Annotated in this window: 88 protein-coding genes, 1 tRNA gene and 1 pseudogene; 30 read left to right on the forward strand and 60 right to left on the reverse strand. The window is 59.2% G+C overall.

The genetic code is table 11. The annotated features are described in order from the left end of the window. A pseudogene (locus tag BO74_RS05280) lies at nucleotides 1-128 on the forward strand (IS630 family transposase); the annotation flags it as partial. On the opposite strand, the gene BO74_RS05285 reads toward BO74_RS05280, so the two are convergent. From BO74_RS05285 to BO74_RS05295, 3 genes are read right to left on the reverse strand one after another with little or no spacing between them, the layout of a single operon-like run. Then, nucleotides 116-1,387, reverse strand: coding sequence for a polysaccharide pyruvyl transferase family protein (locus BO74_RS05285; RefSeq protein WP_496440594.1), 1,272 nt, complete (start codon nucleotides 1,385-1,387; stop codon nucleotides 116-118). The pseudogene BO74_RS05280 and the gene BO74_RS05285 sit on opposite strands and share 13 nt — an antisense overlap. Beyond that, nucleotides 1,384-2,130: a Mut7-C RNAse domain-containing protein gene (locus BO74_RS05290; protein WP_496440595.1), complete on the reverse strand. Its 747-nt coding sequence runs from the start codon at nucleotides 2,128-2,130 to the stop codon at nucleotides 1,384-1,386. The genes BO74_RS05285 and BO74_RS05290 overlap by 4 nt, the downstream gene beginning before the upstream one ends. Before the next feature lie 27 nt (nucleotides 2,131-2,157). Continuing rightward, the gene (locus tag BO74_RS05295) at nucleotides 2,158-2,622 is read right to left on the reverse strand and encodes a YbhB/YbcL family Raf kinase inhibitor-like protein (protein ID WP_496440597.1); all 465 of its coding nucleotides are present in this window, start codon (nucleotides 2,620-2,622) and stop codon (nucleotides 2,158-2,160) included. A 223-nt stretch (nucleotides 2,623-2,845) separates the two neighbouring features. Between BO74_RS05295 and mutS the strand changes: the two genes are divergently transcribed. Beyond that, nucleotides 2,846-5,425, forward strand: a complete 2,580-nt coding sequence (gene mutS / locus BO74_RS05300) for a DNA mismatch repair protein MutS (protein WP_496440599.1) — start codon at nucleotides 2,846-2,848, stop codon at nucleotides 5,423-5,425. Nucleotides 5,426-5,729: 304 nt separating this feature from the next. On the opposite strand, the gene BO74_RS05305 is transcribed toward mutS, so the two are convergent. Continuing rightward, nucleotides 5,730-6,221: an FKBP-type peptidyl-prolyl cis-trans isomerase gene (locus tag BO74_RS05305; protein WP_496440601.1), complete on the reverse strand. Its 492-nt coding sequence runs from the start codon at nucleotides 6,219-6,221 to the stop codon at nucleotides 5,730-5,732. After that, nucleotides 6,218-6,688 (reverse strand): peroxiredoxin, encoded by a 471-nt coding sequence (locus tag BO74_RS05310; RefSeq protein ID WP_496440602.1) that lies wholly within the window; start codon nucleotides 6,686-6,688, stop codon nucleotides 6,218-6,220. The genes BO74_RS05305 and BO74_RS05310 overlap by 4 nt, the downstream gene beginning before the upstream one ends. 203 nt (nucleotides 6,689-6,891) lie before the next feature. Between BO74_RS05310 and BO74_RS05315 the strand changes: the two genes are divergently transcribed. Further along, a complete protein-coding gene (locus BO74_RS05315) occupies nucleotides 6,892-7,572 on the forward strand; it encodes an SIMPL domain-containing protein (protein ID WP_496440604.1) in 681 nt (226 codons plus the stop codon). A gap of 27 nt (nucleotides 7,573-7,599) precedes the next feature. On the opposite strand, the gene ftsB is transcribed toward BO74_RS05315, so the two are convergent. From ftsB to pyrG, 4 genes are all read right to left on the reverse strand, one after another. Then, complete coding sequence (ftsB, locus tag BO74_RS05320; RefSeq protein WP_496440606.1) at nucleotides 7,600-7,920, reverse strand: cell division protein FtsB; 321 nt, start codon at nucleotides 7,918-7,920, stop codon at nucleotides 7,600-7,602. A 74-nt stretch (nucleotides 7,921-7,994) separates the two neighbouring features. Further along, a complete protein-coding gene (gene eno / locus BO74_RS05325; RefSeq protein ID WP_496440608.1) occupies nucleotides 7,995-9,278 on the reverse strand; it encodes a phosphopyruvate hydratase in 1,284 nt (427 codons plus the stop codon). A gap of 25 nt (nucleotides 9,279-9,303) precedes the next feature. Beyond that, nucleotides 9,304-10,167 (reverse strand): 3-deoxy-8-phosphooctulonate synthase, encoded by an 864-nt coding sequence (kdsA, locus tag BO74_RS05330; protein WP_496440610.1) that lies wholly within the window; start codon nucleotides 10,165-10,167, stop codon nucleotides 9,304-9,306. Next, on the reverse strand, nucleotides 10,164-11,798 hold the full coding sequence (gene pyrG / locus BO74_RS05335; RefSeq protein ID WP_496440612.1) for a CTP synthase: 1,635 nt from the start codon (nucleotides 11,796-11,798) through the stop codon (nucleotides 10,164-10,166). The genes kdsA and pyrG overlap by 4 nt, the downstream gene beginning before the upstream one ends. 198 nt (nucleotides 11,799-11,996) lie before the next feature. Between pyrG and BO74_RS05340 the strand changes: the two genes are divergently transcribed. Next, on the forward strand, nucleotides 11,997-12,665 hold the full coding sequence (locus BO74_RS05340; RefSeq protein ID WP_496440615.1) for an ankyrin repeat domain-containing protein: 669 nt from the start codon (nucleotides 11,997-11,999) through the stop codon (nucleotides 12,663-12,665). Between the two features lie 26 nt (nucleotides 12,666-12,691). On the opposite strand, the gene lexA is transcribed toward BO74_RS05340, so the two are convergent. The 28 genes from lexA to rlmE all read right to left on the reverse strand — a co-directional run bounded on the left by lexA (nucleotide 12,692) and on the right by rlmE (nucleotide 39,712). After that, nucleotides 12,692-13,294, reverse strand: coding sequence for a transcriptional repressor LexA (gene lexA, locus BO74_RS05345; RefSeq protein WP_496440616.1), 603 nt, complete (start codon nucleotides 13,292-13,294; stop codon nucleotides 12,692-12,694). Between the two features lie 127 nt (nucleotides 13,295-13,421). Continuing rightward, nucleotides 13,422-13,991: an NUDIX domain-containing protein gene (locus BO74_RS05350; RefSeq protein ID WP_496440617.1), complete on the reverse strand. Its 570-nt coding sequence runs from the start codon at nucleotides 13,989-13,991 to the stop codon at nucleotides 13,422-13,424. 66 nt (nucleotides 13,992-14,057) lie between these two features. Further along, the gene (gene nuoN, locus BO74_RS05355) at nucleotides 14,058-15,542 is read right to left on the reverse strand and encodes an NADH-quinone oxidoreductase subunit NuoN (protein ID WP_496440722.1); all 1,485 of its coding nucleotides are present in this window, start codon (nucleotides 15,540-15,542) and stop codon (nucleotides 14,058-14,060) included. Between the two features lie 27 nt (nucleotides 15,543-15,569). Continuing rightward, nucleotides 15,570-17,051 carry an NADH-quinone oxidoreductase subunit M gene (locus BO74_RS05360; RefSeq protein WP_496440619.1) on the reverse strand — a complete coding sequence of 494 codons (1,482 nt, stop codon included), beginning with the start codon at nucleotides 17,049-17,051 and terminating at the stop codon, nucleotides 15,570-15,572. A 23-nt stretch (nucleotides 17,052-17,074) separates the two neighbouring features. Next, nucleotides 17,075-19,132 (reverse strand): NADH-quinone oxidoreductase subunit L, encoded by a 2,058-nt coding sequence (gene nuoL / locus BO74_RS05365; protein WP_496440620.1) that lies wholly within the window; start codon nucleotides 19,130-19,132, stop codon nucleotides 17,075-17,077. Nucleotides 19,133-19,134: 2 nt separating this feature from the next. After that, the gene (gene nuoK / locus BO74_RS05370; RefSeq protein ID WP_496440621.1) at nucleotides 19,135-19,440 is read right to left on the reverse strand and encodes an NADH-quinone oxidoreductase subunit NuoK; all 306 of its coding nucleotides are present in this window, start codon (nucleotides 19,438-19,440) and stop codon (nucleotides 19,135-19,137) included. A 99-nt stretch (nucleotides 19,441-19,539) separates the two neighbouring features. Continuing rightward, a complete protein-coding gene (locus tag BO74_RS05375; RefSeq protein ID WP_496440622.1) occupies nucleotides 19,540-20,142 on the reverse strand; it encodes an NADH-quinone oxidoreductase subunit J in 603 nt (200 codons plus the stop codon). A gap of 18 nt (nucleotides 20,143-20,160) precedes the next feature. Beyond that, on the reverse strand, nucleotides 20,161-20,649 hold the full coding sequence (gene nuoI / locus BO74_RS05380) for an NADH-quinone oxidoreductase subunit NuoI (protein ID WP_496440623.1): 489 nt from the start codon (nucleotides 20,647-20,649) through the stop codon (nucleotides 20,161-20,163). Nucleotides 20,650-20,659: 10 nt separating this feature from the next. After that, nucleotides 20,660-21,706, reverse strand: a complete 1,047-nt coding sequence (gene nuoH, locus BO74_RS05385; RefSeq protein WP_496440724.1) for an NADH-quinone oxidoreductase subunit NuoH — start codon at nucleotides 21,704-21,706, stop codon at nucleotides 20,660-20,662. Nucleotides 21,707-21,765: 59 nt separating this feature from the next. Then, complete coding sequence (gene nuoG, locus BO74_RS05390) at nucleotides 21,766-24,108, reverse strand: NADH-quinone oxidoreductase subunit NuoG (protein ID WP_496440624.1); 2,343 nt, start codon at nucleotides 24,106-24,108, stop codon at nucleotides 21,766-21,768. Nucleotides 24,109-24,117: 9 nt separating this feature from the next. After that, nucleotides 24,118-25,446 (reverse strand): NADH-quinone oxidoreductase subunit NuoF, encoded by a 1,329-nt coding sequence (gene nuoF, locus BO74_RS05395; protein ID WP_496440625.1) that lies wholly within the window; start codon nucleotides 25,444-25,446, stop codon nucleotides 24,118-24,120. Beyond that, entirely contained in the window at nucleotides 25,446-25,919 is a 474-nt protein-coding gene (gene nuoE / locus BO74_RS05400) for an NADH-quinone oxidoreductase subunit NuoE (protein ID WP_496440626.1), read from the reverse strand. The genes nuoF and nuoE overlap by 1 nt, the downstream gene beginning before the upstream one ends. Beyond that, complete coding sequence (locus BO74_RS05405; protein ID WP_496440628.1) at nucleotides 25,919-27,172, reverse strand: NADH-quinone oxidoreductase subunit D; 1,254 nt, start codon at nucleotides 27,170-27,172, stop codon at nucleotides 25,919-25,921. Before BO74_RS05405 ends, nuoE begins: the two co-directional genes overlap by 1 nt. Then, nucleotides 27,165-27,770, reverse strand: coding sequence for an NADH-quinone oxidoreductase subunit C (locus BO74_RS05410; protein ID WP_496440629.1), 606 nt, complete (start codon nucleotides 27,768-27,770; stop codon nucleotides 27,165-27,167). Before BO74_RS05410 ends, BO74_RS05405 begins: the two co-directional genes overlap by 8 nt. Nucleotides 27,771-27,788: 18 nt before the next feature. Further along, complete coding sequence (locus BO74_RS05415; protein ID WP_496440631.1) at nucleotides 27,789-28,265, reverse strand: NuoB/complex I 20 kDa subunit family protein; 477 nt, start codon at nucleotides 28,263-28,265, stop codon at nucleotides 27,789-27,791. Nucleotides 28,266-28,271: 6 nt separating this feature from the next. Next, nucleotides 28,272-28,646 (reverse strand): NADH-quinone oxidoreductase subunit A, encoded by a 375-nt coding sequence (gene ndhC / locus BO74_RS05420; protein ID WP_496440632.1) that lies wholly within the window; start codon nucleotides 28,644-28,646, stop codon nucleotides 28,272-28,274. 57 nt (nucleotides 28,647-28,703) lie between these two features. Beyond that, a tRNA-Leu gene (locus tag BO74_RS05425) sits at nucleotides 28,704-28,788 on the reverse strand. Nucleotides 28,789-28,854: 66 nt separating this feature from the next. After that, entirely contained in the window at nucleotides 28,855-29,226 is a 372-nt protein-coding gene (gene secG, locus BO74_RS05430) for a preprotein translocase subunit SecG (protein ID WP_496440633.1), read from the reverse strand. A 5-nt stretch (nucleotides 29,227-29,231) separates the two neighbouring features. Continuing rightward, on the reverse strand, nucleotides 29,232-29,987 hold the full coding sequence (gene tpiA / locus BO74_RS05435; protein ID WP_496440634.1) for a triose-phosphate isomerase: 756 nt from the start codon (nucleotides 29,985-29,987) through the stop codon (nucleotides 29,232-29,234). 161 nt (nucleotides 29,988-30,148) lie between these two features. Further along, nucleotides 30,149-31,516: a phosphoglucosamine mutase gene (gene glmM, locus BO74_RS05440; RefSeq protein ID WP_496440635.1), complete on the reverse strand. Its 1,368-nt coding sequence runs from the start codon at nucleotides 31,514-31,516 to the stop codon at nucleotides 30,149-30,151. A 102-nt stretch (nucleotides 31,517-31,618) separates the two neighbouring features. Continuing rightward, nucleotides 31,619-32,401, reverse strand: coding sequence for a phosphate ABC transporter ATP-binding protein PstB (pstB, locus tag BO74_RS05445; protein WP_496440636.1), 783 nt, complete (start codon nucleotides 32,399-32,401; stop codon nucleotides 31,619-31,621). A gap of 18 nt (nucleotides 32,402-32,419) precedes the next feature. Beyond that, on the reverse strand, nucleotides 32,420-33,262 hold the full coding sequence (gene pstA, locus BO74_RS05450) for a phosphate ABC transporter permease PstA (protein ID WP_496440638.1): 843 nt from the start codon (nucleotides 33,260-33,262) through the stop codon (nucleotides 32,420-32,422). Nucleotides 33,263-33,280: 18 nt separating this feature from the next. Continuing rightward, nucleotides 33,281-34,240: a phosphate ABC transporter permease subunit PstC gene (gene pstC, locus BO74_RS05455; protein ID WP_496440640.1), complete on the reverse strand. Its 960-nt coding sequence runs from the start codon at nucleotides 34,238-34,240 to the stop codon at nucleotides 33,281-33,283. 184 nt (nucleotides 34,241-34,424) lie between these two features. Beyond that, complete coding sequence (gene pstS, locus BO74_RS05460) at nucleotides 34,425-35,447, reverse strand: phosphate ABC transporter substrate-binding protein PstS (protein ID WP_496440642.1); 1,023 nt, start codon at nucleotides 35,445-35,447, stop codon at nucleotides 34,425-34,427. Between the two features lie 141 nt (nucleotides 35,448-35,588). Then, on the reverse strand, nucleotides 35,589-36,086 hold the full coding sequence (locus BO74_RS05465; RefSeq protein WP_496440643.1) for a GNAT family N-acetyltransferase: 498 nt from the start codon (nucleotides 36,084-36,086) through the stop codon (nucleotides 35,589-35,591). Nucleotides 36,087-36,183: 97 nt separating this feature from the next. Further along, complete coding sequence (folP, locus tag BO74_RS05470) at nucleotides 36,184-37,020, reverse strand: dihydropteroate synthase (protein ID WP_496440725.1); 837 nt, start codon at nucleotides 37,018-37,020, stop codon at nucleotides 36,184-36,186. 60 nt (nucleotides 37,021-37,080) lie between these two features. After that, on the reverse strand, nucleotides 37,081-38,964 hold the full coding sequence (gene ftsH / locus BO74_RS05475) for an ATP-dependent zinc metalloprotease FtsH (protein ID WP_496440645.1): 1,884 nt from the start codon (nucleotides 38,962-38,964) through the stop codon (nucleotides 37,081-37,083). Between the two features lie 127 nt (nucleotides 38,965-39,091). After that, nucleotides 39,092-39,712: a 23S rRNA (uridine(2552)-2'-O)-methyltransferase RlmE gene (rlmE, locus tag BO74_RS05480; protein WP_496440647.1), complete on the reverse strand. Its 621-nt coding sequence runs from the start codon at nucleotides 39,710-39,712 to the stop codon at nucleotides 39,092-39,094. A gap of 44 nt (nucleotides 39,713-39,756) precedes the next feature. Between rlmE and BO74_RS05485 the strand changes: the two genes are divergently transcribed. Then, nucleotides 39,757-40,107: a YhbY family RNA-binding protein gene (locus tag BO74_RS05485; protein WP_496440649.1), complete on the forward strand. Its 351-nt coding sequence runs from the start codon at nucleotides 39,757-39,759 to the stop codon at nucleotides 40,105-40,107. A gap of 59 nt (nucleotides 40,108-40,166) precedes the next feature. Here the strand turns inward: BO74_RS05485 and greA are convergent, their stop codons facing one another. The 5 genes from greA to BO74_RS05510 form a co-directional block, all read right to left on the reverse strand. Then, nucleotides 40,167-40,643 (reverse strand): transcription elongation factor GreA, encoded by a 477-nt coding sequence (gene greA / locus BO74_RS05490; protein WP_496440650.1) that lies wholly within the window; start codon nucleotides 40,641-40,643, stop codon nucleotides 40,167-40,169. 75 nt (nucleotides 40,644-40,718) lie between these two features. After that, on the reverse strand, nucleotides 40,719-43,925 hold the full coding sequence (gene carB, locus BO74_RS05495; protein WP_496440651.1) for a carbamoyl-phosphate synthase large subunit: 3,207 nt from the start codon (nucleotides 43,923-43,925) through the stop codon (nucleotides 40,719-40,721). Nucleotides 43,926-43,928: 3 nt separating this feature from the next. Beyond that, nucleotides 43,929-45,077, reverse strand: a complete 1,149-nt coding sequence (gene carA / locus BO74_RS05500) for a glutamine-hydrolyzing carbamoyl-phosphate synthase small subunit (RefSeq protein WP_496440652.1) — start codon at nucleotides 45,075-45,077, stop codon at nucleotides 43,929-43,931. Between the two features lie 144 nt (nucleotides 45,078-45,221). Beyond that, a complete protein-coding gene (dapB, locus tag BO74_RS05505; protein WP_496440653.1) occupies nucleotides 45,222-46,028 on the reverse strand; it encodes a 4-hydroxy-tetrahydrodipicolinate reductase in 807 nt (268 codons plus the stop codon). Then, nucleotides 46,029-46,544 carry an outer membrane protein assembly factor BamE gene (locus tag BO74_RS05510; RefSeq protein ID WP_496440654.1) on the reverse strand — a complete coding sequence of 172 codons (516 nt, stop codon included), beginning with the start codon at nucleotides 46,542-46,544 and terminating at the stop codon, nucleotides 46,029-46,031. Nucleotides 46,545-46,626: 82 nt separating this feature from the next. Between BO74_RS05510 and fur the strand changes: the two genes are divergently transcribed. Further along, on the forward strand, nucleotides 46,627-47,100 hold the full coding sequence (gene fur, locus BO74_RS05515) for a ferric iron uptake transcriptional regulator (RefSeq protein ID WP_496440655.1): 474 nt from the start codon (nucleotides 46,627-46,629) through the stop codon (nucleotides 47,098-47,100). Between the two features lie 51 nt (nucleotides 47,101-47,151). Here fur and recN read toward each other — a convergent pair whose 3' ends face one another. Together recN and BO74_RS05525 are read right to left on the reverse strand one after the other, a co-directional pair. Then, nucleotides 47,152-48,807, reverse strand: coding sequence for a DNA repair protein RecN (gene recN, locus BO74_RS05520; RefSeq protein WP_496440657.1), 1,656 nt, complete (start codon nucleotides 48,805-48,807; stop codon nucleotides 47,152-47,154). Nucleotides 48,808-48,810: 3 nt separating this feature from the next. Next, complete coding sequence (locus BO74_RS05525; protein ID WP_496440658.1) at nucleotides 48,811-49,737, reverse strand: NAD kinase; 927 nt, start codon at nucleotides 49,735-49,737, stop codon at nucleotides 48,811-48,813. Nucleotides 49,738-49,843: 106 nt separating this feature from the next. On the opposite strand from BO74_RS05525, the gene hrcA reads away from it, so the two are divergent. From hrcA to BO74_RS05540, 3 genes are all read left to right on the forward strand, one after another. Continuing rightward, complete coding sequence (hrcA, locus tag BO74_RS05530; RefSeq protein WP_496440659.1) at nucleotides 49,844-50,872, forward strand: heat-inducible transcriptional repressor HrcA; 1,029 nt, start codon at nucleotides 49,844-49,846, stop codon at nucleotides 50,870-50,872. Next, nucleotides 50,872-51,879, forward strand: coding sequence for a ferrochelatase (gene hemH / locus BO74_RS05535; RefSeq protein ID WP_496440660.1), 1,008 nt, complete (start codon nucleotides 50,872-50,874; stop codon nucleotides 51,877-51,879). Before hrcA ends, hemH begins: the two co-directional genes overlap by 1 nt. Before the next feature lie 83 nt (nucleotides 51,880-51,962). Further along, complete coding sequence (locus BO74_RS05540; RefSeq protein ID WP_496440661.1) at nucleotides 51,963-53,024, forward strand: SPM autocatalytic domain-containing protein; 1,062 nt, start codon at nucleotides 51,963-51,965, stop codon at nucleotides 53,022-53,024. 1 nt (nucleotide 53,025) lies between these two features. Here the strand turns inward: BO74_RS05540 and recQ are convergent, their stop codons facing one another. After that, nucleotides 53,026-54,891, reverse strand: a complete 1,866-nt coding sequence (gene recQ / locus BO74_RS05545) for a DNA helicase RecQ (protein WP_496440726.1) — start codon at nucleotides 54,889-54,891, stop codon at nucleotides 53,026-53,028. Nucleotides 54,892-55,002: 111 nt separating this feature from the next. Beyond that, nucleotides 55,003-56,337, reverse strand: coding sequence for a protein kinase domain-containing protein (locus BO74_RS05550; RefSeq protein ID WP_496440662.1), 1,335 nt, complete (start codon nucleotides 56,335-56,337; stop codon nucleotides 55,003-55,005). A 141-nt stretch (nucleotides 56,338-56,478) separates the two neighbouring features. On the opposite strand from BO74_RS05550, the gene grpE reads away from it, so the two are divergent. From grpE to dnaJ, 3 genes are all read left to right on the forward strand, one after another. Then, nucleotides 56,479-57,024, forward strand: coding sequence for a nucleotide exchange factor GrpE (gene grpE, locus BO74_RS05555; RefSeq protein WP_496440664.1), 546 nt, complete (start codon nucleotides 56,479-56,481; stop codon nucleotides 57,022-57,024). A 118-nt stretch (nucleotides 57,025-57,142) separates the two neighbouring features. Then, entirely contained in the window at nucleotides 57,143-59,098 is a 1,956-nt protein-coding gene (dnaK, locus tag BO74_RS05560) for a molecular chaperone DnaK (protein ID WP_496440665.1), read from the forward strand. 79 nt (nucleotides 59,099-59,177) lie between these two features. Beyond that, nucleotides 59,178-60,317 carry a molecular chaperone DnaJ gene (gene dnaJ, locus BO74_RS05565; RefSeq protein ID WP_496440666.1) on the forward strand — a complete coding sequence of 380 codons (1,140 nt, stop codon included), beginning with the start codon at nucleotides 59,178-59,180 and terminating at the stop codon, nucleotides 60,315-60,317. 91 nt (nucleotides 60,318-60,408) lie between these two features. Here dnaJ and cysS read toward each other — a convergent pair whose 3' ends face one another. Continuing rightward, on the reverse strand, nucleotides 60,409-61,791 hold the full coding sequence (gene cysS / locus BO74_RS05570; RefSeq protein ID WP_496440667.1) for a cysteine--tRNA ligase: 1,383 nt from the start codon (nucleotides 61,789-61,791) through the stop codon (nucleotides 60,409-60,411). 119 nt (nucleotides 61,792-61,910) lie between these two features. Between cysS and BO74_RS05575 the strand changes: the two genes are divergently transcribed. From BO74_RS05575 to BO74_RS05605, 7 genes are all read left to right on the forward strand, one after another. Then, nucleotides 61,911-63,017 (forward strand): YybH family protein, encoded by a 1,107-nt coding sequence (locus BO74_RS05575; protein WP_496440668.1) that lies wholly within the window; start codon nucleotides 61,911-61,913, stop codon nucleotides 63,015-63,017. Then, on the forward strand, nucleotides 62,987-64,231 hold the full coding sequence (locus BO74_RS05580; protein WP_496440669.1) for a L,D-transpeptidase family protein: 1,245 nt from the start codon (nucleotides 62,987-62,989) through the stop codon (nucleotides 64,229-64,231). The genes BO74_RS05575 and BO74_RS05580 overlap by 31 nt, the downstream gene beginning before the upstream one ends. Next, a complete protein-coding gene (locus BO74_RS05585) occupies nucleotides 64,231-64,785 on the forward strand; it encodes a peptidylprolyl isomerase (RefSeq protein WP_496440671.1) in 555 nt (184 codons plus the stop codon). The genes BO74_RS05580 and BO74_RS05585 overlap by 1 nt, the downstream gene beginning before the upstream one ends. A gap of 12 nt (nucleotides 64,786-64,797) precedes the next feature. Beyond that, nucleotides 64,798-65,289 carry a peptidylprolyl isomerase gene (locus tag BO74_RS05590; protein ID WP_496440673.1) on the forward strand — a complete coding sequence of 164 codons (492 nt, stop codon included), beginning with the start codon at nucleotides 64,798-64,800 and terminating at the stop codon, nucleotides 65,287-65,289. Nucleotides 65,290-65,313: 24 nt separating this feature from the next. After that, the gene (locus tag BO74_RS05595; RefSeq protein ID WP_496440675.1) at nucleotides 65,314-66,063 is read left to right on the forward strand and encodes a UDP-2,3-diacylglucosamine diphosphatase; all 750 of its coding nucleotides are present in this window, start codon (nucleotides 65,314-65,316) and stop codon (nucleotides 66,061-66,063) included. A gap of 91 nt (nucleotides 66,064-66,154) precedes the next feature. After that, nucleotides 66,155-67,027, forward strand: coding sequence for a carboxylating nicotinate-nucleotide diphosphorylase (gene nadC / locus BO74_RS05600; RefSeq protein WP_496440676.1), 873 nt, complete (start codon nucleotides 66,155-66,157; stop codon nucleotides 67,025-67,027). A 95-nt stretch (nucleotides 67,028-67,122) separates the two neighbouring features. Then, a complete protein-coding gene (locus tag BO74_RS05605; protein ID WP_496440678.1) occupies nucleotides 67,123-67,260 on the forward strand; it encodes a hypothetical protein in 138 nt (45 codons plus the stop codon). A gap of 70 nt (nucleotides 67,261-67,330) precedes the next feature. Here BO74_RS05605 and thrC read toward each other — a convergent pair whose 3' ends face one another. The 3 genes from thrC to typA all read right to left on the reverse strand — a co-directional run bounded on the left by thrC (nucleotide 67,331) and on the right by typA (nucleotide 71,646). After that, entirely contained in the window at nucleotides 67,331-68,776 is a 1,446-nt protein-coding gene (gene thrC, locus BO74_RS05610) for a threonine synthase (protein WP_496440680.1), read from the reverse strand. Between the two features lie 93 nt (nucleotides 68,777-68,869). Continuing rightward, nucleotides 68,870-69,598, reverse strand: a complete 729-nt coding sequence (locus BO74_RS05615; RefSeq protein WP_496440682.1) for a GGDEF domain-containing protein — start codon at nucleotides 69,596-69,598, stop codon at nucleotides 68,870-68,872. 200 nt (nucleotides 69,599-69,798) lie between these two features. Beyond that, nucleotides 69,799-71,646: a translational GTPase TypA gene (gene typA, locus BO74_RS05620; RefSeq protein ID WP_496440685.1), complete on the reverse strand. Its 1,848-nt coding sequence runs from the start codon at nucleotides 71,644-71,646 to the stop codon at nucleotides 69,799-69,801. A gap of 206 nt (nucleotides 71,647-71,852) precedes the next feature. On the opposite strand from typA, the gene BO74_RS05625 reads away from it, so the two are divergent. From BO74_RS05625 to BO74_RS05640, 4 genes are read left to right on the forward strand one after another with little or no spacing between them, the layout of a single operon-like run. Next, on the forward strand, nucleotides 71,853-73,934 hold the full coding sequence (locus BO74_RS05625) for an Hpt domain-containing protein (RefSeq protein ID WP_496440686.1): 2,082 nt from the start codon (nucleotides 71,853-71,855) through the stop codon (nucleotides 73,932-73,934). Further along, nucleotides 73,931-74,323: a response regulator gene (locus tag BO74_RS05630; protein ID WP_496440687.1), complete on the forward strand. Its 393-nt coding sequence runs from the start codon at nucleotides 73,931-73,933 to the stop codon at nucleotides 74,321-74,323. The genes BO74_RS05625 and BO74_RS05630 overlap by 4 nt, the downstream gene beginning before the upstream one ends. Nucleotides 74,324-74,325: 2 nt before the next feature. Continuing rightward, a complete protein-coding gene (locus BO74_RS05635; RefSeq protein WP_496440688.1) occupies nucleotides 74,326-74,793 on the forward strand; it encodes a chemotaxis protein CheX in 468 nt (155 codons plus the stop codon). Between the two features lie 38 nt (nucleotides 74,794-74,831). Then, nucleotides 74,832-75,833: a PstS family phosphate ABC transporter substrate-binding protein gene (locus tag BO74_RS05640; protein WP_496440689.1), complete on the forward strand. Its 1,002-nt coding sequence runs from the start codon at nucleotides 74,832-74,834 to the stop codon at nucleotides 75,831-75,833. Nucleotides 75,834-75,858: 25 nt separating this feature from the next. On the opposite strand, the gene BO74_RS05645 is transcribed toward BO74_RS05640, so the two are convergent. The 3 genes from BO74_RS05645 to BO74_RS05655 form a co-directional block, all read right to left on the reverse strand. Continuing rightward, nucleotides 75,859-77,982: a YgiQ family radical SAM protein gene (locus BO74_RS05645; RefSeq protein ID WP_496440691.1), complete on the reverse strand. Its 2,124-nt coding sequence runs from the start codon at nucleotides 77,980-77,982 to the stop codon at nucleotides 75,859-75,861. A gap of 105 nt (nucleotides 77,983-78,087) precedes the next feature. Beyond that, complete coding sequence (locus tag BO74_RS05650; RefSeq protein WP_496440693.1) at nucleotides 78,088-78,963, reverse strand: alpha/beta fold hydrolase; 876 nt, start codon at nucleotides 78,961-78,963, stop codon at nucleotides 78,088-78,090. Between the two features lie 146 nt (nucleotides 78,964-79,109). Further along, nucleotides 79,110-79,991, reverse strand: coding sequence for a hypothetical protein (locus BO74_RS05655; protein WP_496440694.1), 882 nt, complete (start codon nucleotides 79,989-79,991; stop codon nucleotides 79,110-79,112). Nucleotides 79,992-80,153: 162 nt separating this feature from the next. Between BO74_RS05655 and BO74_RS05660 the strand changes: the two genes are divergently transcribed. From BO74_RS05660 to BO74_RS05670, 3 genes are read left to right on the forward strand one after another with little or no spacing between them, the layout of a single operon-like run. After that, nucleotides 80,154-82,763 carry an intermembrane phospholipid transport protein YdbH family protein gene (locus tag BO74_RS05660; RefSeq protein WP_496440696.1) on the forward strand — a complete coding sequence of 870 codons (2,610 nt, stop codon included), beginning with the start codon at nucleotides 80,154-80,156 and terminating at the stop codon, nucleotides 82,761-82,763. 41 nt (nucleotides 82,764-82,804) lie between these two features. Then, nucleotides 82,805-82,999, forward strand: coding sequence for a YnbE family lipoprotein (locus BO74_RS05665; RefSeq protein WP_496440698.1), 195 nt, complete (start codon nucleotides 82,805-82,807; stop codon nucleotides 82,997-82,999). A gap of 35 nt (nucleotides 83,000-83,034) precedes the next feature. Further along, a complete protein-coding gene (locus BO74_RS05670) occupies nucleotides 83,035-83,376 on the forward strand; it encodes a YdbL family probable chaperone protein (RefSeq protein WP_496440699.1) in 342 nt (113 codons plus the stop codon). Nucleotides 83,377-83,393: 17 nt separating this feature from the next. On the opposite strand, the gene BO74_RS05675 is transcribed toward BO74_RS05670, so the two are convergent. Further along, on the reverse strand, nucleotides 83,394-84,263 hold the full coding sequence (locus BO74_RS05675; protein ID WP_496440701.1) for a pirin family protein: 870 nt from the start codon (nucleotides 84,261-84,263) through the stop codon (nucleotides 83,394-83,396). A gap of 13 nt (nucleotides 84,264-84,276) precedes the next feature. Next, the gene (locus BO74_RS05680; protein ID WP_496440703.1) at nucleotides 84,277-84,873 is read right to left on the reverse strand and encodes an FMN-dependent NADH-azoreductase; all 597 of its coding nucleotides are present in this window, start codon (nucleotides 84,871-84,873) and stop codon (nucleotides 84,277-84,279) included. A gap of 94 nt (nucleotides 84,874-84,967) precedes the next feature. Between BO74_RS05680 and BO74_RS05685 the strand changes: the two genes are divergently transcribed. Continuing rightward, nucleotides 84,968-85,861, forward strand: coding sequence for a LysR family transcriptional regulator (locus BO74_RS05685; RefSeq protein WP_496440705.1), 894 nt, complete (start codon nucleotides 84,968-84,970; stop codon nucleotides 85,859-85,861). Between the two features lie 180 nt (nucleotides 85,862-86,041). Further along, the gene (locus BO74_RS05690) at nucleotides 86,042-86,281 is read left to right on the forward strand and encodes a hypothetical protein (protein ID WP_496440707.1); all 240 of its coding nucleotides are present in this window, start codon (nucleotides 86,042-86,044) and stop codon (nucleotides 86,279-86,281) included. 58 nt (nucleotides 86,282-86,339) lie between these two features. On the opposite strand, the gene BO74_RS05695 is transcribed toward BO74_RS05690, so the two are convergent. From BO74_RS05695 to BO74_RS05715, 5 genes are all read right to left on the reverse strand, one after another. Beyond that, nucleotides 86,340-88,073 carry a type IV pilus assembly protein FimV gene (locus tag BO74_RS05695; RefSeq protein WP_496440709.1) on the reverse strand — a complete coding sequence of 578 codons (1,734 nt, stop codon included), beginning with the start codon at nucleotides 88,071-88,073 and terminating at the stop codon, nucleotides 86,340-86,342. Between the two features lie 140 nt (nucleotides 88,074-88,213). Then, the gene (locus BO74_RS05700; protein ID WP_496440711.1) at nucleotides 88,214-88,807 is read right to left on the reverse strand and encodes a PqiC family protein; all 594 of its coding nucleotides are present in this window, start codon (nucleotides 88,805-88,807) and stop codon (nucleotides 88,214-88,216) included. Nucleotides 88,808-88,810: 3 nt separating this feature from the next. Next, a complete protein-coding gene (locus BO74_RS05705) occupies nucleotides 88,811-90,367 on the reverse strand; it encodes a PqiB family protein (RefSeq protein ID WP_496440713.1) in 1,557 nt (518 codons plus the stop codon). Next, nucleotides 90,360-91,688, reverse strand: coding sequence for a paraquat-inducible protein A (locus BO74_RS05710; protein ID WP_496440715.1), 1,329 nt, complete (start codon nucleotides 91,686-91,688; stop codon nucleotides 90,360-90,362). Before BO74_RS05710 ends, BO74_RS05705 begins: the two co-directional genes overlap by 8 nt. A 40-nt stretch (nucleotides 91,689-91,728) precedes the next feature. After that, nucleotides 91,729-92,253: an Lrp/AsnC family transcriptional regulator gene (locus BO74_RS05715; protein ID WP_496440717.1), complete on the reverse strand. Its 525-nt coding sequence runs from the start codon at nucleotides 92,251-92,253 to the stop codon at nucleotides 91,729-91,731. Between the two features lie 257 nt (nucleotides 92,254-92,510). Between BO74_RS05715 and ipdC the strand changes: the two genes are divergently transcribed. Together ipdC and BO74_RS05725 are read left to right on the forward strand one after the other, a co-directional pair. Continuing rightward, entirely contained in the window at nucleotides 92,511-94,133 is a 1,623-nt protein-coding gene (gene ipdC / locus BO74_RS05720) for an indolepyruvate/phenylpyruvate decarboxylase (protein WP_496440718.1), read from the forward strand. Between the two features lie 244 nt (nucleotides 94,134-94,377). Then, a partial coding sequence (locus BO74_RS05725) for a phage integrase N-terminal SAM-like domain-containing protein (protein ID WP_496440720.1) occupies nucleotides 94,378-94,575 on the forward strand: 198 nt, incomplete at its 3' end.

A 94,575-nucleotide genomic window follows, 5' to 3' on the forward strand; every position in this document is an offset into this window, starting at 1 on the left:
CAAAAGTCCCAGCCCGTACCAAAGCCAAACTCCGCTCCGCCGCGACCCAGCACATGACCGAACTTGAGCGTTCGCCTGAACGCATCAAGGCCTTCTTTCAGGACAAACAGGTTCGCTATGCCGCGTAAAAACTTATTCGGGCCTGATCAATAGTCACTGTCTCCAGCGGAGCCAAACCGAGTATGCGCCGACAGCGATTGGCTGCAACCCGTACCCGATCCGGCAAACGGGAGGCTTCTTGATGTCCGCAAGAAAGTCTCCGCTGCGCGAGACGAAACGCGTCCCCCAACGAACCGCATTGAACGACCGTCACGCCACGTTCGGGACACCAGGATTGGACGTAACACCCGACCTTCGATGTTGATGGATCGCCTCGCACAAGACTCACCGCCATTTTTCCGAAAGCCTCCGTAACGATACGTCCGTGCAGACTCGAACCGATGAAACCGCTGGATCGGGCCAGCAAGGCACAAAGATCGAATACGTGCAGCGTGTAGAAGATCGTCGCGTCAAGAGCCGTCACTCTCGAGATCAGTCGCGAATACACCGCCTGCGAATCGTGCCAAGGTGCGGCGCCGGCGCGGAAGAACACGATGCCGAGATCTTTCTCGCGCTGGAGTTGGCAAAGGTGCTCACCGATCGCGTCCAGAGTCGCATCATCGCCATAATCCGCGCTGAACTGCACGGCCAGATAGCCTCGTGGATATCGGGCGCATATGGATGCTGTCTCCCCGCTCTCTGCCCTCTCCCGGATCACATCGCTGAAAAGCGCTGCGACAAGTTCGCAGGGATCTGGCGCCAGTAGCGATGGCACCCCCAGGGATTCCAGGGTTCGATGCGTCATCGTGTCGCGGACCCAGACAAAATCTGCAGCGGAGAGCCTCCCGGCGACCGCGTCACGTACCTTCGTCGGCAACGCGGAGAGTCCGACACCGCCCGCGCCGAGATAACCGACGAAACGGCAATTGCGGAACAAGACAGACGGCAACTGATAAGCGACAGCCTGATCCAGCCCCAATGCCCCAACGGCCCATGCATGTCTTGCAAGGGGATCGGCGTCGAGACGCGAAGTGATGAGTCGCGCGTTTTCATCGGATTGCAGCATCACAGCCGCCTCATACAACGAGCACGTCAAGATCTCGCCGCCTACATGCACGATGTCGGCCGCCCTCTCGCCCCAATCCCGAGCCAGTTCGCCTATCGATCGAACGCACATCCCCCCGGCCGGTGTGAGATCACGCGCCGCCAGTCCCACAAAAACCACAGCGCGCGGAAACATCAGCGCCTGCGCAACCTTGCCGAGGAGCAGATCGCCCAGATTGTGACGATCGAATGCTCCGAAGAGGATCAACGGAGTTTCCGCAGGATGCGCGTCCGAAGTGCTCATGGAACGGAAACACCGAAATCCGGCTGGAGCAGCTGGTGTGCAACGGTGACAATGGCTTGGTGCATCCTTTGCCAATGCGAGCCGCGCCAGTACCCCCGTTCACACCCGTCGCAACGCCAGAAGGTGTCAAAAACGGCGCCCGTCCTTGGCGGCACTCGGTCGATCACCACATCCTTCGCCGTCGGCTGAAGCGGCAGATTGCATTCGAGACAACGCCCCGAAGAGGGATGTAGAAGATCGAGCGAATGACGATGCGCAACATCCGCCAACTGCGCCAGGGTGTCCTTGCCGCGGACATAGCATCCGGAAGACACTGCCTTGTGCATCAGCAGATCGCGATCCCGCGTGAGGATGACCCGTCCCTGGTCAGCTGCAACGGCAACCAGTTCGGTATCTTCCCAGGCGTTATCCCAGAGAGTATCGAAGCCGGCAAAGCGCAGATAGCGCGCCAGCCGTCCGAGATGGGCATCTGCCGCAAACCGCCGGCACCCGATTTGTTCCGGCGGCATCAGATGACTCAACGCAGGGAAAACGGCAATCCGGTCCTGCTCCATCAACAGCCGGCTCAACTCGACCACGTCGCCGTTGACCAGCACCAACCCGACTTCTGTATGGGGCACCCCGAGCGCCTCAATGACGTGCTTGACGCTCTGATTTGGTCGAACGAGGCGGCGAAAAGTACAACCACGCTTATGCATTGGCAGGAAATCCGCCAACTCGGCATAGAACCGGAACTCGGCCAATGCGCAACTCCCTTCTTCGAGGCTCGGTCAGAGCCCCTTCTGGTAGGTTCCGATCAAATGCGCTTCAGCGATGACGTGGCCGTGCATCGCCTGTTCCAGTTGCGCTTTGTTCGGCTTGCCAAGATCCGACAAAACGACGTCCAGAGCGTACAGCTTGTGAAAATAGCGATGCCGCCCGATCGGGGGACACGGACCGCCGTAGCCCGTTCGCTGCCAGTCGTTAATACCTTCGAGACATCCCAGCGGCAGTGAAGACACCGCTTCCGACAGGCCGGGACAATCCGTCGGAATGTTGTAGAGAACCCAATGCACCCAGATCGTACGCGGGGCCGCCGGATCCGGCGCATCGGGATCATCGACGATCAGAACCAGACTTTTGGCTACGGCCGGGACGTTGTCCCAGGCCAGTTCCGGCGACACGTTGCGCCCTTCGCAGGTATGCAGTTTCGGGATATTGCCGCCGGGAGGAAATGCGGTTGACGAAATGATCATGCGAACTCCTTTCATGAAGAGAGGGAAATTCAAGCCTGTGTCAGATCATCATAGATCACGCAGCCCGCCGCTATCGGTGGTTTCAGAGCGGTACCCATTCATTTCTCCGGCTTCAATAGTTCGGACATGAACCGTGTTTTTTACCCCCGGGATGGCTGCTGGTAATATCCCCTCCCCACGGTCGCAAGATATCCCCCGAAACCGCCCCTTTCCCCGAGAAGAAATGCAAAAAGCGCCCACAGACAGCAACGCCATCGAAAAGCACACCCCGATGATGCAGCAATACCTTCGCTTGAAGGCACAGTATCCGGGGCTGTTGCTCTTTTACCGGATGGGCGATTTCTACGAACTGTTCTATGAAGATGCCGAAAAGGCGGCCCGCCTGCTCGACATCACCTTGACCACCCGCGGCCAGAGCGCCGGCGTACCGATCAAGATGGCGGGCGTCCCTTACCACGCTGTCGAGCAGTACCTCGCCCGTCTCGTCAAGCTAGGAGAATCGGTGGTGATCTGCGAACAGGTCGGCGACCCCGCGACGAGCAAGGGGCCGGTCGAACGTGCCGTTTCTCGCGTCGTCACCCCGGGCACGCTGACCGATGCGGCACTGCTCGACGACAAGCGCGACGCCCTGCTCCTGGCGCTGACGGCTTCGCGCAACGGTGCCGGACTTGCCTGGCTGAACCTGGCGAGCGGCGAATTCCGCGTGTGCGAGGTTGCCCCGGAGAAGCTTGCGGCGACGATCGAACGCATCCGCCCGGCCGAAATCGTCGTGCCGGAGGGACTCGAATTGTCGTTCGCCCCCGAAGCCACGCTGACGCGCCAGCCCGACTGGCATTTCGACACCGAAGCGGCGACACGCGAACTCTGCACCCATTTCAAGACGGCATCGCTCTCGGGATTCGGGGCAGACGGACTGCGCCCGGCAATCGCCGCCGCCGGCGCGCTGTTACGGTATGCGCAGGCAACACAAACACGCGCGTTGCCGCACGTGCAGGCACTGACCGTCGAGCGCGACGGAACCTTCCTCGGGCTCGATACGGCCACGCGGCGCAATCTGGAACTCACCGAGACGCTGCGCGGCCAACCGGCGCCGACGCTCTTCAGCCTGCTCGACACCTGCGTCACCTCGATGGGCTCGCGCGCGCTGCGCCACGCGCTGCATCATCCGCTGCGTGACCCGGCTATTCCCGAAGCGCGCCACGCCGCGATTGAGTCCCTGCTTGAAGACAACGGACTGCGTCTGCGCGAAGTACGCCAGGCCCTGCGCGGCTTTGCCGACATCGAACGTATCGCCGGGCGCGTCGCACTGTTCAGCGCCAGACCCCGCGACCTCTCCAGCCTTCGCGATAGCCTGCACCGGCTCGCCGAACTGCGCGCGCCGCTGACCGATGCGCCCGCGCCACTGCTGCTCGAACTGCTGGCCGAACTGGCCACTCCGGAGAGCGCCCTCGACCTGCTGAGCCGGGCCATCCAGCCGGAACCTTCCACGTTGTTGCGCGAGGGCGGCGTCATCGCCAACGGCTACGATGCGGACCTCGACGAATTGCGCGGCATCAACGACAACTGCGGCGCCTACCTTGTCGAACTCGAAGCCCGCGAACGCGAACGTACCGGCATCGCCAACCTCAAGGTCGAATACAACCGGGTGCACGGCTTCTATATCGAGATCACCCACGCCAACACCGACAAGGTACCGGACGATTACCGCCGGCGGCAGACGCTGAAAAATGCCGAACGCTATATCACGCCGGAGCTGAAAGCCTTCGAGGACAAGGCGCTCTCGGCGCAGGACCGCGCACTGGCGCGCGAAAAACTGCTCTACGAGGCTGTCTTGACGGGGTTGCAGGCCGATCTGACGCAACTGCAGGCCGTCGCCCGCGCCGTCGCGCACGTCGATCTCCTCGCCGCCCTGGCCGAAGTCACCCTGGCGCGCAACTATTGCCGGCCACAGTTCTCACCCATACCCGGACTGCTGATCGAAGGCGGCCGTCACCCGGTTGTCGAAAACGAACTTGCCGGCGGCGAATCGTTCATCGCCAACGACACGAAACTTGGCGACGGTCGCCGCCTGCTCCTGATCACCGGTCCGAACATGGGCGGCAAATCGACCTACATGCGGCAAACGGCGCTGATCGCGCTGATGGCGCACATCGGCAGCTTCGTGCCGGCAACTCGCACGGTGCTCGGCCCGCTCGACCAGATCTTCACGCGCATCGGCGCCGCCGATGACCTGGCCTCCGGTCGTTCGACCTTCATGGTCGAAATGACCGAATCGGCAGCGATCCTGCACCACGCCACGGCCAACAGCCTGGTGCTGATGGACGAAGTCGGGCGCGGCACATCGACTTTCGACGGCATGGCGCTGGCCTTCGCCATCTGCCGCCATCTCGTCGAAAAGAACCGCGCCTTGACGCTGTTCGCCACGCACTACTTCGAACTCACACTGCTGGCCAATGAATACGCGGATCTCGCCAACGTGCATCTCGACGCGATCGAGCATGGCGAGAAGATCGTTTTTCTGCACGCCGTCGAGGACGGCCCGGCGAACCAGAGCTACGGGATCCAGGTCGCCGCGCTGGCCGGTATTCCCAACTCGGTGGTCAAGGCCGCAAAACGCCAGTTGCGCGAGTTCGAACAGCGTGCGTCCATCAATCCGCTGCAACCCGATCTGTTCGCTGCCGTTCCCGAGCCATCTGAACCTGAACCGCATCCCGTCCTGGAGCGCCTGAGCATGATCGACCCTGACGCACTGACGCCCAAACAGGCCCTCGACGCCTTGTACGAGTTGAAATTCCTCAAATAGAAAGCGCTACCGTCACCGTTTCAGCAGGCCCTTGCGATATGCGCCGATCAAATAAGGGTTATTTCCCCCATCGGATTTACAGGATATTGCCCCCATCCGTATAGTTGCTTCCAACGGGTGCTCCCGGTGGTCACTAGAAACGATTCGCCACCACCGCAGTTCGTACCTGAACGCTCCTCTTGAAGCAGCACGTAGCACGAGCATCGGTGCCCCCTCGGGGGCACCCGCTCATTTCAGTCGAATCAGTCGAAAAAAATGCAGCCGCCCGGCTGCATTTTCGTTGATCAGGAGAGCAATCGCTGCCTTACTCGTGCTCGCATTCCCCATCGTGGATATGCCCATGGGCGATTTCTTCTGCACTCGCCGGACGCACGGCCGTCACCGTACAGGTAAAAACGAGTGCCATCCCGGCCAACGGATGGTTTCCGTCAAGGACGACGCGATCGTCGGCAATTTCGGTAACGCGATAAATGGTCACCTCGTCTTCGTCGCCCCCTTCGGGCAGCCCCTCGAACTGCATCCCGATCTGCAATTCCTTGGGAAACGCGCTGCGCGGTTCGATCTGGATGAGTTCCGCGTCATACTCGCCGAAGGCATCGTCAGGTTGCATCTTGACGACGACGGACTCGCCGACTTTCTTCTCCTGAAGCGCCTCCTCGATCATCGGGAAGATGTCGTCGTACCCTCCATGCAGATAAACCAGCGGCTCCTTTCCGGCGTCAACAAGTTCTCCCTCGGGATCCGTGACGCTGTAGTCGAGAGTAACAACGGTATTCTTTACAACTTGCATAGTCATGAATTGATTTCCTTCACCGCGCGCAGGACTTCAAGCGCATGGCCTTTGGCATTGACTCCATACAGCACGAAACGGAGCACACCCTGTTTGTCGATAATGAACGTCGAACGGACAATACCGTGCTTTTTTATGCCGTCGACTTCCTTCAATTGCCACACGCCGTACCGCTTGCATGCAACGGCGTCCGGGTCAGAGAGCAGCGAAACCGAGATCCCGTGCTTGTCACGAAACTCGGCGTGCTTGATGCAATCATCCCGGCTGATCCCGAAAACGACACAGCCCTGGCGCGAAAACTCATCCTCGTGATCGGAAAAATCCGTCGCTTCAAGGGTGCATGTCGGCGTGTCATCTCTCGGGTAGAAGAACAGGACAACATGATTCTTGCCGCGATAGCCGGCAAGATCGACGGTATCCATGTCTTCATTGGGGAGCGCGAACATCGGTGCCGTTTGTCCAACTTTCAGCATGTTGCCTCCTCTCCTTTAAAACCTGCTTGTCGCCCTGGGAACGATCAAGTGGGCCGGATTGTACCAAGCTTCCTGACGCGCCCGACAATTAAACACTAGATCAAGCACGGTAGAATGAAAACGTCTTTTCCGACGATCCGTTTCTGCTCTTCGAAGACCAGACAACGGTCGAGAGGAATAATTCGATTTAATCAGGAGGCGCCATGACACGAATGTCGATCTTCACACCGGTCGTTGCTGCAGCATTCCTCGCCGTATCCAGCCCCGTCTCTGCCGCAGATCCCCTCGTCGTCGAACTGTCGTCCGAAGCCTCTCGCCCCGCAAGCAATGACCTGATGCAGGCGACTGTCTCGGCCGAAGCAAGTGGCACTTCTCCCGGTGATCTTTCCGCACACATCAATCAGGCCGTGGCCGACGCGTTGAAAACAGCAAAGGCGTTTCCGAACGTCAAGGTCAAAACCGGCAACACGACGACGTATCCCGGCTATTCCAAACAGGGGAAGATCGACTCTTGGCGCATGCGTTCGAATATCGTTCTGGAATCGTCCGACACAACCGAGTTTTCCCTGTTGCTTGGCAAACTTCAGACATCACTCGCCGTCACAAGCCTGGTTGCCTCACCATCGCCAGAGACCCGACGGAAAGCAGAGAATGAAGCCATGCTCGACGCCATCGCCTTGTTCCGGGAGCGGGCCAGAATCCTCGCCGAGCAACTCGGAAAAGGCTATAGCATTAAACAGTTAGCGATCAGCACCACGGGCCACATGCCACAACCGATCATGCGTGCTGCTCGATCAATGTCACTGGAAGCCGCTCCCATGCCAATGGAAGCCGGCGAGTCACAGGTTGTCGTCTCGGCATCCGGGAAGATCGCGATAGAGTAACAACCGCCCATTTGCGAGACGTTCTGCTCAGCGACCACCAGCCTGGCCAGCCTCGCTCTCCCGCCGTGGAGCAAGTGGTCTGTCGGGAACCTGGACGAAGATCTCATCCTGGCGAATCATCCCCAGTTCGAAACGCGCACGCTCCTCGATCGCGTCATACCCCTGTTTGAGATCCCGCACCTCCGCGTCAAGGCCGGCATTGCGGATTTCAAGCTTGCGATTCGACTCTTTCTGTTCCTGGAGTTGCCGGTCCACGTCCCAAACCTTCAGCCACCCTCCCTTGCCGAGCCATAGGGGATACTGCAAGAGCACGAGCAAAGCGAGCAGGGCAAGGGATAACCAGCGCATAGATTATGCCGGGAGAGAATGATGACGAACCGGAGCGGAAAAGCCTCCCCCGCTCCAGTTCATCAGCTGCCCTTCTATCTGAGGTTATAAAAGGCGTCAACGCCGGGATAACCGGCAGTATCGCCCAGATCTTCCTCGATCCTCAGCAGCTGGTTGTATTTCGCGATGCGATCAGAACGCGAGAGGGAACCCGTCTTGATCTGCAGTGCGTTCATCCCCACGGCGATGTCAGCAATGGTACTGTCTTCGGTTTCCCCGGATCGATGCGAAATAACAGCCGTATACCCCGCACGCTTGGCCATCTCGATTGCAGCGAAGGTTTCCGACAGTGTTCCGATCTGATTGATCTTGATCAGAATCGAATTGGCAATCCCCTGCTTTATGCCTTCCTTGAAGATACGCGTGTTGGTCACGAAAACGTCGTCTCCGACGATCTGAACCTTCTCGCCAAGACGCTCGGTAAGCAACCTCCAGCCATCCCAATCGCCCTCAGCCATACCATCCTCGATCGATACGATCGGGAACTGATCAACCAGATTGGCCAGATAATCGGTGAACTGCTCTGCGGTGAGTTCGATGCCCTCCCCGGAGAGAACGTATTTGCCGTCCTTGAAGAACTCGGAGGCCGCGCAGTCCAGACCGATCAGCACATCCTCGCCCGGGAAATAACCGGCAGCCTCGATAGCCTGCACGATGAGTTGGAGCGCTTCGGAATGGCTTGCCAGATTGGGAGCAAAACCTCCTTCATCCCCCACCGCGGTCGAAAAGCCCTTCTTGTCGAGCAATTTTTTCAGGGCGTGGAATACCTCCGAACCGCAACGCAGGGCTTCTCGGAAAGATCCTTGGCTGACCGGAAGAATCATGAATTCCTGGAAATCCAGACTGTTGTTCGCATGCTCACCACCGTTGATGATATTCATCATCGGCACCGGCATCTGCATCGGCCCTGATCCACCGAAGTAACGGTACAGCGGCAACCCAGATTCCTCGGCAGCGGCCTTGGCCACCGCCATCGACACGGCCAGGATGGCGTTCGCCCCGAGGCGGGACTTGTTTTCAGTCCCATCCAGCTGGATGAGCGTTTGATCAATGAACGCCTGTTCCTGCGCATCAAGCCCGATGATTGCCTCGGCGATTTCCGTATTGACGTTTTCCACAGCCTGGGTCACCCCCTTGCCGTTATACCGGGCCACATCGCCATCACGCAACTCAATCGCCTCTCGCGACCCGGTGGAAGCACCCGAGGGCACGGCTGCGCGGCCCATGACACCGGATTCGAGCAAAACGTCGCACTCGACCGTGGGATTACCGCGTGAATCGAGTATTTCGCGAGCTACGACATCAACGACAGAACTCATGTTAATTCCTTCTCTTCAACTGTTATCACGCAGCCCTGGAAGGCTCTCCAGACAACCTCAACTCTTCGAATCCCGCCTTCTTCACCACCCGGTCAAGCTCTACCAAAGTAGTCAACAGACTCTCCATCCGGGCGAGCGGCCAACTGTTCGGCCCATCCGAAAGCGCCTTTTCGGGACACGGATGGGTCTCCATGAAAAGACCGGAAATACCGGCGGCCACCGCTGCGCGAGAAAGAACGGGGACGAACTCACGCTGCCCTCCAGACACGCTCCCCTGCCCGCCGGGCAATTGAACCGAATGCGTCGCGTCAAAGACAACCGGACAGCCTGTTTCGCGCATGATTGCCAGGCTCCGCATATCCGAAACGAGATTGTTATACCCGAAGGAGGCGCCGCGCTCGCAAACCATCAGGTTGTCAGCACCGCCGTTGGCCTCGCGTGCTTTCGCGACAACGTTCTTCATATCTCCGGGGGCGAGAAACTGCCCTTTCTTGATGTTGACCGGTTTGCCGCTCGCCGCCACCGCGTGAATGAAATCCGTCTGCCGGCAAAGGAAAGCGGGCGTCTGCAAAACATCAACGACAGCAGCAACGTCAGCCACCTCGTCTTCGGTGTGAACATCGGTCAGAACGAAAACACCAGTCTGACGACGAACCTCGTCCAGCAATCTTAACCCTGCGCCCAGTCCAGGGCCACGCGCCGAAATTCCGGAACTGCGGTTTGCCTTGTCGTAAGACGCCTTGAAGACGTACGGGACACCGAGCCTGGAACAGATCGCCTTCATCGTCCCGGCCACCTCGACACACAAATCGACCGATTCTGCCGTGCAAGGCCCTGCGATCAGGAATAACGGCTTATCCAGCCCGATTTCAAAGCCACAGAGCTTCATGCTTTGGCCTGAGCAGCGATTGCGGCTTTGACGAAGGAGGTGAATAGCGGGTGGCCGTGCCGGGGAGAGGAGGTGAATTCCGGATGAAACTGACATCCGACAAACCATGGATGCTCAGTCTTCGGCAGTTCGATCATTTCACAGAGGTCCGTCCCCGGCGCCCGTCCGGAGACCACCAACCCTTTCGCCTCAAGTTCGACAAGCAACTGATTGTTCACTTCGTAACGGTGACGATGACGCTCGACAATTTCAGCCCTGCCGTAAATTTCGCGCGCCAGGGTTCCTTCAGACAACTTGCAAACCTGCCCTCCCAGTCGCATCGTGCCACCCAGATCGGAGTTCTCGTCACGCTTTTCCAGTCTCCCCGAAACATCCTGCCATTCGGTGATCAGACCAATAACCGGATACGGCGAGTTCTTGTCGAATTCCGTACTGTGCGCACCCTCCATACCAGCCACGTCACGGGCATATTCGACAACCGCGAGTTGCATGCCCAGACAAATGCCAAGGTAAGGAATCTTGTTTTCTCGAGCATAACGAACCGCGGCGATCTTGCCTTCCGTTCCGCGCCGGCCGAATCCGCCGGGAACGAGGATGGCATTCATGCCTTTGAGCACGGAGCACCCCTTGGTCTCGATCTCTTCCGAATCGATATAGTGGACCTTGACCTTGCTGTGCGAATAGATCCCGGCGTGAACCAGCGCCTCCGTAAGAGATTTGTACGACTCAGTCAGGTCGACATATTTGCCGACAAAGGCAACATTGACCTTGTGCTCGGGATTCTCCATGGCGTGTACGATACTTTTCCAGACAGACAGGTCCGCCGCGCGCGCCAGGATATTCAGCTTGTGACAAACGATCTCGTCGAGCATCTGGTCATGCAACATCGACGGGATCTTGTATATCGAGTCGGCGTCCAGACACTCGATCACGGCTTCACGCTGCACATTGCAGAAAAGCCCGATCTTCGCTTTTTCGTCCTCTGGAATCGGGCGATCCGCACGGCACAAAAGAACGTCCGGCTGGATGCCTATCTCCCGCAATTCCTTGACAGAATGTTGCGTTGGCTTGGTTTTAAGCTCTCCGGCCGTCGGAATATAGGGCAACAACGTCAGGTGAATATAACAGGCGTTACCCCGGCCTTCCTGGAGGCCCATCTGGCGGATCGCTTCGAGGAAAGGAAGCGACTCAATGTCGCCGACAGTACCACCAACCTCGACGATCGCGACCTCCGCGCCTTCGGCGCCTCGACGAATATGCGCCTTGATCTCGTCAGTGATATGCGGGATCACCTGCACCGTCTTGCCGAGATACTCCCCGCGTCGCTCTTTCTTGATTACGGTTTCGTAAATCTGGCCGGTGGTGAAATTATTGCGCTTTCCCATTTTTGCACTGGTAAAGCGTTCGTAATGTCCAAGATCGAGATCGGTCTCGGCGCCATCTTCGGTAACGAAGACCTCTCCATGCTGGAACGGACTCATCGTTCCAGGATCAACGTTGATATAGGGATCGAGCTTTAAATGGGTGATCTTGATACCGCGGGATTCCAGGATCGCCCCCAGAGAGGCAGCAGCAATGCCCTTGCCCAACGAGGACACCACACCGCCTGTGACAAAAACGTATTTGGTCATGAGAAAGATATGCAGCGGGAAATTAGAATTGTAGCCGAAAACGCTCGACGACGATAAGCTTGGACAATTCAGCACTTAATCGCAAAATGAGCGATCGGCTAACCATGACCAGACAATCACTGGCGCTATTTTCGATGAACACGAGCCGCCCCCAAGATAGAATCATTCCTTTTCTCCGGCAGCTGTAGCCAACAAGTCATGAGCCGTATCACTCATTCCATGACCCACACCCGCATCAAACCCGCCTTTTCGCCCCTGTCCTGCTGGACGATTGGGGTTGCCGCCACGTTCATTCTGCTTGCCGCAGGATGTGACAAGAAAGTCACGCCCTCCCCGACAACAGAACCGCTGGTAATGAATGAGAATTTTCCGATTGCCGAACCCGCCTTGTCTAACGCGGTCATTCGCGGCGATTTCAAGGAAATACAGCGAATTGTTGCTGCCGGTGTAAACATCAACAGCAAAGACGCGCTCGATCGAACCCCTCTTCATCTCGCCGCGTTTTACGGACGCACAAAAACCATCGAATTTCTTATTTCAAACGGTGCAGAAATCGATGCAAGAGACCACATCGGGATGACCCCGCTACATGCCTCAGTCATTTCCGGGGGGCGGCAGAGCGTGCAATTGCTTCTGGGAAAAAAAGCGGATATCCATGCCCAAACAGAAACCGGCCAGACTGCACTCCACCTTTCAGCCGCAACCGGACAACCCCGACTGACAAGATTCCTGATCGAGCAAGGGTCCAACCCTAGTCAAAAAGATGTCGACGGAAAAACCCCTCTGCATTACGCTAAGAAAAACTACCACCCCCAGACGACTTCGGTACTAGAGCAGATGACGCCCAGAAAAGTCTCTCCGCCTTAAGACTTCTGGACTCGACGGCCCGTTAGTTATATTCCTTCGCTGCAGCGGATCAGCCCTACGACCACGCCCTCGATTTCGAGCGGCTGCTTACTGACATCAATTATGATCGGCGGAAAATCCGGATTTTCAGCGACCAGTTCGACATAACTCCCATGGCTCCGAAAACGTTTGACCGTAACTTCGTCATCCATCCGGGCGACGACCACCTGCCCGTTTCGCGCCTCACAGCAACGATGTACGGCTACCAGGTCACCGTCGAAAATACCCGCGTTCATCATTGACAGTCCCCGCACTCGAAGCAGGAAATCTGCTTTAGGACTGAACAAGGTGGAATCGAGCGCATAACGCGCCTGAACATTTTCCAGAGCAAAAATCGGACTACCTGCTGCAACGTTGCCGATCAACGGAAGTCCGAGTTGCTCGACCAATCGAATACCACGGGCGGCCCCTGGCTCAAGTATGATCACGCCTTTTTTTGCCAAAGCTTTGAGATGCTCCTCTGCAGCGTTATTGGATGAAAATCCAAACGCATTTGCAATTTCTGCCCTGGTCGGGGGCGCACCCAGTACTTCTATTGAATTCTGTATGAACTCGAGAATTTCCTGTTGCCGCGATGTAATCTTTGCCATCTGTGTCTCCGGGAACCTATCGCTTTATTAGCGCGGGCGCACTACCACTGTATATAAATACAGTAAAAAAATAATACCAGATCGCCCAGCGAATACGCCCGGAGATTTCCACCGAGGCCTTTTCTATTCACCAATCGTGAAGGAGCACCTTTTCCGCCCAGAAAATCGCTGAAATAGTCTTCGCGTCAGTAATCGCCCCAGAACGAACTGCCTCGATAGCATCATTCAAACGCATGCTGAATACGTCGAGATGCTCGCCATGATCGAGTTGCTGCCCCCCCTGAAGAATCAAATCACGCGCCAGGAATACCTCGATTCGTTCATTTGAATAGCCGACACAGGGATGCAGAACCCCCAAATACCGCCAACTGCGTGCGACAAAACCAGTCTCTTCTAGGAGTTCTCGCCGTCCAGTCTCTTCGATGGACTCGCCAGGATCAATCTTCCCGGCAGGAAATTCGATGAATACCTCCCCAACCGGATAACGGAACTGGCGTTCGAAAATCAATTCTCCGTTGTCGAGTACAGGGATCACCACGACGGCACCTTGATGTCGAATATATTCGCGTGTTGAAACACCACCACTCGGCAAGCGCACCTGATCGAGTCTTACATCAAGAAGCTTCCCGCGGAACACCTCGGCGCTTTCCATTGCTGTCTCACGTAGATGCAAATCGGATTCCTGATCGAATTTCATCTGGCTGCCCCAAAATAAAAAGCGCCCCGATCTAGCGGGGCGCTGGTAGAAAACAAGTGGCAAAGATTATCTGAAGAACGAAATAGAGTTGTTCAGACTCGTCGCACAGAGCATCATCAACGCGTTCGGCGCGATTCCAATCAGAGCAACCGCAAGACCGTTAGCCGACATTAACAGCTTTACCTCGGCCGGTGCCCTGATCGGCGTGTTATCTGCGGGCGGATCGAAATACATGACCTTTACGATACGAAGATAGTAATACGCTCCGACAAGCGAGAAAAATACCGCAGCTAGCGCCAGCCACAGGTGGCCAGCAGCCACGACGGCCTGCAACACCGAGAATTTTGCGAAAAAACCGACAAAGAACGGGATCCCGGCCATAGAAAACATCATCATCATCATGATGGCCGCATACCACGAATTGCGCTTGTTCAGCCCGGCAAAATCGCTGATTTCCTGAGCTTCGAACCCTGCACGTGAGAGAAGGAGAATAGTCCCGAATGCCCCAAGGCTGGAAAGCACATAGGTCACAACATAAAACATCGACGAACTGTATGCATTGACGATATACCGAACATCCCCTCCGATGACCCCTGTAGCCATTCCGAGCAACATGAAGCCCATGTGAGAGATAGCGGAATAAGCCAGCATACGCTTGATGTTCGTTTGTGCAACAGCGGCAAAGTTTCCGACTGCCATCGACAGTACGGAAAGAACAAGCAGCATCAACTGCCAATCATGCGATGCAACAATAAGCCCATTTACCAGCGTGCGAATCACAACAGCAAAAGCAGCCAATTTAGGCGCGGTGGCTATGAACAGAGTGACTGCCGTAGGGGCTCCGTGATAAACGTCAGGAATCCACATGTGGAATGGCACGACCCCTAGTTTGAAAGCAATACCTGAAACAAGGAATACAAGCCCAAACGCGAGAATGATCCCGTTCCCCTGCCCCGCGAGCAAACCGGCCGAAAGCGCAGAAATTTCGAGCGTCCCCGTTGCGCCGTAAACCATCGACATGCCATAAAGCAGGAGACCGGACGCCAAAGCACCCAGAACGAAATACTTCATCGAGGCTTCAGTTGCCTGAATCGAATCTCGATTCATCGCAACCATCGCGTACAGGGACAATGACAACAGTTCGATACCGATATAAATAGCAAGGAAATGGTTAGCAGACACCATAACCATCATCCCTACGGTAGCAAACAGGCTCAACACGTAGAATTCACCCTTGGACATATGCGGGCGATCCAGAACGTATGTCCGCGAATAGAAATGACCGGCCAACACGCTCAGATAAATCATGAGTTTCAGCGTTCCGCTCATTGCATCGCTGACAAACATGTTGCTGAAGGTGTATGAAATCTGCCCTGTATTCACAGCCACGGTGACAGCAGCGGCGCCCACAAGCGACAACTGGGTCAGGGCGTATACGATCGTTCTCTTCTTATCCTTCACGAAGAGGTCGACAATCAAAATCAGACAGGCCATAGCCAGCATGAAAATTTCAGCGCTGGCAATGCGCAGGTCGGGCAACACAAATTGCATTTCGGCAAGCGTCATAGCGAATACCAATTATTGGATCTTGCTTACGGAGACATGATGCAACAATTCATTTACCGAACTGTGCATAACATCCGTGAATGGTTTTGGATAAAGGCCCATACCAAGCGCCCCGAGGGCTAGCAAGGAAAGAACCAAAAACTCGCGCAAAGTAATATCGGTCAATTCAGCAACATGGTGGTTGCCAACTACCCCAAAAACCACGCGCTTGTACATCCAAAGCGTATAAGCCGCCCCGAGGATCATCGTAGAGGCTGCAGCGAACGCAATCCAGAAATTGAACTTGACCGCTGCCAAGATAACCATGAATTCGCCGACGAAGCCGGAGGTCGCGGGCAGACCTGCATTGGCCATGGCAAAAAGCAGGAAGAAGGCAGCAAACTTCGGCATCGTATTTACCACACCACCGTAGTCGGCAATCATTCGAGAATGTACCCGATCGTACATAACGCCGATACAGTAAAACATCGCTCCGGCAACAAAGCCATGTGACACCATCTGTACAAGCGCACCTTCCACACCCAATGGACTGAAAATAAAGAAGCCGAGTGTGACAAAGCCCATGTGCGCGATCGACGAATAGGCTACGAGCTTTTTCATGTCGACCTGAACCAGCGCAACAAAGCCAATATAAACCACAGCAATCAAGGACAACGCGACAATCAACCCCGAGAACTCATGCGACGCATCGGGCGCGATGGGTAACGAGAAGCGGAGGAATCCATACGCCCCCAGTTTCAACGCGATAGCCGCCAAGACGATGGAACCTCCCGTCGGCGCCTCAACGTGAGCGTCGGGCAACCACGTATGAACCGGCCACATCGGGACTTTGACCGCAAACGCCGCCAGGAACGCGAGGAAAATCCACTTTTGCTCGCCCAAAGACAAAGGCAGTTGGTGCCAATCCTGAATCGCGAAGCTTCCTGAATTGAGGAAAAGATAAATCAGTGCGACAAGAAACAGCAGCGACCCCATCAGGGTGAAAAGGAAAAACTTGAACGCAGCGTAGACCCTGCGGGGCCCACCCCAAACTCCGATAATGATGTAGAGCGGAATCAACGATGCTTCAAAAAAGACATAGAACAACATCGCATCAAGCGATGAGAAGATCCCATTGAGCAGGCCGGACATGATCAGAAAACCCGCATTGTATTGAGAGACCTTGCTCTCAATGACTTTCCAACCAGCCAGGATGACAATAATTGTGATGAAACTGTTCAAAATCACGAAAAGCATCGATATGCCATCAACGCCCAAGTGATAGTTGATATTGAAACGACTTATCCAAGGAGACAATTCGACGAACTGCATCGCCGGTGTCGCTATATCGAATCCGGAATACAGAGGCAAGGTGACGATAAAACCGGCGGCGGCTCCAAGTAAGGCGAGCATGCGCGCAAACGGCGCATTCCTGTCCGACCCTGTCAATAAGATGACAAGCCCAGAGCAAATCGGCACCCAGATGGCTAACGAAAGAAGCGGAAATCCTGACATATTGTTCCCAGTCGTTATTCAGTTCAGGCGCGCAACAGCCAGAAAGAAAGGAGCGCGCAAACCCCAAAAATCATCGTGAAGGCATAGTGGTAAATGTGGCCGGTCTGGAACAAGCGCAGAAGCGTCGAAATCAAACCGACAACGCGTACCGCCCCGCCGACGACAAGGCCGTCGATGAAACCAGCGTCGCCCCCCTTCCACAACCCCTGACCGAGGAGACGAGCGCCGCGGGCAAGAACCACCTCGTTGAACTTATCAAAGTAGTACTTGTTCTCCAGCACGGTATAAAGCGGGCCACTCGCCGACTTGATGGCCGCAGGAATTTCAGGCTTCTTGAGGTAGAAATACCAGGCCGAAACGACCCCAGCGACTGCCAACCAGAATACTGGAGTACTAACAGCATGTGTAGCCATGGCGAATGCGCCATGAAAATGGTGCTCCAATTCCATCATCCCCGGGTGTGCTTGCTGGTTGATGAAAATCACCCCTTTAAAGAAGTCACCAAACAGCATGGAGTCGATGGCAACGTAACCAATAAAGACGGAAGGAATCGCCAACAGTACCAACGGCAACGTCACTACCCATGGAGTTTCGTGCGGCTTCTGCCCTGGTGCGAGTCCGTGGTGATGATCAGGCGCAACCTCCTCGTCGTCGTGGTCGCCATCGTGTGCGTCATTACCGTGATCCGCGTGAGCTACGTGCGCCACTCCGAACCGCTCTTCACCGTGGAATACGAGAAAATACATGCGGAAAGAATAGAAAGCGGTAATGAAGACACCCGCCATAACGGAAAAATAGGCAAATCCAGCACCGGGAATATGTGAGAGTTTCACCGCTTCAATAATGGAATCCTTCGAGTAAAAACCAGCGAAGAAAGGCGTACCAATAAGCGCCAGGGATCCAATTAACGAAGTCAGCCAAGTAACGGGCATGTACTTGCGCAAACCACCCATGTTGCGGATATCTTGATCATGGTGCATACCAATGATCACGGACCCCGCAGCTAGGAAGAGCAGCGCTTTGAAGAAGGCGTGGGTCATCAGGTGGAAAATCGCTGCAGGGTAAGCAGAAGCACCGAGCGCAACAGTCATATAACCAAGCTGGGACAGCGTCGAATACGCCACGACCCGTTTGATGTCGTTCTGGATAATACCGAGAAAACCCATAAACAGAGCCGTTATCGACCCAATCACGATGACAAACGACAGTGCGGCATCAGAAAGTTCGAAGAGCGGGGACATCCTGGAAACCATGAATATCCCGGCAGTAACCATCGTCGCAGCGTGGATGAGCGCCGAAATTGGAGTCGGGCCTTCCATGGAGTCGGGCAGCCAGACATGAAGCGGAACCTGAGCCGATTTTCCCATAGCGCCAATGAACAACAGGATGCAGGCGGCGCTAAGCAATGACACAGTACCCCACTCCACGCCAGGTACCAGCGTAATGGTCGCATCCGACACCGCCTTCGCCCCGGAGAAAACTTCCTGGTAATCCAGCGTTCCGAAATGGGACAAGATCAATCCGATGCCGAGGATAAAGCCGAAGTCACCGACCCGGTTGACCAGGAACGCCTTCATGTTTGCATAAATTGCCGTCGGGCGCGTGTACCAAAAGCCGATAAGCAAATATGAAACAAGTCCGACAGCCTCCCAGCCGAAGAACAACTGCATGAAGTTGTTGCTCATGACAAGCATCAACATAGAGAAAGTGAACAACGAGATATAGCTGAAAAAGCGGCTATATCCAGGGTCGTCATGCATATACCCGATGGTGTAAATATGAACCATCAACGACACAAACGTCACCACCAACATCATCGTGACAGTCAATGAATCTATCAGGAATCCGACCTGAAACTTGTAATCTCCAGCTGCAAGCCACTGATAAACCGGACCATTGAATGTATTGCCCGCGGACACATCCTTGAAAATATAGACCGACGCTAGAAACGCGACTGCCACGCCGACAATCGTGACCGTATGAGCCATCCAACGGGGAATCAAGCGACAGAAGAGGCCGGCGACGATCGCGCCAAAAAGTGGGGCCAGCGGGACGAGAAGATAGATTTTTTGCATATCCATTTTCAGCCCTTCAGGCTGTCCAGATCATCCACATGGATGGTCTTGAGGTTGCGGAACAGCACGACAAGAATCGCCAAGCCAATTGCCGATTCAGCCGCAGCCACTGTCAATATGAAAAAGACGAATACCTGCCCGGCAAGATCCTGCAAGTAATGTGAGAAAGCAATGAAGTTGATGTTGACCGAAAGCAGCATCAATTCAATGGACATCAGGATAATGATCAGATTTTTCCGGTTGAGAAAAATACCGATGATGCTGATCGCGAAAAGAACAGCACCTAATATCAAAAAATGGGACAGTGTTAACAAGTTGCCTCCCTAATCGATCTCTGTACGCAGCAGCCGCACTGCGAACACAAAATTCTCGTCATTTCGGAAAAACACGGAAGATCGCCTCTGCTTGATAGCTCAATCATTCTTTTCTGCCGGCATCTTCAATACGCGAACCCTGTCCTTCGCCTTGACGAACACCTGCTGCGACGGACTGACCGATTTACTCTTGCGTTTTCCTCGCAGCGTGAGTGCCGTGGCCGCGACAATACCCACCAGCAAGACGACCGAGGCCAACTCAAACGGATAGACATACTCCGTAAAGAGAAGCCGACCAATTGCCTGAACGTTACTGAATCCTGCCTCAACCTGGGGAACATCACTCTCAAGGACTCCCGAGTACATCCCACCCAAAACCAGGCCCATCTCCGCCACAATCAATAGGGCAACAATCGCACCGAGCGGCAGATAGCTCCAGAAGCCTTCGCGCAGCCGGTCAAGGTTGATATCAAGCAACATTACAACAAACAAGAACAACACCATGACGGCGCCGACGTAAACCAGGATCAGCGAGATCGCCAGGAATTCCGCCTGAAGAAGAATCCAGATTCCGCTGGCGCTGAAAAACGCCAAAACGAGGTGAAGCGCTGCGTGCACCGGATTACGGAGCGTAACAACACGCAAGGCTGCAAACACCAAAATGGTGGAAAGAAAATAGAAGACGAACGTTCTGAATTCCATCGTGTCAGCGCCTATGTGTTAACGGTATTTCGAGTCAAGTTCGCGATCAGCGGCAATCTGTGCCTCATAGCGATCGCCGTTGGCCAACAACATGGGCTTGGTGTAATACAGGTCGCTCTGTTTTTCCCCGTGGTACTCGAAGACGCGAGTCTCGACGATAGCGTCAACCGGACAGGCTTCCTCACAGAACCCACAGAATATGCATTTATTCAGATCGATGTCGTAGCGTGTCGTGCGCCGGGAGCCATCTTCCCGCTGCGCGGACTCGATCGTGATTGCCATTGCTGGGCAAACTGCCTCACAAAGCTTGCAAGCGATGCAACGCTCCTCGCCATTCGGATAACGCCGCAAGGCATGCAACCCCCGGAACCGGAAGCTCTGCGGTGTTTTTTCCTCTGGATATTGCACGGTAATTGTTCGGGCAAACACATGACGCCCAGTCACCGCCAAGCCTTTCAGCAACTCCTTGAGCAAAAGGCTGTTAAGAATTTCTTTCATTGATCCCATGAACTGCCTCTCACTTCCAGATGTTCCAGGGCGACAACATCCAGCAAGCCACAATTGCCAGCCAAATCAGACAAACGGGGATAAGAATTTTCCATCCAAGCCGCATGACCTGATCGTAACGATAGCGGGGGAACGTTGCACGAACCCAGAAGAAAAGTGTCAACACCGCGAAAATCTTCCCGAATAACCAGAGAATGCTGTCTGGCAGGAAACTCACCGGCGACAACCACCCCCCCAGGAAGATAAGACTGACCAAGGTGCAGCCCATCAGCATCGCGGAATACTCAGCCAACTGAAACACTGCAAAACTCATTCCCGAGTACTCAACGTGATAACCCACGATTTCGGATTCACCCTCAGCGAGATCGAACGGCGCCCGGTTGCATTCCGCGAATATCGAAATGATGTAGACGACGAACATCGGGAGCAGTGATAACCAGTTCCAAGACAGGAACGTCAGCCCCATATCGGCAAAGCGCCCCTGGCCCTGAACCTTGACGATATCCACCAGATTAAGGCTATTGGATACCATCAGAACGACGACCAACGACAATCCCATGGCGACTTCGTAAGAAATCATCTGTGCCGCGGAACGCATCGACCCGAGAAAGGCATATTTTGAGTTCGGCGACCAACCCGCCAGAATGATCCCATAGACCCCGATCGATGTAACCGCCAGGATGAAGAGCAGACTGGCATTGATATTGGCCAGAACGAGAAATTCGTTGAACGGGATGACCGCCCACGCGACAAGCGCAGGAGCAAACGCGAACAGTGGCGCCAGAAGGAAAACGGCCTTGTCGGCGTTAGCGGGGATGACGACCTCTTTCAGAAGGATCTTCAAGCCGTCAGCCAACGGCTGTATAAGCCCCCATGGACCAACCCGGTTTGGACCGACGCGAACCTGAATCGCGCCGATTATCTTGCGCTCCGCATAGGTTGCATACGCCACGCACAAAAGCAGCGGAGCCACGATCAGCATCACTTTGATGACGGTCCAGACCAGTGTAATCAGGTCAGGCCAGATATCCCCGAAAGTAGCCTGGCCCAGTTGCATCAGCCAATCAAAGTGCGGAATCAAGAATCCTGGCAACAGTTGATGCAGCGTCTCCAGCATCATGCGCGCTCCACGCTAATCGAACCAAACATTTCACCAAGGACCGCAGTCGATGCATGCGCCGCCGCGACCTGTACACATGATGGAGGAACTGCGTCATCGACGACAGCGGTCAGCACGACACTGCCGCCCCCTTGAACGACACGTACATTTTCATTTGCAGATAACCCGAGTTCCTTTAGCGTTACGGTATTGAAGCGTGCTTCTGGGCAGGAGGCATCGCTGGTTTTCTGCAACGACGCAGCATTCCGAACAAGCGCATCCGCAAAATAAATCGGAACGTCGGCAATCCGCTGAAGTGCCTTAGAGTCGGCGGACAATGCGGCAATCTCGTATTGCACGCCATTATCGAGCCCCTCGACGAACACTGCTCCTGCGGGAATCATCTCGTCCCGGACCTGCTCGCTCGACTCGTATTCAAAGCCCGGCAGAGAAAGCAAATTGCCCAGCACACGCAGGATCTTCCAGGCAGGACGACATTCACCAGCGGGCCGACATACGCCGCTAACGCTCTGCGCACGCCCTTCCGCATTCACATAGGTACCTGATGTCTCGGTAAATGGCGCCACAGGCAGGAGAACATCAGCATATTCATGGGCAAAATCACTCTTGAATGTTGAAAGAGCGATCACCAAATCCGCTTGCTTTAAGGCTCCAACAGCCAACTGGGGATCTACACAATCGAACTCTGGCTCGACCCCCATGAGCACATAAGCTTTGCGCGGTTGCGCGAACATCTCGTACGCATTTAGGCCATTTTCGTCGCCCGGCAACGCCTTGGCGACGTATCCACCAACGCTGTTAGACGCTTCGCCAAGAAAGCCGAGTGAGGCGCCGGTCAAGCGTGCCAACTCCTGCCCCAACGCGTGCAACTGGCTTGAGCAAGCAACCTGTTCCGCCACATTCCCGAAGAGTACGGCTTTCCGCCCATCAGCGATAAGGCTCTCCGCAATCGCGCGGCTACAGTCAGAAATCTCTATACTGCTCAAATCCACCGATGTAGAGGCACCGGAAAGCTGAACAACGGCCTTCAGCACCCCCGCTACGGCGACCGGTAGCTCGCTTGGGGAGACTGAAACATGCTGATGCAGGTTGATGAGAGGATCTGCCCCCACCACAGAAATCAAGCTAACTTTTTTGCCAACCTTTTTCGCCAATTGTCTTAGACGCTGAGCAAAAAGCGGGTGATCCTTGCGAAGGAAACTACCAACCACGAGAACGGAATCGCATTTCGGAATATCAGCGATCCGCATCCCTAGCCACGGTATGCCTTCCAACTTTCCATCCGAGGAAAAATCACGACGCCGAGGACGGAAATCGACATTACCGGATCCAATCCCTCGTACCAGCTTCTGCAAGAGGAACAACTCTTCCAATGTCGAGTGCGGCGACGCAAGCCCGGCGATTGCATCGGCGCCATGACTTTTCGCGATGTCCTTCAGTCCGTGCGCCACGTAATCAAGCGCGACGTTCCACTCAACCTCGCGCAAACTCCCATCGACGCGCACCATCGGCTTGAGGAGTCGACTAGGCGAGTTAAGAGCCTCGTAAGAAAAACGATCCTTGTCCGAGATCCAGCATTCATTGACGTCTTCATTCTCTCGAGGGAGAACACGCATCACCCGATTGTTCTTTACTTGAACAGTCAGGTTGCTTCCGACGCTATCGTGCGGGCTGACCGACTTGCGCCTTGACAGCTCCCAGCTCCGAGCCGAATAGCGGAACGGCTTCGAGGTCAGTGCACCAACGGGACACAGATCAATCATGTTTCCGGAGAGCTCGGAATCAATCGTGCGCCCCACGAAGGTCTGAATCTCCGAATGCATGTTGCGGTTGGCCATCCCGAGTTCCATTACTCCCGCGATTTCCTGACCAAAACGAACGCAACGGGTGCAATGAATGCAGCGAGACATCTCCTGCATTGAGATGAGTGGCCCGACATCCTTCTGGAACACAACTCGCTTGGCTTCCTTGAAACGGGAAGACAAGCCGCCGTAACCGACCGACAGATCCTGCAATTGGCATTCGCCACCTTGATCGCAGATTGGGCAATCCAGCGGGTGGTTGATCAAAAGGAATTCCATCACACCCTTTTGGGCCTTAACTGCCAGTTCCGAGTGTGTGAATACTTTCATCCCGTTAGTTACGGGCGTGGCACATGCCGGCAGAGGCTTGGGCGCCTTCTCCACTTGAACGAGGCACATACGGCAATTGGCCGCAATTGACAGCTTCTTGTGATAGCAGAAATGCGGAATATACGTGCCGATCGCCTGTGCCGCATCCATGATGGTGCTACCGGGCGGCACTTGAACCTGTTTGCCGTCGATTTCAATATCTAGCATATCGCTGCCTTAGAACGTTGCTTTGAAGAAGCCGCTGCCCGCGCGTTGAATTTCGGGCGGCACAAGGCACTTCTTGTGTTCAATGTGATAGGCGAACTCGTCCTGAAAATGTTTGACGAAGCTCTGAACGGGCATCGAAGCAGCATCGCCAAGAGCACAAATGGTGCGCCCCATGATGTTCGTTGTTACGCTCCTGAGGAGATCGAGATCCTCCGGACGGCCCTGCCCATGCTCAATTCGATGGACAATCTTGTACAACCAGTTCGTCCCTTCTCGACACGGCGTGCATTGACCGCAGGACTCCTCGTAATAAAAGTACGACAAGCGATCGAGCGCTTTCACCATGCAGGTTGTCTCGTCCATGACAATAACCGCCCCCGAACCCAGCATCGAACCAGCCTTGCTGATCGAGTCGTAATCCATCGTACAGTCCATAATGACTTGTGCAGGCAACACCGGGGCGGACGATCCGCCGGGAATACATGCTTTAAGCTTACGCCCGCCGCGCACACCGCCCGCCATTTCCAGAAGCGTTGAAAACGGGGTTCCCAGCGGGATTTCGTAGTTACCCGGACGATTGACGTGCCCGGATACGGAAAACAGTTTCGTGCCCCCGTTATTCGGCTTTCCCGCTTCGAGATAGGCCTCGGGGCCCATATTCAATACGAACGGAACAGCAGCAAAGGTCTCGGTGTTGTTGATCGTCGTCGGCTTCCCATACAAGCCGAAACTTGCCGGGAAAGGCGGTTTGAAGCGTGGCTGTCCTTTTTTGCCTTCGATCGACTCGAGAAGTGCGGATTCCTCGCCACAAATGTACGCACCATAACCGTGATGAGCAAACAGTTCGAAATCGAAACCGGAGCCCAGAATGTTCTTTCCCATCAATCCGGCAGTACGTGCCTCATCCAGAGCCTCTTCGAAACGCTTGTAAGCCTCCCAAATCTCGCCATGGATATAGTTGTAGCCGCGAGCGGCGCCAACAGCATAGCCGGCAATCACCATCCCTTCGATAACTGCATGCGGATTGAAGCGTAGAATATCCCGGTCCTTGAACGTACCAGGCTCTCCCTCGTCGGTATTGCATACGACATATTTATCGCCCTTGAAATCCTTGGGCATGAAGCTCCATTTCAGCCCGGTGGGAAAACCCGCACCACCCCGACCGCGGAGAACAGATTTCTTTACATTCTCAATGACCGATTCCGGAGAGATCTTCTCTTCCAGAATCCTTTTCAATGCCTTGTATCCGCCTCGCCTGACGTAGTCCGCCAAGCGCCAGGTATTATCGCCATCAAGGCCAACGGTAAGCAGCGGGTTGATAGAACCAAGAATGGCCATTATTCAAGCTCCGACAGCAGTTTGTCGATCTGTTCAGGCTGCATGCAGCTGCACATCCGACGATTGTCGACCAACATGACAGGCGCATCACCGCAAGCCCCCATACACTCGCCTTCCTTGAGCGTAAACTTGCCGTCCGGTGTGGTTTCGTTGAAATCAATACCCAGCTTGGTCTTGAGATACTCCGCAGCATCCACGCCACCAGACAACATGCACGGCAAATTCGTGCAAACAGTCAGTTTGTGTTTTCCTACAGGCTTCAGGTCATACATGTTGTAGAAGCTCGCCACTTCATAAGCGGCCATCGGAGCGATGCCAAGATAATTGGCCACGAATTCGATCGCCTCGCTCGGAAGCCAACCCAACTCCTCCTGAGCGATCGCCAAGGCTCCCATTACGGCAGACTGCCTCTGTTCGGGAGGGTACTTCGCGATCTCGCGGTCGATCTTTTGTACGGAATCTTTAGAGAGCATCAGCGGTCAATCTCGCCAAAAACGATATCGATTGTGCCGACCATCGTAACCACGTCGGCAATCATGTGGCCACGCACCAATTCATCCATGGCCGAAAGATGCACATACCCAGGAGAACGGATTTTCAGCCGATACGGCTTGTTGGCGCCGTCAGACACAGCATAAATCCCGAATTCTCCCTTCGGGTGCTCGATAGCCGAATACACCTGCCCCTCAGGAACATGAATGCCTTCGGTACAAAGCTTGAAATGATGAATCAACTCCTCCATGTTCGACTTCATATTCGCGCGGGAAGGAGGCGAAACCTTGTGGTTGCTCGAAATGACAGGCCCGGGGTTGACGCGCAACCAGTCAATACACTGCTGGAGGATCCGGTTCGACTGGCGCATCTCATTCACGCGAACAAGATAGCGGTCATAACAATCGCCAGTCACACCGACAGGGATATCGAAATCAAGGCGGTCATAGACAGCGTACGGCTGCTTCTTGCGCAGATCCCACGGTATGCCACAGCCACGAAGCATCGGCCCAGTCATGCCCAGTTGCAAAGCACGCTCAGGCGAAACAACACCGACATCCACCAAGCGCTGCTTCCAAATCCGGTTATCGGTCAGCAGCGTTTCGTAGTCATCAAGAATCTTCGGAAAACGCTTGACGAAGTCCTCAAGAAAATCAAGAAACGTGCCGCTACGCGCTTCGTTCAACTGCTTTAGCTTCGCACCATTCTTCCACTTGGACTCTTTGTACTGCGGCATAGAGTCCGGCAAATCACGATACACGCCCCCCGGACGATAGTAGGCGGCATGCCAGCGAGTCCCAGTAACGGCCTCGTAGCAATCGACCAGGTCTTCCCGCTCACGCATCGCGTAAAGCATCATGGTCATCGCACCGACGTCAAGACCCTGCGCCCCGATCCACAGCAAATGGTTCAGAATGCGGGTGATTTCGTCAAACATCACGCGGATGTATTGGGCCCGGACTGGAACCTCAACCCCGACCAAGCGCTCGACCGCCAAGCAATAGGCATGCTCACTGCACATCATCGACATGTAGTCGAGCCGATCCATGTAAGGAACCGACTGGATCCATGTCTTGTTCTCGGCAAGCTTCTCGGTCGCCCGGTGGAGAAATCCGATGTGCGGATCAGCGCGTTGCACGACCTCGCCATCAAGCTCCAACACCATCCGCAGCACGCCGTGCGCGGCCGGGTGCTGCGGGCCGAAGTTGAGTGTGTAATTCTGAATATCAGCCATTTTCGACATCCCCGTAGTTCTCTTCCCGCACAATTCGGGGTGTAATTTCACGCGGCTCGATCGTCACCGGTTGATAAACGACACGACGCTGTTCGGAGTCATAGCGCATTTCCACATAGCCGCAGATCGGAAAATCTTTGCGGAATGGATGCCCGACGAACCCATAATCGGTGAGAAGGCGTCGCAAGTCGGAATGCCCCGGAAAAACAATACCGAAGAGATCGAACGCCTCCCGCTCGAACCAGTTGGCCGAATTCCAGATCGAAACGACGGAAGGCACAGAGGGAAAATCGTCGCTGGACGCAAAACACCGAACACGCACGCGCCAATTGTGCGTAATTGACGTCAGATGCGCGACCACGGCAAAGCGACCACCTTGCCATGCACCATCACCATAGGTCGAATAATCAATCCCGCATAAATCAATCAGCTGTTCGAAACGAAGCTCCGGCTCATCACGCAGCTGCAACATCGTCTCAAGATAAACGCTGACATCAACATCAATCGAAACCTCCCCCAAAGCGCAAACCATTCTTGCGGCACGCTCTCCGAGATGCTTCTGCAGATTTTGGCTAAGCAAATCAAGCTTGGCGGACATGACTCTCTCTCGGACAAATTAACGGGCGATGGTACTGGTGCGATGGATCTTGTTCTGCAGCTGAAGCAACCCGTAGATCAGCGCCTCTGGCGTCGGCGGACATCCCGGGACATAAATATCAACTGGAACAATGCGATCGCACCCACGAACCACAGAGTAGGCGTAGTGGTAATACCCACCGCCATTGGCGCAGGAGCCCATTGAGACAACCCAACGAGGCTCAGCCATCTGGTCGTACACTTTTCTTAATGCCGGCGCCATCTTGTTGGTCAGCGTTCCGGCGACAACCATCACATCAGACTGCCTGGGGCTGGGACGAAAAACAATGCCAAACCGGTCGAGGTCATAACGAGAACAGCCGGTATGAATCATCTCGATAGCACAACAAGCCAAGCCGAAGGTCATGGGCCACATTGACCCCGTGCGCATGTAATTGATCAGCTTGTCCGCTGTGGTGGTGATAAAGCCTTCTTGGAGGACGCCCTCAATACCCATTGCTAATCACTCCCAATCCAGGGCGCCTTTGGCCCAGGCGAAGACATAACCAACCACGAGAATGGCCAGAAACACAACCATCTCGATAAAGCCAAACCACTTGACCGACTCGGTCTGCACGATTTCCTTGAAAATCGTTGCCCAAGGCACAAGAAAAGCAACCTCGAGATCAAAAAGAATGAACAGGATCGAAATCAGGTAGTAACGCACATCAAACTTCATGCGCGCATTTTCAAAGGCATCGAAGCCGCATTCGTAAGGCGAAAGCTTTTCGCTATCCGGGCGATGGGGAGCAACAACCAAACCCGTAATTACCGGCGCTATCCCGAAAACAGCACCGATCAGAACGAAGACAAACACCGGGAAATAAGTTTCCAGCATGATCCGCCACACGAACAATAACAGTTTGTCGATACCACCCCGCGGGGAGGCTTAACCTGGTGCCGACGATGAGACTCGAACTCATACGACCGAAGTCACTACCCCCTCAAGATAGCGTGTCTACCAATTTCACCACGTCGGCACTATCACCAAGCGGCAGCGAGAAAACGAGGGAAACATCAGCTCTCGCCACCACCCGAACCCCGAACTACTTCGGAATATCTTTTGTCTTCGACTCGGAATCTGCAGAACTTCCGGACCTCTCTCCAACCTCAGAAGAGGCCGCCGAAGCAGGCGCCGATTGTACCGCATCCTGCATTACCCCACCAGACGTTTTCGCCCTGTTCGAAGCGAAATACGCCAGCGAAAGACTGGTCAAAAAGAACACAACAGCCAGCACTGCCGTGGTTCTGCTGAGAAAATTGGCCGACCCTGTCGCCCCGAACAGACTACCAGAGGCACCACTACCAAATGCAGCCCCCATGTCCGCCCCCTTGCCGTGCTGAACAAGCACCAGACCGACGATTCCAAGCGCGGAAATCACATGAACAAACAAGATGACGGAGAACAGATAGCTCATATTGATTACTTCGCAGCAGCGGCGCAAATAGCCAGAAAGTCAGACGCCACGAGAGAAGCGCCACCAATCAGTCCGCCATCGATATCCGGCATGGAGAAGAGTTCTGCCGCATTACCCGGCTTGACGCTCCCGCCATAAAGAATCTGCAAACCTTCAGCCACACCGCCATCAAGCTTGGCGATCTGCGCGCGAATCGCCGCATGAACCTCTTGGGCCTGTGCGGAGGTAGCCGTACGCCCGGTTCCAATCGCCCAAACCGGCTCATAGGCCACTACAGCACCGGAGAATGCCGCAACGCCAACACGCCCCAAAACCGCATCGATTTGCGAAGAGACGACTTCAAGCGTCTTTCCGCCATCGCGCTGCTCGAGCGTCTCACCAACACAAAGAACCGGGCGCAATCCCGAAGCCAGAGCAGCCGCAAACTTCTCGGCGACCAGCTTGTCGGACTCACCATAAATGGCACGACGCTCCGAATGCCCGACCAGAACGTAACGGCAACCAAAATCCTGCAACATGGCCGCACTGACTTCGCCCGTAAACGCACCCTGCGCCTGTTCGCTAAGGTTCTGCGCACCCCAGACAACGGGGGTTCCGCTCAGCACAGACTGCGCCTGAGCGAGATACGGAAACGGCACACAAACGGCTACCGCAACATCACTCAAGCCAGCGACACCAGTGACAACATCCTGCAACAACTGCTGGTTGGTCTTAAGCCCACCGTGCATTTTCCAGTTTCCAGCTACAAGCTTCTGACGCATAGAACACCCCGTCGAAAAAGGCCAAATTATATAGATTCACGTCGCATGCGGTCAATAAAACACACCGACCAGGACAGCCCGGAAACCACGCTCAACCACCGATGAGCGTCCCGATTCAGAGGTAAGATGCCACCTTCCCACCAACGATCGCATCGCTGATGCTAGCCGCTTACCGCCTCCCGGACCGCGTTAGCCAGTCTCTCTGCAGTCGTCAGGACGCTGTCAGCGTCACGACCCTCGACCATCACACGCAGAAGCGGTTCTGTCCCCGATGCGCGTAACAGCACCCGCCCAGTCCCAGCCAGTTCAGCCTCAGCGAGATTCCTGGCAGCAACGATTCCCGGGTGGTCCTTCCATGGAAAACCTTTACTCAGGGGAACGTTGATCAGGTGCTGCGGATACAGTTCGAGCCTCCCCAGCAGCGACTTCAGATCACTGCCCTCCTCGCACAGTGCAGTCAGAACCTGCAGGGCCGAGACGATTCCATCACCCGTTGAGTGCTTGTCGAGGCAAAGGATATGCCCCGAATTTTCTCCACCATACAACCAGCCCTTTTCCTGCAGCATCTCCAGCACATAGCGGTCGCCGACCGCAGCGCGGGCGAAAGGCACCCCCAGTTCCGCCAGCGCATGCTCGAAGGCGAGATTGGTCATCAGCGTACCAACGACCCCCGCTACCGGGCCGTTGCGCAAACGGCTGCGTACCACAGCCAGCAACAACTGATCGCCGTCGTAGACCTCGCCACCTGCGTCGACCATCATCACGCGATCGCCATCACCATCGAGCGCAATGCCGATATCGGCCCGGTTCTCCAGCACCGCCCGGCTCAACGCCGCGGTTGAGGTCGCCCCGACGTCCTTGTTGATGTTCAACCCGTTCGGCTCCGCTCCGATCGCCACCACCTCGGCGCCCAATTCGTGGAAAACGTGCGGCGCAATGTGATAGGCAGCGCCGTTCGCACAGTCGACGACGATCTTCAATCCGCGCAGATCAAATGAATTCGGGAACGTACTCTTGCAGAACTCGATATAACGCCCTGCCGCATCGCCGATGCGCCGCGCACGGCCCAACTCGGAAGAGGCAACGCAATCAAGAGGCGTTTCGATACCCGCCTCGATTTCCGCCTCGATTGCATCGTCCAGCTTGGTTCCCTGGGAGGAGAAAAACTTGATGCCGTTGTCGTAATAGGGATTGTGCGACGCTGAAATTACAACGCCGGCCTGCAGACGCAGCGCCCGGGTCAAATAGGCGACCGCAGGTGTCGGCATCGGACCAACGAGACATACGTCAACTCCGGCAGCCGCAAAACCCGCCTCCAGAGCCGCCTCCAGCAGATATCCGGAAATTCTCGTGTCTTTTCCAATCAACACTTCCGGACGAATTCCTGGCTTCAGGTGCCCCTGCTTAGCGCCGTACGCAACCAGTACCTTCCCTGCGGAATATCCGAGTCGCATGACGAACTCCGGAGTAATCGGCGCCTGACCTACGCGGCCACGCACGCCATCGGTGCCAAAGTATTTCCTCGCCATACACATTCCCCGACCCGAGTCAAAAGGGAGCTATTGTACTGAAATCACACGGATGAGAATCGCATTCATCGATGATCCGGCCGGGAATTCTGAAATCTCGGATCAACCGAATCGGCCGGTGATGTACTCTTCGGTTTGCTTTTGCTGGGGTTTGATGAAGATCTGGTCAGTTACACCGAATTCAATCAGATCGCCCAAGTACATGAAGGCCGTATAGTCGGAAATACGCGCAGCCTGTTGCATGTTGTGCGTCACGATCGCGATCGTGTATTCGGATTTGAGTTCATCGATCAGTTCCTCGACCTTGGCAGTCGAAATCGGATCGAGAGCGGAGGTCGGCTCGTCAAGCAAAACAATCTCGGGCTTGACCGCTACAGCGCGGGCGATGCACAGGCGTTGCTGCTGCCCACCCGAAAGAGACAATCCGCTTTGTTGCAACTTGCCTTTGACCTCATCCCACAATGCCGCCTTGCGCAGAGCCCACTCTACCCGTTCATCCATCTCCGCTGTCGGGATCTTTTCGTAGAGACGCACACCAAATGCGATGTTTTCGTAGATGGTCATCGGAAACGGTGTCGGTTTCTGGAACACCATGCCAATCTTTGCCCGAACGAGATTGACGTCCTGCTTCTTGTCCAGGATATTCTGGCCGTTGAACAGAATTTCGCCCTCCGCGCGCTGGCCTGGATAGAGATCGAACATCCGGTTGAAGGTGCGCAACAAGGTAGACTTCCCGCAACCGGACGGTCCTATGAACGCGGTGACACGATGCCGCGCTATGTCGAGGTTGATCTTCTTGAGCCCCCTGAAGTTGCCGTAATAGAAATCAAGATTGCGGACTTGCAGGGCGACATCTTTGTCGAGAGCTACATCTACTGATGACATGTGAAAGACTCCGGTAATTCAGTTCTTGTCCTTGGCACGGAACATCAAGCGCGCGCCGACGTTCATCGCGAGCACCAACAAGGCAATGAGCAAGGCTCCACCCCAGGCAAGTGAATTCCAGTTTTCGTAGGGGCTCATCGCGAACTGGAAAATCACAACGGGAAGATTGCCCATCGGCTCCGACATGTCGGTACTGAAGAACTGGTTGTTGAGCGCTGTAAACAGGAGCGGCGCCGTCTCGCCGGTTACGCGGGCGATGGCCAGCAACACCCCGGTAACAACCCCGGCTTTCACGGATCTCAGCGTGACGTTGAGCGAAACCCGCCAACGCGGTGCGCCGAGCGCAAACGCCGCTTCGCGCAGCGTAGAGGGCACAAGCTTGAGCATGTTCTCGGTCGTTCTGACAACGACCGGAATGGCGATCAAGGACAAGGCCACCGACCCGGCCCAGCCGGAAAAACCACCCAGCGTCTCGACCATCAGCGCGTAGATGAAAAGCCCGATGGCGATTGACGGAGCGGAAAGCATGATGTCCACCACGAAACGCGTCGCGGCGGCAAACTTTGAAGTAGCACCGAACTCCGCCAGATAGATTCCGGCGAGGATGCCGATCGGAGTCGACACGCATGTCGTGACCCCGATGATCATGAGGCTGCCGACGATGGCATTGCGCATCCCCCCGCCCTCATTGCCCGGAGCTGGCGTATCCAGCGTGAAGAAATCCCAACTCAGCACCGCGAAGCCCTTGGAAAACAGCGTAAACAGAATCCAGAGCAGCGCGAGAAGGCCAAACGCCATGGCCAGCATCGAAAGACCGATGCCCAAGCGGTTGATGAAAATACGACGGTTATAAAGATTCATGACTCGAACTCGTCCGACCTAGTGTCCCTGCTTGACCGTGCCACGGCGGATAAGCCAGCGCGACAGGCTCAGAACAATGAAGGTGATTACAAAGAGCACCAATCCCAACGCGAACAGCGATGAGACATGAAGGCCTGGCGACGCCTCCCCGAACTCGTTGGCCAGCACCGAGGCAATCGAATTCCCCGGCGCAAAAAGACTGCCTGTAATCCGGTTGGCATTACCGATCACGAAGGTTACCGCCATGGTTTCGCCAAGCGCTCGCCCCAGACCCAACATGACACCACCCACGACACCGACACGGGTGTAAGGCAACACGACGTTCCAAACCACCTCCCAGGTGGTACAACCGACACCATAGGCAGATTCCTTGAGCACTGACGGAACGGTCTCGAACACATCACGCATGACCGAGGCGATGAATGGGATGACCATCAGCGACAGCACGATGCCGGCCGCCAGAATACCGATACCGATTGGGGCCCCTGAAAACCAGCTTCCAATAATTGGAATACCTCCGAACATGCCCTGTAGATAGGGCTGCACATACTCGGAGAAAAGCGGCGCAAAGATGAACAACCCCCAGATGCCGTAAATAATCGACGGTACACCGGCAAGCAGTTCAATAGCGGTTCCAAGCGGCCTTCTAAGCCACGCGGGACAGGTTTCGGTCAGGAACAGCGCAATACCGAAGCTGACGGGGACGGCAATAGCGAGCGCGATCAGCGATGTGACTACCGTTCCATAGATCGCAATCACCGCGCCGAACTTCTCATCCGGCACATTCCATACGTTGGTCCAGACAAACGACAGCCCGAATTCGCGGAGAGCCGGAAGAGCCTCGATCGCCAGGGAAAGCAGGATACCGAACAATCCGGCCAGTACCAGAAAAGCAAACAGCAGGGTGACCTTGTGGAATACTCCATCCTGCCGCCGGAACACCTTGACCTGAGCGGAATGCACATCCACTTGTTCCATATTCTCCCCTGCCGTACAGCCGCCCCGATCGACCATCCTCGCCATATCCATATGATAATCGCCTCCAGCAAAGCCAGCCTTGAACGAAAAGCTCCGCTGAAGTTGCCGTTAAGGAAACCCAGGGACCACACCGGCCCCTGGCAAAAAGTGAGACGACGGCAGCATTCTGCCGCACTGTAAATTACTACTTGATCTTCTTCATTTCGGTTTCGACCATCTTCACCACGTTGGCGGGAAGAGCGACGAATCCGAGTTCCTCGGCCATTTTCTGACCGTTATTGAGCGACCAGGTGAAGAAATCGACCACACCTTGCTGCCTGGCAGAATCAGCGCCTTTTTCGTAAACCAGAACATAGGTCGCCGAGGTAATCGGCCACGCATTCTCGTGCGTCTGGTCAAGCAGATCCGGAGCCATGCCTTCGACCTTGAAATCCGCGCCGGCCGCCGCATCGGCAATGGTCTTCTGATTGGGCAGCACGAACTTTCCAGCCTTGTTCTTGAGGGCCACGAAAGTCATGTTGTTCTTCATGGCATCGGCAATATCAACATAACCGATGGCGCCAACGATCTTCGTAACATTGGCCGCAACCCCCGGATTACCCTTGCCGCCGACTGCGTTGGCCGGCCAGTTCACCGTCGTACCCGCACCAACGCTGGTCTTGAAAGCGTCAGACTGCTTGGCCAGATAATTCGTAACGGCAAATGTCGTTCCCGAGCCATCTGAGCGGTGCGCAACGGTAATCGCCGTATCGGGCAGCTTGGCACCCGGATTCAGACCGGAAATCGCCGGATCATTCCACTTCGTGATTGCACCACGGAAGACATTGGCAGCGGTCGCACCATCGAGTTTGATATCTCCCGACTTGAAGCCTGGCAGATTGACGACGATCGTCGCCCCACCCATCACGGTCGGCAGTTGTACAAGGCCCGCTTCCTTCAGATCACCAGCCTTGAGCGGCGCATCCGTACCTCCGAAGTCAACGGTCTTGGCCTTGATCTGCTTGATGCCGCCGGAAGACCCAATACCTTGATAGTTCACCTGATTACCGGTCTTGGCATTGTAGGCTTCGGCCCATTTCGTATAGACGGCGAACGGGAATGTTGCCCCCGCACCGGTAATGTTTCCGGCCACAGCGACAGGCGCTGCCACAGCCAGAACTGCCGCAGCCAGCGGAATGGCGGTCCATTTCTTCATCAGCTTCTTCATCGTGCGTCTCCTTAGGTGTGTTCAAGAACAAAGCACATGAAGTGTAGCGAGCGAATATTTCAATTTCGTGACATAACGATGAAAGGACTGAGCCATGTCTGCAACCAGCCGCATCCTATCGTCGAAAAAAGGCTCCGGTCTTCAGGCACCGGAATCATCAAGAAAGCGATGCATCACGTATGCATCAACCAGGCCCAGCATTTGATGCCTGAAAACCTTCGGCAAGGTTCCGACAATCTTGAAGCCAAGTTTCTTCCAGAGCGCGACAGCACCGGCATTGGTGCTGACAACGAAATTGAACTGCATTGCCTCGTACCCTGCCTTTCGCGCCTCCTCAAGACAGTGGCGCCCCATCGTTTCGCCTATCCCTTTCCCGTGCGCCGCAGGGCTAACCATGAACGAAGCATTGGCGACGTGAGAACCCAGATCGCGCTGGTTGGCGATCAGCTTGTACATCCCCAGGATCGTCCCATCCTCTTCGGCGACGTAGGATCTGACGCCGGGGCCAAACCAGTAGTCACGTGCATCCTCACGAGTCGCCTGAGGAGAAAAGACGTAGGTATCACCTTTTGCCACTACGGCCTGGAAAATTGACCAGATACCCTCAAAATCATTTTCTGTTGCGCTGCGTATCAGCATGTTTCTCTCGTTCGGTTAATGCTAAACATTGGCGTCTGGCGAGAGTAGCAGAGTGGCCGCACCGATGTCATGGCGATGGGCAGCGGAATTGATCCGGTCAGCTTCGAGCCAACTCGACGGCTTGCCAGACAGCAATCGCATCACGTGTTTCCGCGACATCATGCACGCGCAAAATCCGCGCCCCACGCGCCGCTGCGATCAATGCTGCCGCCACACTGGCGCCCAGTCGGTCCGACACCGCTTTCCCGGTAATAGCCCCCAACATCGACTTACGTGACATCCCCGCAAGAATCGGCAGTCCGTAACAGCCAGTCTCCCCAAGCTGGGCAAGCATCGCGAGGTTGTTTTCAAGCGTCTTGCCGAAACCGAATCCTGGATCGAGCACCAGGCGGTCACGGGAAATCCCTGCAGCCATCGCCTCACCAACACGTCCCGACAAGAACTCGCTCACCTCGCTGACGACATCCCCTTGATAGGCAGGATCCTGTTGCATGGTGAGCGGATCGCCCTGCATATGCATCAGACAAATCGCGCAGTCGCTCCCGACAACGGCATCAATTGCGCCGGGGCGGCGTAGCGCGTAGATGTCGTTGATCATCGAGGCGCCATGTTCAAGCGCAGCCTGCATCACCTCCGGCTTGTACGTATCAATGGAGATCGGCACCGGGCAGTCCGCCAGGCCCTCCAACACCGGGATGAGGCGCGCCAGTTCCTCGTCGAGCGACGTCGGAATCGCCCCTGGACGAGAGGATTCAGCGCCGAGATCGATCATGTCGGCCCCGGCTTCGATCTGACGCCAGGCATGGGCGATCGCACACGCCGTGTCGCTCGCCACCCCATCCCCGGAAAAGGAGTCCGGCGTGAGATTGACGATCCCCATGACAAGAGGCCGCTCTAGAGAGAGCTGAAATTTTCCGCAACGAAGCATCGATATTCCTGGACGAAAAAAGGGGGAGTTGCCTCCCCCGGTTTCATGCCATCGGCCGTGTCGGCGTCAGGCGGGTGCCGTGGCGCTGGGCGCCGCACTCGGCGGGGGCGACCCCGCTGCACCATTCATTCTCGGCTGCGGATCTTTCGGCGGACGCGGCGGCTTGCCCGCCATGATGTCGTCGATCTGCTCAGCATCGATGGTTTCCCATTCGAGCAACGCCTTCGTCATCGCTTCGACCTTGTCGCGATTCTCGTCGAGGAGCTTCCGGGCCAGCCCGTACTGCTCGTCGATAATCCGGCGAATTTCGGCATCTACCTTCTGCATCGTCGCTTCCGAGACATTCTTGTGTGTGGTCACGGAACGGCCGAGGAATACTTCGCCCTCGTTCTCGCCGTATACCATCGGACCGAGCACGTCGGACATGCCGTAGCGAGTTACCATATCACGCGCCATCTGCGTCGCCCGCTCGAAGTCGTTGGACGCGCCGGTCGTCATCTGATTCATGAACAACTCTTCAGCGATACGGCCACCAAAAAGCACGGCGACACGGCTCATCAGGTACGTGCGGTCGTAAGCATAACGATCTTCTTCAGGCAACTGCATCGTCAGCCCTAGCGCGCGTCCGCGCGGAATGATCGTCACCTTGTGCACCGGATCGGACTTCGGCACCAGCTTGGCGACAACGGCGTGGCCGGATTCATGGTAGGCCGTATTGCGCTTTTCCTCGTCGCTCATGACCATGCTGCGGCGCTCGGCCCCCATCATGATCTTGTCCTTGGCCTTCTCGAAATCTTCCATATCGACGAGGCGCTTGTTGCCGCGCGCGGCGAATAGCGCCGCCTCGTTGACCAGATTGGCCAGATCGGCACCCGAAAAGCCCGGCGTGCCCCGTGCAATGATGTCGGCCTTGACGTCCGGCGCCAGCGGCACCTTGCGCATGTGCACATTGAGAATCTGCTCACGGCCGCGGATATCCGGCAGCGGCACCACGACCTGCCGGTCGAAACGACCCGGACGCATCAACGCGGGGTCGAGAACGTCAGGACGGTTGGTCGCTGCAATAACGATCACCCCGGAACTCGCTTCGAAGCCATCCATCTCGACGAGCATCTGGTTCAGGGTCTGCTCGCGCTCGTCATTGCCACCACCGAGACCGGCACCACGCTGGCGCCCGACCGCGTCAAGCTCGTCGATGAAGATGATGCAAGGGGAATTCTTCTTGGCGTTCTCGAACATGTCACGAACACGCGCCGCGCCCACACCGACGAACATCTCGACGAAGTCGGAACCGGAGATCGAGAAAAACGGCACTTTCGCCTCGCCGGCGATGGCTTTCGCCAGCAGTGTTTTTCCTGTTCCGGGGTTACCGACGAGAAGCACGCCCTTGGGAATCCGCCCGCCGAGCTTCTGGAACTTGCTCGGATCACGCAGAAAATCGACCAGTTCGGAAACCTCTTCCTTCGCCTCGTCGCAACCAGCGACGTCCGCAAAGGTCACGTTGTTCGAAGACTCATCCAGCAAGCGCGCCTTGCTCTTGCCGAAGGAGAACGCGCCGCCCTTGCCGCCGCCTTGCATCTGGCGCATGAAGAACACCCAGACGCCGATCAGCAACAGCATCGGGAACCAGCTGATGAAGATATTCATCAGGAACGATTGCTCTTCTTCAGGCTTGGCTTCCACCTTGACACCATGCTTGAGCAGGTCGGAAACCATCCAGAGATCCGGCGGCGCGTAAGTCGTCAGCTTGCGACCATCCGCCGTCGTCGCCTTGAGCACCCGGCCTTCGATGACGACCTTGGTAATCGATCCCCGCCCAACCTCATCCATGAACTGGGAATACTCCATCGAGGCCTGCGTCACCTGCCGGGAATTGAACTGGTTGAAGACAGTCATCAGCACGAGGCCAATCACCAGCCAGACCGCCAGATTCTTGAACATGTTATTCAATGCCGTACCTCTTCCTCGCTTCGTCCTGGCACGCCAGGAAACCATCTCTCTAAGAAAGACAACATTCTAAACCTTCTCCACCGTTCCGTCAGATCGCCCCGTTACTCGGCTATCAGTCGTTCAGCGTTCAGACTTTCAAACATTTTCCAAGCAGATAGACTTCCGAACTTCGATCGCGAGAGGCATCGGGTTTACGCGTCACTACCGACCGGAAAACCTCTCTCATTGCACGAACGAACTCTTCATATCCATATCCCTGGAAAACTTTGACCAGAAAAGCCCCATCCGGTTTCAACCACTGGCGCGAGAAATCGAGTCCCAACTCTGCCAGATGCATGACCCGCGCCTGATCGGACACGGGCACACCGGATATATTGGGGGCCATATCGGAAAGCACAAGGTCAACTTTCTCGCCTGCGAGCAGATCTTCCAGCTGGCGTAACACCTCGTCCTCACGAAAGTCGCCCTGGATGAACTCGACACCATGCAACCCGGTCATTTCGAGCAGATCCAGCGCCACAACCCTGCCCCGGCCCTTCATTCGTTGGGCCGCGACCTGCGACCACCCTCCCGGAGCCGCGCCCAGATCGACGACGACACATCCTGGCCGAATCAAATGGTCCCGGTCATCGATTTCCATCAGTTTGAACGAGGCGCGGGAACGGAAGCCTTCTGCCTTTGCCCGCTGCACGAACTGATCGCTTACGTGTTCGTGCATCCACGCCTTGCTTGTCCTGGTACGCTTCATTGACTCAAACCCTGTAGAATGCGCGTTTTTGAAGGTTTCTGCCGATGCTTGATATCACTGCAGCCCAGCGACGCGCACTTCGCGCCCGGGCCCACTCCTTGAAACCCGTCGTTTCGATCAGCCAGAAGGGCCTCAGCGAATCCGTAATGAAGGAAATCGGTGTCTGCCTCGACAGCCATGAGTTGATCAAGATACGGGTTTACAGTGACGAGCGCGAGGAGCGCGAACAGTTGCTGTCGGAAATCTGCCAGCATCTGGAAGCTGCGCCGGTACAACATATTGGCAAGCTGCTCGTCATCTGGCGCCCCGCGCCTGAACAAACCATCCCGAAGGAATCGCTCCGGTCATCCCGGCGCTCGGACCCACGCCGAACCAAGCGCAGCTATCAAGCCTAGCCGCAAACGACAAGCCAGCGGAGGTCGGCCAAGGCCTACTTCCGCTGGCTCTGAAAACATTACTCGTAGCGAACGTCCAGCACCTCATACTCCCGGATTCCGCCCGGAGCCTGGACCTGCGCCACATCGCCGGCATACTTTCCGATCAGCGCGCGGGCGATCGGCGAATTGACCGATATTTTCCCGGTTTTAATGTCCGCCTCGTCCTCTCCGACGATCTGGTAGGTGACCTGATCGCCCGAATCCTGATCCTCGAGGTCAACCGTCGCACCAAAGACACAGCGGCCGTCCGCGTCCAGCAACGCCGGATCGATGATCTGGGCATTGGACAGTTTCAGCTCGACCTCCTTGATACGCCCTTCAACAAACGCCTGCCGTTCCTTGGCTGCATCATATTCGGCATTTTCCGAAAGATCGCCGTGTGAACGCGCCTCGGCAATCGCAGCAATCACGTTCGGACGCTCGACAGATTTGAGATGCTGCAGTTCGACGCGAAGTTTTTCAGCGCCGGCAATTGTCAGGGGTGTCTTGTTCATCATTGTTCACCAGAAAACAAAACCGCCGGCTCACGAGAACGTGGCGATCCGGCGGCAGAAAAAAGGAAAATAATACTAGCCGAGTCGGGCGTGCAGTGTCTGCAGCGGATAGACGACCAGCTCCCCGCGATTCTTGATCCCCACGGCGGCGGCTTCCGCCCCCCAGACCGTGGTGTACATCGTTACCCGGGCAGCCAGCCCCGAGGTCCGGATCGACCGCGAATCGTTGATCGCCTTGCGCTTCTCGTCGACCGTGTTGATGATCAGGACAACCTCGTTGTTCTTGATCATGTCGACAATGTGCGGACGACCTTCCGTCACCTTGTTGACCACGGTCACGGGAATCCCGGCCGCAGAAATCGTCGCCGCCGTACCACGCGTCGCCAGCAGGTGGAAACCCGACTCATGCAGGTCACGGGCAATCACGGCGACCTTGTCCTTGTCGGAATCCTTGACGCTCAAAAACACCTTGCCAGCGGCGGGAAGCTTGACGTTGGTCGCCATCTGGCTCTTGACGAACGCTTCTTCGAAGGTCGCCCCGACGCCCATCACCTCGCCGGTCGATTTCATTTCCGGACCAAGGATGGTGTCGACACCCGGGAATTTGTTGAACGGGAAGACTGCCTCCTTGACCGAGAAATACGGCGGAATCACTTCCTTCGTCACACCCTGACTGGCCAGGGACCTTCCAGACATGCAACGCGCAGCGACCTTCGCCAGCGGCAAACCGGTCGCCTTGGAAACGAACGGCACCGTACGCGACGCACGCGGATTAACCTCAAGGACATAGACCACGTCATTCTGGATGGCGAACTGGACGTTCATCAACCCGCAAACGTTTAACCCTTTCGCCATCAGCTTGGTCTGCCGGCGCAGTTCGTCCTGGATTTCCTTCGACAGAGAATAAGGGGGCAGCGAGCAGGCAGAGTCGCCCGAGTGGACGCCCGCCTGTTCGATGTGTTCCATGACGCCACCGATGATCACTTCCTCGCCATCGGACAGCGCGTCGACGTCGACTTCGCAGGCGTCGTTGAGGAAGCGGTCGAGCAGCACCGGCGAATCGTTCGACACCTTGACAGCCTCGCGCATGTAACGTTCAAGGTCGCGCGGCTCATGCACGATTTCCATGGCCCGGCCACCCAGCACGTACGACGGACGAACCACCAGCGGATAGCCGATTTCCTCAGCCAGACGGAGCGCATCTTCTTCGGTGCGCGCGGTGCGGTTGGGCGGCTGCTTGAGGCCGAGGTCGTGCAGCAGTTTCTGGAAACGCTCGCGGTCTTCGGCCGCATCGATCATATCCGGCGAGGTGCCGATGATCGGCACGCCATTGGCTTCGAGGTCACGCGCCAGCTTGAGCGGGGTCTGGCCGCCGAACTGGACGATAACCCCGACGGGTTTTTCGATAGCGACGATTTCCAGCACGTCTTCGAGCGTCAGCGGCTCGAAGTACAGACGATCGGACGTATCGTAGTCGGTGGACACCGTTTCCGGGTTGCAGTTGACCATGATCGTCTCATAGCCGTCCTCGCGCATCGCCAGTGCCGCATGCACACAGCAATAGTCGAATTCGATCCCCTGGCCGATGCGGTTCGGACCACCACCAAGGACCATGATCTTCTTCCTGTCGCTCGGATTCGATTCGCACTCTTCCTCGTAGGTCGAATACATGTAGGCCGTGCTCGTCGAGAATTCGGCAGCGCAGGTATCGACCCGTTTGTACACCGGACGAATGCCGAGCAAGTGGCGACGCGCACGCACTTGCGCTTCGGTTGTTTTCAACAGACGGGCCATGCGGCGATCGGAAAAACCCTTGCGCTTCAACTCGCGCAGCGTCGGCGCATTGAGATCGTTGAGCGACATGTCGTCGAGTTGCATCTCGATCTTGATGATGTCCTCAATCTGCGCAAGGAACCATGGATCGATGTGCGTCAGCTTATGCACCTCATCGAGCGTGAAGCCGTTCTCGAAGGCATCGCCGACGTACCAGATGCGTTCCGGCCCTGGTTCGCCGAGTTCCTTCTCCAGTTCCTCGCGGTCGGTAGTGCGCTGGTTCATCCCGTCAACACCGACTTCCAGGCCGCGCAGTGCCTTCTGGAACGACTCCTGGAAGGTGCGGCCGATCGCCATGACCTCGCCTACCGACTTCATCTGCGTCGTCAGGCGAGAGTCTGCCGTCGGGAATTTTTCGAAGGCGAAACGCGGGACCTTGGTCACGACGTAGTCGATTGACGGCTCGAACGACGCCGGCGTCTTGCCGCCGGTGATTTCGTTGGCCAGTTCGTCGAGCGTGTAACCCACCGCCAGCTTGGCTGCCACCTTGGCGATCGGGAAACCGGTTGCCTTGGAGGCCAGGGCCGAGGAACGCGACACCCGCGGATTCATCTCGATGACGATCATCCGGCCATCGTCCGGATTGATCGAGAACTGCACGTTCGAACCGCCCGTATCGACGCCGATTTCGCGCAGCACGGCGATCGACGCGTCGCGCATGATCTGATATTCCTTGTCAGTCAGCGTCTGCGCCGGGGCGACAGTGATCGAATCGCCGGTATGCACGCCCATCGGGTCAAGGTTCTCGATAGAACAGACGATGATGCAGTTGTCGTTCTTGTCGCGAACGACTTCCATCTCGAACTCTTTCCAGCCGATCAGCGATTCCTCGATCAGCAGTTCATGGGTCGGGCTGGCTTCGAGACCACGCTTGCAGATCTCGACGAACTCTTCCTGATTGTAGGCAATCCCGCCGCCCGAGCCGCCCATGGTGAAAGACGGACGGATGATAACCGGGAAGCCGAGCGCCGCCTGCACCTGCTGGGCCTCTTCCATGCTGTGCGCCATCGCCGATTTCGCCGACCCGAGACCGATCTTGGTCATTGCGTCCTTGAATTTCTCGCGATCCTCGGCCTTGTCGATTGCTTCCTTGCTGGCGCCGATCATCTCGACGCCATATTTTTCCAGCACGCCATGATGCGCGAGGTCGAGCGCGCAGTTAAGCGCCGTCTGCCCACCCATGGTCGGCAGAAGCGCATCGGGGCGCTCCTTCTCGATGATCTTTTCGACGACTTTCCAGTTGATCGGCTCGATATAGGTCACATCGGCCATTTCCGGGTCGGTCATGATCGTCGCCGGATTGGAATTGACCAGAATGACCTTGAAACCTTCTTCACGCAGCGCCTTGCAGGCCTGCGCCCCCGAATAGTCGAACTCGCAGGCTTGGCCGATGATGATCGGGCCCGCGCCAATGATCAGGATGCTCTTAATGTCTGTACGCTTCGGCATGAGTTACTTTCCCTCGGCCTTCCTGGCTTGCATCAACGAAATGAACCGGTCAAAGAGATAGGCGACATCGTGCGGTCCGGGGCTCGCCTCGGGGTGCCCCTGGAACGAGAAAGCCGGCACGTCGGTGCGCGCCACGCCCTGCAGCGAGCCGTCGAACAGCGACACGTGCGTCGGCCGGAGATTGGCCGGCAGCGTTTCGGCATCGACCGCGAACCCGTGGTTCTGGCTGGTGATCATTACCTGCTGCGTATCGAGATCCTTGACCGGATGGTTGGCACCGTGGTGTCCGAACTTCATCTTGACCGTGCGCGCGCCGGACGCAAGCGCCAGCAACTGATGGCCCAGACAGATACCGTAGGTCGGAACGCCCTTGGCCAGCAGTTCGCGAATGGCCTCGATCGCGTAGTCGCACGGCTCGGGATCGCCCGGTCCGTTGGACAGGAACACGCCGTCGGGGTTGTATTTGAGCACTTCTGCCGCGGAGGTCTGCGCCGGCACGACCGTCACCTTGCACCCGCGCGAGGCGAGCATCCGCAGGATATTGCGCTTGACACCGTAGTCGAAGGCAACCACGTGGAATTTCGCTTCGGTGGCAGGAACATAGCCTTTCAGCGACCATTCGCCTTCGGACCATTCATACGGCGCTTCAGCCGACACGACCCTGGCCAGATCCATTCCAGCCAGTCCCGGGAAGGCCTTTGCCTCTTCCAGCGCTTTCGCCTCGTCAACATCGACCGCCATGATGCAGCCCGCCTGTGCACCCTTTTCACGCAGGATGCGCGTCAATTTCCGCGTATCGATCCCGGCGATGGCCACCACACCGTGCTTCTTGAGGTAGTCGGGAAGCGTATCCTGCAACCGCCAGTTTTCCGCACGCAACGGCAGATCGCGGATCACCAGCCCTGCGGCGAAATTGGCACGCGACTCGAAGTCCTCGGCATTGCAGCCGACGTTGCCGATATGCGGATAGGTCAGCGTAACGATCTGACGGCAATACGAGGGATCGGTCAGAATTTCCTGATAGCCCGTAATCGCCGTATTGAATACGACCTCGCCACTGGCAATGCCAGCCGCACCGATGGCGTAACCGCGAAAAACGGTTCCATCGGCAAGCACGAGAACAGCGGGCGGAAGAGAGGGTAGCAATGACACGAAGAACTCCTGTTCCGTAGCTTAGATATGCAAAAGCGGGAGAGCGCCAGCTCTCCCGCTTAATGTATTGAATAGGCTGAAATTATATCTGAAAAGCCGGATACCGGCAATCGCAACCTACCTACGAAGAGATCACCACAAAACTCAACGCAATCCGAGAACGTCCTGCATGTCGAACAAGCCACTGCTCTTGCCGGACAGGAACCGTGCCGCACGCAAGCTTCCCAGAGCATACGGCATGCGGCTGCCGGCCTTGTGGCTGATCTCGACACGTTCGCCGGTCCCGCAATACATGACAGTATGGTCACCGACGATATCGCCGCCACGCACTGTGGCGAACCCGATCGTCGACGGATCGCGCACCCCGGTCACGCCTTCGCGGCCGTAAATGGCGCACTTCTTGAGGTCGCGACCCAGCGCGTCGGCAATCACCTCCCCCATGCGCAACGCCGTGCCCGACGGGGCATCTACCTTGAGCTTGTGATGGGCTTCGACGATCTCGATGTCGTAGCCCTCGGAAAGAATGCGGGACGCCATGTCGAGCAACTTGAAGACCACGTTCACGCCAACGCTCATGTTCGGCGCAAAAACAACCGGGATCTCCTTCGCGGCATCAACAACGGTCTGCTTGCCCTCGTCGTCGAGTCCGGTAGTCCCGATGACCATCGCCACCTTGAGGCGACGGCAGATCGCCAGGTGTTCGAGCGTTCCTTCAGGACGGGTGAAATCGATCAGACAATCGGCCTTGGCGATCCCAGCTTCGGTATCGCAGGTCACCGGAACATCGCACGGCATACCGACCAACTCCCCGGCCGGCTTTCCGATCAGCGGATTACCCGCCAGATCGATGGCGGCTACCAGCTGCGCCGCATCGTCCTTAAGGACGGTTTCAATGATCATGCGCCCCATGCGCCCGGTCGCACCCACCACTGCAATTTTCATCTTTTCCATTCAGAACCCCACGCTCTCCAACATTCTTCCGAAAAACCCTTTTTCCTCGACCGGAGGCGCCACTGTACCTTCCGGCACCGAGCCCAGATCGAGTTCACGCATCTTGTTCGTCGGCTGAGCCGAAAGATCGGCCGACTCCAGAGCTGCCACGTCGCCGCCGACGCGAACCAGACGGTCGCTCGCATCGAAGAACGTCGAGAACTTCCGCATCTCGACCTCCCCCGTGCTGCCTTTCTTCAGACGATACACGTAGTCCCAGCGATTGGCGTGGAACATGTCCATCAAAACAGGAGTACCGAGCAGAAAGCGGACCTGGTCCTTGGTCAGCCCCGGCTTGAGTTGCGACACCATGTCCTGAGTCAGCACGTTACCCTGCTGGACATCGATCTTGTACTCATTGATCGGCCGCGGCACCCATGAACACCCGCCGAGCGCCAACGACAGAAGCGCGACGCCCAGAAAGCGTGAAATTCCTGCGCGTGAGGTCAATCCGGGAAAATAATGTACGAATGGCATTAAACTTACGGCCCCGAACCCGAGTCATATGAAGCGACATATCATAACCGAAAGCACGCTTACTTACTTCGCCAAACACGTCATGAACAAATCTACCGAACTAAAGAGCATCGGACTCAAGGCCACTTTTCCGCGCATGAAAATCCTCGAGCTTTTCGACCGGGAGGAAGGAAAGCACCTGACGGCGGACGATGTCTATCGCCTGCTGCTCAGTGAAAACATGGATATCGGCCTGGCCACGGTCTACCGGGCCCTGACCCAGTTCGAACAGGCAGGTTTGCTCGAACGGCATCATTTCGAGTCAGGCAAGGCGGTATTCGAACGCAAGGCGATGCAACACCACGACCACCTGGTCTGCACCCACTGCGGCCATGTCGAAGAGTTTCACGACGAGGAAATCGAGCGGCGGCAGAAACGCATCGCCAAGGAGCGCGGGTTCAAGATTGTCGCTCACGCCATGTATCTATATGCGGAATGCATCCGCCCGGACTGCCCGCACCGCGAAAAGCAGCCTGCCGGCCCGGCGATCAGCATCGGCACCGGCACCGGCGAGTAGAAACGGAAGGCGACGCACCGCGCGACTCGACCAACGAACGCCGGAGGAAATTCAGGAGAAGCCGAGCATCTCCCGAGCATGCTGGCGCGTGATCGAGGTGATTTCCACGCCGCCGAGCATGCGTGCCACCTCCTCGACCCGACCGTCGTCGTCAAGATCGACGACCCGGCTGCGCACCTCACCATCAAGGTTCTTCTTGGAAACCTGCCACTGCCAGTTCGCCCGCGCCGCGACCTGCGCCAGGTGCGTCACGCACAAGACCTGCCGTTCCGCCCCCAACTCGCGCAACAGGCGACCGACGACCTCGGCCACGCCGCCGCCGATGCCGACGTCCACTTCGTCGAACACAAGCGTCGGAACTTTTGCCGCCTGACTGGTCACCACCTGGATGGCCAGGCTGATACGGGACAACTCGCCGCCCGAGGCAACCTTCGCAAGTGGACGGGATTCGCTCCCAGCCAGGCCCGCGATGCGGAATTCGACCTGCTCCAGCCCGTAGGCAGCACCTTCCGGAAGCGGTACCAGCGCGACGTCGAAACGCCCACCGCCCAGCGCCAGTTGCTGCATGACGCTGCTGACGTCCGCCCCGAGTTGTCGAGCCGCCTTGGCCCGTGCTGCCGACAATTTTTTCGCCAGCGATTCGTAATGTTTCCGCGATGCGATAACGCGCGCCTCCAGCGCTGCGATGTCGACTTGCTCCCCCAGGGCTGAAAGACGCTGTTGCCAACGTTGCAACTGCGCTGGCAATTCTTCCGGATCGGTACGATATTTCCGCGCGCACGACAGCACTGCCTCGATACGCCGCTCGATCTCGCCAAGGCGGTCGGGATCGAGGTCAAGGCGATCGGCGTATCGGTGGAGCGCCGACACGGCCTCTCCCAGCTCGGTTCGCGCCGAACTCAGCAATTCGGTGATTTCAGCCAGCGCCGGGTCGAACCCCGCCAGCGCATCCATTCGGCTCAACGCCCCATCCAGCAATGTTTCGCAAGCTGCTTCGTCTTCCGACAAGAGCGCCAGCGAATAACGCGCCCCGTCGACCAGGCTTGCCGCATGCGCCAGCCGCTTGTGCTCGACGTTCAGGCTAGTCCATTCCTCCGCGGAGAAACCGAGCGACTCCAGTTCGCGAACCTGCCATTCGAGTTGCTCACGCTCGCGCAGCAGTGCATCGGCGCCCTGTGAGGCGGTCTCCAGCATCTCCCGCACTGAGCGCCAAGCGCGCCAGGAGTCGGCTACCTGCCCGACCAGTTCGCCCAGTTGTGCGTGGGAATCCAGCAATTGCCGTTGTTCCTCGGGCCGCAAGAGCGATTGATGGGCATGCTGACCATGAATATCGACCAGCCGCTCGGCCACTTCGCGCACCTGCAGGAGCGTTACCGGCGAACCGTTGAGATAGGCGCGGGAGCGGCCGTTGGCGTCGAGCACCCGACGCAACAACAGACCATCGCCGACCTCCAGATCATTCTCGCGAAGCCATGCTTCGGCGGAAGAGGCATCGTCCAGAGCGAATTCGGCACACACCTCGGCGCGCTCGCACCCGGCGCGGATCAGCCCGCTGTCGGCGCGCTCGCCAAGAACGAAGGCCAGCGCATCGACGAGAATCGACTTGCCCGCCCCCGTCTCGCCGGTGAGAGTCCCGAATCCGGCAGCGAAATCGAGTTCCAGCCGGTCGACCAGAACGAAATCGCGAATCGTCAGGCGCAGCAGCATGATTCAGTACGGAATGGGTTGCCGGCTCCAGTGCAGCTTTTCGCGCAGCATGGCGAAATAACTGTAACCGGGCGGATGGAGCAAACGCACGGAAAATTCCGAGCGCCGGATGCGTACCGTATCGGCAGGCTTCAGATCGAACGTCACTTGGCCGTCGAAGTGCACCCGCGAATCGTCGGCCCGCACGATGCGGATCTCGACCACGTTGCGATCACCGACCAGTACCGGCCGGTTGGTGAGGGAATGCGGACACAAGGGCACCAGCACGATACCGGTGACCTGCGGATGCAGGATCGGGCCATTGGCCGACAACGAATAGGCGGTCGAACCGGTCGGCGTCGAAACGATCAGGCCGTCGGAACGCAGGTTGTACAGAAACTCGCCATCCACGACCAGATCGAAATCGATCAGACGGCCTATGGCTCCCTTGTCGACAACCACCTCGTTGAGCGCCAGGTTGGAGGCGATCACTTGCCCGTCGCGCACGATCTCGCCCGACAGCAGCATCCGGCTCTCGGGGGAAAACCGCCCGGCCAGCAGGTCGTCGATGCAGGTCAGCATGTCGGTACGTGCGATATCGGTCATGAACCCCAGGCGGCCCTGATTCACGCCAACCAGCGGGACGCGATATTGCGCCAGATGCCGCGCCGCATTGAGCATCGTCCCGTCGCCGCCGAGCACGATCGCCAGATCGGCCCGCTCCCCGATGGCCGCATAATCGCAGCGCTGCCAGTGGCGAGCCGTGTGCTCCTCTTCGGAAATATTTGCCGTCGCCTCTTCGACCAGAACCACAATTCTGCGCTCATGCAGGCTTTTCGCCAGCAGCGACAATGATTCCGCAATCTCACGGCTCTGGTATTTCCCGATCAGCGCAATCGTTTTCGGCGAAAACTTGCGGTCGTCAGGATGGGAAGAAGGTGCGCCATTCATGGGATCGAATTAAACCACAAAATCTTTTGCCGCCATCCCGAAGAAAATACGAATCAGATGAGTCCGGACTGTAAAGGTCACCGGTTAATTTTGTAGAATCCACCCCATGCTCGATGACCGCTCCAAAACCCTGCTCAAGACGCTGATCGAACGCTATATCGCGGAAGGCCAGCCGGTCGGCTCGCGCGCGCTGTCGAAATACTCCGGGCTCGACCTCTCGGCAGCGACGGTGCGCAACGTGATGGCCGACCTGGAAGATCTCGGCTATATCGCCAGCCCGCACACTTCGGCAGGCCGCGTACCGACACCACGCGGGTATCGCTTTTTCGTGGATAGCCTGCTTACCGTGCAACCGCTGGAAAGCGACAAGATTCATGCCATCGAGGACAAGCTGCATCCCTCACAACCGAAGGAACTGATCAGCAGTGCCTCGCGCCTGCTTTCCGGGCTTACCCATTTTGCCGGCATCGTCCTCACGCCTCGGCGCAAGTCGCAACGCATCCGGCAAATGGAGTTCGTAAGCCTGTCGGAGATGCGCATCCTGCTGATCCTGGTCACCGACGACGGCGACGTGCAGAACCGCATCCTGTTCACCGAGCGTCCCTATTCGGCATCGGAACTGGCGATCGCCACCAACCACCTGAACCAATACTTCGCCGGTCACGATTTCGATCAAATCCGCACCCGGGTGAAGGAAGACGTTCTCAGGCTTCGCGGCGACCTGCAGAACCTGATGGCGGCCGCACTGACCGCCGGTGACGAGGCGATGCGCGCCTCCGACGATCACTACGTGATTTCCGGCGAGCGCAACCTGCTGGAAGTCGAAGAGCTGTCGTCGAACATGAAGCGCCTGCGCGAGTTGTTCGACCTGTTCGAGCAACGTACGGCACTCATGCAACTCCTCGACGTTTCGCAACGCGCCGACGGCATCCAGATCTACATCGGTAACGAATCGGGCCTGGCACCGCTCGACGAATGCAGCGTGATCGCCGCCCCCTACGAAGTCGATGGACAAATCGTCGGCTCGGTCGGCGTCATCGGTCCGACCCGGATGGCCTACGAGCGGGTCATCCCGATCGTCGACATCACCGCCCGGCTGCTGTCCTCGGCACTGACCTACCAGGCAAAATCGTGATGCAACCCGCTTCCGGAACGGACAAGACCGCCGTCCTGCTGATCAACCTCGGGACGCCGGACGAACCGACGGCCCCGGCTGTCCGCCGCTATTTGCGGGAATTCCTCTCCGACCCGCGGGTCGTCGAGCTTCCCCGCATCCTGTGGTGGCCGATCCTCAACGGGATCATCCTGGCTACCCGGCCGAAAAAATCCGCGGAAAAGTACGCTGCCATCTGGACCGCCGAAGGCTCGCCGCTGAAAACCCATACGGAAAGGCAAACCAGATTGCTACGCGGCTTCCTCGGCCAATCGGGTTGTACCGTTCACGTTGATTACGCCATGCGCTATGGCCAGCCGTCGATTCCGAAGACGCTTGAGCGACTGACCGCCGAGGGATTCTCGCGCATCCTGCTGCTGCCGCTGTATCCGCAATACTCCGCGAGCACCACCGCCACGGCCTTCGACAGCGCCTTCGCCTGGGCCCGAACGATGCGAAACCAGCCGGAACTGCGCACGGTGCGCAGTTTTCCCGCCGATCCCGGCTACATCGAAGCCCTCGCCACAAGCGTCCGGCACTACTGGATGACGAACGGACACCCGGGCGACTCGTACCGGCTGCTCATGAGCTTCCACGGCATCCCGGTCAAATCGGTCAAGCAGGGCGACCCATATCGGGACGAATGTCTGACCACCGGCCGCCTGCTGGCCGAAGCGCTGAACCTCGACGAGAGCCGCGCCACCGTCTGCTTCCAGTCTCGCTTCGGTCCGGCGCAATGGTTGCAGCCGTACACTTCGGCCGTGCTTGAGGATCTCGGCCGCAAGGGCGTCCAACGTGTCGACGTCCTCTGCCCCGGCTTCCCAGCCGACTGCCTGGAGACGCTGGAGGAAATCGCCATGGAGGGGAAATCGACCTTCCTGACGGCTGGCGGCAAGGAGTACTGCTACATCCCGTGCCTGAACGAACGCGACGACTGGATTGCCGCGCTCAAGGATATCGCCCTGAAAAACCTCCAAGGCTGGTATTGAGCCGCTGAACCCTGGACTCAAGAAATACCCCACGCGATCCGTTAAGCCTTTACACGGTTTAACCGCGCTCGCGGGGAGTCATCATGATTGTCACCAGCTCATCGCTGCAACTGGAATCCAGCCACAGCCTGCAAATTCACCAGGAAACCTCGGAATCGCTGCGCTTCTGGGTGGGCAACCAGCGGCCGAATTTCGAGGGCCGGGGGAATACGCTGGCAGCGCTGGAAAACGCAGCGGAAAAGGTGATGATCTCGGATGCAGCCCGGGCCGCCCAGGCGAGTGAAAGTTCGTGTATCGAAGACTCACTCGATGCCGCCGAGAACGACCCGGCACTGAATCTGATCCGCCTGCTTGTGTCAAAGCTCACCGGCACGGATATCAGACTGTTCGACGCGGGCGATCTGCACTCGAATGCGTCGCCCCCCGCTTCCCCCTCCAACGCACAGGCATCACCAGCGGCCGAACGAGCGGGATTCGGCCTCGAATACGACTATCACGCCTCCTATACGGAGACAGAACAGACCTCCTTCGCCGCGAGTGGAACGGTCAAGACCGGCGACGGACGTGAAATCAGCTTCAACCTTTCGCTCCAGATGGCCCGCAGCTATCTCGCGCAGACCGACATCAGCCTCCGCCTCGGCGATGCCCGTCAGACCCGCGACCCCCTGGTGATCAACTTTTCGGGAACCGCCGCGCAACTGACCGACCGCCGTTTCGCCTTCGACCTCAACGCCGACGGCAACACCGACGAGCAGATCAACTTCGTCACCGGCGGCAGCGGCTTCCTCGCCTTCGATCGCAACGGCGACAGCGTGATCAACGATGGATCAGAGCTGTTCGGCGCGAAAACCGGCGACGGCTTCGCCGAACTGGCAGCCCTCGACACCGATCAAAACGGCTGGATCGACGAAAACGACGCGGCCTACGAGCAATTGTCGGTATGGACCCGGGACGGCGAAGGAAATGACGCACTGCGCTCACTCCAGCAAACGGATGTGGGCGCCATCAGCCTGGCTCGCGTCGCCACACCTTTCGCAATCAAGGATGCCGGCAACGCTCTGATGGGACAGGTTCAGACGACCGGCATCTACCTGAAGGAAAGTGGCGGGGTCGGCAGTATCCAGCAAGTGGATCTGACGGTATAAATCAGTTGTTCAGCACCCTCAGGATCTCGCGCCCGTAGGCTTCCAGCTTTTTCGCGCCAACGCCACCGATTTCAGCCAGCGAATCGAGCGAATCGGGCATTTCCCGAGCCATTTCAGCCAGGGTCGCGTCGTGGAAGACGACGTAGGCGGGCAAATTGTGCTCGCGGGCGATTCCAGCCCTCCAGGCCTTGAGCGCCTCGAAGCGCGCCAGCTCCTCGTCGTCCATCGAGAGCGTATTCGCCTTGCGCCGGGTGAGTGATGCGCCACGTCCCGCCTTGGCGGGCGGCTTGGCCGCATGGCGCAGGCGCAGGGAGACTTCGCCGCGCAAAACCGGCCGCGCACTCTCGGTCAGTTCCAGCGTGCTGAACTCGCCCTCGACGCGCAAATGCCCGAGCGCGATCAACTGGCGCAGGACGGCACGCCATTGCGCTTCGGCCAGATCCGCGCCAACGCCGAAGGTACTCAAGCGGTCGTGCCCGTATTGCGCCACCTTGTCGGTCCGCTTGCCGCGCAGCACATCGATCAGATGAACAACGCCGAAACGCTGTCCGCCGCCCTGATGGAAGCGATAAACGCAGGACAGCGCCTTGCGCGCCGCTTCGGTGGCGTCCCAGGTCTCCGGCGGATGCAGGCAGTTGTCGCAGACATTCTGCTCGGCGACGCACGGCGCGCTTTCCTCGCCAAAGTAGCCGAGCAGCCGCACCCGCCGGCAATCGTGCGCCTCGGCCAAGGCCAGCAAGGCGTCGAGCTTGCCGCGCTGGCTGCGCTTGAACGCCTCCTCGGCCGGGCTCTCGTCGATCATCCGGCGCTGATTGACCACGTCGGCCAGCCCGTAGGCCATCCAGGCGTCCGCCGGCAGACCGTCGCGTCCGGCCCGGCCGGTTTCCTGGTAATAGCTTTCGATGTTCTTCGGCAGGTCGAGATGTGCGACGAAGCGCACATCGGGCTTGTCGATGCCCATGCCGAAAGCGATCGTCGCGACCATCACGATCCCCTCCTCGCGCAGGAAGCGATCCTGATTTTCACGCCGCGACTCCGCCGCCATCCCGGCGTGGTAAGGCAACGCCGGAATTCCCTCGGCGGCCAGCCAGGCCGCCGTCTCCTCGACCTTTTTCCGCGACAGGCAATAGACGATGCCGGCATCACCCGCATGCTCCTCGCGAAGGAAACGCAGCAGTTGCCGGCGCGCGTCGCTCTTTTCCACGACCATGTAGCGGATGTTCGGCCGGTCGAAGCTGCTGACGAAGACCCGGGCTTCGTCCAGACTCAGGCGTTCGATGATGTCGATGCGCGTCAAGGCGTCGGCCGTCGCCGTCAGGGCGATGCGCGGCACGCCGGGGTAACGCTCGTGCAGGACATTGAGCGCCAGATAGTCCTCGCGGAAATCGTGCCCCCATTGACTGACGCAATGCGCCTCGTCGATGGCGAACAGGCTGAGCAGCCCGCGCTCCTGCAGCGAATCGAGTTGCGCCAGCATGCGCGGCGTCGTCAGCCGTTCCGGCGCCACGTACAGCATGACCAGACGGCCGCTCATCATTTCACGCTCGATGCGCTGCACCTCATCGAAGGTCAGGCTCGAATTGAGGAAGGCGGCATGCACGCCGGCTTCTTCCAGCGCGCCGACCTGGTCGTGCATCAGGGCGATCAGCGGGCTGACTACCACCGCCACACCGTGCCCGGCGCGATGCCTGGCGATGGCCGGAATCTGGTAGCACAGGCTCTTGCCGCCGCCGGTCGGCATCAGCACCAGCGCGTCGCCGCCGCCGGTCAGATGCGCAACGATCTCCGCCTGCGCACCACGAAAGGCGGAATAACCAAAAACGGAGTGAAGTATTTCGGCGGGCGAAACGGGAGCGAGGGTTTCCACGAAAACCGGACAGGCGAGCGAAAACGCGCGATGGTAAACCAATTCCGTTGCTGTGCCGAACATTGCCCCCGAATCACGGCAGGCCCCTGCACGACACGAGGCCGGACAGGCTTACGGCGGAGCAAGCTCCAGATCGCACGCCAGGCCGCGCCCCTGCACGGCCGGAAGTCCGGCTTTGGCCAAGGCCTTGTCGGCAACACGCAGACGTTCGAGCACCGTGGCCAGGAGCGTACTGCGAAAGCGCTCGAGAAGCTCCTCCGAAGCAAGGTCGAGCGCCGCGCTGTTGATCTCCAGGAACAGGGTCGGCTCCAGCGTCACCACCGAAGCCGCGCGCTTGTTATCGCTTGGATGCAGGTAGGCCATTTCGCCAACCACTTCCCCGGCGCCGAGCCGGCAGAGGGACTTGCCCTCGATGGAAACTTCCACGAACCCTGTCACGATGAATCCGAAGATGCGGTTGCTGTCCCCCTCACGGATCAGTGCGACTTTCTCGGCCACCTCGCGCCAGACGCTGATCCGCAAGACTTCCCACAGTTCGATTTCTTCGAAGTCCTTGAAAAATTCCATCTGCCGCAACATCTCGAAATGCCGGTCATCCTGCTGCGTGTCGTTCTCGTCATAGATCTGGTAACGCACCGTCGACAGATCCTTGGCGAACTCGGCGCCGTTGCGGTAACGGTTGTACAGATCCTTTTCCAGCGCCTTCTTCAGGATCGGATCGAGACCGGCGGGGAGATTCGGATTGAGATCGCACACCGACGGCGTGTCCATGTTGACGATCTTGTAGATCAACGCACCGTGATTCGCCGCCCGGAAAGGCAACCGTCCGGTGAGCAGCTGAAAAAGCACGACGCCGAGCGAGTAAAGGTCCGTCTTCTGGTTGAGCGGATAGTTTTTGACCTGCTCCGGCGACATGTAGGCCGGCGAGCCGACGCCCATGATGAACGTCGAATCACGGTTCATGTCCTTGTGCAGGTTCAGCGCGAGGCCGAAATCGGTGATCTTCGGGTTGTCCTCGGCGTCGATCAGGATGTTCGCCGGCTTGATGTCACGATGCACCACCCCCTGGCGGAACGCATGGTCGAGCGCCAGGCAGCACTTGAAGATGATCCCGATGGCCCGGTGCATCGGCAACAGGCGGTTGATCGCGCAAAACTGGTCCAGCACCTTGCCTTCGACATACTCCATGACGATGTAGGCCTGATCGTCTTCAACGACCGCGTCGTAGATCTTGACGATGTTCGGGTGATCGAGACGTCGTCCGACCGCCCCTTCAATCTGGAACAGCTTGCGCAAGCGCCGCGACATCACGGCGTTATCGCCGCCAAAGCGGATCAGCTTGACCGCGACCTCGCGTCCGCTGTCCGGATCGCGCGCCAGGTAGACGACCGCCGTCGCACCTTTGCCCAATACACGAATGGTTTCGTACTTGCCGATCTTTTCCATGCCGCAACCGATAGTTAAGGCCACTCAAACAACCGAGACGCGAAAGGATAACCCACGCAAAAAAAACCGACAGTTAAAAAAGCACTTGAAAACCCGAACACCGCCCCAAGCTAGGCGAAGTTTTTCGGGAGATAGCCAACCATGCAAGAGCTTGAAAAAGATACGAACCCTCAACCAGCCGCGAACAGTCCGGCTGAAAACGCAGAAACCCCGGCGGTCGATAGCACGCCGAGCCTCGAAGAAATGCTTCGCCAGGCAGAACTGAAGGTCGCCGAACATCACGACGCCTGGCTGCGCGCCAAGGCCGAAACCGAGAACGTCCGCCGCCGCGCGCAGGACGACATCGCCAAGGCATCGAAGTTTGCCATCGAGCGTTTCGCCGGCGAACTGATCGCGGTCAAGGACAGCCTGGAAGCCGGGCTGGCGGCCGAAAACCCGAGCATCGAGAGCCTGAGGTCCGGTACCGAACTGACCCTCAAGCAACTGGTGGCCGCGTTCGAGAAATCGGCATTGAAGGAGATCAACCCTGCCGGCGAGCCGTTCAACCCGAACTTCCATCAGGCGATCAGCATGATCGAGTCCGAACAGGAGGCCAACACGGTCGTCACCGTGCTGCAAAAAGGCTACCTCATCGCCGACCGGGTCCTGCGCCCCGCGCTGGTGATCGTGGCCAAACCGAAGGCTTGAAAACCCTCCCCATACCCCCAAATAGACGACAACTACCGATTAATAGCGGGGAATTCGGTGGTGGGCGAACGAAGCTCGTCACATCTCACCCCCGATTCCTCAACTGAAAGGAACTGAAATGGGCAAAATCATCGGCATCGACCTCGGCACAACCAACTCCTGCGTCGCCATCATGGAAGGCGGCAAGCCGAAGGTCATCGAAAACTCGGAAGGCGCACGTACCACCCCGTCGATCGTCGCCTACACCAACGACGGCGAAATCCTCTGCGGCGCCCCGGCCAAGCGCCAGGCAGTCACCAACCCACAGAACACGCTATTCGCCGTCAAGCGCCTGATCGGCCGCCGCTTTGAAGAGAAGGAAGTGCAGAAGGACATCTCGCTGATGCCCTTCAAGATCCTCAAGGCCGACAACGGTGACGCCTGGGTCGAGGCGCGCGGCAACAAGATCGCCCCGCCGCAGGTTTCCGCCGAAGTCCTGCGCAAGATGAAGAAGACCGCCGAAGACTATCTCGGCGAGGAAGTCACCGAAGCCGTCATCACCGTCCCTGCCTACTTCAACGACAGCCAGCGTCAGGCCACCAAGGACGCCGGCCGCATCGCCGGCCTGGAAGTCAAGCGCATCATCAACGAGCCGACCGCCGCTGCCCTCGCCTTCGGCATGGACAAGAAACAGGGCGACAAGAAAATCGCCGTGTATGACCTCGGCGGTGGCACCTTCGACATTTCGATCATCGAAATCGCCGAAATCGATGGCGAGCACCAGTTCGAAGTGCTGTCGACCAACGGCGATACCTTTCTCGGCGGCGAAGACTTCGACCAGCGCCTGATCGACTACATCATCGAAGAGTTCAAGAAGGAATCCGGCGTCGACCTGAAGAAGGACGTGCTGGCCCTGCAGCGCCTGAAGGACGCGGCGGAAAAGGCCAAGATCGAACTCTCCTCGAGCCAGCAGACCGAAATCAACCTGCCGTACATCACCGCCGACGCCTCCGGCCCGAAGCACCTGGCGCTGAAGATCACCCGCGCCAAGTTCGAGTCGCTGGTCGACGAACTGGTCGAGCGCACCATTGAGCCGTGCCGCACCGCGCTCAAGGACGCCGGCTGCAAGATCGGCGACATCGACGATGTCATCCTGGTCGGCGGCCAGAGCCGGATGCCCAAGGTGCAGGAAAAGGTCAAGGAGTTCTTCGGACAGGATCCACGCAAGGACGTCAACCCCGATGAAGCCGTGGCTGTCGGCGCGGCGATCCAGGGCGGCGTGCTGCAGGGTGAAGTCAAGGACGTGCTGCTGCTCGACGTCACCCCGCTGTCGCTCGGCATCGAAACGCTGGGCAGCGTGATGACCAAGCTGATCAAGAAGAACACCACGATCCCGACCAAAGCCTCGCAGGTCTTCTCGACCGCCGAGGACAACCAGTCGGCCGTGACCATCCACGTGCTGCAAGGCGAGCGTGAAATGGCCACCGGCAACAAGAGCCTTGGCCAGTTCAACCTGTCCGACATTCCGCCGGCCCCGCGCGGCATGCCGCAGATCGAAGTCACCTTCGACATCGACGCCAACGGCATCCTGCACGTTTCTGCCAAAGACAAGGCCACCGGAAAGGAAAACAAGATCACCATCAAGGCCAACTCCGGTCTCTCCGAGGAGGAAATCCAGCAGATGGTGCAGGACGCCGAGGCCCATGCCGAGGACGACAAGAAGGCGCACGAACTGGCCGATGCCCGCAACCAGTGCGACACCATGATCCACATGGTCAAGAAGTCGCTGAACGAGTACGGCAAGGAACTCTCGGACGAGGAAAAAGGCAAGATCGAAGCGGCGATCAAGGAAGCCGAGGATTCGATCCGCGGCAACGACATCGACGAGATCAAGCAGAAGAGCGAAGCCCTCGGTACGGCCGCCCAGAAGCTCGGCGAGAAGATGTATGCCAAGCAGCAGGCCGAAGCGGGTGCGGCGGGTGACGCCGGCGGTGCTGAAGCCGGCGGTGCTGAAGCCGGAGCGGCCGGTGGCGCCAAGAAGGACGACAGCGACGTCGTGGATGCCGAGTACACTGAAGTCAAGGACAAGAAGTAAGCCTTGCCAGTCGTCGCGGGCGAGGAGCGTATAATCGCGCCCTCGCCCATTTGCTTTACCTCACCCGGCATTCCACCCCATGGCTAAACGCGATTTTTATGACGTTCTCGGCGTCAACCGTGACGCATCCGACGATGAAATAAAGAAGGCCTACCGCAAGCTGGCCATGAAGTACCACCCGGACCGCAATCCGGACAACCCCAAGGCTGAGGAACACTTCAAGGAAGCCAAGGAAGCCTACGAAATCCTTTCCGACGGGCAGAAGCGCGCCGCGTACGACCAGTACGGTCACGCCGGCGTCGATCCGCAGGCCGGCATGGGCGGCGGTTTTGGCGGCTTCGGCGGCGCGGGCGGCTTTTCCGATGCCTTTGGCGGGATCTTCGACGAGATTTTCGGCGGTGGCGGTGGTGCCCGCGGCGGACGTTCAAACGTTTATCGCGGCGCCGACCTCCGCTACAACCTCGAAATCACCCTGGAACAGGCTGCCTTCGGGACGGAAACCAAGATCCGCATCCCGACCATGGAGGTTTGCGACTCGTGCAAGGGCAGCGGCGCCAAGGCTGGCACCCAGCCGAAAACCTGTCCAACCTGCCAGGGCAGCGGTCAGGTACGGTTGCAACAGGGTTTCTTCTCGATTCAGCAAACCTGCCCGAAGTGCCACGGCACCGGCAAGTTCATCGCCGACCCCTGCGGCAGCTGCCATGGCGCCGGCCGCGTCAAGCAGCACAAGACGCTGGCAGTAAAGATCCCCGCCGGCGTCGACGAGGGCGATCGCATCCGGTTGTCGGGCGAAGGGGAGCATGGCGTCAATGGCGGCCCGTCCGGCGACCTGTACGTCCAGATTCACCTGAAGCAGCACGCTGTCTTCCAGCGTGACGGCAACGACCTGCACTGCGAAATGCCGATCAGCTTCACGACCGCAGCGCTCGGAGGAGAAATCGAGATTCCCACGCTCGACGGTGCCGCCAATCTGAAGATTCCGGGAGAAACCCAGTCGGGCAAGGTTTTCCGCCTGCGCGGCAAAGGCATCAAGGGTGTTCGCAGCCACGCGCACGGCGACCTGCTCTGCCACGTCGTCGTCGAGACGCCGGTCAACCTGACCGACCGTCAGAAGGAACTGCTCCGCGAACTGGAAGAATCCAGCAGTGTTGACGCCGAACGCCACAACCCGCGCGCCAAGTCGTGGATGGACAAGGTCAAGGAGTTCTTCGCCGGCTGAACACGGACATTCGTCGTTTTCAGCAAAGAGGCCTGACGGGGCAACCCGTCAGGCCTCTTTTTTTGAAGCAGGAAAAAAGCCAAGCCCGAGACTAAGCCCGACGCCAGGTCGTTCCCTGTGAACCATCCTCCAGCACGATCCCCGCCGCAGTCAGTTCGCTGCGGATACGGTCCGCCTCCTGGAAATTCTTCGCTTTCTTGGCAGCAACCCGCGCAGCGATCAGGGCTTCGATCGCTTCGACCGAATACGCTTCCGAATCCCCCTCGCCCGCCGGTGTCGCCTGCAGGAATTCCTGCGGGCTGCGCTTGAGCAACCCCATCAAGCCGCCCAACGCTCGCAACTGCCCGGCCAGTGCCGGTGATTTGGTGCGATTCACTTCGGCGGCCAGATCGAACAGCACCGCGCAAGCCTCCGGCGTGTTGAAATCGTCGTTCATCGCCTCGCGGAAACGAATCGCGTGCGGCTCGTTCCAATCGACTGACACATCCGCGGCCTCAACGGCCTTCAGCGCCGTATACAGCCGCGACAAGGCCTGACGCGCATCGTCGAGATGCTTGTCGGAATAGTTGAGCGGGCTTCGGTAGTGCGCACGCAGGATGAAGAAGCGAACGACCTCGGCATCGTATTTCTTCAGTACCTCGCGGATGGTGAAGAAATTACCGAGCGACTTGGACATCTTTTCGTCATCGACACGCACGAAGCCGTTGTGCATCCAGTAATTGACGAACTGGCACTTATGCGCACCTTCGGACTGGGCGATCTCGTTCTCGTGATGCGGGAACTGCAGATCCTGACCGCCGCCGTGGATGTCGAACTGCCTGCCGAGAAGATCCGAACTCATCGCCGAGCACTCGATATGCCAGCCCGGCCGCCCGTTGCCCCACGGAGACTCCCAGAACGGCTCGCCTTCCTTGGCATGCTTCCACAGCACGAAATCGAGCGGGTCCTGCTTGGCCTGATCGACATCGACCCGCTCGCCGGCGCGCAGGTCATCAAGCGACTTGCCGGACAACTTGCCGTAGCCGGGAAATTTTCGCACCGAGAAATTGACGTCGCCGTCGTCGGCCTTGTACGCCAGACCGTTCTTTTCGAGCTGGCCGATCAGGTTGAGCATCTGCGGCACGTACTCGGTCGCGCGCGGCTCGAAATCGGGCTTTTCCACGCCCAGCGCCGCCGAGTCTTCGTCCATGAAGCTGATGAAGCGGTTGGTCAGCTCGCCGATCGTCTCATTGTTTTCCAGCGCACGCTTGATGATCTTGTCGTCGATGTCGGTGATGTTACGCACGTAGGTGACATCGAAACCACTGGCACGCAGCCAGCGCTGGACCATGTCGAAGATGACCAGCACGCGGGCATGTCCCAGGTGGCAATAGTCATAGACGGTCATCCCGCACACGTACATGCGGACCTTGCCGGGTTCGATCGGGACGAACTCCTGTTTTTCCCGGGACAAGGTGTTGTAGATTTTCAGCATTTTCTGGCTCGCAAAAGAAGCTCCGCCGCGGCGCGGAGGACGAAGGAATGTTTTGGTTTCGATGCCGCTTCTTGATAGAATCAGCGGGTTTTTATCAACGCGAAAAGTATAGCATAGCGATGCCCTCGATCTTCCAGAAGCCTTTGCTGGCGCGCCTTTCAGCCTACGTCGTCGGTGTCGGGCTGTCCCTTTCGATCAGTCTTGCGGGCGCACAAACGCTCCCCGATGTCCAGCGCCTGATGAAACAGGGGCAGACTCCGCAGGCGCTCGAAAAAGTCGACGCTTATATCGCCAGCAAGCCGAAAGACGCCCAGGGCCGCTTTCTGAAGGGGCTGATCCTCACTGAAATGGGACGAACCGCCGAGGCGATCACGGTATTCACCCGGTTGTCCGAAGACTTCCCGGAACTCCCCGAGCCGTACAACAACCTCGCCGTGCTCTACGCACAGCAGAAGCAGTACGACAAGGCGCGTACGGCGCTTGAGATGGCGATTCGCACCCACCCGAGCTACGCGATCGCGCATGAGAACCTCGGCGATGTCTATGCCAAGCTGGCCAGCCAGGCTTACGACAAGGCCTTGCAACTCGACTCGTCGAACAAGGCGACCCAGGACAAGCTGTCGATGATCAAGGATCTGATCAGCGTGGCGCCCGCTGCAAAATCAGCCGCGGCCACCCCGAAGGCCGAAGGCGAACCGAAAAAACCGGTCGCACCCACCTCCCCCCCGGCACCTGCCACTAAAAATGAAACGACAGCACCGCCCCCGACAGCGGCCGTAGTCGCCCCCGTGGCAACGGTGAACAAACCTGACGAAAAACCGCTGCAAGCAGCGCCCGCAAAGCCTGCCGAAACGAAGACCGTCGATTCCGGGGCGCAATCCGCGGCCATTGAAGACGAGATCGCGAAGGTTGTGGAGAATTGGGCCAACGCCTGGTCGCGCAAGGACGTCAAGACCTACTTGTCCTTCTACGCCAAGGATTTCCAGCCCCCCAGAGGAATGTCGCGCAAGGACTGGGAAGCAGAACGCCGGCAGCGAATCGACAAGCCGGGAAAACTGCAGGTCGATGTGGAGAACATCAAGGTCACGATCTCAGGCAATACTGCAACCGTGCGCTTTCACCAGAATTACACATCCGCATCCCTCAAGTCGTCGACCGGCAAGACGCTGGTGTTTGTCCGGTCGGGTAACAACAAATGGCTGATCCAGCAGGAACGCGTGGGTTGATTCAGCGAACGGCCATAGCACTGACGCTCGTCGCTGCCTGCCTTCCTGCGCCGCTGGCGTCGGCGCTGTCGAACAGCCGCACGCCGCCAGTCACCTATTCGGATTCGGGCCCGGAGGCCCAGTTGTTCAAGGTTCTCGACGAAATCGAGAACAACCGTCTGGACAACGCGTTGGCGCACACCGAGGTCTTGCTGCGCCAATACCCGAATTTCCGTCTCGCGCATTTGATCAAGGGGGACTTGCTGCTGGCCCGCAGCATGCCACTGGCGACGTTCGGCAATGCGCAGAACGCACCGCAGCAATCGCTCAGTGATCTGCGCGAAGAGATCGTCGCCCGACTGAATGCCAATCGCGACCGCCCGGCGGCGAACGACCATGTCCCTCGCTATCTCCTGCAGATGCGCCCCGATCAGAAGCATGCCATCGTGGTCGACACACAAAAGTCGCGCCTTTACCTGTACCAGAACGACACGAGCGCCGGCGGCCGCCCGCGCTTCGTCGCGGACTATTACATCACCCAGGGCAAACTCGGCGCAGAAAAGCAGCGCGAGGGTGACAAGAAAACCCCCGTTGGCGTTTATCACGTCACATCGAGCATCGATCCGAAGAAAGTCGGCGTTTTCTACGGCACCGGCGCCTTCCCGATCAACTATCCCAATGAATGGGACAAGCGTCTGGGACGCAACGGGCACGGGATCTGGCTGCACGGCACGCCGCCGGACACCTATTCCCGGCCTCCCAAGGCGTCGGATGGCTGCGTCGTTCTCGCCAACGCGGACCTCGATGCGTTGGCGAAGAATCTGCAGATCGGACTCACCCCCGTCATCATCAGCAACTCGATCGAGTGGCTGTCGCTCGATGACTGGCGGAATGAGCGTGCTGCACTCAACAAGACGATCGAGGCATGGCGGTCCGACTGGGAAAGCGGCGATACCAACCGGTACCTGAGGCATTACTCCCGGAATTTTTCGACGGGGAAACAGACGCTCGAGCAGTTCGCCCAGCAGAAGCGCCAGGTCGGCGCCGGCAAGGACTGGATCAAGGTCAAGCTCTCGAATGTCTCGATGTTCCGTGACCCCGGCAAGGACGAAGTGATCGTCGTCACGTTCGAGCAGGACTACCGGAGCAACAACCTGAACAACCAGATGAAGAAACGCCAGTACTGGATCCGCGAGGACGGGAACTGGAAGATCATTTTCGAAGGAAGTGCCTGATGAAATCACTCTTCGCCGTCGCCGCCCTGGCGATCTCCGCCACCGTCACCGCGGCGCCAAGCGTCGAAATGCAGACCAGCCTTGGCCGGATGGTCATTGAACTGAATGCGGAAAAAGCGCCCGGGACGGTCGACAATTTCCTCAAGTACGCCAAGGAAGGCCACTACGACGGCACGATCTTCCACCGCGTCATCGAAGGCTTCATGATCCAGGGCGGTGGGTTCACTGCCGGCATGGACGAGAAAAAGACCGGCAAGCCGATCCAGAACGAGGCAAAGAACGGCTTGAAGAACCAGCGCGGCACCATCGCCATGGCCCGCCGCCCCGATCCGCATTCGGCCACGGCTCAATTTTTCATCAACCACAAGGACAACAACAGCCTCGACTACCCCGGTCACGATGGCTGGGGCTACGCCGTCTTCGGCAAGGTCACCCAGGGCCTCGATGTCGTCGACAAGATCGCCAAGGTGCCGACCGGCAACCGCGGCATGCACCAGAACGTACCGGTGGAACCGGTCGTCATCCAGTCCGTCAAAGTCCTCTCCGACAAATAGCAAGGAAACCTCATGATCAAGCTGCACACCAATTTCGGCGTCATCGCCCTCGAACTCGACGCCGAAAAGGCCCCGGAAACCGCGAAGAACTTCATCGACTACGTTGAAGCCGGCCACTACGACAACACGATTTTCCACCGCGTCATCGAAGGCTTCATGATTCAGGGCGGCGGCTTCGAGCCGGGAATGAAGCAGAAGCCCTGCAAGGCGCCGATCAAGAACGAGGCCGACAACGGCCTGAAGAACGACGCCTACACTATCGCCATGGCCCGGACGGGAGACCCGCACTCGGCGACCGCCCAGTTCTTCATCAACGTCGCCGACAACGAGTTCCTGAACTTCAAGATGCCCAACGGCAACGGCTGGGGCTACTGCGTTTTCGGCAAGGTTGTCGAAGGCACCGACGTGGTCGACAAGATCAAGGGCGTCAAGACCGGCAATGCCGGCTTCCATCAGGACGTTCCGAAGGAAGACGTGATCATCCAGCGCGCAGAAATCTGCTGATCGCTGCGCAGGTCCGAACGCACCGTGCTCCATTTCCTTTCGGACCTGCACCTCTCGCCCGGCGCGCCGGACATCACCCGCATCTTCCTCGACTACCTCGCGGGTGAAGCGCGCCAGGCCAAGTGGATTTTCATCCTTGGCGACCTCTTCGAAGCCTGGCCGGGCGACGATGCCATCGAGGCGCCCGATGACCCCGATGCCCCGGACAGCCATTTCGCAGGAGAAATCGTTGCGGCACTAAGGACGCTCTCGAAGAGCGGTACGCGTGTATCTGTCATGCGCGGCAACCGCGATTTCCTGCTTGGCCACGAGTTTGCCGAGAAAGCCGGGGCCGAACTTCTTCCCGACCCCTGCCTGGTCTCGCTACCTTCACGACCGCTGGTGCTGAGCCACGGCGACCTACTTTGCACCGATGACAGCGCCTACCAGGCCTTCCGCACCCAGGTTCGCTCGCCGGAATGGCAGGCGACCTTCCTTGCCCGACCACTGAGAGAACGGAAGGCGATAGCCAGCGCTCTGCGCGAGCAGAGCGAAGCATCGAAACGCGGCAAAGCGATGCAGGCGATGGATGTCTCGCCGGCCGCCACTGACGATCTTCTGCGCCAGAACAATTACGCCACACTGATTCACGGGCACACGCACCGACCGGCCCGGCACGACCACATCGTCGACGGCGTGCATGTGGAACGCTGGGTACTCGCCGACTGGCACGATGGCTACGGCGAATACCTCCTGCTCGACGGCGACCGACTGTCGCGGCGCGAACTCCATTAGGCTTCACAGCAACGCGAAGTGGCGCACCAGCGCCGCTGAGAGGCGATGGTAGAATCTCGCATCCATCCCCCAACCTTACGCCTCTCAGCCCATGACTACGCTCGACCTGCACTACCCGGACTACCTGACCGACGCCGAAATCGACCGCAACGTCTCGGTTGCACTGACCGAAGACGTCAACAGCGGCGACCTCACCGCGCAACTCGTCCCCGCCGGCGTCATTACCCGGGCCAACGTCGTATCCCGGGAGAATGCCGTCTTGTGCGGAGCGGCATGGTTCGAGCGCTGTTTCAAGAAGCTGGACGCTTCGATCACCCTTGCCTGGCAAGCCAGGGACGGCGAACGTCTCGCTCCCAACCAGGTCGTTTGCCAACTTGAAGGCCCGGCGCGATCGTTGCTAACCGGCGAGCGCACGGCGCTGAACTTCCTGCAAATGCTCTCCGGTGTCGCGACCAAGGCCCGACAGTACGCTGACGCCGTCGCCGGCACCCGGGCGCAGGTCGTCGATACGCGCAAGACCCTGCCGGGGCTGCGTCTTGCCCAGAAATACGCCGTACTGTGCGGCGGCGGCGGGAACCACCGGATCGGCCTCTACGACGCCATCCTCGTCAAGGAAAACCATATCCTCGCCGCCGGCAGCATCTCCGCCGCCGTAGCCGCGGCCCAGGACGTGGCGAAACGCTCCGGGCACTGCAAGTTCATCCAGGTCGAAGTCGAGAATCTCGACGAGTTGCAGCAAGCACTCGACGCCGGCGCGAAGATGGTCCTGCTCGACAACATGACGCTGGACCAAATGCGCGAAGCCGTTAGCATCGCTGCCGGAAACGCCATCCTCGAAGCCTCGGGCAACGTCACCCTCGAAACGGTACGTTCGATCGCCGAAACCGGCGTTGACCGGATTTCGGTCGGCAGCCTGACCAAGGACGTGCGTGCGCTGGATCTGTCGATGCGTTTCCAGGGGTAAATATGCCGGAACACTGACGGAATCGGCGGGGAGTCTCTATAATCCTCCTGTCACAGGCATTTCCGGCCGCTCTTCAGAAAAAGAAAGGTTACGCCATGCTGTTCGCGCTGTTCTACGTGGTAGCAATCAGCATTCTTGTCCTGCACTTCACCGGTTTTCTCGCCCGCCACAACTTGGAGTGGCTCATTCTGGTGCTGGCGGTTCTGGTGTTCCCGGCGGTCATTTATCTCTGACCCGCACATGCAAAGGGCACCTTCACGGTGCCCTTTGCATTTTTCGCTCAGTCGCAGTAACAGGCGCGAATTACTGTTTTTCCACATTCAACGTGATGATCCCCTTGACGGCCTCGACGTCGACGTCGATGACCTCGACACGTTGCGGCAGATCCTCGATCCCCACCATCGCAGCCGGACGCTCCGGCCGCAGCCCCAGCGCCTCGACGATCGTTTCCTCGAACTTGGCTGGCAACGCCGTTTCCAGCACCAGCGTCGGCATATCCTTGGCGCGATGTTCGAGCGCCACCTTCAAGCCATCGGCGGTATGCGTGTCGATCATCACGCCGTAGTTCTCGTAGGCATTACGAATCGTCGCCAGCCGGTCGGCGTGCAGGCTCTTGCCCGATACGAAGCCGAATTTCGGCAGATCGGCGAAATACGGCGTAACCGAAAGATCGAAACTGCCGCCCGCATCGACCTTGCTCCACAGTTCGCGCACCACAGCCGGATCGCGCCCGACCAGATCGAAGACGAAGCGTTCGAAGTTCGACGCCTTGGAAATGTCCATCGACGGACTGCTCGTCGTCCAGGTATCGGCCGTGCCGCGCGGACGATAAATGCCGGTACGGAAGAACTCGTCGAGGACGTCGTTTTCGTTGGTCGCCAGCACCAGACGACCGATCGGCAGGCCCATCATGCGTGCGATGTGCCCGGCGCAGATGTTGCCGAAATTGCCTGAGGGAACGGAAAAGGCAATCTGCTCGTCGTTCGTTTTCGTGCCGGCGAAATAGCCCTTGAAGTAGTAGATCACCTGCGCCGCGACGCGCGCCCAGTTGATCGAATTGACCGCCCCGATCTTGTAGCGCGCCTTGAATTCGTGGTCGTTGGAGACGGCCTTGACGATATCCTGCGCGTCGTCGAACATGCCGCGCACGGCGATGTTGAAGATGTTCGCGTCCTGCAGCGAGTACATCTGCGCGCGCTGGAAGGCACTCATCCGCCCGTGCGGAGAGAGCATGAACACGCGTACGCCGTGCTTGCCGCGCATGGCGTACTCGGCCGCCGAACCGGTATCGCCGGAGGTAGCGCCGAGGATGTTGATCTCCTCGCCCTTCTTTTCCAGCACATACTCGAACAGGTTGCCGAGTAGTTGCATGGCCATGTCCTTGAAGGCCAGCGTCGGCCCGTTCGACAGTTCAAGCAACCCCAGGCCCGGCTCCAGCCAGCGCACCGGGGTGATCTCCTGCGCCTTTCCGGCATCGCGCCCGTTGCAGTACACCTCTGCGGTGTACGTCTTGTCGACCAGCACCTTCAGGTCCGCCGGCGGGATGTCATCGACGAATTTCGAGAGAACGGCAAACGCCAACTCGGCATACGAATACCCGCGCCATTGATCGAGTTCGGCACGCGTCACTTGCGGATATTCTTCGGGCAGGTAGAGCCCGCCATCGGGAGCCAGGCCCCCGAGGAGAATTTCGGTGAAGGACTTTTTCTGCGACTGGCGAGCGTCGCCCCGTGTGGATATGTAGCGCATGGAGGACCGATGGAGATTAACGACAGAAAAGAAGAGTGCGCGAGTTTACCACGCCCCTTCTCTCACCCTCGCCCTATTCCCTCCGAGGCAGGATCACCCTGCCACAACGCGGGCCTTTCCCGCCCGCTTGGCGTCATAGGTCGCCGCGTCGGCCCGCTCAAGGGCATCATCCAGCGATTCCGAGCCATCGTGGCCGACTACGCCGGCACTGAAAGTCATTGACAGGTCCAGTTCGGGAATCGCCAGTGACGAGAAGGCAGCAAGGAAGCGCCTGACCGCCGTACACGCGTCTGCGACCGTCGTATCGGGTAGCAGCATGACGAATTCCTCACCACCGAAGCGGCATAGAACGTCAGAGGGGCGCATCGTCGCCTGCAGCACGCTGACGAAATGCGCAAGCGCCCTGTCACCCGCGAGATGGCCGTGGCAATCGTTAAGCATTTTGAAATCGTCGAGATCGATCATGACCAAGGCCAGATGGCCGCCACGACGGCGAACACGAGCCACCTCGGCGGCATAGGCCCGCTCGAAGCCGCGCCGGTTCAGGGCGCCGGTCAGGGGATCGGTGAATGCCGCGCTTCTGGCTTCCTCCAGAGCGGCCTCCAGTTCGGCAATACGCATCTCCGCCGCCAGCAGTTCCAGCATCCCTGCCTCGCGCACGACCTCCTCGGCCAGACCGACCAGTCGTTGCGGTGCTGCGGTCGTCACTGCGTCGGGGCTGACGGGACACGGACGGCCCGCCACCGAAACAACGGAACGACGATGCAGACGGCGCGATGCCGGCCGGTTCGACTGTAACAACGACATGGAGTTGCGACTCATATTTCCCCGCTCTTCGACGGCCCGGAAAACCCGGTTCAAATTAGTGAACGAGTTATCGGAAAACGCGGGAAATACTTTAGGTGTTTTTTAGAAAAACACCCTATCTATATGTTTATATTATGAATTTTACTTCCGTTACGCCGTCATGACAAACAGCGGAGAGCATCCCGGCTCCCGCCGGGATGCAGAACCTTCACCGCTTAGCTTCCTTCGCTGCGCTGGGCGCGACGACGTTCGTGTTCGGAGAGGAAACGCTTGCGAATACGGAGGCTCTTCGGCGTGATTTCGACGAGTTCATCGTCGTCGATGAATTCGACGGCGGATTCGAGCGTGAGTTGAACCGGCGTTATCAGGCGCACAGCCTCGTCAGTGCCGGATGCCCGAACGTTGGTCAGCTGCTTGCCCTTGATCGGATTGACAACCAGGTCGTTCTCGCGCGAATGGATGCCGATGACCATGCCTTCGTAGAGGCGATCGCCGGGAACCACGAACATGCGGCCGCGATCCTGCAGTTTCCACAGCGCGTAGGCCACGGCTTCGCCGTGTTCCGCCGAAATCAGCACACCGTTGCGGCGACCGGGGATGTCGCCCTTGACCGGGGCGTAGTCGTCAAAGACGTGGCTCATCAGGCCGGTACCGCGGGTCAGGTTCATGAACTCACCCTGGAAGCCGATCAGCCCGCGCGCCGGCACGCGGTATTCGAGACGGACCCGCCCGCGCCCATCGGAGGCCATGTCGACCAGGTCGCCCTTGCGATAACCCAGCGCTTCCATGACGCCGCCCTGGTGCGACTCCTCGACGTCGAGCGTGAGCATTTCGTACGGCTCGCACTGCTCGCCGTCGATGGTCTTGAAAATGACCTTCGGCCGACCGACCGCCAGTTCATAACCTTCACGACGCATCGTTTCCAGCAAAATCGTCAGGTGCAGTTCGCCGCGCCCCGAAACAAGGAAGGAATCGGTATCGGAGGTATCCTCGACGCGCAGCGCCATGTTGGTCAGCAACTCCTTGTGCAGACGCTCGCGGATCTGACGACTGGTGACGAACTTGCCTTCGGTGCCGGCATACGGCGACTGGTTGACCATGAAAGTCATGTTCAGCGTCGGCTCGTCGATCTTGAGCATCGGCAACGCCTCGGGCGACGCGGTATCGGTAATCGTGCAGCCGATCGACAGTTCCTCGATGCCGGTGACCAGCACGATGTCGCCGGCGACAGCCTCTTCCATCGGCACGCGCTCAAGACCACGGAAACCGAGAACCTGATTCACCTTGGCATTCTTGGGAGCGCCATGTTCGAATTTTCCGTCGGCATCGGGCTGCCCGTACATCACCGTGATCTGCTGCGCCGGTTTCAGCTTGCCACGCTGGATGCGGCCGATACCGATGCGCCCGACATAGGAGGAGTAATCGAGCGCGGCGATCTGCAACTGCAGCGGCCCTTCGACATTGTCCGCCTCGGGGGCCGGCACGTATTTCAGGATCGCCTCGAACATCGGACGCATATCGGCTCCGGGATTCTTCAGGTCGGTCGTCGCGTAACCGTTGATCGCTGAGGCGTAGATCACTGGAAAATCGAGTTGCTCATCCGTTGCGCCGAGCTTGTCGAACAGGTCGAAGGTGTGATCGACGACCCAGTCGGGACGCGAGCCATCGCGGTCGATCTTGTTGACCACGACGATCGGCTTCAAGCCCAGCGCCAGCGCCTTCTTGGTCACGAAGCGCGTCTGCGGCATCGGCCCCTCCACCGCATCGACCAGCAGCAGCACGCCATCGACCATGCCCAGAACCCGCTCGACCTCGCCGCCGAAGTCCGCGTGTCCCGGCGTATCGACGATGTTGATATGCACGCCTTCGTAATCGACTGCCAGGTTCTTGGCGAGAATGGTGATGCCACGTTCCTTTTCGAGGTCATTCGAATCCATGACCCGTTCGGCGACGTGCTGGTGCGCAGCGAAGGTGCCGGCCTGCTGCAGCAGCTTGTCGACGAGGGTGGTCTTGCCGTGGTCGACGTGGGCAATGATGGCGATGTTGCGGACAGAACGGGACATGGAGTGGTAACTCGTTGAAAAAGGCCAGGATTCTACCACATCCCGACGCACCCCGGCGCCCGGCCCGAGGCGCAAAAAGCGTGATTTTCCCGAAACTAATGGAGCCCATTGCAAAAGATCCATCCGTGTAACGAGGACGTAATCAGAACTGCACATACTGCTGCAATAAAAATTCAAAATGCATCAACCCGGGACTGAAAATCGACATGCTCACCAAAACCACCTTCGGCAAATACACCGGTCTGCTCCTGGCGATCGTCCTCTTTCTGGTGATTGACATCGGCGTTCTTGCTTTCAACATTGTCGCGTCGCACGAGATCGAGCAGGACGCCTCCGAAATCAACATCGCCGGCGAACTGCGCATGGTGTCGCAGCAGCTCGCCAAATCGACGCTGACGCTGGAGGACGAGGTTCGCAGCGGCCTGCAGACACAAACCAGCCTGGCGCAGATTCTCGAATCCAGCGACGAATTCGACGAAGCACTGACCGCACTGGAACAGTCGAACCAAGGCTTTTTCGCCGGACTGCTCGGCGACAACGACGCTCACGAGGAACGCAACCGGCTGCTGAAGGAACTGGCCGTCGAATGGCGTCCGCTGGGCGACGAAGTCAGGAAAATTCTGGAGAAGAAAGACAACCTGACGGTCGAGAACATCCAGCCCGTCTCGACCAAGTCCGTCGCCCGCAACCTGAAGCTGCTACAGCTCTCGGACGACCTCACCCAGCAGATGGAAGACATCTCCCGCGGCAAGACGACGGATATCCGCCGGATCCAGCTCATTGCCATCACGCTCGCTACGCTCAACTTCATCTTCATCGTCTTCAAGTTCATCCGTCAGCTCAACGCGAGCGACCGCCGTGCCGAAGCAGCACGCAAGGAAACGCAGAACATCCTCGAGACGGTGCATCAGGGGCTTTTCCTGCTGAGTGCCGATGGGCAAATCGGCGATCAGCACTCTGCCTCGCTCGAACGACTCTTCGGCCGCCCGATCCCGCCGCGAGCGTGTTTCCTCGACGATGTATTGGGCCCGATCCTCGGCAAGGCCGATATGCGTGACACGGCGACCAGTTACCTCTCGATGCTGTTCGACAGGAAAGTGAAACCGGGGCTGCTGGCAAAACTCAATCCGCTGACCGACATCGAAGTCAGCACGCCGAACGATCCGCACCAGAAAACGAAGTACCTGAGCTTCGCCTTTGAGCAGGTCAAAAGCGGGAAGGAGGTCGACGCGCTGCTGGTATCGGTAATCGACGTGACGCAGGAAGTCCTGCTGCAACGTGAGTTGACCGGCGCCGAAGCACGGGCAAAAACGGAAATCGAACTTCTGCTCGGCGTGATCGATCAGGAGCCGGCGCTGGTACAGAGGTTCATCGCCGACGCGAAGACGCGCATCGAGCAGATCAACAACGAATTGCAGAACGTACGCCCGGATGCTGCCTCCTACGCCCGCGCTGTGAACTACGTAGCCCGCAATGTCCATGCCATCAAGGGCGAGGCCGCAATGCTGAGCATGGGCGCCATCGAGAACCATGCGCACGAACTGGAAGACAGGCTGACCGCACTGCGAGAAAACAAATCACTCATCGGTCAAGATTTCATCGCGATCGCCGTCGGGGTCAATGAGTTGCTCGAACGCATCGACCGGGTCCAATCCGTCATCAGCAGGGCTGCCCGCTTTGCAACCGCATCGCCCGCAAGCACGGGGGAAACACCCGCAACCGTAACTGATGCGTTGACACCCGCCGTCGACGCACTCAGGCAATTCGGTATCCGGATCGCCAACGATCTGGGCAAGGAAGTATTCTTCGAAGTCGACTTCCCGCCACTCAAGACCGTACCAGAGCAGCTACTGCAAATCTGCCAGGAAGTTCTGCCGCAACTGATCCGCAACGCCGTCGTACACGGCATAGAGGATCGCCAGGTACGCGAACAGCAGGGCAAGGAGCCGGTCGGCAACGTGCTCGTGCGCATCGAAATCGAAGGAGCCTCCGGCTACCGCGTCCGCGTTCGCGACGACGGCGCCGGAATCTCGCTGCCCGCCTTGCGTCGCCGGGCGATTGACTCCGGCCGCTATTCCGAACTGGACGTGCAGCAAATGGGCGACCATCAGGTCGTCTCGATGCTCTTCGAACCGGGTTTCTCGACAGTTGACGAAGCGCATCTGCACGCCGGCCGTGGCGACGGTATGGCCGTGGTGCGTGAAGCAGTCGCCCGTATCGGTGCCCGGCTGCGCGTTCTGTCGACCGCCAGTTCGTTCACCGAATTCGTCATCTACAAGCCGGCATGAGCGCGATGGCCTCCATCTCCCATCGCCTGCTGATCGTCGACGATTCGATGGTCGTCCGCCACCGCATCATGCGCCTGTGCTCCGAAGTCAGGTTGCAGAACATCGCCATCGTCGGCCAGGCTTCGAACGGCGCGCAGGCGCTGACGCTGGCGCGTGAAACCTCGCCGACGCTCGTCACCATGGACCTGACGATGCCCGAACTGGACGGAGAGGAATGCATCGGAGAGCTCTCTGAAATGCTTCCCGACGCGAGGATCCTCGTCGTTTCGGCCCTGTCCGACAAGGTCACGGCGCTACGCGCGGTCAGCCGCGGCGCACACGGCTTCATCCACAAACCGTTCCGCGACGAGGAGATCGTGAACGCGCTGATCGAACTCACGGACGAGTGATAATGTCATCCGAACTGCATGCCAAGGACATCGAAACGCTGGCCAAGGCGGTCACCGAGTACTTCGAAATCACCACAGGCAACAAGGCGCAGGTGCGCTCCGCCTGGCTGCTCGAACAGGAAGAGCCGGTTCTGCGCGAAGACTTCAACGGTCTGATCGAAATCAGTGGCGGCTACAGAGGCAGCCTCTGCTTTTCCGCGCCCAGACGATTGCTCGACTTCATCCTGCTTGCCGTCGGCGACAGCGATTACTCCGAAGCCAAATATCTCGACATCGTCGGCGAAGTCGCGAATACGCTTTCGGGACGCACCCGAGACCATTTCGGCGAGACACTCGCGATCTCGCCCCCCAAGGCATTCACCCGGCAGGGCCCGACTGTTTCCCCCCGCACGGACGGCACGCCGTATGCAATCCCGATCATCTTCCGCGGACAGGAAGCCAATCTCGTCGTTCACCTGAGTCGCGCATGATCACACGTCCTCTTCGAACAACTTTTAACGGAAACATCATGATGTTCGCCACCCGTTTTGCACATGGATTCATCCTGGCCATCGTGGCATCGGTGCTTTTCCCGTCGCCGCGGGCCCATGCAAACACTGCCATCCGCATCGACGGCTCCTCGACGGTTTACCCGATTTCCAACGCGGTCGCGGAGGAATTCGAGAAGCTGAACAACGGCGTCGACGTCGACGTTGCGGTTTCCGGAACCGGCGGTGGCTTCGCCAGGTTCTGCCGCGGCGAAACTCAGGTTTCCAACGCCTCGCGCCCGATATCGGCCAAGGAGATGAAAGCCTGCCGCGAAGCCGGTATCCGCTACGTGGAAATGCCCGTTGGTTACGACGCGCTGACCGTCGTGGTCAATCCGAAAAACGACTTCGTGAAGAGCCTGACACCGGCCCAACTGAAGCAAATATGGGAACCCGCTGCCAAAGGCAAGATCGCCACCTGGCAGCAGATCAACCCCGCGTTTCCCGACCTGCGCCTCCGGCTATACGGCCCCGGCGCCAATTCGGGCACCTTCGACTACTTTACCGAAGCCGTCGTCGGCAAGGCCAAGCAGTCGCGCAACGACTACATCGCCTCGGAAGACGACTACCTGATCGTGCGCGGCGTCAAGCGCAACGCCGGAGCCATCGGCTATTTCGGCTACGCCTACTATCTGGAAAACAAGCGCAAGCTCAAGGCGGTGCCGATCGACAACGGCAAAGGTCCCGTGCTGCCCTCGCCGGAGACCGTCGAGAACGGCTCCTACGCCCCGCTCTCGCGACCGATCTTCATCTACATCGCTGCCAGTGCGCTGGAACGCGCCGAGGTGCGCGATTTCATCGTCTACTATCTGAAGAACGGCCCGCGTATCGTCAAGCAGCAGAACTACGTGCCGCTCACCGCCGCCGTCTATCAGACCAACCAGAAGAACATGGAAGAAAGCCGCTTCGGCACCGTTTTCGCCGGCGCCGAGGCTCACGGAACAGGCATCGAGGAAATGCTCAAGCGGCCGCCGCAGGAGTAACAAACACCTCGACGAACACCCCGCCTCAGCGCCTCCGGGCGTGAGGCTTCTCCGGGGAGCGACGCCCTGGTTGCGGCCCCGTTCGCCCCTTTTCTCCCGTTCGCACTCCGGTACCGGCGGGCTGGAAGTTCGGCACCAGATGACGCCTGCCGTTGCCGATCAGGTCGGCGCGTCCCATCTGCTTCAGCGCCTCGCGCAGCAGCGGCCAGTTTTCCGGATCGTGGTAACGCAGGAAGGCCTTGTGCAGCTTGCGTTGCCGGCCGCCGCGCACCGTCTCGACACGCGGCGCGGCGCGCGCGACTTTCTTCAGCGGGTTGCGCTCCGAGTGGTACATCGCCGTGGCAATGGCCATCGGTGTCGGCAGGAAGGTCTGCACCTGGTCGAGGCGGAAGTCGTTGCGCTTGAGCCAAAGCGCCAGCGCCAGCATGTCCTGGTCGGTCGTTCCCGGGTGCGCGGCGATGAAGTACGGGATCAGGTACTGCTCCTTGCCGGCTTCCTTCGAGAACTTGTCGAACAACTGCTTGAACTTGTCGTAGGTGCCGATGCCCGGCTTCATCATGTGCGCCAGCGGCCCCTCCTCGGTGTGCTCGGGCGCGATCTTCAGGTAGCCGCCGACGTGGTGCGTGACCAGTTCCTTGACGTATTCCGGCGAGCGCACGGCGAGGTCGTAGCGCAGGCCGGAGCCGATCAGGATGCGCTTGACCCCCTTGATGGCCCGCGCCTTGCGGTAGAGCCCGACCAGCGGCGCGTGGTCGGTGTTGAGGTTCTCGCAAACGTCCGGGAATACGCAGGATAGCCGCCGGCACGCGGTCTCGATGCGCTTGTCCTTGCAGGCCATCCGGTACATGTTCGCCGTCGGGCCGCCAAGGTCGGAAATGAAGCCGGTGAAGCCCGGCGTCTTGTCGCGGATATCCTCGATTTCCTGCAGGATCGAATCCTCCGAACGACTCTGGATGATTCGCCCCTCGTGCTCGGTAATCGAGCAAAAGGTGCAGCCGCCGAAGCAGCCGCGCATGATGTTGATCGAGAAGCGGATCATCTCGTAGGCGGGAATCTTCGCGTCGCCGTACGAAGGGTGCGGTTTGCGCTGGTACGGCAGGCCGAAGACGCCGTCCATCTCCGGGGTGGTCAGCGGAATCGGCGGCGGGTTCAGCCAGACGTCGCGTTCACCATGCGCCTGCGTCAGGGCGCGCGCGTTGCCGGGATTCGACTCCAGGTGAAAGGTCCGCGAGGCGTGCGCATACAGCACCGGATCGTCCTTGACCTGCTCGTAGGACGGCAGGCGTACCGCCGTGCGCGCGCGGTCGAGCTTGTGCGCCCCGGCTGGCTGGAAACGGATCGGCTGCGCGGAAGGAGCCTTCGCATTTTTCTCTTCAGCCACTTCGCCATAAGGATTCGGATGCCGGATCAGCGGCCCCGGCGCATCGACGTCGGTCGAGTCGATCTCGGCCCAGTCGTCACCCGGCAGCCGGCCGCGCGGCACCATGAAGCCGCTGCCGCGCAGGTCGCGGATGTGTTCGATCGGCTCGCCGGCGGCCAGGCGGTGCGCCAGCGCGACGATGGCGCGCTCGGCGTTGCCGAAGAGCAGCAGATCCGCCTTGGAGTCGGGCAGCACCGAGCGCCGCACCTTGTCCGACCAGTAGTCGTAGTGGGCGATGCGGCGCAGGCTGGCCTCGATCGAGCCGATCACCACGTTGGCGTCTGAATACGCCTCGCGGCAGCGCTGGGCGTAGACCACCACGGCGCGGTCAGGGCGCCTGTTCGGCTCGGCGTTCGGTGTGTAGGCGTCGTCCGAGCGGATCTTGCGGTCCGATGTGTAGCGGTTGACCATCGAATCCATGTTGCCCGCCGACACGCCGAAGAACAGGTTCGGCTTGCCGAGCGCCCGGAACGGATCGGCCGAATGCCAGTCCGGCTGCGCAAGGATGCCGACGCGAAAGCCCTGCGCCTCGAGCAGGCGCCCGATCAGCGCCATCGCAAAGCTCGGATGGTCGACGTACGCGTCGCCCGAGACGATGATCACGTCGCACGAATCCCAGCCGAGCGCGTCCATCTCGGCGCGCGACATCGGAAGATACGGCGCTGTGCCGAAGCGCTTGGCCCAGTATTTACGGTAGGAAAAGAGAGGTTTCGGAGTGTCGGACGACATAGGGCCTTGAAGGGGGAGAGAAAGGCAAGGGGCGGATTCTACAGGGTTTTCTGAACACGACAGGTGCGCGGAAAAGACCCAAACATCGCCGAAAAGTTCTCTGCTCTAGTCGCGCGTCAGAAATGCCTCGATCGCCTGCGCCACGAGTTCCGGCTGGTCGTGCTGCACGTTATGGCCGGAGTCGGGGATATCGACACATTGGAGATTGGGGATGCTTCCCCGGCGGCGCACGAACTCCTGCGGCTCGTTGCCGAAGCGGCGGACGACGAACCCGTGCTCGGCGATTGCCAGCAGCACCGGCGCCTTGATGCGCCGCCAGCACGCCAGCGAATCATCGATGTGATATGGCAGCGGCGATGGAACGCGATGCCACGGATCAGAGGCCATCTCGACGGTCGAGTCGGCGTTAACCCGCGAGATGTGCCATGAGAGGAACGTCGCACGTTCCTCCGTCAGGCGGGGATTCGATTCCAGCAGCCGCGCCGCGAACGCTTCCGCCGTCGGATACAGGCTTCGCGGCGGCCCGTTTTCCAGATTCCGCAGCCAGTTGCCGAGCAGCCGCGGGGAATTGTCGTCGATCGCCGGCTTGAGGCCGAGGAAATCGAGCATCACCAGTTGGGCGACCCGCTCCGGACGCGTTCCGGCATACGACGCCGAGATGTTCGCGCCCATGCTGTGACCGACGAGGCGAACCGATCTGTCCGGGGAGAAATGTTTTAGCAGGCAATCCAGATCGGCGTAATAGTCCGGAAACCAGTAGGGCCGGTTGAGCCATTCCGATTCACCGTAACCGCGCCAGTCCGGCGCGACCACGTGCCAATCATTCTTGAGCGCATCGACGACGAACTGGAACGTCGGGGAACAGTCCAGCCAGCCGTGCAGAAAAAACACCAAGGGAGCGTCGTTAGACCCCCAGTGCCTGATGTTGTAACGCAGACCACGGATGTCGATTTTCTCGGTTCGCGATTTTTTGTGGCGCATGGCACAGCTGGACATGAGATTGGTAAAGGGCGACAGATTTTGCCACGAGTGGTGACACTCGTGGCCTTACCCACCTTCTCCGCTGAGCGAAGGACGCCGGCCGAATAACAGGTTGGCGTGACGTACGAGAAGCTGCGGAAACGATTCTACTTGCCGCCACCGCCACCGCCACCGCCACCGCCACCGCCACCGCCACCGCCACCGCCACCGCCACCGCCACCGCCACCGCCACCGCCATTACCACCGCCATTACCACCGCCGCTGCCTCCGCCGTGCCCACCACTGCTATTGCCACCCTGTCCGCCTCCGCCATTACCACCGGCGTTACTGCCTCCAGAGCCACTTCCACCCCCCCGGCCGCTGCTAGCGGCGCCTTTCCCTTCGTTGCTGGCGACCCCGCCCTTGTTACCGCCGGCATTCGACTGACCTGACTTCCCGCGCGACGTTGAGGCAGCGGCGGAAGCCGCCCGCGCCGTCGTAGCTGGCGTACTCTTCTTTCCCGCGTTATCGGTCTTGGAGGCACTGACAATCGAACCAAGCCTGACCCCCATCTGATTCGCGATTTGCCCCCAGCCCATCCCGGCTGCACGCTGCGCCAGAACGCCCGACAGGGACACAGGCCCCAATGCGGTCATCACCGTGCCTCCGTTCATCGCCGCGGCAATTTGCGTCGGTGTCGGATTGGCAATCCCTTGCCTGGCGAGATCCGCTTTCGCCAGGGACAGCGCGACATTGATGTTTCCATACCCGAGTTTCCCCGTGGCTGGCGCAAACGTCACCGAGGAAACCGTTGGGTCCGGACTGACCAGCGTAATGCTTGTTCCGTCGCGCAACCCGGTCACCAGCGACTGGGCATTCGCCGGTGATCCGGCAAAGGTGCTGTAGTAACCGACGAGCTGGCTTTCCGGAACAGTAGCCGCGGCACTTGCCGCCGGCTGGCCTCCCCCGGTCTGGGCCCAAACCGCCCCCCCCGTCATTATCCCGACGGCGGCGACGGCCAAGGCGATGGTGGTCATTTTTCCTGACATGATCAACTCCTCTCTGACAAGATGTTCGGAACGAGAGCAGGCGCTATTTCTGATGTTTCCCCTCGCTTTTCAGCGTGGCACACCCACAAGGTCAAAACAAGTGTGCGCTGATTCCTGAGAACTGATTTTGACCCGGGCGGAACGCTTACGTATCCTCGCCCCATGCATCCCTTTCCCTGGAAACGCGCTTCGCTCTGGTTGCTGGCCATCCTGCTCGTTTCGTTCGCATTCTGGCTGGCCCTGCCGAGGATTCTTGGTCTGGCGGCTGAACGCTGGCTGGCCGTCCCCGGTGTCGAGTCCCTGCGCGTCGACATCGACGAAATCGGTACCGGCCAGGCGCGACTGCGCGAAGTGGGTGCCGTTTATCGCAGCGCATCAGGCCACCTGCTCAGCGCATCGATGCACGGAATTACCCTCGCCTACTCGCTCACCGAAAGCCGCATTCAGCAGCTCGACGTCGACAGCGCCGATCTTGAGATCGCTCCGGCCGCGACGACAGAGAAATCGCCGTGGCCACACCTCAACTGGCCACGCACGCCGATAAGCGACGTGCGAATCGACGATCTGCGCCTGGCGTTACGCAAAACGGATGCTCCGCTTCTGAAAGCGCGCGGCCATCTCCACGTCCGCCAGGACGAGGAACGGCTGTCGGCGGAATTCAGGACAGAAGGCGGTTTGGCGCGCCTGACAGCCGCTCCGGCCGAAGGCACGGGGGAAATTCTCGAATTCCAATCTGAATGGAGACCGGAGAACGGCCCGCCGTCAAACGTGGCGCTGCGCATCGACCGGGAACCGGCACGGCAACCGGCAACACTGAGCGGCAAGGTCGCGCTTCCTACCCTGACCGGTCTCGCGAAGGAGTTGGGACTTGACCTGCCGGTCGAACTCTCGGACGGAATACTGGCTTTGCGGGCCGACGCGGTTCTGGGCCGCACAGCCGGAACCCTCGGCGAACTCAGCGGAGAAAGCGAATTGACCGATGCACGCGGGCAATTAACGCAGACGTCCATGCCCGTCGAATTTTCTTCAGCAGGAAAGCTGCGTTTTTCCTGGCAGACTTCGTCCGCACGACTCGAACTGCAACCCGACTGGCAATGGCGGATTGACTCGGGAGGAAAACAACCGCTCAGTGCAACAGGCCGCCTGAAAAGCGCCTTCGCACTAAATCACTCCGGAGGCACGATACGTGGCGAGGGCGCCTTCCCGTTCGTCTTGCACACAGAAGCATGGGGCAACTGGGAAGGCGCCGTGCAACAGCTCCGGTTGACGCGGGATGCAGCGACGGAAGAAAGGAACTGGAGCGCCATGGACGCACAACTGCGTCTCAAGGGCGGCGTAAAACTGTGGCAGCAGGACGTCTTTCAGGTCAGCAACGCGCGGGCGACGGGAAATCTCGCGCTGCACTGGTCGCGCCCGGGCAAAATCCGCGCCGAAATTGCGGTGCTAGCCACGGCGGATCGCGTCGGCAGGAAAGGGAACACGCCCGTAAGTACAGGACCAACGACGTGGGCGGTGGATACTGACGCCACGGCCAGAACGGACGACGATTTCTGGAAGACGTTGGAATTGAAGGGCGACGCCAGCACGCCGCAGTTGAAAATCGATTTCGGTGCCGGCAATACGCTGACGCTTGGCCCGAGCCGCGTGCAACTGGCGCGGTTGCGGCCAGCCGAACGGAACGGCCGGCCGGCGCTGGAAAACACCACCGCCGAGTTGCAGCTATCCACCGAGCCCGGACGCCTGGGATCGTGGCCGGTTCCCGCCCTGCAAACTCGCCTCCGGCTGAACAACGGCTCTCTGCATGGCGACGGCGCGCTCTACCAGCAGGCCGAGGAAGTGCTCCGCTTCTCCGGTTCACATGCACTGTCCGGAGGATGCGGCGAAGCGACACTCTCCACCAGACAATCCCTGCCGACGCTCGACAAGCTGCTGCAACCGCGTCCGCCGCACCTGCTTCCGCTCGCTCTTGGCGCAGGAGAAGCGGACGGACGCATCGACTTGAACTGGTGTTCGCAACCGGCAGCGACGATCGAGGCAAAAGGGGCGCTTCAATTACGCGGCGCAACTCTCGGCTGGGACCAGGCACGGGTCCAAAGCGTGCAAGGCACGCTGCAACTCGACGGACTGACGCCCCTGCACGGCCGGATCAACTTCACGTCACAGAGTGGGCAACTGGCGACTGGGACATCGCTGAGCGATATGAAGGTCGACCTGGCACTCGGCGAACGGTCGATGACCGTGCATGCGCTGCATGCCGGTCTGCTCGGCGGAACCGTGCACGGCGGGCCGCTCACCCTGGACTGGCCACCAACGGGCCAACCCTTGCCGCTGGTAATCCATGGGATCGATCTGGGGCAACTGCTCGCATTGCCCAACGTTCATGGACTCTCCGGAAGCGGGAAACTGAACGGCGTCCTGCCGCTTGTCTATCGGGCGGGCAGCCTGGAAATCCCGGACGGGCGATTGACGAGCTCCGGCACAGGCACGATCAACTATGCGCCATCGGCGGCGCTCCCCGACAATCCCGGTTTGCAGGCCCTGCGCAACTTCCATTTCCGAGACCTCGACGTCACGCTGCGCTACGCCGCCGACGGCACTTACCGGCTACACAACACGCTGGAGGGCAACAATCCCGACTTTTACGGCGGCTATCCCATCCGTTTCAAACTCGACATCAACGGCGCATTGCCCGGTGTGTTCCGCGCCGCCCTCTTCTCCGGCGACTTCAACCGACACATTCTGGAACAATTGCGCTCGGGCACCTTGGAATAATTTTGTTAATCTTGCGCCAAACCACCGCACGGAGCACCCCGATGACCAGGACGTTTCCCCTGTTTCCACTCGCCGCAATGGCCCTGCTGCTCGGCGCCTGCTCCCCGACGGTGCGCATCGAGGCACCGGAGAAACCGATCGAAATCAACATGACCTTGAACATCAAACACGAAATCCTGGTCAAGGTTGAAAAGGACGTTCAGGAATTATTCGATTCGGACAAAGGGCTGTTTTGAGCGCTGTGCTTACCTATCTTGACCAAGGAAATGCCATGAAAACTTTGACAAGAACCTGCTTTTTCAGCCTGCTTTTCGGCCTGTTTCTCATGGTGTCCGGCGCCTTTGCCGCCGATCTGACGACGGCCAAGAGCCAGGGCTGGATCGGCGAGCAGAACGACGGTTACCTCGGCGTCGTCAAAAGCAACGCACCGGCGGACGTCAAGGCCCTGGTGGCCGATGTCAATCGCCAGCGCAAGGCCCAGTTTTCCCAGATTGCCACCAAGAACGGCATCTCCGAATCGGAGGCGGCCAAAGTCTTCGCCCGCGAGGCGGCATCGCGGACGGCGGCAGGCAACTACGTCCAGAATCCGGCGGGCGCCTGGCTCAGGAAATAACCTCGACGCCGGCCTGCTCAGGCCAGCCGACCTTCCCGATAATCCGCGAGCGCCTGATAGACCTCCTGTTCGCTGTTCATGACGAACGGTCCGTATTGAACGACTGGCTCCCCCAACGGCCGACCGGCGATCAGCAAGACCCGGGCTTCTGAAGCCGCTTCGATCACCACGCCGTCTGCCTCCGGATCGTTCGCCAAGATGGCCATGCGCTGCGCCGGAACGCCCGTGCCACCGACGGCAATTTCACCTCGATAAACATAGAGGAAGGCGTTTTTCCCGGGCGGCAACGCCTGATCAAACCTTCCGCCGGCTGGCAGATGGATGTCGAGATACAACGGCGCGGTCGCCTCGCGCGTCACCGCCCCTGGCACCCCATGGCTCTCGCCGGCGATCACCGTCACCGCGACACCAGATTCGGTGACGAATCGCGGCAGATCTGCTGCCGCGAAGTCGCGGTACCACGGATCGCACATCTTTTCCTTTGCGGGCAGGTTGAGCCAGAGTTGGAAGCCCTCCATCACCCCGGATTCCTGCTGCGGAATCTCCGAGTGGATGACTCCTCGACCGGCCGTCATCCACTGAACACCGCCGCTTTCGAGTACGCCTTCATGGCCGGCGCTGTCGCGGTGACGCATGCGTCCGGCGAGCATGTATGTGACCGTCTCGAAGCCGCGGTGCGGATGGTCGGGAAATCCGGCGATGTAGTCGTCCGGATTGTCGCTGCCGAAGGCATCGAGCATGAGAAATGGATCGAGTCGCTTTTGCAGGCTCTGGGTCAGTACACGGGTCAGCTTGACGCCGGCGCCGTCCGAAGTGACCTTGCCGGCAATCAACTGCTCGACCGTGCGCGAATGCAGGATCGTTGCAGATGGCCTCGATGCGTTCATGATCTTCCTCCGGTCACGCCACCGCCGCGACGATCTCCGCTTCCGCCTCGGCAAACCCCTGCTTCGCCGCGTCCGGCCCCATGTTCAGCCCTTCGGCGTAGATGAAGCTGACGTCGGTAATGCCGAGGAAGCCGAGCACAGTGCGCAAGTACGGTACCTGTGTATCGAATGCGGTATCGCGGTAGCGTCCGCCACGCGCCAGGCCGACATAAACCTTCTTGCCTTTTAGCAGCCCCTCCGGACCTTTCTCCGTATAACGGAAAGTGACACCGGCACGAGCGATGGCATCGATCCAGCTCTTGAACTGCACCGGCACGCCGAGGTTGTACATCGGAACGCCCAGCACGATCACATCGGCTGCCTGCACCTCGGCGATCAGCGCGTCGTCGAGCGCCACACGTGCGGCTTGCTCCGGGGTGCGCAGGTCCGCCGGCGTAAACAAGGCGCCCAGCGCGCTCTCGTCGAGAATCGGGTGCGGATCGGTCGCCAGGTTGCGCAGGATGAGTCCCGCAGACGGATTCGCCGCTTTCAACTTGGCGACGATGCTGTCGGCGACGCGGGTGGAATTGGCGCCATGACGGGCGCTGGAATTGATTTGCAGGATGTTCATCCGGATCTCCTTGGGTTTGCGATGACGATGGGCAGACTTTATTCCCGCGCTAAATGGTCCGGAAGACGCTTATTCGGATAACATTGTTCCACTTATGGAACAATTAGACCCCAACGACCTGTTGATCTTCGCCCGCGTTGCCGAAATGGGCAGTTTCAGCCGTGCCGCCGAACAAATCGGGCTGCCGAAATCGACCGTATCGCGGCGCATCACGCTGCTGGAGGAGCGCCTCGGCGAACGGCTGATGCTGCGCACGACGCGGCGCCTGACGCTGACCGAGTTCGGCCTGCAGTTGCTCGAACACGCCCGGCAGGTCGCCGCCGAGGTCGATGCCGTCAAGGCGCTTTCCGAATACCGCCAGGCCCGCCCGAGCGGACGACTGCGCGTATCGATGCCGAGCGACTTCGCGACGTTCTTGTTGACCGACATGCTCGCCGCCTTCGTCACGCTGCATCCGGAAGTCTCGCTCGAACTCGACCTCTCGCCGCGCCGCGTCGATCTGCTCGGGGAAAACTTCGATCTGGCGATCCGCATCGGTGACTTGCCCGACGACGCCCTCCTCGCCGCACGAAAACTTGCCGATTTCGACGCTGGGCTCTACGCCGCTCCCGCCTACCTCGCCGATCATGGCGATCCGCAAACGCCTGCCGATCTTGCCGCACACCGCTCTCTGCGCCTGCTCGGACGCCAAGGCGAGCCGATCACCTGGCGACTACGGCACGGTGACGAAATGTGGGAAGGACTGCCGCCGGGGTCCGCCACGGCCAACTCACCGGAATTGCTGATCCGCCTCGCCATCGCCGGCGCCGGTATTGCCTCGGCGCCCACCATCTTCGCGCAGCCCAGCATCCGCAGCGGACTCCTGCGCCGCGTGCTCCCCGCCTGGACGCCACCGTCGCATACCGCCTGGGCAGTCTTTCCGGGCCGGCGGCTGATGCCGGCGAAAACCCGGGCGTTCATCGAGATGCTGCTCGCCGCCATGACATAATGCGGCCGCTCTATTACTAAAGTCAGTTTTTTTGATTTCGACGTGAATTACGTCACGCAAGCCCGGCAAGCCCGATGCTACCCTACAATCGCCTTCCGGATAACCGGTTGCGCGAGGTTCCTGGCTACAAGAGAAGTTGCAACACATTCCGTCAACACGGAATCAATCACGAGGACATCCATGTTTCTTTTCGACGAAAAACGCAAGCAGTCAGACCGGAGAACCAGAGATGATGGTCCGCCGGAAGGGTGCCGTGAACGTCGAAGCGCCAACGACCGCCGGCAGACTGTCATTGCCGAAATCACACTGCAGGAATGGACCCGGCATTTCCTCAGGTTCCAGGAAACGGGCCTGTCCAAGCATCACCTGCCAGACAACGCGGCAAACGCGCCTGCAACGAAGATAAAAACAACGGCCTGATGTAACGCAGCTTCAGGCTGGCGGAGGAGGCATTACCGCCCCGCGCCCTGTTGCTCTGTCAGTTATTCCCCGTCTCGCCGGTACGCATGTCATGCCAGCGCATCGGCGAAATGCCGTACTGCCGGGAAAGTTGCGTCGCGAACGCCTCGAACTCCGTCCGCATATTCGCCTGTTTGTACAGTTCGAGCAGGCGCATCGACGTTTTGAACGAGTTGGCCGGGTGCGAGTCAATGAAACTCTTGAGCACATCGATGGCACTCTGGGTCTGACCGTAGGCCAGCATGATGTCCGCCATTTCCACCGGACGCTCGACCTCCTCGGGATCATCCGCCGGACGTGGCGCCGGATTCGCCGACTCGACAACCGGTGCTTCCTCCGGCTTTGGCTGCGGCTTCGGACTCACCATCTGCGGCTTGGGCATTCGCTGGCCGTCCTTCCCGCCGCCGATCATCGCCTCGACAACATTGACCTGCTGCGAGTCTGACGAAGCCGGGGCACTCTTGGCGCGGCGGTAAAGAAGGGTGCCCAAGCCAACCCCGAAACCCAGCACACCGAGCAGAAGCACACCGACATCGAGCCCGTCTGCGGCATCGGCAACCGGGGCCACCTCCGGCGCCGGCGGCGCCGGTGGAGTGATGGCGGGAGGCTCGACGGCTTTCTCGCTCTCGACCGGACTGGCCTGGCTCGCCAGACTGTCCATGCCGGTTGATGCAGCAACGGCCGGCGCGGCGTTGGAAGGCGCTGGCTCCGGCGGTTTCTCGGCCTCCAGGTTGGCGAGATTGATACGCGCAACATTCAGCTCGACGGAGATGAGCCGTGTCTCCAACTCCGCCAGCAGCGTCTGCACGGCCGGCGGCGGCGAAGGATACTGCTCGCGCAACGACTTCATCTGGGCGCGCGCACTGATGATCTGCTGCTCGACGCCGCTGATCCTGGCACTCAGTTCGGCGCCGACCTGAGCCGGGGAAAGCTCGCCAGCCGGCTGTTGAAACAGCGGCTCGTTGGAAGAAAGCACCAGCCGATCGTCCGCTTCCGCCGCCTTGACCGGAGCGGTTTTCGTGGGCTTCGGCGCCGCCGCGGGTGCTGGAGCAACCGCACGCTCGACTTTCTTGCGTCTGGTCGGAGGCGGCGGATAGTTGAGATCGACGCCTTCCGGCAACAATTCATCGCCAGCCGAAGAGCTTAGCCAATCCGGATTGAGCGCGACCATCTGACCGACAAAACGCCTCTGTGCCGCCTTGCTGCGCGGGTACAACCGGCGCGCCATGTCCTGCGCCGTTTCCCCGGGCTGCGCCGTGCGGGCCGAACTCACCACTGTCCGGCGCGGCTTGTCTTCTCTCGCAACGGTCGACGCTGCGGGAGCCACGACAGTCGTACGGCTCTCACGGGAAACCACCGGCAAGCTTGCAACAGCTTCCTTTGGCGGCGGCGAAAGCAAGGCGACGAAATGGCGGGTAAGGTAGGTTCCGCAGCCGGTGTAAATCGCCAGTTGCACGACCGGATCGGCGACTTGCCGCCGCGTGCTGATCAGCAGGCGGGGCGGATTCGCCTCGAAGGCGATATGTGCATTTTCCAGCCACGGAGCGTCGGATATCGCCTCCGGCGCTGTCGTCGCCAGATGGAAACATCCTTGCGAAATCGACTCCGTCGCATTGACAACAGGTATTTCAGCCCTGAACCGTTCACCGAGCGCACTCAGTACTCGAAGTTCACCGAGTCCCGCTGCGTTTGCCGAGAATGGCAATGTGAGGCAAAAAGCAAGTGCTAGCAATCGGTGACCTGGTACGCGCATGGCGAAGTTCTCCCTTGAAACACTCGGATTTTATAGCACTGAGTTCATTGGACTCTGTGAACTATTCCCCTTTTCTTGCTTCAACACTGCCACATTTTTCTCTGGACAACGCCAAGTTCTCGCGCTCATCGGCTGTTTGTCTATCGGCCTTTCGGCATAGTTACAACATCTTTCGCCAGCGCGACACTCATTTGAGACAGCGCGCGACGCAGGGCGGTGACCACCGCTTCGTGACCACTCCCCGGCATCGGCTCATCGATCGTCGTACGTCCCAGCGCCGCCACATCGCCCGAGACGGGGCGAATCGACCAGGCCGCTTCAAGCTGGATACTCCCCCCGGCCACTGTATCGATTCGCTCAATCGTCACCTGAATGCGCAAATCCGGTTTTGCGCCGGCAAAATCGTCGCGCAGCCAGATATCCGGGCTACCGAGCAAGCGTCGCAGGTCGCGCGCGACGACACGCGGCACCTCGCTTTTGAGTGGAGCCGCCCAACGGTCGAACTCACTGATTACGACCTCGTTTGCAGATTTCGTGAGCACAATCTGTGGCCGATCCCACAACTCGGGGATACGCACGGAGACAAGTTCGATGCGCCGCAACTGCGCGTTCGTTGCGACACGATCGTCCGCCACCGACTCGGTGCCGAGGGTGTAGAGGCGTGACGGCGGCGTGGTGCCGCAAGCAGCGAGCAGGAGTGCGCCGAGCACCAGCGCCGGCAGAGCGTTCTTCATGGATTATTCCTCCCTGGCCTTGCCCCGGATCAATGACTCGGGGTGGCGTGACTGGTATTCGAGGACGGTGCGCGCCTCCGCCGCGGCCCGCGACACTTCGCGCAGGGTGTCGCGCAGATCCTGCTGCAGCATCGAATCGTCGGCCAGTTGCCGCTCGACGCTCTTCAGCGTGCCGTCGAGCGCCTTGATCGCGTCGCGCACGTCTTCGGAAATCTTGTCCAGCGGCAAGGCGTCGAGTTTCCTGACCAGATCGCCGACCAGCACGATCAGGTCGGCGGCCTGCTGTTCGAACTTGACCAGCGAACCGGGAATCGTCGGCAGGATCGGCGGATTGCTCTCCCAGGCTACGGGTGCGCGCGGCGCGTCCTTGAAGTAATCGAGCGAGATCAGCAACTGCCCCGAAACGAGGCTGCCGGTACGTAGTTGACCGCGCAGGCCGCCGGCCACCAGGACATCCAGCCCCTCGCGCACGGACTTCACCGTTTTCCCCTTGCGGATATTGATCTTGCTCAGACGGTTGGGATAGAGCTCTATGTCGACGGCCATCTTGACAACACCGCGTTTTTCGTCGATGTCGCCACCAACGTTGGTCACCTTGCCGACCTCGAAGCCGCGGAAGTCGACCGGTGCGCCAACCGCGAGGCCGCGGATCGACTCGTCGAAGAGCATGCGCACCTGGATCACCTCGGTATCTTCAACGGCCATCGCCTGCGCCTTGCGCTCGAACAGCCGGAAAACCGCATCGCCCCCGACCGGCTGCGCCGCCTCCGGATTGCCACGCGTCTCGAAGGCGATGCCGCCCGACAGTAAGGCGTTGAACGACTGCGTATCGACGCGGACGCCGCCCGCACTGAGTTCGACATCGATGCCGCTCGCCTCCCAGAAGCGCGTCTGGGAATTGACGAAGCGGTCGTACGGCGCCCGGACGAACACCTGGATGTTGACACCCTTCCCTTCCCGGTCCATCTCGTAGTTAACGACCTGCCCGACGGCCATCCGCCGGTAGTAGACCTGCGACCCGGTATCGAGCGATCCGAGCTGAGTCGCCCGCAGAAGGTAATGCCTGCCCGGCTCGGTGAAGGCCACAAGCGGCGCACGATCGAGCCCCTGAAACTCGCGCTTCTCCACACTCGACTTGCCGACGTCCATGCCGATGAACGCCCCCGAAAACAGCGTTCCCAGCCCCTCGACGTTGGTGCCACTGACGCGCGGACGCTCCACCCAGAAACGCGCATCCTCGACCAGCAGCGGCTCGGCCGACTTGGCCATGCGGATCACCGCGCGGACGTGCTGCAGATCGCTTGAGAGCTCCACCCGCTCGACGGTGCCGATCTCGACGTTCTTGTAGCGCACCTTGGTCTTGCCGGGCTCGATCCCATCGGCGGTCCTGAACGTCACTTCGATCTCCGGCCCACGCTGCATCGCCGTGCGCACGACCAGCCCGACCCCCACCAGGAGGGCGATCAGCGGCACCAGCCAGACCAGCGACCAGCGGGTTTTCCGCCGCTCGACCACGGCCGTCGGAATCTCGTCCGGGGGTATCTCGGAAAAATCAACCAAGGGAGTCTCCTGTTGGATAACGTTGCTCCTGCGGATCCCACAACAACCGGGAATCGAAGGACATCGCAGCGAACATCGTGATGACGACCAACGCGGCGAAAGCGATGGCGCCAGGGCCGGGATCGATCGACGCCAGCGCTGAAAACTGCACCAGTTGCGCCAGCAAGGCCACGACGAAGATGTCGAGCATCGACCATTTGCCGACGAACTCGACCATCCGGAACAGCCGCGTACGCTGCAGCGGCTCCCAGCGCATCCGCCGCTGCGCCGAATAGGTGAGGAAAGTCAGCGCCAGCAGCTTGGCGAGCGGCACGAAAATGCTCGCCGTAAAGATGACGATCGCCAGATCGTAGGCCCCGTCGCGCCAGAAATAGGCGACGCCGCTCATGATCGTGTCGGCCTGCTCGCCGAACAGCGAGCGGGTGACGGTGATCGGCAGGATGTTCGCCGGAATCAGCAGGATGTAGCCGGCAATCAGCAGCGCCCACGTTCGCCCGAGGCTGTCCATCTTGCGCCGGTGCAGCGCCGCACCGCAGCGGGGGCAATGCCTGCGCTGCGTCTCGCCATCGCCCGGCCAGTGGCTGAGCAGCCCGCAGGCCGGGCAGCAGACCAGCCCGCGCGACAAGGCGGAAAAGCGCAGCTCTCCCGCCCCACGATTGCGATGCGCGACCGGGGGAATCTCCCGCCGCGACAGGTCCGCATAACACGCCCACACGGAATGCAGATCGTAGGACGTGGCTGACGCCACCGACGCCAGCATCAAGGCCAGGAACGCCCACAGCCCGTAGCCCGGCGACACGTCCGCGAGGTGCGAGAGCTTCACCATGGCCACGATGATGGCCAGCATGAACACATCGAACATCAACCAGTGCGACGCTGCCGTCAGGACGCGCATCAAGCGCGTGAAATGCGGGACGACGCGCCCGAAGCGCAACGGCAGGAGAATGCCGACCTGCAGCAGGAACAGCAGCGCCGGCGCAACGATCAGCACACCGATGACCAGCGCCGCCACACCCGACTGCCCGGCCCGCGACAAGGCGAGCGCGCCGGAAAAGAGGGAGGTCTCGGTGTGCTGGCCGCTCACCGAAAGAGTGACGACCGGAAAGACGTTGGCCAGCAGCAACAGGATCAGTCCCGCCAGGCTCCACGCGACGGCGTGGTCCAGCGGCTTGCCGGGATGCCGCAACAGGACGCCGTTGCAGCGCCGGCAGCGCAGCGCGACGTTGCCCGGCGCATCGATCGGCACATCAACCACGCGCTGAACGAGATCGCACTCGTGGCAGGCGATGAGGTGGTCGTGTGGAACTGCGGGGTCGTTCATCGTGGGAAATCCGGCGTTGCGCGGCGGGAGCGACGCCATTTTAGCCGCCGGCGTAGCGAACCGGGGTCTTCTGACGCATCGCCGACTGCGCCACGTGATCGAGCGGCAGCACATGCGTCTGCTTGACCTTCTGCAGCGCGATGCTGCTCTTCACGTGTGCCACGCCGGGCAGCCGCAGCACGTGCGACATCATCAGTTCGGAAAACGCCTGCAGATCGGGGGCGACAATACGCAGGAAGTAGTCGGCGTCGCCGGTCACCGAGTGGCATTCCAGCACTTCGGGGATGGCTGCCACGGCGCTCTCGAAGGCCGCCGATTCGGTCCGGCCGTGACGCTCCAGCAGAACGTGGGCGAACGCGATCACACCCAGGCCAATGGCCACCGGATCGAGCAGCGCCGCATAGCCCGCAATCAACCCGGATTCGTTCAGGCGCTGCAAGCGGCGGCTGATTTGCGAGGCGGAAAGATTGACGACGGCGCCAAGCGCAGCGTTAGTCGCATTGGCGTCACGCTGCAACGCATCGAGCAACACCAGATCGTAGCGGTCGAGAACAATTTCCTGCACATTAACCTCCATTTGCGCACATAACTTGCGCACATGAACGGTTTATAGCACAACAACGAACACTCTTTTCGCGGTTGCAGGGCCAGAATTATTGCTTCGGCACGATGATGCACAAAGACCTCGTCATACCGGCGCAGGCCGGTATCCAGTATCGGAGAGCAATCGCCGACTGGACCCCGGCCTTCGCCGGGGGTGACGAGTTTATACATCACCTTGCCGAATCAACAGATCATTCCAGCCAACCACCGGACACCGCCATGAACCTCACCGAATCCCTCCTGCACGCACTGAAAGCCCACGGCGCGCAGCAAATCTTCGGCATCCCCGGCGACTTCGCCCTGCCCTTCTTCCGCATCATCGAGCAGACGCAGATCCTGCCGCTGTACACGCTCTCGCACGAACCGGCGGTCGGCTTCGCCGCCGACGCCTCGGCACGCGTCAACATGGGCCTCGGCGTCGCCGCCGTCACCTACGGCGCGGGCGCGCTGAACATGGTCAACGCGGTCGCCGCGGCCTACGCCGAAAAATCCCCGCTCGTCGTACTCTCCGGTGGCCCGGGCAAGGGCGAATCGCGTTCCGGCCTGCTCCTGCACCATCAGGCCAAGACGCTCGATTCGCAGTTCCAGATGTACCGCGAGATCACCTGCAACCAGGCGCGCCTCGACGATGCCGCCCGCGCCCCTGCCGACATCGCCCGCGTGCTCGGCAACTGCCTGCGCCACTCGCAGCCGGTCTATATCGAGATCCCGCGCGACATGGTGGCGCAACCGTGCGACACGGTGACCCGCGCCGCGCCACCGGACATCGACGACGACGCGCTCGATGCCTGCGTCGCCGAAATCCTCGCGCGCCTCAAGCAGGCACGCTCGCCGGTGCTGATGGCCGGCGTGGAAGTGCGCCGCTTCGGCCTCGAAGACAAGGTCGCGCAACTCTCGCGCCGACTCGGCCTGCCGGTCGTCACCAGTTTCATGGGCCGCGGCCTGCTGGTACATCACGACGCGCCGCTGATCGGCACCTACATGGGCGTCGCCGGCCTGCCGCACGTAACGCGGCTGGTCGAGGAATCGGACGGCCTGTTCCTGCTTGGCGAGATTCTCAGCGACACCAATTTCGCCGTTTCCGAGCAAAAGATCGACCTGCGCAAGACCATCCAGGCGCTCGATGGACAGGTCACGCTCGGCTACCACACCTACCCCGAAATCCCGCTAAACGCGCTCGTCGACCGCCTGCTCGCCACCGCGCCGGACGCTGGCGCAACAATCACGGCGCAGCGGCAGAGCTTCCCCTGCGGCCTCGTGGCCGACAACGCAACGCTTACGCCGACCGACATCGCCACGGCGGTCAACGACCTGATGGCCGTCCACGGAAAAATGCCGATCGCCGCCGACATGGGCGACTGCCTGTTCACCGCGATGGAAATCGAGTTCACCCCGCTCGTCGCCCCCGGCTACTACGCCACGATGGGCTACGGCGTGCCGGCCGGCCTCGGCATCCAGGCAGCCACCGGGCAGCGGCCGCTGATCCTCGTCGGCGACGGCGCCTTCCAGATGACCGGCTGGGAGCTGGGCAACTGCCGCCGCTACGGCTGGGACCCGATCGTCCTGCTGTTCAACAACGCCAGCTGGGAAATGTTGCGCACCTTCCAGCCCGAATCCTCGTTCAACGACCTCGGCCACTGGGGCTACGCCGAAATGGCCGCCGGCCTCGGCGGACACGGCGTGCGCGTCGGCACGCGGGCAGAGTTGAAGGCGGCGCTGGACGAAGCCATCACCGCCCGAGGCCAGTTCCGCCTGATCGAAGTCACGCTGCCACGCGGGGTGCTCTCGGCAACGCTGCAACGGTTTGTGGCGGGGGTGAAGCGGCTGTCGGGGGCGAAGTAGTTCGGCTTTGCCAGACACCCGTCACGCCCGCATCAGCGAATCACAACTCGCATTGCCTCCTGTCGCGGTATCGTTGAACAGCGTCGGAACTCACACTTTCGGCCAGGGGACTAAACCGCTCGCGCGGTAGGGGTGGCGCTCAACCGTAGCGGTGTGTTCTGGACAGCAAGAGGTTTGCGACGGCAGGAAGCTGCCGATGTTGGATATGAGGCAATCCCGCCTCGATTTCCGACAGGAGCAAGCCATGGAAAGCCAGAAACCTATCAGTCCGTTGCGGCAACGCATGATCGACGACATGCGGATGCGCAAGCTGTGCGACAAGACCCAGACCGGCTACCTGCGTGCGGTACGGCAGTTTGCCAAGTACCTTGGGCGCTCGCCCGATACGGCCACGGTCGAAGAGCTGCGCAATTACCAGCTGTATCTTGTTGATCACGGCATT

This window comes from Propionivibrio pelophilus DSM 12018 (assembly GCF_059569095.1).

Coding starts and splice junctions, on each gene's coding strand:
- glmM (WP_496440635.1), bottom strand. CDS start 31,516: ATGGCGAGGAAATACTTTGGCACCGATGGCGTGCGTGGCCGCGTAGGT.
- BO74_RS05695 (WP_496440709.1), bottom strand. CDS start 88,073: ATGCGCGTACCAGGTCACCGATTGCTAGCACTTGCTTTTTGCCTCACA.
- cysS (WP_496440667.1), bottom strand. CDS start 61,791: ATGCTGAAAATCTACAACACCTTGTCCCGGGAAAAACAGGAGTTCGTC.
- fur (WP_496440655.1), top strand. CDS start 46,627: ATGAACAAATCTACCGAACTAAAGAGCATCGGACTCAAGGCCACTTTT.
- BO74_RS05675 (WP_496440701.1), bottom strand. CDS start 84,263: ATGAACGCATCGAGGCCATCTGCAACGATCCTGCATTCGCGCACGGTC.
- nuoH (WP_496440724.1), bottom strand. CDS start 21,706: ATGCAACTGGGCCAGGCTACTTTCGGGGATATCTGGCCTGACCTGATT.
- BO74_RS05375 (WP_496440622.1), bottom strand. CDS start 20,142: ATGGAATTCAGAACGTTCGTCTTCTATTTTCTTTCCACCATTTTGGTG.
- dnaK (WP_496440665.1), top strand. CDS start 57,143: ATGGGCAAAATCATCGGCATCGACCTCGGCACAACCAACTCCTGCGTC.
- BO74_RS05575 (WP_496440668.1), top strand. CDS start 61,911: ATGCCCTCGATCTTCCAGAAGCCTTTGCTGGCGCGCCTTTCAGCCTAC.
- nuoL (WP_496440620.1), bottom strand. CDS start 19,132: ATGGATATGCAAAAAATCTATCTTCTCGTCCCGCTGGCCCCACTTTTT.
- BO74_RS05690 (WP_496440707.1), top strand. CDS start 86,042: ATGTTTCTTTTCGACGAAAAACGCAAGCAGTCAGACCGGAGAACCAGA.
- BO74_RS05710 (WP_496440715.1), bottom strand. CDS start 91,688: ATGAACGACCCCGCAGTTCCACACGACCACCTCATCGCCTGCCACGAG.
- BO74_RS05615 (WP_496440682.1), bottom strand. CDS start 69,598: ATGAGTCGCAACTCCATGTCGTTGTTACAGTCGAACCGGCCGGCATCG.
- BO74_RS05590 (WP_496440673.1), top strand. CDS start 64,798: ATGATCAAGCTGCACACCAATTTCGGCGTCATCGCCCTCGAACTCGAC.
- BO74_RS05485 (WP_496440649.1), top strand. CDS start 39,757: ATGCTTGATATCACTGCAGCCCAGCGACGCGCACTTCGCGCCCGGGCC.
- BO74_RS05605 (WP_496440678.1), top strand. CDS start 67,123: ATGCTGTTCGCGCTGTTCTACGTGGTAGCAATCAGCATTCTTGTCCTG.
- typA (WP_496440685.1), bottom strand. CDS start 71,646: ATGTCCCGTTCTGTCCGCAACATCGCCATCATTGCCCACGTCGACCAC.
- thrC (WP_496440680.1), bottom strand. CDS start 68,776: ATGCGCTACATATCCACACGGGGCGACGCTCGCCAGTCGCAGAAAAAG.
- hrcA (WP_496440659.1), top strand. CDS start 49,844: ATGCTCGATGACCGCTCCAAAACCCTGCTCAAGACGCTGATCGAACGC.
- nadC (WP_496440676.1), top strand. CDS start 66,155: ATGACTACGCTCGACCTGCACTACCCGGACTACCTGACCGACGCCGAA.
- BO74_RS05645 (WP_496440691.1), bottom strand. CDS start 77,982: ATGTCGTCCGACACTCCGAAACCTCTCTTTTCCTACCGTAAATACTGG.
- BO74_RS05295 (WP_496440597.1), bottom strand. CDS start 2,622: ATGATCATTTCGTCAACCGCATTTCCTCCCGGCGGCAATATCCCGAAA.
- nuoN (WP_496440722.1), bottom strand. CDS start 15,542: ATGCAATTTGTGTTGCCCGACCTGCGCATTGCCAGCGCTGAAATTTTC.
- BO74_RS05465 (WP_496440643.1), bottom strand. CDS start 36,086: ATGCTGATACGCAGCGCAACAGAAAATGATTTTGAGGGTATCTGGTCA.
- dnaJ (WP_496440666.1), top strand. CDS start 59,178: ATGGCTAAACGCGATTTTTATGACGTTCTCGGCGTCAACCGTGACGCA.
- BO74_RS05650 (WP_496440693.1), bottom strand. CDS start 78,963: ATGCGCCACAAAAAATCGCGAACCGAGAAAATCGACATCCGTGGTCTG.
- rlmE (WP_496440647.1), bottom strand. CDS start 39,712: ATGAAGCGTACCAGGACAAGCAAGGCGTGGATGCACGAACACGTAAGC.
- BO74_RS05670 (WP_496440699.1), top strand. CDS start 83,035: ATGAAAACTTTGACAAGAACCTGCTTTTTCAGCCTGCTTTTCGGCCTG.
- BO74_RS05525 (WP_496440658.1), bottom strand. CDS start 49,737: ATGAATGGCGCACCTTCTTCCCATCCTGACGACCGCAAGTTTTCGCCG.
- BO74_RS05585 (WP_496440671.1), top strand. CDS start 64,231: ATGAAATCACTCTTCGCCGTCGCCGCCCTGGCGATCTCCGCCACCGTC.
- BO74_RS05640 (WP_496440689.1), top strand. CDS start 74,832: ATGATGTTCGCCACCCGTTTTGCACATGGATTCATCCTGGCCATCGTG.
- BO74_RS05665 (WP_496440698.1), top strand. CDS start 82,805: ATGACCAGGACGTTTCCCCTGTTTCCACTCGCCGCAATGGCCCTGCTG.
- BO74_RS05625 (WP_496440686.1), top strand. CDS start 71,853: ATGCTCACCAAAACCACCTTCGGCAAATACACCGGTCTGCTCCTGGCG.
- tpiA (WP_496440634.1), bottom strand. CDS start 29,987: ATGCGTCAGAAGCTTGTAGCTGGAAACTGGAAAATGCACGGTGGGCTT.
- BO74_RS05660 (WP_496440696.1), top strand. CDS start 80,154: ATGCATCCCTTTCCCTGGAAACGCGCTTCGCTCTGGTTGCTGGCCATC.
- BO74_RS05410 (WP_496440629.1), bottom strand. CDS start 27,770: ATGTCCGCCAAGCTTGATTTGCTTAGCCAAAATCTGCAGAAGCATCTC.
- nuoE (WP_496440626.1), bottom strand. CDS start 25,919: ATGCTCTCTAAAGATTCCGTACAAAAGATCGACCGCGAGATCGCGAAG.
- BO74_RS05655 (WP_496440694.1), bottom strand. CDS start 79,991: ATGTCAGGAAAAATGACCACCATCGCCTTGGCCGTCGCCGCCGTCGGG.
- pstC (WP_496440640.1), bottom strand. CDS start 34,240: ATGGAACAAGTGGATGTGCATTCCGCTCAGGTCAAGGTGTTCCGGCGG.
- dapB (WP_496440653.1), bottom strand. CDS start 46,028: ATGGAAAAGATGAAAATTGCAGTGGTGGGTGCGACCGGGCGCATGGGG.
- BO74_RS05415 (WP_496440631.1), bottom strand. CDS start 28,265: ATGGGTATTGAGGGCGTCCTCCAAGAAGGCTTTATCACCACCACAGCG.
- ftsB (WP_496440606.1), bottom strand. CDS start 7,920: ATGCGCTGGTTATCCCTTGCCCTGCTCGCTTTGCTCGTGCTCTTGCAG.
- BO74_RS05580 (WP_496440669.1), top strand. CDS start 62,987: ATGGCTGATCCAGCAGGAACGCGTGGGTTGATTCAGCGAACGGCCATA.
- pyrG (WP_496440612.1), bottom strand. CDS start 11,798: ATGACCAAATACGTTTTTGTCACAGGCGGTGTGGTGTCCTCGTTGGGC.
- pstA (WP_496440638.1), bottom strand. CDS start 33,262: ATGAATCTTTATAACCGTCGTATTTTCATCAACCGCTTGGGCATCGGT.
- BO74_RS05540 (WP_496440661.1), top strand. CDS start 51,963: ATGATTGTCACCAGCTCATCGCTGCAACTGGAATCCAGCCACAGCCTG.
- BO74_RS05700 (WP_496440711.1), bottom strand. CDS start 88,807: ATGAAGAACGCTCTGCCGGCGCTGGTGCTCGGCGCACTCCTGCTCGCT.
- greA (WP_496440650.1), bottom strand. CDS start 40,643: ATGAACAAGACACCCCTGACAATTGCCGGCGCTGAAAAACTTCGCGTC.
- secG (WP_496440633.1), bottom strand. CDS start 29,226: ATGAGCTATCTGTTCTCCGTCATCTTGTTTGTTCATGTGATTTCCGCG.
- pstS (WP_496440642.1), bottom strand. CDS start 35,447: ATGAAGAAGCTGATGAAGAAATGGACCGCCATTCCGCTGGCTGCGGCA.
- BO74_RS05405 (WP_496440628.1), bottom strand. CDS start 27,172: ATGGCTGATATTCAGAATTACACACTCAACTTCGGCCCGCAGCACCCG.
- eno (WP_496440608.1), bottom strand. CDS start 9,278: ATGAGTTCTGTCGTTGATGTCGTAGCTCGCGAAATACTCGATTCACGC.
- BO74_RS05310 (WP_496440602.1), bottom strand. CDS start 6,688: ATGCTGAAAGTTGGACAAACGGCACCGATGTTCGCGCTCCCCAATGAA.
- BO74_RS05350 (WP_496440617.1), bottom strand. CDS start 13,991: ATGAAATTCGATCAGGAATCCGATTTGCATCTACGTGAGACAGCAATG.
- ipdC (WP_496440718.1), top strand. CDS start 92,511: ATGAACCTCACCGAATCCCTCCTGCACGCACTGAAAGCCCACGGCGCG.
- BO74_RS05510 (WP_496440654.1), bottom strand. CDS start 46,544: ATGCCATTCGTACATTATTTTCCCGGATTGACCTCACGCGCAGGAATT.
- kdsA (WP_496440610.1), bottom strand. CDS start 10,167: ATGAAGCTCTGTGGCTTTGAAATCGGGCTGGATAAGCCGTTATTCCTG.
- pstB (WP_496440636.1), bottom strand. CDS start 32,401: ATGTCATCAGTAGATGTAGCTCTCGACAAAGATGTCGCCCTGCAAGTC.
- hemH (WP_496440660.1), top strand. CDS start 50,872: ATGCAACCCGCTTCCGGAACGGACAAGACCGCCGTCCTGCTGATCAAC.
- BO74_RS05550 (WP_496440662.1), bottom strand. CDS start 56,337: ATGGAAAAGATCGGCAAGTACGAAACCATTCGTGTATTGGGCAAAGGT.
- BO74_RS05305 (WP_496440601.1), bottom strand. CDS start 6,221: ATGACTATGCAAGTTGTAAAGAATACCGTTGTTACTCTCGACTACAGC.
- BO74_RS05315 (WP_496440604.1), top strand. CDS start 6,892: ATGACACGAATGTCGATCTTCACACCGGTCGTTGCTGCAGCATTCCTC.
- lexA (WP_496440616.1), bottom strand. CDS start 13,294: ATGGCAAAGATTACATCGCGGCAACAGGAAATTCTCGAGTTCATACAG.
- carB (WP_496440651.1), bottom strand. CDS start 43,925: ATGCCGAAGCGTACAGACATTAAGAGCATCCTGATCATTGGCGCGGGC.
- BO74_RS05630 (WP_496440687.1), top strand. CDS start 73,931: ATGAGCGCGATGGCCTCCATCTCCCATCGCCTGCTGATCGTCGACGAT.
- BO74_RS05680 (WP_496440703.1), bottom strand. CDS start 84,873: ATGAACATCCTGCAAATCAATTCCAGCGCCCGTCATGGCGCCAATTCC.
- BO74_RS05360 (WP_496440619.1), bottom strand. CDS start 17,051: ATGTCAGGATTTCCGCTTCTTTCGTTAGCCATCTGGGTGCCGATTTGC.
- BO74_RS05635 (WP_496440688.1), top strand. CDS start 74,326: ATGTCATCCGAACTGCATGCCAAGGACATCGAAACGCTGGCCAAGGCG.
- nuoF (WP_496440625.1), bottom strand. CDS start 25,446: ATGGCCATTCTTGGTTCTATCAACCCGCTGCTTACCGTTGGCCTTGAT.
- mutS (WP_496440599.1), top strand. CDS start 2,846: ATGCAAAAAGCGCCCACAGACAGCAACGCCATCGAAAAGCACACCCCG.
- grpE (WP_496440664.1), top strand. CDS start 56,479: ATGCAAGAGCTTGAAAAAGATACGAACCCTCAACCAGCCGCGAACAGT.
- BO74_RS05685 (WP_496440705.1), top strand. CDS start 84,968: ATGGAACAATTAGACCCCAACGACCTGTTGATCTTCGCCCGCGTTGCC.
- nuoG (WP_496440624.1), bottom strand. CDS start 24,108: ATGCTAGATATTGAAATCGACGGCAAACAGGTTCAAGTGCCGCCCGGT.
- ndhC (WP_496440632.1), bottom strand. CDS start 28,646: ATGCTGGAAACTTATTTCCCGGTGTTTGTCTTCGTTCTGATCGGTGCT.
- BO74_RS05285 (WP_496440594.1), bottom strand. CDS start 1,387: ATGAGCACTTCGGACGCGCATCCTGCGGAAACTCCGTTGATCCTCTTC.
- recN (WP_496440657.1), bottom strand. CDS start 48,807: ATGCTGCTGCGCCTGACGATTCGCGATTTCGTTCTGGTCGACCGGCTG.
- nuoI (WP_496440623.1), bottom strand. CDS start 20,649: ATGGGATCAATGAAAGAAATTCTTAACAGCCTTTTGCTCAAGGAGTTG.
- BO74_RS05340 (WP_496440615.1), top strand. CDS start 11,997: ATGAGCCGTATCACTCATTCCATGACCCACACCCGCATCAAACCCGCC.